Origin of the sequence: Spirosoma fluviale (assembly GCF_900230225.1) — a bacterium.
Lineage (GTDB): Bacteria > Bacteroidota > Bacteroidia > Cytophagales > Spirosomataceae > Spirosoma > Spirosoma fluviale.
In genome coordinates this window covers 57,672-173,014 of the sequence record NZ_OCNH01000006.1, presented here as the reverse complement: position 1 = coordinate 173,014, position 115,343 = coordinate 57,672, and the positions used below count along the sequence as shown (strand labels likewise).

89 protein-coding genes and 2 tRNA genes (2 of these 91 cut by a window edge) are annotated in these 115,343 nt (G+C 51.8%); 52 read left to right on the top strand and 39 right to left on the bottom strand.

Going from position 1 to position 115,343, the window contains the following annotated elements; genetic code table 11:
* The 4 genes from CRO74_RS25645 to CRO74_RS25630 all read left to right on the top strand — a co-directional run.
* Positions 1 to 3,655, top strand: partial view of an Ig-like domain-containing protein gene (locus CRO74_RS25645; protein WP_097130213.1) — the 3' portion only. The gene continues 29 nt to the left of window position 1, outside the view; 3,655 of the gene's 3,684 nt are visible here — the last part of the coding sequence; its start codon lies off the left edge, out of view; the stop codon is at positions 3,653 to 3,655.
* A gap of 106 nt (positions 3,656 to 3,761) precedes the next feature.
* On the top strand, positions 3,762 to 4,196 hold the full coding sequence (locus CRO74_RS25640; RefSeq protein ID WP_097130211.1) for a nucleoside deaminase: 435 nt from the start codon (positions 3,762 to 3,764) through the stop codon (positions 4,194 to 4,196).
* Between the two features lie 56 nt (positions 4,197 to 4,252).
* Positions 4,253 to 4,867, top strand: a complete 615-nt coding sequence (locus tag CRO74_RS25635) for a superoxide dismutase (protein ID WP_097130209.1) — start codon at positions 4,253 to 4,255, stop codon at positions 4,865 to 4,867.
* 115 nt (positions 4,868 to 4,982) lie between these two features.
* A tRNA-His gene (locus CRO74_RS25630) sits at positions 4,983 to 5,058 on the top strand.
* 206 nt (positions 5,059 to 5,264) lie between these two features.
* On the opposite strand, the gene CRO74_RS25625 is transcribed toward CRO74_RS25630, so the two are convergent.
* The 9 genes from CRO74_RS25625 to cobA all read right to left on the bottom strand — a co-directional run bounded on the left by CRO74_RS25625 (position 5,265) and on the right by cobA (position 19,248).
* Positions 5,265 to 5,558: a HepT-like ribonuclease domain-containing protein gene (locus tag CRO74_RS25625; protein ID WP_218840237.1), complete on the bottom strand. Its 294-nt coding sequence runs from the start codon at positions 5,556 to 5,558 to the stop codon at positions 5,265 to 5,267.
* 44 nt (positions 5,559 to 5,602) lie between these two features.
* Positions 5,603 to 5,935, bottom strand: coding sequence for a nucleotidyltransferase family protein (locus CRO74_RS25620; RefSeq protein ID WP_144035979.1), 333 nt, complete (start codon positions 5,933 to 5,935; stop codon positions 5,603 to 5,605).
* 15 nt (positions 5,936 to 5,950) lie between these two features.
* Positions 5,951 to 8,815: a M16 family metallopeptidase gene (locus CRO74_RS25615; RefSeq protein WP_097130206.1), complete on the bottom strand. Its 2,865-nt coding sequence runs from the start codon at positions 8,813 to 8,815 to the stop codon at positions 5,951 to 5,953.
* Positions 8,816 to 8,887: 72 nt separating this feature from the next.
* Positions 8,888 to 9,286 (bottom strand): hypothetical protein, encoded by a 399-nt coding sequence (locus CRO74_RS25610; RefSeq protein ID WP_097130205.1) that lies wholly within the window; start codon positions 9,284 to 9,286, stop codon positions 8,888 to 8,890.
* Between the two features lie 385 nt (positions 9,287 to 9,671).
* Positions 9,672 to 11,144 carry a rubredoxin domain-containing protein gene (locus CRO74_RS25605; protein WP_097130203.1) on the bottom strand — a complete coding sequence of 491 codons (1,473 nt, stop codon included), beginning with the start codon at positions 11,142 to 11,144 and terminating at the stop codon, positions 9,672 to 9,674.
* A 77-nt stretch (positions 11,145 to 11,221) separates the two neighbouring features.
* On the bottom strand, positions 11,222 to 14,890 hold the full coding sequence (locus CRO74_RS25600) for a nitrate reductase (RefSeq protein WP_097130202.1): 3,669 nt from the start codon (positions 14,888 to 14,890) through the stop codon (positions 11,222 to 11,224).
* A 117-nt stretch (positions 14,891 to 15,007) separates the two neighbouring features.
* On the bottom strand, positions 15,008 to 16,303 hold the full coding sequence (locus CRO74_RS25595) for an MFS transporter (RefSeq protein ID WP_097130200.1): 1,296 nt from the start codon (positions 16,301 to 16,303) through the stop codon (positions 15,008 to 15,010).
* Between the two features lie 211 nt (positions 16,304 to 16,514).
* Positions 16,515 to 18,038: an alginate export family protein gene (locus tag CRO74_RS25590; RefSeq protein WP_394341922.1), complete on the bottom strand. Its 1,524-nt coding sequence runs from the start codon at positions 18,036 to 18,038 to the stop codon at positions 16,515 to 16,517.
* 451 nt (positions 18,039 to 18,489) lie between these two features.
* Positions 18,490 to 19,248 (bottom strand): uroporphyrinogen-III C-methyltransferase, encoded by a 759-nt coding sequence (cobA, locus tag CRO74_RS25585; RefSeq protein ID WP_097130199.1) that lies wholly within the window; start codon positions 19,246 to 19,248, stop codon positions 18,490 to 18,492.
* Positions 19,249 to 19,527: 279 nt separating this feature from the next.
* On the opposite strand from cobA, the gene nirB reads away from it, so the two are divergent.
* From nirB to CRO74_RS25565, 4 genes are all read left to right on the top strand, one after another.
* Positions 19,528 to 22,041, top strand: a complete 2,514-nt coding sequence (gene nirB / locus CRO74_RS25580) for a nitrite reductase large subunit NirB (RefSeq protein WP_097130197.1) — start codon at positions 19,528 to 19,530, stop codon at positions 22,039 to 22,041.
* 145 nt (positions 22,042 to 22,186) lie between these two features.
* Positions 22,187 to 22,540, top strand: a complete 354-nt coding sequence (gene nirD, locus CRO74_RS25575; protein WP_097130552.1) for a nitrite reductase small subunit NirD — start codon at positions 22,187 to 22,189, stop codon at positions 22,538 to 22,540.
* Positions 22,541 to 22,558: 18 nt separating this feature from the next.
* A complete protein-coding gene (locus tag CRO74_RS25570; RefSeq protein WP_097130196.1) occupies positions 22,559 to 24,043 on the top strand; it encodes an ATP-binding protein in 1,485 nt (494 codons plus the stop codon).
* Between the two features lie 2 nt (positions 24,044 to 24,045).
* Positions 24,046 to 24,717, top strand: coding sequence for a response regulator transcription factor (locus CRO74_RS25565; RefSeq protein WP_097130194.1), 672 nt, complete (start codon positions 24,046 to 24,048; stop codon positions 24,715 to 24,717).
* A gap of 87 nt (positions 24,718 to 24,804) precedes the next feature.
* Here CRO74_RS25565 and CRO74_RS25560 read toward each other — a convergent pair whose 3' ends face one another.
* The 5 genes from CRO74_RS25560 to CRO74_RS25540 all read right to left on the bottom strand — a co-directional run bounded on the left by CRO74_RS25560 (position 24,805) and on the right by CRO74_RS25540 (position 29,408).
* A complete protein-coding gene (locus tag CRO74_RS25560) occupies positions 24,805 to 25,959 on the bottom strand; it encodes an acyltransferase family protein (protein WP_097130192.1) in 1,155 nt (384 codons plus the stop codon).
* Between the two features lie 14 nt (positions 25,960 to 25,973).
* Positions 25,974 to 26,630, bottom strand: coding sequence for a transposase (locus tag CRO74_RS25555; RefSeq protein ID WP_097130190.1), 657 nt, complete (start codon positions 26,628 to 26,630; stop codon positions 25,974 to 25,976).
* A 199-nt stretch (positions 26,631 to 26,829) separates the two neighbouring features.
* Entirely contained in the window at positions 26,830 to 27,603 is a 774-nt protein-coding gene (locus CRO74_RS25550) for a hypothetical protein (RefSeq protein WP_097130188.1), read from the bottom strand.
* Positions 27,604 to 27,712: 109 nt separating this feature from the next.
* Positions 27,713 to 28,450 carry an SDR family oxidoreductase gene (locus CRO74_RS25545; protein ID WP_097130186.1) on the bottom strand — a complete coding sequence of 246 codons (738 nt, stop codon included), beginning with the start codon at positions 28,448 to 28,450 and terminating at the stop codon, positions 27,713 to 27,715.
* Between the two features lie 67 nt (positions 28,451 to 28,517).
* Positions 28,518 to 29,408, bottom strand: coding sequence for a helix-turn-helix domain-containing protein (locus CRO74_RS25540; RefSeq protein ID WP_097130184.1), 891 nt, complete (start codon positions 29,406 to 29,408; stop codon positions 28,518 to 28,520).
* Between the two features lie 255 nt (positions 29,409 to 29,663).
* Here CRO74_RS25540 and CRO74_RS25535 point away from each other — a divergent pair, with 255 nt between their 5' ends.
* A complete protein-coding gene (locus tag CRO74_RS25535) occupies positions 29,664 to 31,571 on the top strand; it encodes a BamB-related PQQ repeat family beta-propellar protein (protein ID WP_097130182.1) in 1,908 nt (635 codons plus the stop codon).
* A 110-nt stretch (positions 31,572 to 31,681) separates the two neighbouring features.
* Here CRO74_RS25535 and nagB read toward each other — a convergent pair whose 3' ends face one another.
* Positions 31,682 to 33,655, bottom strand: a complete 1,974-nt coding sequence (gene nagB / locus CRO74_RS25530; RefSeq protein ID WP_097130181.1) for a glucosamine-6-phosphate deaminase — start codon at positions 33,653 to 33,655, stop codon at positions 31,682 to 31,684.
* Positions 33,656 to 33,789: 134 nt separating this feature from the next.
* Entirely contained in the window at positions 33,790 to 34,932 is a 1,143-nt protein-coding gene (locus tag CRO74_RS25525; RefSeq protein ID WP_097130179.1) for a Gfo/Idh/MocA family protein, read from the bottom strand.
* A 327-nt stretch (positions 34,933 to 35,259) separates the two neighbouring features.
* Here CRO74_RS25525 and CRO74_RS25520 point away from each other — a divergent pair, with 327 nt between their 5' ends.
* The 4 genes from CRO74_RS25520 to CRO74_RS25505 all read left to right on the top strand — a co-directional run bounded on the left by CRO74_RS25520 (position 35,260) and on the right by CRO74_RS25505 (position 42,212).
* The gene (locus CRO74_RS25520) at positions 35,260 to 35,832 is read left to right on the top strand and encodes an RNA polymerase sigma factor (protein ID WP_097130177.1); all 573 of its coding nucleotides are present in this window, start codon (positions 35,260 to 35,262) and stop codon (positions 35,830 to 35,832) included.
* Positions 35,833 to 35,886: 54 nt separating this feature from the next.
* Complete coding sequence (locus CRO74_RS25515) at positions 35,887 to 36,996, top strand: FecR family protein (RefSeq protein WP_097130175.1); 1,110 nt, start codon at positions 35,887 to 35,889, stop codon at positions 36,994 to 36,996.
* A 191-nt stretch (positions 36,997 to 37,187) separates the two neighbouring features.
* A complete protein-coding gene (locus CRO74_RS25510) occupies positions 37,188 to 40,469 on the top strand; it encodes a SusC/RagA family TonB-linked outer membrane protein (RefSeq protein ID WP_097130173.1) in 3,282 nt (1,093 codons plus the stop codon).
* Between the two features lie 15 nt (positions 40,470 to 40,484).
* A complete protein-coding gene (locus tag CRO74_RS25505; RefSeq protein ID WP_097130171.1) occupies positions 40,485 to 42,212 on the top strand; it encodes a RagB/SusD family nutrient uptake outer membrane protein in 1,728 nt (575 codons plus the stop codon).
* Positions 42,213 to 42,298: 86 nt separating this feature from the next.
* Here the strand turns inward: CRO74_RS25505 and CRO74_RS25500 are convergent, their stop codons facing one another.
* From CRO74_RS25500 to CRO74_RS25490, 3 genes are all read right to left on the bottom strand, one after another.
* Entirely contained in the window at positions 42,299 to 42,910 is a 612-nt protein-coding gene (locus tag CRO74_RS25500; RefSeq protein ID WP_394341918.1) for a GNAT family N-acetyltransferase, read from the bottom strand.
* 13 nt (positions 42,911 to 42,923) lie between these two features.
* Entirely contained in the window at positions 42,924 to 43,331 is a 408-nt protein-coding gene (locus tag CRO74_RS25495; protein WP_097130170.1) for a ketosteroid isomerase-related protein, read from the bottom strand.
* 84 nt (positions 43,332 to 43,415) lie between these two features.
* Positions 43,416 to 44,180: an NUDIX hydrolase gene (locus CRO74_RS25490; protein ID WP_097130168.1), complete on the bottom strand. Its 765-nt coding sequence runs from the start codon at positions 44,178 to 44,180 to the stop codon at positions 43,416 to 43,418.
* Positions 44,181 to 44,519: 339 nt separating this feature from the next.
* Between CRO74_RS25490 and CRO74_RS25485 the strand changes: the two genes are divergently transcribed.
* The 7 genes from CRO74_RS25485 to CRO74_RS25455 all read left to right on the top strand — a co-directional run bounded on the left by CRO74_RS25485 (position 44,520) and on the right by CRO74_RS25455 (position 51,251).
* Positions 44,520 to 45,026 carry a (2Fe-2S)-binding protein gene (locus tag CRO74_RS25485; protein ID WP_097130166.1) on the top strand — a complete coding sequence of 169 codons (507 nt, stop codon included), beginning with the start codon at positions 44,520 to 44,522 and terminating at the stop codon, positions 45,024 to 45,026.
* Positions 45,023 to 47,233 carry a xanthine dehydrogenase family protein molybdopterin-binding subunit gene (locus tag CRO74_RS25480; RefSeq protein WP_097130163.1) on the top strand — a complete coding sequence of 737 codons (2,211 nt, stop codon included), beginning with the start codon at positions 45,023 to 45,025 and terminating at the stop codon, positions 47,231 to 47,233. The genes CRO74_RS25485 and CRO74_RS25480 overlap by 4 nt, the downstream gene beginning before the upstream one ends.
* A gap of 57 nt (positions 47,234 to 47,290) precedes the next feature.
* Positions 47,291 to 48,469: an XdhC family protein gene (locus tag CRO74_RS25475; protein WP_097130161.1), complete on the top strand. Its 1,179-nt coding sequence runs from the start codon at positions 47,291 to 47,293 to the stop codon at positions 48,467 to 48,469.
* Between the two features lie 2 nt (positions 48,470 to 48,471).
* Positions 48,472 to 49,083: a nucleotidyltransferase family protein gene (locus CRO74_RS25470; protein ID WP_097130160.1), complete on the top strand. Its 612-nt coding sequence runs from the start codon at positions 48,472 to 48,474 to the stop codon at positions 49,081 to 49,083.
* Positions 49,084 to 49,246: 163 nt separating this feature from the next.
* Positions 49,247 to 49,675: a Holliday junction resolvase RuvX gene (ruvX, locus tag CRO74_RS25465; RefSeq protein WP_097130158.1), complete on the top strand. Its 429-nt coding sequence runs from the start codon at positions 49,247 to 49,249 to the stop codon at positions 49,673 to 49,675.
* A gap of 99 nt (positions 49,676 to 49,774) precedes the next feature.
* On the top strand, positions 49,775 to 50,347 hold the full coding sequence (gene def / locus CRO74_RS25460; protein WP_097130157.1) for a peptide deformylase: 573 nt from the start codon (positions 49,775 to 49,777) through the stop codon (positions 50,345 to 50,347).
* Positions 50,348 to 50,444: 97 nt separating this feature from the next.
* Complete coding sequence (locus tag CRO74_RS25455; RefSeq protein ID WP_097130156.1) at positions 50,445 to 51,251, top strand: amidohydrolase; 807 nt, start codon at positions 50,445 to 50,447, stop codon at positions 51,249 to 51,251.
* Here CRO74_RS25455 and CRO74_RS25450 read toward each other — a convergent pair.
* Positions 51,235 to 51,936 (bottom strand): HAD family hydrolase, encoded by a 702-nt coding sequence (locus tag CRO74_RS25450; RefSeq protein ID WP_097130155.1) that lies wholly within the window; start codon positions 51,934 to 51,936, stop codon positions 51,235 to 51,237. The genes CRO74_RS25455 and CRO74_RS25450 overlap by 17 nt on opposite strands.
* A gap of 151 nt (positions 51,937 to 52,087) precedes the next feature.
* Between CRO74_RS25450 and CRO74_RS25445 the strand changes: the two genes are divergently transcribed.
* Complete coding sequence (locus tag CRO74_RS25445) at positions 52,088 to 53,623, top strand: DUF4301 family protein (protein ID WP_097130153.1); 1,536 nt, start codon at positions 52,088 to 52,090, stop codon at positions 53,621 to 53,623.
* 103 nt (positions 53,624 to 53,726) lie between these two features.
* Here CRO74_RS25445 and CRO74_RS25440 read toward each other — a convergent pair whose 3' ends face one another.
* From CRO74_RS25440 to CRO74_RS25425, 4 genes are all read right to left on the bottom strand, one after another.
* Entirely contained in the window at positions 53,727 to 54,212 is a 486-nt protein-coding gene (locus CRO74_RS25440) for an RrF2 family transcriptional regulator (RefSeq protein ID WP_097130547.1), read from the bottom strand.
* 418 nt (positions 54,213 to 54,630) lie between these two features.
* Complete coding sequence (locus CRO74_RS25435) at positions 54,631 to 56,331, bottom strand: IPT/TIG domain-containing protein (protein WP_097130151.1); 1,701 nt, start codon at positions 56,329 to 56,331, stop codon at positions 54,631 to 54,633.
* 52 nt (positions 56,332 to 56,383) lie between these two features.
* A complete protein-coding gene (locus CRO74_RS25430) occupies positions 56,384 to 59,263 on the bottom strand; it encodes a TonB-dependent receptor (protein WP_097130149.1) in 2,880 nt (959 codons plus the stop codon).
* 604 nt (positions 59,264 to 59,867) lie between these two features.
* Positions 59,868 to 60,557 (bottom strand): CAP domain-containing protein, encoded by a 690-nt coding sequence (locus CRO74_RS25425; protein WP_097130147.1) that lies wholly within the window; start codon positions 60,555 to 60,557, stop codon positions 59,868 to 59,870.
* 327 nt (positions 60,558 to 60,884) lie between these two features.
* Between CRO74_RS25425 and CRO74_RS25420 the strand changes: the two genes are divergently transcribed.
* Entirely contained in the window at positions 60,885 to 61,601 is a 717-nt protein-coding gene (locus CRO74_RS25420) for a hypothetical protein (RefSeq protein WP_097130146.1), read from the top strand.
* A gap of 68 nt (positions 61,602 to 61,669) precedes the next feature.
* Positions 61,670 to 61,984: a hypothetical protein gene (locus CRO74_RS25415; protein ID WP_097130143.1), complete on the top strand. Its 315-nt coding sequence runs from the start codon at positions 61,670 to 61,672 to the stop codon at positions 61,982 to 61,984.
* A 620-nt stretch (positions 61,985 to 62,604) separates the two neighbouring features.
* Here the strand turns inward: CRO74_RS25415 and CRO74_RS25410 are convergent.
* The 3 genes from CRO74_RS25410 to crcB form a co-directional block, all read right to left on the bottom strand.
* On the bottom strand, positions 62,605 to 63,828 hold the full coding sequence (locus tag CRO74_RS25410; RefSeq protein WP_097130141.1) for a GAF domain-containing sensor histidine kinase: 1,224 nt from the start codon (positions 63,826 to 63,828) through the stop codon (positions 62,605 to 62,607).
* A 344-nt stretch (positions 63,829 to 64,172) separates the two neighbouring features.
* Positions 64,173 to 65,591 carry a M14 family zinc carboxypeptidase gene (locus CRO74_RS25405; RefSeq protein ID WP_179830300.1) on the bottom strand — a complete coding sequence of 473 codons (1,419 nt, stop codon included), beginning with the start codon at positions 65,589 to 65,591 and terminating at the stop codon, positions 64,173 to 64,175.
* 29 nt (positions 65,592 to 65,620) lie between these two features.
* Positions 65,621 to 66,013 (bottom strand): fluoride efflux transporter CrcB, encoded by a 393-nt coding sequence (gene crcB / locus CRO74_RS25400; RefSeq protein WP_097130137.1) that lies wholly within the window; start codon positions 66,011 to 66,013, stop codon positions 65,621 to 65,623.
* 238 nt (positions 66,014 to 66,251) lie between these two features.
* Between crcB and CRO74_RS25395 the strand changes: the two genes are divergently transcribed.
* On the top strand, positions 66,252 to 67,556 hold the full coding sequence (locus tag CRO74_RS25395; RefSeq protein WP_097130136.1) for an APC family permease: 1,305 nt from the start codon (positions 66,252 to 66,254) through the stop codon (positions 67,554 to 67,556).
* Positions 67,557 to 67,622: 66 nt separating this feature from the next.
* Positions 67,623 to 68,021, top strand: coding sequence for a PEGA domain-containing protein (locus CRO74_RS25390; protein WP_097130135.1), 399 nt, complete (start codon positions 67,623 to 67,625; stop codon positions 68,019 to 68,021).
* Between the two features lie 129 nt (positions 68,022 to 68,150).
* Here CRO74_RS25390 and CRO74_RS25385 read toward each other — a convergent pair whose 3' ends face one another.
* The 3 genes from CRO74_RS25385 to CRO74_RS25375 form a co-directional block, all read right to left on the bottom strand.
* Positions 68,151 to 69,416: a D-alanyl-D-alanine carboxypeptidase gene (locus tag CRO74_RS25385; RefSeq protein ID WP_097130133.1), complete on the bottom strand. Its 1,266-nt coding sequence runs from the start codon at positions 69,414 to 69,416 to the stop codon at positions 68,151 to 68,153.
* An 85-nt stretch (positions 69,417 to 69,501) separates the two neighbouring features.
* A complete protein-coding gene (locus CRO74_RS25380) occupies positions 69,502 to 73,071 on the bottom strand; it encodes a CRTAC1 family protein (RefSeq protein WP_097130131.1) in 3,570 nt (1,189 codons plus the stop codon).
* 278 nt (positions 73,072 to 73,349) lie between these two features.
* The gene (locus CRO74_RS25375) at positions 73,350 to 74,885 is read right to left on the bottom strand and encodes an oligosaccharide flippase family protein (RefSeq protein WP_097130129.1); all 1,536 of its coding nucleotides are present in this window, start codon (positions 74,883 to 74,885) and stop codon (positions 73,350 to 73,352) included.
* A gap of 161 nt (positions 74,886 to 75,046) precedes the next feature.
* On the opposite strand from CRO74_RS25375, the gene purH reads away from it, so the two are divergent.
* From purH to gatC, 3 genes are all read left to right on the top strand, one after another.
* On the top strand, positions 75,047 to 76,594 hold the full coding sequence (gene purH / locus CRO74_RS25370) for a bifunctional phosphoribosylaminoimidazolecarboxamide formyltransferase/IMP cyclohydrolase (protein ID WP_097130127.1): 1,548 nt from the start codon (positions 75,047 to 75,049) through the stop codon (positions 76,592 to 76,594).
* Between the two features lie 127 nt (positions 76,595 to 76,721).
* The gene (locus CRO74_RS25365; protein ID WP_097130125.1) at positions 76,722 to 77,456 is read left to right on the top strand and encodes a lysophospholipid acyltransferase family protein; all 735 of its coding nucleotides are present in this window, start codon (positions 76,722 to 76,724) and stop codon (positions 77,454 to 77,456) included.
* Positions 77,453 to 77,740, top strand: coding sequence for an Asp-tRNA(Asn)/Glu-tRNA(Gln) amidotransferase subunit GatC (gatC, locus tag CRO74_RS25360; RefSeq protein ID WP_097130123.1), 288 nt, complete (start codon positions 77,453 to 77,455; stop codon positions 77,738 to 77,740). The genes CRO74_RS25365 and gatC overlap by 4 nt, the downstream gene beginning before the upstream one ends.
* A 111-nt stretch (positions 77,741 to 77,851) precedes the next feature.
* Here the strand turns inward: gatC and CRO74_RS25355 are convergent, their stop codons facing one another.
* The 5 genes from CRO74_RS25355 to CRO74_RS25335 all read right to left on the bottom strand — a co-directional run bounded on the left by CRO74_RS25355 (position 77,852) and on the right by CRO74_RS25335 (position 88,444).
* The gene (locus CRO74_RS25355) at positions 77,852 to 78,241 is read right to left on the bottom strand and encodes a DMT family transporter (protein ID WP_097130121.1); all 390 of its coding nucleotides are present in this window, start codon (positions 78,239 to 78,241) and stop codon (positions 77,852 to 77,854) included.
* A 127-nt stretch (positions 78,242 to 78,368) separates the two neighbouring features.
* Positions 78,369 to 79,871: a DUF1501 domain-containing protein gene (locus CRO74_RS25350; protein WP_097130119.1), complete on the bottom strand. Its 1,503-nt coding sequence runs from the start codon at positions 79,869 to 79,871 to the stop codon at positions 78,369 to 78,371.
* An 18-nt stretch (positions 79,872 to 79,889) separates the two neighbouring features.
* Complete coding sequence (locus CRO74_RS25345) at positions 79,890 to 82,664, bottom strand: DUF1553 domain-containing protein (RefSeq protein ID WP_097130117.1); 2,775 nt, start codon at positions 82,662 to 82,664, stop codon at positions 79,890 to 79,892.
* 139 nt (positions 82,665 to 82,803) lie between these two features.
* On the bottom strand, positions 82,804 to 85,182 hold the full coding sequence (locus tag CRO74_RS25340; RefSeq protein ID WP_097130115.1) for a sialate O-acetylesterase: 2,379 nt from the start codon (positions 85,180 to 85,182) through the stop codon (positions 82,804 to 82,806).
* A gap of 256 nt (positions 85,183 to 85,438) precedes the next feature.
* Positions 85,439 to 88,444 (bottom strand): excinuclease ABC subunit UvrA, encoded by a 3,006-nt coding sequence (locus tag CRO74_RS25335; RefSeq protein ID WP_097130113.1) that lies wholly within the window; start codon positions 88,442 to 88,444, stop codon positions 85,439 to 85,441.
* A gap of 150 nt (positions 88,445 to 88,594) precedes the next feature.
* Between CRO74_RS25335 and CRO74_RS25330 the strand changes: the two genes are divergently transcribed.
* Together CRO74_RS25330 and CRO74_RS25325 are read left to right on the top strand one after the other, a co-directional pair.
* Entirely contained in the window at positions 88,595 to 89,224 is a 630-nt protein-coding gene (locus tag CRO74_RS25330; RefSeq protein ID WP_097130111.1) for an MgtC/SapB family protein, read from the top strand.
* Between the two features lie 41 nt (positions 89,225 to 89,265).
* Positions 89,266 to 89,904, top strand: coding sequence for a hypothetical protein (locus tag CRO74_RS25325; protein WP_097130109.1), 639 nt, complete (start codon positions 89,266 to 89,268; stop codon positions 89,902 to 89,904).
* Between the two features lie 114 nt (positions 89,905 to 90,018).
* Here the strand turns inward: CRO74_RS25325 and CRO74_RS25320 are convergent, their stop codons facing one another.
* Positions 90,019 to 91,041, bottom strand: coding sequence for a hypothetical protein (locus tag CRO74_RS25320; protein WP_097130107.1), 1,023 nt, complete (start codon positions 91,039 to 91,041; stop codon positions 90,019 to 90,021).
* Between the two features lie 291 nt (positions 91,042 to 91,332).
* Between CRO74_RS25320 and CRO74_RS25315 the strand changes: the two genes are divergently transcribed.
* Positions 91,333 to 92,772: an MBOAT family O-acyltransferase gene (locus CRO74_RS25315; protein WP_097130104.1), complete on the top strand. Its 1,440-nt coding sequence runs from the start codon at positions 91,333 to 91,335 to the stop codon at positions 92,770 to 92,772.
* A gap of 28 nt (positions 92,773 to 92,800) precedes the next feature.
* Complete coding sequence (locus tag CRO74_RS25310) at positions 92,801 to 93,901, top strand: alginate O-acetyltransferase AlgX-related protein (RefSeq protein ID WP_097130103.1); 1,101 nt, start codon at positions 92,801 to 92,803, stop codon at positions 93,899 to 93,901.
* Positions 93,902 to 93,946: 45 nt separating this feature from the next.
* Here CRO74_RS25310 and CRO74_RS25305 read toward each other — a convergent pair whose 3' ends face one another.
* Positions 93,947 to 96,646, bottom strand: a complete 2,700-nt coding sequence (locus CRO74_RS25305; protein WP_245877981.1) for a T9SS type A sorting domain-containing protein — start codon at positions 96,644 to 96,646, stop codon at positions 93,947 to 93,949.
* A gap of 101 nt (positions 96,647 to 96,747) precedes the next feature.
* Complete coding sequence (gene msrB / locus CRO74_RS25300) at positions 96,748 to 97,155, bottom strand: peptide-methionine (R)-S-oxide reductase MsrB (protein ID WP_097130101.1); 408 nt, start codon at positions 97,153 to 97,155, stop codon at positions 96,748 to 96,750.
* A 161-nt stretch (positions 97,156 to 97,316) separates the two neighbouring features.
* On the opposite strand from msrB, the gene CRO74_RS25295 reads away from it, so the two are divergent.
* The 20 genes from CRO74_RS25295 (at position 97,317) to CRO74_RS25200 (ending at position 114,590) form a co-directional block, all read left to right on the top strand.
* Positions 97,317 to 99,230 carry a RecQ family ATP-dependent DNA helicase gene (locus CRO74_RS25295; RefSeq protein ID WP_097130099.1) on the top strand — a complete coding sequence of 638 codons (1,914 nt, stop codon included), beginning with the start codon at positions 97,317 to 97,319 and terminating at the stop codon, positions 99,228 to 99,230.
* A gap of 161 nt (positions 99,231 to 99,391) precedes the next feature.
* On the top strand, positions 99,392 to 99,856 hold the full coding sequence (locus tag CRO74_RS25290; protein ID WP_097130097.1) for a DUF2141 domain-containing protein: 465 nt from the start codon (positions 99,392 to 99,394) through the stop codon (positions 99,854 to 99,856).
* 147 nt (positions 99,857 to 100,003) lie between these two features.
* Positions 100,004 to 100,870 carry a glucose 1-dehydrogenase gene (locus CRO74_RS25285; protein ID WP_097130543.1) on the top strand — a complete coding sequence of 289 codons (867 nt, stop codon included), beginning with the start codon at positions 100,004 to 100,006 and terminating at the stop codon, positions 100,868 to 100,870.
* Positions 100,871 to 101,003: 133 nt separating this feature from the next.
* Positions 101,004 to 101,597 (top strand): gluconate 2-dehydrogenase subunit 3 family protein, encoded by a 594-nt coding sequence (locus tag CRO74_RS25280; RefSeq protein WP_097130095.1) that lies wholly within the window; start codon positions 101,004 to 101,006, stop codon positions 101,595 to 101,597.
* Positions 101,597 to 103,177, top strand: a complete 1,581-nt coding sequence (locus CRO74_RS25275; RefSeq protein ID WP_097130541.1) for a GMC family oxidoreductase — start codon at positions 101,597 to 101,599, stop codon at positions 103,175 to 103,177. The genes CRO74_RS25280 and CRO74_RS25275 overlap by 1 nt, the downstream gene beginning before the upstream one ends.
* A gap of 33 nt (positions 103,178 to 103,210) precedes the next feature.
* Entirely contained in the window at positions 103,211 to 104,551 is a 1,341-nt protein-coding gene (locus tag CRO74_RS25270; RefSeq protein WP_097130092.1) for a family 1 glycosylhydrolase, read from the top strand.
* A complete protein-coding gene (locus tag CRO74_RS25265; protein ID WP_097130090.1) occupies positions 104,551 to 105,321 on the top strand; it encodes an alpha/beta fold hydrolase in 771 nt (256 codons plus the stop codon). The genes CRO74_RS25270 and CRO74_RS25265 overlap by 1 nt, the downstream gene beginning before the upstream one ends.
* Positions 105,322 to 105,366: 45 nt before the next feature.
* Positions 105,367 to 105,440, top strand: a tRNA-Pro gene (locus CRO74_RS25260).
* Positions 105,441 to 105,611: 171 nt separating this feature from the next.
* Positions 105,612 to 107,048 carry an anthranilate synthase component I family protein gene (locus CRO74_RS25255; protein ID WP_097130088.1) on the top strand — a complete coding sequence of 479 codons (1,437 nt, stop codon included), beginning with the start codon at positions 105,612 to 105,614 and terminating at the stop codon, positions 107,046 to 107,048.
* A 114-nt stretch (positions 107,049 to 107,162) separates the two neighbouring features.
* The gene (locus CRO74_RS25250; RefSeq protein WP_097130086.1) at positions 107,163 to 107,729 is read left to right on the top strand and encodes an anthranilate synthase component II; all 567 of its coding nucleotides are present in this window, start codon (positions 107,163 to 107,165) and stop codon (positions 107,727 to 107,729) included.
* A 101-nt stretch (positions 107,730 to 107,830) separates the two neighbouring features.
* On the top strand, positions 107,831 to 108,817 hold the full coding sequence (gene trpD / locus CRO74_RS25245) for an anthranilate phosphoribosyltransferase (RefSeq protein ID WP_097130084.1): 987 nt from the start codon (positions 107,831 to 107,833) through the stop codon (positions 108,815 to 108,817).
* Positions 108,814 to 109,623 (top strand): indole-3-glycerol phosphate synthase TrpC, encoded by an 810-nt coding sequence (trpC, locus tag CRO74_RS25240; RefSeq protein WP_097130082.1) that lies wholly within the window; start codon positions 108,814 to 108,816, stop codon positions 109,621 to 109,623. Before trpD ends, trpC begins: the two co-directional genes overlap by 4 nt.
* A gap of 11 nt (positions 109,624 to 109,634) precedes the next feature.
* Positions 109,635 to 110,276: a phosphoribosylanthranilate isomerase gene (locus tag CRO74_RS25235; protein ID WP_097130079.1), complete on the top strand. Its 642-nt coding sequence runs from the start codon at positions 109,635 to 109,637 to the stop codon at positions 110,274 to 110,276.
* Between the two features lie 52 nt (positions 110,277 to 110,328).
* Positions 110,329 to 110,547, top strand: coding sequence for a hypothetical protein (locus CRO74_RS25230; protein ID WP_097130077.1), 219 nt, complete (start codon positions 110,329 to 110,331; stop codon positions 110,545 to 110,547).
* A complete protein-coding gene (locus CRO74_RS25225; RefSeq protein ID WP_097130075.1) occupies positions 110,544 to 110,936 on the top strand; it encodes a PIN domain-containing protein in 393 nt (130 codons plus the stop codon). Before CRO74_RS25230 ends, CRO74_RS25225 begins: the two co-directional genes overlap by 4 nt.
* Before the next feature lie 5 nt (positions 110,937 to 110,941).
* Complete coding sequence (gene trpB, locus CRO74_RS25220) at positions 110,942 to 112,141, top strand: tryptophan synthase subunit beta (protein WP_097130073.1); 1,200 nt, start codon at positions 110,942 to 110,944, stop codon at positions 112,139 to 112,141.
* Positions 112,142 to 112,212: 71 nt separating this feature from the next.
* Positions 112,213 to 113,019: a tryptophan synthase subunit alpha gene (gene trpA / locus CRO74_RS25215; protein WP_097130072.1), complete on the top strand. Its 807-nt coding sequence runs from the start codon at positions 112,213 to 112,215 to the stop codon at positions 113,017 to 113,019.
* Positions 113,020 to 113,035: 16 nt separating this feature from the next.
* Complete coding sequence (gene hisIE, locus CRO74_RS25210; protein WP_097130068.1) at positions 113,036 to 113,644, top strand: bifunctional phosphoribosyl-AMP cyclohydrolase/phosphoribosyl-ATP diphosphatase HisIE; 609 nt, start codon at positions 113,036 to 113,038, stop codon at positions 113,642 to 113,644.
* A 97-nt stretch (positions 113,645 to 113,741) separates the two neighbouring features.
* A complete protein-coding gene (locus CRO74_RS25205; protein ID WP_097130066.1) occupies positions 113,742 to 114,077 on the top strand; it encodes a phage holin family protein in 336 nt (111 codons plus the stop codon).
* A gap of 135 nt (positions 114,078 to 114,212) precedes the next feature.
* Positions 114,213 to 114,590 (top strand): RidA family protein, encoded by a 378-nt coding sequence (locus CRO74_RS25200; protein ID WP_097130064.1) that lies wholly within the window; start codon positions 114,213 to 114,215, stop codon positions 114,588 to 114,590.
* A gap of 22 nt (positions 114,591 to 114,612) precedes the next feature.
* Here the strand turns inward: CRO74_RS25200 and CRO74_RS25195 are convergent, their stop codons facing one another.
* Positions 114,613 to 115,343: the 3' portion of an alpha-2-macroglobulin family protein gene (locus CRO74_RS25195; RefSeq protein WP_097130063.1), read on the bottom strand. 5,779 nt of this gene lie beyond the right edge of the window; the window shows 731 of its 6,510 coding nt (coding positions 5,780–6,510); the start codon falls outside the window, past its right edge — the gene reads right to left on this strand; its stop codon occupies positions 114,613 to 114,615.

Genomic DNA, 115,343 nt, shown 5'->3' with positions numbered 1-115,343 from the left:
ACTTGCCTGGTTGTGTATTGCCGGGTTAACTAACAAAAGTCTGGCACAGACGATAACCGGTGTCACCTTTTCTCCATCAACTGTTTGTCCAGGTAGTGCGGTTACAGTTACGTACGTAGTAAGTGGCTCGTTTACTGCTGGCAACACATTTGCGATCTCTTTATCCGACCCTTCGGGTACTACGTTCCCTACTAACTTCGGATCTTTTGCAGGCAGAGGGACAGGGGCTACTCAGGTTACGTTGCCTGTAACACTGGCCAAAGGAACAAACTATGTTTTTCGCGTTACTCCCTCAAGTTCGCAGACCAGCGTGTCGACTAGTGCGACGAAGCTAACGGTTAGTAAGCCGGATGTTCCGGTGGCTACCTCCCCACAAATGTTGTGTAGCGGTGATCCGGTGAAACCCTTAACCGCTACCCTTAGTGATGGTGGCACTCAACTAAACTGGTATAATTCTTCTTCAGGGGGTAGTAGGCTGGCAAGCACACCCCAGCCTTCGACCAGCGGGACTTACTATGTTAGTCAAACCAACGCGTTTGGCTGTGAAAGTGATCGTACATTGGTTGAGTTTAAAGTGATACCACTTCCAGCGGCCCCATCCGTACCAACACCTGGTCCATCCTACTGTCAGGGTGTTACAACAGATCTACTGACGGCTACTCCCACGGGTAGTAATACCCTCCTGTGGTGGGGTACTGCTTCGGCCGACGGCACCTCATCAGCAACGGCACCCCGCCCTGATAATCAGAACAGTAACACCTACTATGTTAGTCAGAGAACTCCGGAAGGCTGCGTCGGTACAAGTCGGGCGTCTATTTCCGTCACCATTGTTAAAACACCACCGGAGCCTATTGTAAAAGGACCAAGTCCCGTTTGCTCAGGTTCACCAATTGGGTCGTTAACGGCAACGGTAACCAATGCCAGCGATTATGAATTACGCTGGTGGGGTACCTCTTCGTCAGGCGGCACATCATCTCCAACGGCTCCGAGCGTAAGCAATACACAGAGTGCAACTTACTATGTAACGCAGGCATCAAAAGTTGGGAACTGCCAAAGCTCTCCCAGAACGCCTATTTCTGTCATCATAAACCCGGTACCGGCTGCACCCACTTTCCAGGACCCCGGTACCTTCTGCCAGAATAGAGCCACTCGTAGTCTGGTAGCCAATGCCGCTAGCGGTGCAACGTTGAACTGGTTCAATGCTAATGGTAGTGCACTGACAGGCGCTCCCTCGCCACCAACCAATGCAGCCGGGCAAGTTACCTATTATGTTAATCAACAATACAGTACCGGCTGTACAAGTACTACGGCAGCCATAACCGTAACGGTGAATAAAGTCCCCGATCGGCCTACGTTTCCAACTCCTAAGGTATATTGCGAAGGTCAGGCGTCCGATCCATTAATAGCGAACGCTGCTGGTACCTTGAATTGGTTTGGCCTGGATTCGACAAGCACGCCCAGCGGGACTGCATCCAGACCGGAAACGGGAGCCTCATTCATTGGCATTAGAAATTATTACGTTGCCCAGACCCAAAATGGCTGCATAAGTAATGTGCAGACAATTCCTGTGCAAGTAAAAGATACGCCGGAACGGCCTGCCACAAAGGATATTAGCTTTTGCCAAAACTACGATGCACTGCCGCTCAGTGCAACGGCTGCCAGTGGGGCTACATTAAACTGGTATGGGGAAAGTTCTTCGGGAGGTACGAGGACAGATAATCCACCGACGGTTCCCAATACAGTTGATAAGACTTATACCTTTTACGTAAGCCAGACGTTGAATGGCTGTGAATCGGGCTTAGGGACTTCTTCAGGCCGGGCTCCCATTACCGTTCGGGTCAAAACGACGCCGGGTGCGCCCGGTGTTAGTCCACTTGGCCTTTGCAATAATGCTCCAACACAACAGCTGACCGCCAGCGGAACAAATATAAAATGGTTTGATGCGTCTGATAGTCCGCTTTCCAAAGCACCGGAGCCACCTACCGGCACCGTTGGCGACCAGGTGTACAAAACTACCCAGACGCTCGATGGCTGTGAAAGCAGAACCAAAGCGATCCTTACGGTAACGATCAAACCCTTACCGGCTGCACCCGGTGTTAAGCCACTCATTTACTGCCAGAAGCAGTTCGACCAACTTGAACAAGATATACCCCCGTTAACGGCGAGTGGCTCGGAACTGAAATGGTCGCTCAGTGATGGGAATCCATTTTCCAACGCGCCCGTCCCTTCTGTTGAGAAAGCCGGTATTCAGGTGTTCTTGGTTACGCAGACAGTAAATGGTTGTACAAGCACAGCAGCGCGGCTGGAGGTATCGGTGTTAACCCCGGCACTTCCTACAGTATTAAAGCCAGTTGTTACATATTGTGTCAATGACCGGGCCGTTCCGCTGGAAGCTAGCACCAACGAAACCGGTGCTCAGTTACGATGGGTTGACCCGGCGGGTAATGTGAGCATTAATGCACCCGTTCCCTCCACATTGAACAAGAATGTACAGGCGGGTGGCGACCCATTTTATGTGTATCAGATAGCCAACTACGGATGCGCCAGTGCCCGGGCAACCATTCGGGTTATTGTCAACACCCCCCCAACACTAGCCCTGTCAGCACCAGTTACGAATGTCAACCTCGGCCAGCGAGCACCTTTACAACTTAAGTTTACGGGTGCCGGTCCCTACAGCTATAGCCTAACCGAAGGCTACTCGGGCCAGACGAAGGGCGATACAACTATTTCCGTGTTACCACGCGGCAATACAACCTATCAGATTGTCAGCGTTAGTAATGGCTGTGGAGTAGGGTTACCGGGTACAACGGCCACGATCACGGTTCGGGTACCAACGGTATCGACCAGCTCGTTTGCCACGACGACTTTGTGTGCAGGTACGTCACTATCGGTTCCTTTTACGACAACCGGCGAGTTTAATCCGGGTAACGCCTTTCGGATTGAAGTGGCCAGCGTAGCCGACACATCAAAAAAGTTTACCTTCCAGAGCACAGCAACCAGTTCACCAGTCACCGGGCCAATCCCGATTACCCTGGCAAGCGGCCAATATTATGTACGGGTAAAAGCCGACAATCCGGAAATTGGTATTATAGGTGCCAATAGCCCTACGCTGCTGACGGTACGTTCTTTGGCAAGCGCTACGCTGACCGGCTCTCAGAATATTTACGAAGGCTCCCCGGCCAATCTGACGATCACCTTCGGGGGCGATGGCCCCTGGGACGCCGTCTATGCCGATAGCCTGCGTACTTACCCAATAACGGCAAGCACCAATCCGTTCGTTGTGGAGGCCCGACCGGCCCGAACAACGGCTTATCGCCTGACAAGCGTAAGCAACAGTTGTGGCAGCGGCCCTGTTTCGGGTACGGCAACGATCTCCGTACTGCCGTTGCTGGGTGTTGATGATAACTCACTCGACCCGCTGGTCAAGGCGTATCCGGTACCAACGGCCACCACCCTGCTCATTGAATTGAACCTTCCATTGACCCGTGAGCCAGCCCGCATAACCCTCACGGATCAACGCGGCCAGCCGGTTCTACAACACACAACGCGTGCTCAACTTAATGAGCTGAACCTGACAGATCAGCCGAGTGGGCAGTACTTCCTTCGTATTCAGGTGGGCGAACGCCAAACCATACGAAAGGTACTGAAGCAGTAAAATTGCTTATTAGTTATTGAGTTAATACGTCATTGTTATGTACCAGACACGAAGGTTTCTAGTGTGTATTAACTCAATAACTAATTTCTACTAACCGATAACCAGCATGCCCGACGACTACTTTATGGAAATGGCCCTGGCACTGGCCGAGGAAGCCGCCGATAACGGCGAAATCCCCGTTGGCGCCATTGTTGTTTGTCGGAACCGAATTATTGCCAAAGCACGCAACCAAACGGAGCAGTTAAAGGATGTAACGGCCCATGCCGAGATCATGGCGATTACATCGGCTACGCAATATTTAGGCAGTAAATATCTGCCAGACTGTACCATGTACGTAACGCTGGAACCCTGTGTCATGTGTGCTGGTGCGTTATTCTGGGCGCAACTCGGTCGGCTCGTTATTGGAGCCGCTGATGCCAGGCGGGGATACAGCCGCATAGAAACCAACCTGTTACACCCAAAAACCCGGGTTGAAACCGGCGTACTTGCCGAAGAAAGTCAGGCTTTGCTCGCTAAGTTTTTTACACGCTTAAGAACATAATTCGAAATAGGGTTGTTACTTCAACCGATTGTTCTTCCATCTAACTGATTAGTAAAATGGCATTTGTATTAGACCCACTTCCTTACCCAAGCGATTCGCTCGAACCGAATATCGACAAGCAAACCATGGAAATTCACCACGGGAAGCACCACAATGCTTACGTGACGAATCTCAATAACGCCATTGCAGGCACCGAAATGGAAAACAAATCCATTGAAGACCTCCTGGCTTCTGTAAGTTCAGCGCCCGTTGCGGTTCGTAATAATGGAGGTGGTCACTACAACCACACCCTGTTCTGGAATACAATCTCCGGTAGCGGTGGCGGTCAGCCAACGGGTACCCTCGCCGAAGCTATCGATCAGAAATTTGGTTCTTTCGATGCCTTCAAAGAAGAGTTTACCAAGGCAGCAACAACGCGCTTTGGTTCGGGCTGGGCGTGGCTGATCGTTACACCTCAAGGTGAACTGGCGATCACATCGTCGCCAAACCAGGATAACCCGCTGATGGACATTGCCGAAGTGAAAGGTTTCCCTATTATCGGTCTTGATGTTTGGGAACATGCCTACTACCTGAAATACCAGAACCGCCGACCCGATTACATTGCCGCTTACTTTAATGTAGTTGACTGGAATGCCGCCGAAAAACGGTACCAGCAGGGCAAACAGGCGTAAAAGATGAATTTGTGTGAGTTATAAATGATGGTTTTTCCGAGTCTTGACTGCAAAAAAACTTGTCATTTATAACTCATAATTCACAAATCATCGCTACTTTTGCACTCTCAAAAATGGTGATTGTAGCTCAGTCGGTTAGAGCGCCGGATTGTGGTTCCGGAGGTCGCGGGTTCGAGCCCCGTCTTTCACCCTACTTAAAAGGCCTTGATTTCGTCAAGGCCTTTTTTGTTTTTCGCTTTCCTGAATACCTACGCGTTCACATGGCGGCATACGATCTTAAACTGTAAGTTTAGAAAAAGTCGTGCGTCGTTTATAGCTGTATAAACGACGCACGACAAATCATTCCACTCTCATTGCTTCTTCTCCGGCATCAATACCAGCCGAATCAAATTCGAACTCAGTCTATACCTCGTTTCTGTAAATCAGCAATAATCCGTTTAATCTGAAAGGCTAGTTCGGGAATCTCATTCTGAACCGTCTCCCATACAATATCATAGTTGATCCCAAAATACTGGTGAATCAGAATATCCCGCATACCAGCAAAAGCGCGCCAGCTAACTTCCGGGTAAGCATATTGGGTTTCTTCATCTACTTTTTTAGCGGCTTCACCTATTATCTCAAGACTTCTGACAATAGCTCGCTTCCGTAGCTCATCGGCTAATAATCGTTCGAGGGAGAGATCAGTGGACACACTAATCAAGAAAATCAGTTTCTTCGGCGGTATGCTCCAGGTATTCAATCAGTGAGCGCGACATATTCCACTTCCTTTGCGATGTACTGTTTCAGTCGTTCACTCAATGACGATGGCGTAACCAACTCTATTTTTCGGTGAAACGAATCTTCAAAGAAGAAAGCTAAGTCCATTAGATTTCTGAACGATGCCTTCCCTACTTCATAATCAACCAGCAAATCAATATCACTATCCACCCGCTGCTCATTCCGGACAAATGAGCCAAATAGGCCAATCCGAGCCACACCAAAGGACTTGATGTGTTCGCGATTACGCTGTATGAATTGTAGGACAGTTTGTTTGTTCAGCTCCATAAGCTCTTGACTACTAGTTGGCAAAGGTCGTTAAATTTCTTATTGCTTCTTCTCCGGCATCAATACCAGCCGAATCAAATTCGAACTCAGGTACTGGTTGGCAGTGGCTTTGGTGCTCTCGACGGTCACTTTGTTCAATTGCTCAGCTTCGTGCAGTACCTCGTCGGGGGCGTCGCCGTTGTAGTACTGGTTTTGCAGATAACCCAGCCAGAACTGGTTGTCCTTCAGCTGAACTTCCGTTTCGCGACGGGTTTCGGCTTTGAACTTGGCAATGTCGGCGGGGAGGGCTCCTTTCTCTTTCAGGCTGTTGATCAACTCCTGCGTTTTGGCAATGAGCTTCTCCACGTTTTCGGGCGCACAGCCGAAGTTGATGCGGAAGGTGTAGCGCGGCACCGGATATTTGGCGTAGGCCGCACTGGCCCCAACGCCATACACGCCACTTTCCTCTTCGCGCAACTTCTCGGTCAGCTTGATTTCCAGCACTTCGGCCAGCGCGTCCAGTTGGGTCGATGTTTCCGGCGACCAGTTTATGTCACCCGTGTATACCAGTTGCACGGCGGCTTTGGGGTCGACGCCCCGGTATACGGTTTTGCTGATCTGGCCTTTGGGTGCCCGGATGCCGAGGTCGTTGAATTTCTCGGATTTACCCGTAGCAGGCAAGCCGCCGAGGTATTTCTCGACCAACGGCTTTAGCTGATCTTCCTTGAAGTTACCGACGAAGTAGAACGTGAAATCACCGGCATTGGCAAAACGCTCCTGATAGATTTTCAGCGCCCGGTCGAGGTCGATGTTGTCCAGATCTTCGGGCTTGAGCGGCTGCCGACGGGGGTTGTTGTTGCCCAGCGTGACGGTGACGGTATCCTGAAAAACGCCCTGCGGAGTCGGGGTATTGATGCGGTTCTGCAACGCACTCCGCTGGTTCGACAGGAAGCCTTTCACCACGTCGGGGTCTTTGCGGGGCTGGGTAAAGTAGCTATATAGCAGTTGCAAGGCCGTTTCCAGGTCTTTCGGGGCCGCGCTGCCGTTGATACCTTCGTTCAGTTCACCCACATACGGGAACACGCTAACCTGCTTGCCCGACAGAAATTTGCCTAACTGAATCTGGTTATATGCACCCGTGCCGCCCATAGCCGCCAGCGTTGACGAGAACCGCGCCGACTGAAAATCCTTCAAATCATAAAGCGACGTGCCACCGGGGCTACTGGCCGAAAACAGAATCTGGTCGTTCTTGAAATTAGTGGGTTTCAGCACCACCCGAACGCCGTTCTTCAACGTCCATTCCGTTACGCCAATGTCCTTGATCTGCTTCTCGTTCACCACGGGCGATGCTGTGGGTTGAGTGGTCAGCAAGGGGCTGTCGAGGGTTTTGTCTTCATAGGCCGTCAGGCCCTTTCCGGCATCGTCGACGTAGCTGATGATCTGTTCGACGGTTGGCAATTTGGCTTTGTCTTTTTCGGGTGCCATGACAATGACCGCCCGGTTGTCGTTGTGGATAAACTGGTCGACCAGCGCGTTGACTTCGGCGAGTTTGATACCATCCTGCTCTTTTTTGAGGAAGTTGTAATAGAAATCAATGCTTGTGTAGGGAGCCTTATCCGTGAAGTTCTGCACGTATTCGTTTACGTAATTGACCGACCGGGTTTTATCGCGCTCGCTATAGGCCTGCTCCACGTTGGTCATGAATTCCTGCTTGGCGCGGGCCAATTCGGTGGGGGTAAAGCCAAATTGTTTGACACGGGCATTCTCGTCGAGCACGGCCCGGATAGCTTTTTCGACGTTGCCTTCTTTCGCCACAGCAATGGACGTAAAGGCATCAAGGTTACCCAGAAAATCGCTGTAGTTGCTGTATCCGCCCAAAAATGGGGGGTTCGCCTGCTGGGTCAACTCCTGAATCCGGTTGCCGAGCATGGTATTGAACAGGCCGCGCTTGATGCTTTCGCGAAGGTCATTCAGCGTTTTTTCCTTGATTTCGGGCCGCTTATAAATCACCTGCACCACCGTGTTCGGCTGTTCAGGATCGGTTACGATGACCACTTTGGTGTCTTTGTGCGCCGGAATGTCGTACTCTGTGCGGGGTTTGGGATTTTTCACCGCCGGAATTCGACCGAACTTCTGTCGGATAATGCCTTCCACCTGCTTCAGATCGAAATCACCAACGGCAATAACAGCCATCAGGTCGGGTCGGTACCAGTCTTTATAGAACTGCCGCAGCACTTCGGGCTTGAAGGTGGTCAGCACCTGTTCGGTACCGATGGGCAGACGTTTGGCGTACTGCGAATTGTTCAGCAGCATCGGAAAATACTGGTCCCGCATCCGCTGACCCGCCCCGCGACCAAGCCGACGTTCTTCCAGAATGACACCACGTTCTTTGTCGACTTCGGTAGGGTCGATGGTGGCGTTGTGTGCCCAGTCTTCCAGAATTTGGAAAGCGTTGGTGAACACGTTGGCCGAATCCGTCGGAACGGGCAGCTGATACACCGTTTCGTCAAAACCCGTATACGCGTTCAGGTCGGCCCCGAACCGGACACCCGCCGATTGCAGGAAGTTGACCAGCTCGTTTTTCGGAAAATTCTTGGTGCCGTTGAACTCCATGTGTTCCATAAAGTGAGCCAGCCCCTGCTGGTTGTCGTTCTCCAGCACCGACCCCGCCCGGATCACCAACCGCAACTCCGCCCGGTTTTTGGGCTCGGCATTCTTGCGAATGTAATAGGTCAGGCCGTTCGGCAACTTACCGACTTTCACGTCGGGGTCGAGAGGAATGGGGCTGTTCAGATTTGGCGTCGTCGTCTGGGTCTTGGCAGACGTTTGAGCCGGTTTTGTTGATGATTTAGCTTTGGGCGTGGATTGTGCCAGCACCAGCGTTGCGCTGAGGAACAGACTCAGGCATAAAGGATAACGTACCATTCGGTCGCTTAAATTGGGTTGTGGTTCTCGGGGCAATAATATGGACAATAACGTTACGAAACGTGGAATCGTTTAGCGTTTCCATACTAACAAAATCCCAACCACAACAGAGGTTATAACCGACAGCCAGCAGAGGACAATCACCCAACGTACGGGAATTTCCCACATGGGAGCATGAAGCAGTTGTGTCTCTTCATCGACCTCCATAACCCCGTAGGCATTGCGGGAGCAGAAGTCGTCCCAGTCGGTATAATCAACGAAACTAGCGAGGGTATCCAGCGACGGTTTGGGCGGCACCGCCGATGACTCCCAAAATGCCTGTAACTCCCGAGCATCGACCTGTCGTTGGGTATGACGGGAAACGAGTTCGCTCAGATACACGTAATCGTGTACCCGCCAGTGGGACGATTGCTCCCATCGGAGTATGTGCTCTATCTGCTGCTTAAGGTCGTTGGCATGATGCGTACTCATACCCTAATACTACTAATTTCCCCCAGAAAAGCCTAACCCATTAACCCCGACGGGGTTGACTGTCGATAACCGGGGGCACAGCCCTCGGATGGTGTGCACACCTCTCATGCCCCTTCAGACAGAAGACACCCACCACGCTAACTAACCCCGAAGGGGTTGACTATGGATAACCGGGGGCGCAGCCCTCGGCAGACAGCACCGCCATACGACACACCGCAATACCTACTCTAGTCCACCGCCTGCCCCCGGAGCACACCTGCCATCTGCCCCGGACGCAGTCCGGGGTCATCCATAGTCAACCCCGTCGGGGTTGGAGCAGCGATTACCTACTGGCTTTGCCCCGGACGCAGTCCGGGGTTATCTACAGTCAACCCCGTCGGGGTTGTTACGGCACCGCTATTAGTTGCACGGGTGTCATCTCCTGCTTCGGGGCGTCGCAGGTGGAGCAAGTGTAGTTAGTGGGTAGCTGGCTGAATGGCGTACCCGCCGGGATGTTGCGCCGGGCATCGCCATGCCGGGCATCACCATACTGCTCATCATAGACAGTGAAGCAATGTGGACACTGGTGTACGGTAGCCTCGACACCTGGCGAAGGCTCCGGCTTTTCGGTTTCAACCCATGCCGTTTCGGCCCGATCCTGCGACCGGCTAGCGTTGAATTTTCGGCACAACCGATTGAGTTGATTCGGAACATGCATGCGAAACAGCCCTTTCTCAAAAACATGGTACGTCCGGCTATTAGGGTTGAAGTTTTCCGTATAATACAAATCATATACGCTGAACAACGACAGTTGCCCAAGTTGGAGCAGTGGCCGCTTCCGGATCAGCACGGAGCCAAACACTTCCGATTTAGCGCGGGTCTGCACCCCGAAACAAAGCCCAAACGTGCGCGTGTCGTTCTTCTCAAAATTCCGAATGACGTAATGCTTCAGCTCGGTGCCTTCGTCGGTATGATCTTCCGTTTGCCAGGCCAGTTCATTGGCGGCATGGCGCACGTTTATGTTATGCTTGCCCAACACCTGCGACCAGGCCGCCCGGTCTTTCGCTTCGATCCCTTTAATAATGAGCGATTTCCAGGGTGTAGCGCAGATTTCGCCGACGCGGGTCTTCAAACACAAGGCGCACACATCGAGTAAAAAAGCAATGGTAAACTGCTCATCCCGGCGGTAGAGCCCCAGCCACGACCGCTCGCCGTAGCGGTTAAAACCTTCGTAATACGGCAACGAAAACTCGGGCAGTTCTACTTCGTGGGTGGCCGGTTGCGTAATAAAGTGCTGATTGGCCGTAACGGCTTTATACAACGCGTCTTCCCCCTGAAAATCCTGCGCCAGCAAAGTCTCTTCAACAGCTTTGGCTACCCGGCCAATGTCGTTGGTGTAGATTAACTCGGGCCAGCGGAACAGGTTGTTGCTCTGTTTCGGGCGGACGTACAAGTACCAGAAATGCGGTTCGGGGGAGGCAATAAAATTGAGATTTCCCGTAAAGAACGGCGTAAAACTCTGGTTGGAATCCGACAGGTTGATTTTCAGCCGGGGCTGGTAATCGAACTGGTCCAGCACCGTATGGTACTCGCTTTCCCGCAGCCACGCCCCCGTCCGAAACACATCTTCGCCACAATACGAGCTGATGATATTCGGGTACTGCTCCGTGTTCAGCTCGTACGAAATCTGATGTTGTTTCAAGTCTTTTTCCAGAAACCGCATGTCTTCGTAATGCACCGTCATGAGCAACTGCTGACGGGCACCAAAACGGACCTTCCGAACCTTCGCTTCGTAGGCCAGCCGCAACACCGTTTGCAGCGCTCCCGGCGAAACAATCCCGGCGGGCATGTTGACTTTTAAGGTATAGTAATCGCGCATTTTTTGAATGAAAACTGAATAATGTTTAATGAATAATGAAAGCTCAGCCTTGCGTTTTCTACGTTATACATTTTCCATTATTCATTAACCAGAATGGCTTCCTTCATCTTCTCCAGAATACTCCGTACCTCCGGTCTGCACGAGCCGCAGCCCGTTCCGGCGCCTGTCTTCTGGCACAGTTGCTGAAAATCGGTGCAACCGGCCTGGATGGCTCGCTCCAGATTCCCCTGCCCGACGGTGTTGCAGGAACATACCAGCTTGCCTTCCACCGGGTCAACCTGTTTGCTGGCCCGCAGGAGCTGGAGTCGCTTTTCGGAGAGTTCGGTGCCGTTGGCGATCAGTTCGCGAAACTCGGCAAACTCGTTCTTGTCGCCAACGAGAATCGCCCCGACCAGCTTGTCGCCCTGAACGATGCACTTCTTATAGTACCGCTTCGATTTGTCGATGAAGACGATCTCTTCGAACTCCGGCCCGGCGTTGGGCGGCACTTCCGTCAGGCCCATACTGCACAAGTGAAGCCCTTCCATTTTCAGAATGCTGATGGACAGACTGCCTTTGTAGGGCTGCGACACATCGCCCGCGATGAAGCGGGCGGCTGCTTCGGCCTGTTGCTCGGCGGCCAGGGTGATGCCCCACATCTGACCGTTCCACTGCGCCACTTCACCGGCCGCAAAAATGTCGGGGTCGGAGGTTTGCAGGTAATCGTTTACAACCACGCCCCGGTTGCAGGTCAGTCCGGCTTCGCGAGCGAGTTCGATATTAGGTACGGTGCCAATAGCCATAACGACCACCTGACAGGTAAGTTTCTTTCCCGATTTCAATTGAATGCCTTCCACTTTATCGGTGCCGATGAACGTCTGCACTTCTTCGTTGAAGTAGACATCGATGCCCCGGTCGAGAAGTTCGAGGTAAAGCAATTCGCTGGCCAGCGGGTCGAGCTGGCGTTCCATGAACCGACCCACTCGCTGAATGACCGTCACCCGAACGTTGATCTGCCGTAACGATGCCGCCAGTTCCAGACCGAGTAAGCCACCACCCACAATGACCGTGTGAGGCTCCGAGCCATCGGCTGGACGGTTGAGGAACGGCATCAGCGAATCGGCGTCGAGCCGCGACCGCATGTTGAAAATCCCCGGCAAACGGGGAATCCCTTTCGGCATAAACGCATTGCTGCCCGTGCCGAGCAGGAGTTTATCATACGTATGTTCAACGCCATTGGTATCGACCACCACTTTCGCTTTCCGGTCGATATGGGCAATGCCAACGCCTTTGTGGACAATAATGCGGGCTTCGGCAAACTGGTCTTCCCGAAGCTTGACCAACTGCTCCCACGACTGCGCCCCACTGATGTAGTCGGGCAGCAGCACGCGATTGTAGAACGGGTAAATCTCTTTCGAGAAAATATGCAGTTCATCGTTGACGGGTGTTTCCGGGCTTTCGACCCGCCCCGATTTCAGGGCACGGTAGGCGTTGATAAACCCTAGCCCAGCCGAACCGGCACCGATAATGACAATTTTCTCGACCGGCTTGCTGAACGGCACCACCTCCACCGCTGTGAACTTGAAGTCCGGCTCTTTGGAGCGCGGGTCGACAAGTGCGTTGGTCAGGTTGTTGGCGCGGTTCAGGTTGCTCTCGCCCGGCTTACCGGCCAGCACCTTTCCCCAGTGCATCGGCAAAAAGCACAGTCCCGGCCGCACATCATCGGTCAGTTGGGCCTTCACCCGTACCTCGCCCCGGCGTCCACGAACTTCAACCAGTTGGCCGTCTTCAATGCCGCGCGCGTTGGCATCGTCGGGGTGAATCTGCAAAAAGGGTTGCGGACTATGCTGATTCAACTTGGCAACACGGCCCGTTTTTGTCATGGTGTGCCACTGGTCGCGGATACGACCCGTGGTTAAGATAAGCGGAAAGTCAGCATCAGTGAGTTCGGAGGTATTTTCGTCGGGCACGGCGTGTATCTGCGCCCGGCCGTTCGGCGTATAAAATTTGTGGTCAGTGAATAAGCGTTTGGTACCGGTGGAGTTTGACCCCACCCCCGGCCCCTCCCGGAATGCCGGACCACCTTGAACAAAGGGGAGGGGTGACTCGCCCCTTTTACTCCTCTCTTCCCTTTCCTCCTTCCTCCTTTCTCCCTTCCTATACGGCCACTGGACGGTGCGTTTTTCTTTGAGCAGGTCATAGTTGACACCCGTAATGTCGACGTTGGTGCCAGCGGTGAGTTGGGCGTATTCGTCGTAAACGGCGGAGGTGTTTGGGTAAGCGAAGGCGTCGACGAAACCCATTTTTTGGGCAAAACGCCAGATGATCTCGGAATCGGGCAGGGCTTCGCCGGGGGCGTCGATGACTTTGGGCAAGTAGGCGATCCGGCGTTCGGCGTTGGTCATGGTGCCCTCTTTTTCGAGCCAAGCGGCTGCGGGCAGCACCACATCGGCAAACTGCACCGTATCGGCCCGGTTCGACACGTCCTGAACGACCACGAAACGAGCATTTTTTAACGCTTTCTCGGCAGCATTCACATCGGGCATACTCACCAGCGGATTGGTGTTGATGATCCAGATGGCTTTCAAGCGGTCGTCTGCCAAGGCTTCGAACATTTCCGTAGCGGTCAGGCCGGGTTTCGACGCAATCTTGACTGGGCTGTTCCAGAACGCTTCGACTTCGGCGCGGTGGGTGGCGTTGGTTACGTCGCGGTGGGCGGGCAGCACATTGGCAAGGCCACCCGTTTCGCGGCCACCCATGGCGTTAGGCTGGCCCGTGAGTGAGAAAGGCCCATTGCCGGGTGTGCCAATCCGCCCCGTAATCAGGTGCAGGTTGATCAGCGCCAGATTCTTGTTGACACCAATGACCGACTGGTTCAAACCCATCGTCCAGAGCGACAGAAATCCTTTCGAGCGACCAATCCAGTCAGCCGCTTTCTGAATATCCGTAGCCGGAACCCCGCAGATGTCAGAGGCTTCGTCGATGGTGCGCTGCATGACCTGCTCGCTATAGGCGGCAAAGCCGTCGGCGTGGTTGGTGATGAAATCTACGTCAATGTCGCCATTCTCGATCAGCAACCGGCCGATGGCGTTGTTCAGCACAATGTCGGTGCCGGGCCGGATGGGCAGGTGCAGATCCGACGAGCGGGCGGTATCCGTTTTACGCGGGTCAACGCAGATGATTTTGACATTCGGATTGGCCGCTTTGTGCGCTTCAACCCGACGCCAGAGGACGGGATGGCACCAGGCGGGGTTAGCGCCCTGCACCAGAAACACATCGGCTTCTTCGATATCGTCGTAACAAACCGGCACCGAATCTTCGCCCAGCGACAGTTTGTAGCCCACCACCGCCGAACTCATGCACAGGCGCGAGTTGGTATCGATGTTATTCGAGCCAATAAACCCTTTGATGAGTTTATTGACCAGGTAATATTCTTCGGTAAGGCACTGCCCCGACACATAAAACGCGACGGAATCAGGACCATATTTCTTGATAAACGTTTTGAACACAGCGGCTGTCCGCTCCAGCGCGGCATCCCAGCTCACCCGTTGCATGGGCATATTCCGATTGAGCCGCATTTGCGGATACAGCAGCCGGTCCGACTGGTCCATGACGGTATAATGCAGATTCATGCCCTTCGAGCACAGCATGCCCTTGTTCGATGGGTGCTGCTTATCGCCCTCGACGGTCAATCGTCCGGTCGGTTCCTGTTTGACGACAATTCCACAGCCAACACCACAATAGCAACAGGTCGTTTGATGAGTCATGATTTATCTTCGATAAATGGTGGGAACGCGGATGAAACGGATTGAACGGATAAAAACGGATAAAAAATAGGTGTTAATCCGTCCTGATCCGTTCAATCCGTTTCATCCGCGTTCCTATCAAGCTGTTTGCAATTCCGCTTCGACGGGTTCGACAACGGTCTCTTTGCTGAAATTTACCAGGAATAATAGTAAGCCAATGGCCCCTACGATGCATCCGATGTACAGAAACGCCTGTCCGTAACTGATGGATTGGGATTTGAACAGAAACGCCATCAGCATACCGCCGAGGTTGCCGCCCGCTCCCACCACACCGGAAATAACGCCCACCGCTTTCGGGTTTACGAAAGGAACAATGGCATAGGTACTCCCGTTGGACATTTTCAAGAACAAGGCGAACGTAATCATCGAAATGATAGCCAGCGGCAAGCTACCCGCCTGGGCGAAAAGCATTATACCGGCCCCTTCCAATACCAGCAACCCAGCCAGTAAAATGCCCTTACCCCGCATACCGTATTTGTTCCCGACTTTATCCGCGACGATACCGCCGAGGGCACGGGCAAAAATGTTCATCCCGCCAAAGAGCATGGCCCAGAAACCGGCTTCGGTTTCGGCCAGCTTGAAATTATCGAAGAAATAAAGCGCGGCCACGCCATCGAAGGTGATTTCCATACCGAAGCAGCAGGCATAAGCCAGTGCCAGCGCCCACACACGGACATCGGCGCAGGCCGTCCAAAAACTTACCTTCTCGCCTGTGGCAATTGACCTTTCTATATCACTATAGTTACCTGCCGGTGTGTCTTTTGTAAAACGGTAGTAAATGAATGCCATAATGAGCATCATGACGCCCGGTACAATCATGGCCAGCCGCCACGCTTCGGGCTTGGTGTAGCCGAAACCGACGATGGTTGCCATAATGACGGGCATCGCCAACTGGGTAATACCCCCGCCAAGGTTTCCCCAGCCACCGGCTACGGCATTGGCCGTGCCCTTGATTTTGGGCGCAAACATCATCGACGTATGAAACTGCGTGATCACGAACGATGCACCAATAACGCCAATCGCCAGCCGGAATAACAAAAAGGTGGTATAATCATGCGCCAACCCAACGAACATAACCGGCCAGGCACCTAATACGAGCAGAGCCGTATAGGTTTTACGTGGCCCCCAGGTATCGCACAGGCGACCGATCACCAGACGGGCCAGAATAGTTGCCGATACGGCCGCAATGATGGTATTGCCAACTTCCGGTTTGGTCAGCCCAAGATCAGCCCGGATGGCGGGCATCAGCGGAGCCAGCCCAAACCAGCCGAAGAAACAGACAAAGAAAGTGAGCCACGTAATGTGGAAAGTCTGCATCTGCACCCCTTTGAAACGGAATACATTGAGCGATTCGAGCGGTTTGTTCGTTTGCATGAGTTTATAGATAAGGAGTATGTATTCAAAAAGAGTTTAACCACAGAGACGCAAAGCGCACAGAGAAAAGTAGTATCGGGGTATTGGTCCCACCGTTGTAGTGTCTGTTGTGGTGTCGGGTTCTCAAACCCGACACGCTCGCGTCAGCAATTTGTGTCCGGTCTGACCGGGCTGGCGCTCCAGGATCCGACACCACAGCACACCTGCACTACTATTTCGTGGCTGGCTTTGCCGCCAGAAAGTCGGGGCGGATGTTGATCATCAGGTACGACCAGGTGCCGATGTGATTCTTCTCGTTCATGGTGCCCTGCTTCGAATATTCGAGGCTGTTGGTGCCATTCATGACTGAATAGCCGAATTCCAGGTTGGTGAACTTGTTGAGCGCGTAGTTTGCCACGAAGTCATATTCCATACCCAGTTTAGATGATAACAGGGCACCGGTAGGGGCGTCGGCCATCTTGTTGTACGTCGATGCCGCCAGGGCGAAGTAGTGAATATCGAAGGTGGTGGTCAGGCGGGTGCTGGCGTATTTGAACTTCAGGAAAGCGTCCTGTAAACCACCCGCTGGCGAGCCGGTGCCTACGTAGAAGTAGTCCATATAGCCCCAGTGCCGGTGTGGCGTGCCATACAGCGGATCGAAGCGGCTCGTTTGCCCCGCCTGAATTGTAGTGGCGTTGTTGCCCGACAGCACTTCATAACCAGGTCCAACACTCAGCAGACCTTTCTGAAACATGACATTACCGCCGTAGTGGTAAGCGCCTTTAATGCTCAGGCCATCGCGGTCTTTACCACTCTGTCCGTAAGCAAACGCTTGCCATTGTACTTTACTGGATTTTGGGGAGCCGGCACCCAACTGACCGACCAGCATAGCGCCGTAGGTTAAGCGTGAATTTGTCCCGGCCACGTCATAACGTCTCCCATATACGTAACCTGCCGTAGCGTTGCCAAGCGAGTCGGCGCGGTACTTCTGGAAATCGTCTTTAAAGAACAGGGCCGAGAATTTTGTCTGGTTGAACTTCCGCGTCAGGTACGCCATCTGAAACGACTTGAACTGCTGATTCTGGCCGTTGGTACTCAGTGGCGTGGCGAGTACCGGTGCGCCACCTCTTCCGGCAGTTGGAATAAACCCGGCTGGAATGGTCAGCGACACGTTTTTGTTCGACAGGGTCGAAGTTGCTACGTTGCCCGGTGTGTAATTGTCGCCCACGGTACCGAAGGCATCCGTGTTCTGGTTAAAGCCAACGCCGAGGTCGAGCGCCCACCCTTTGTGTTGTCCTTTCAACAGAGCAGCATCAAAACGGCGTCCCTGCTGGAGCCAGTCGAGGTTGCCTAATAGACGAACATCGTCGTATACAAGCTCCTGACGGCCAATTTTAAGCGACAGGTTCTGAATGGGTCTGAATTTAATAGTGGTGTCGGCGCTGTTGGCCAGGGTTACTTCGGCCCAGGCTTCGTGTACCATCAGGCGGTTACCGTCAATGTTATTGATGGTGGCCGCATCCTGCCCCCACACGCGAACATCCTGAATGGATGTCTGAAACTGTACGCGATCCCATTTGTAGCCGAACGTCAGGCGGGTGCGCTGCGAAGTAAAAAAAGCAGCCGATGCATTTTTGGGAGCGAGGTTCCCCAGACCATTCCGAAGCTCGGTGCGGGTGCGCAGTTGCCCCACGAGCGAGAACTGTGCGAATGATTCGGGTTGTAATGCCAGCAGAATAAAACAGGCCAGAAACATTACCTTATGTATATTTTTCATCGAAATAGAGAGCCAGTTTACGTAGAAGATGAATGGTAGAGACAACAGTGAGTGGACTTGACCCAGATTGGGCAAGGATGTGTAGAACAGACTGTAGTGGTAGACCTAAAGGCGTAGTTATTTGTAATTGGTTGACTGGCTGATCAGTACTCTGCAATAGAGATATAGTAGACCTATTAACTAATTAACCAATCACTATTAACCAATGACCAGGGATATGGCCTGTAGCGGAAGACGCTGATTTGCTTTACCTGTTTTTTTTCATTTTCTTTGAAGCGTTTGTGTTTTTCGCATAGACAAATCCCGTTTTAGCCGATCCAAAGGTGCCCCCACACCGGATCGGCTTTTTTTGTAGTCTGTTTTTGGCCTTATAGGTTACGGTGACTGCGGAATCAGATAGCTCACCAAAAACAGAATACACTGTGCATCGTTACCAGGCCATGGAGAAGTTTCGCATGGATTCCGCCAGATACGACGGATGCAGCGCAACGACTTCGCCGATGACCAGCACAGCGGGCGCCCCCACGCCCTGCTCTGCTGCCAGTTGCGGCATATTCCAGACCTGACCAATTACGCACTGTTCATCAGCGCGTGTGCCGTTCTGCACGATTGCCATAGGCAGGTGACCGCGTCCGGCTTCACTAAACAGCGTGCATATCTCCGTTAACTTACTCATACCCATCAGCACCACAATGGTTGCTTTCGACTGGGCGGCAAGTTGCAGATCGTCGGATAGTTCGCCCCGGCGCGTGGTGCCCGTAATGACCCAAAAACTTTCACTTACGCCCCGGCTCGTTACCGGAATACCCTGCGAAGCCGGAACCGCTATACAACTCGACACACCCGGTACTACCTCGCACTCAATCCCATATTGCCGGGCATACGCACACTCTTCAAATCCACGTCCGAACACGTACGGGTCGCCCCCCTTAAGCCGAACCACATGCCCGTGTTCCTGAGCAAACCGGACGATCAACTCATTGATTTCTTCCTGGGTGAAAGATGTCTGACCGGCCCGTTTCCCCACATAAATTTTCAGAGCCTGCTCGGGTGCAAACTCCAGTAAAGTGTGGTTGGCAAGATCGTCGTATAAAACAACGTCTGCTTGCCGAAGCGCCCTGATCCCTTTTAAGGTGATCAATTCGCCGTCGCCGGGACCCGCCCCCACGAGTGTAAGCTTTGGCTTCATCTGACTTTACCGTTTATGGGTTAAATAGTGATAATGTACTATTAGTGGTACTTTTCCCCTATTGTTAATTATGGTTCAAAAGTAGAGATGATATTCGTAAAAACAAGACTTTTTCGAAAAAATATGTTTAATAATAACCATATAACAGAATAATACATTAGGATTTACGAAAAACACCTCTTACTTTTGACTAGTCCTTCTGGGGAGGAGAAGGGCTATTTTCTTGAATAAGTACAATAATAAAACGGGGTTTTCACAATGTTATAGTTAACAATAACTATGAACACAAACAAAAACAGGCGTGTCGTCGTCATTGGCAACGGCATGGTGGGCTACAAATTCTGCGAGAAATTAGTAGCCAAAGAAAAAAATGACCAGCGATTTACACTGACGGTTTTTGGGGAAGAGCCGCGTGTAGCTTACGATCGGGTTCATTTAAGCGCCTATTTCGATGGCAAAACCGCCAACGATCTGACGCTTGCCCCCCAGAGCTGGTACGCCGATAACGGTATCACGCTCTACCTCACCGATCCGGTCATCGATATCGACCGGGAGCGAAAAGAAGTCCGATCACACCATGGCGTTGTAGTGCCTTATGACTACCTTATACTAGCTACCGGCTCCGGTGCGTTTGTGCCACCCGTGGCAGGTGTCGAAAAAGATGGGGTCTTTGTTTACCGGACCATCGAAGACCTCGACCTCATTCAGTCCTATGCCCGTAAAGCCCGGAAAGGGGCCGTTTTGGGTGGTGGTTTATTAGGTCTCGAAGCGGCCAAAGCTCTGCTCGACCTGGGGCTGGATGAAGCCCACGTAGTGGAGTTTGCCCCCCGCCTGATGCCCCGGCAGATCGACGACGCGGGTTCGGGTGTTTTACAGCGTCAACTCGAATCGCTCGGTCTAAAAATACATCTGTCGAAAAGCACGCAGGAGATCACCGGCGACGATGCCATTACCGGCATGTTGTTTGCCGATGGGTCGCGTATAGATGTCGATATGCTGGTTATTTCGGCTGGTATTCGTCCGCGCGATGAACTGGCCAAAGCCTCGGGGATCGAAACGCACCCGCGTGGTGGCATCCTGGTCGATAACTTTCTGCAAACCTCCGATCCCTCAATTTTTGCCATTGGCGAATGTGCCGTGGCGCATCACATGATTTACGGGCTGGTGGCCCCCGGCTACGAAATGGCCGAGGTGGTAGCGTCGCGCCTGATCGGCGAGGAAAAGGAATTCAAGCCCTACGATATGTCCACAAAGCTTAAGCTGATTGGTACGGACGTAGGCTCGTTCGGCGACCCGTTTGCGTCGGACTGTAAAACCATCGTCTACGAGAACAAGGCGAAAGGGGTTTACAAACGGATCAATATATCGGCCGATGGCAAGGAGTTGCTGGGCGGTATTCTGGTAGGCGATGCCGAACAGTACAACATGCTCCTGCAAACCTGTAAGAATAAGACCATTCTCCCGCCCGATCCTGAAGACCTGATTCTGGGCTCACGAGGGGGTGAAGAAGCAGGCGCAGGCGTCATGAGCCTGCCCGATGATGCGCTGATTTGCTCCTGCGAAGCGGTAACGAAAGCCATGCTCTGCCACGAGATTGGCGAGAACGGCCACACGACCGTCGATGCGCTCAAGAAGGCAACCAAAGCCTGTACCGGCTGCGGAGGCTGTACGCCCATGGTGAAAGATATTATCCAGGGTGTGCTGAAGCAAAAAGGCGTTTACGTTCGCAACATCCTTTGCGAACACTTCGACTTCACCCGCCAGGAATTGCTGGATCTGGTGAAAATCAACAGCCTGAAAACCTTCGACGCTGTAGTGGATAAAGTTGGCAAAGGCGACGGCTGCGAGGTGTGTAAACCGGCAGTGGCCTCCATTCTGGCGAGTCTCTGGAATGAGAATATTCTGGAAAAAGGCCGGGCGACCATACAGGACTCCAACGACCGGTTTCTGGCGAATATCCAGAAAGGCGGCACGTATTCGGTTGTGCCCCGAATTCCGGGTGGCGAAATCACGCCCGATAAGCTGATCGTGATTGGGCAGGTCGCTAAGAAATACGGTCTGTATACCAAAATTACGGGTGGTCAACGGATTGATCTGTTCGGTGCTCACGTTGGCGACTTACCCGTAATCTGGGAAGAGCTGATAGCCGCCGGTTTTGAAAGTGGTCATGCCTACGGCAAATCTCTGCGAACAGTGAAAAGCTGCGTGGGCAGCACCTGGTGCCGGTTTGGCGTGCAGGATTCCGTTTCGTTTGCCATTGAAGTTGAGGAACGCTACAAAGGCATTCGGTCGCCACATAAGCTAAAGTCGGGCGTGTCGGGTTGCATTCGCGAATGCGCCGAAGCGCAGAGCAAAGACTTCGGCATCATCGCCACCGAGAAAGGCTGGAATCTGTACATCGGCGGCAACGGCGGCTCCAAGCCCCAGCACGCCCAGCTACTGGCATCGGACGTAGACAAGGAAACCTGCATCCGATACATCGACCGGTTTCTGATGTTCTACATCAAAACCGCCGATCCCCTCACCCGCACCGCTACCTGGCTCAACAAGATGGACGGCGGCATGAATTACCTCCGAGCGGTGGTCGTGGACGATGTACTTCAACTTGCCGATGAGCTGGAACGGGAAATGCAGCTACTGGTCGACACCTTCAAGTGCGAGTGGAAAGAAGCCGTCGAAAATCCGGCCCTCCGCGCTCGTTTTGCCCACTTCGTCAACGCCCCCGAGCAGAAAGACCCAACCATTCAGTTCGACGCCCTGCGCGATCAGAAGCGGGCGAAGGAGTGGGTTTAACTGACGAGGCTGGCGCGGGTTTGAACCCGTGCCTTTATTTCGTCAGCATTCGCTGACGTTAATTGCCTAGCTCTGCATGCGTCAGCGAATGCTGACGAAATAAATGGCACGAGCCTATGCTCGCGCCAGCTCCAAATCAATCGACATGGAAACACTCACAATTCATAAAGACGAAATTACCTGGCAACTGGCTTGCCCAACGAGCCATATTCCCGAAAATGGTGGCGCGTGTGTGCTACTGGGAGGCCGTCAGATCGCTATATTCAACTTTACCCGGCGGGGAGAATGGTACGCAACGGAGAATGAATGCCCCCACCGACAGCAAATGGCTTTGTCAAGGGGCATGATCGGTAGCCAGGGCGACGAGCCGAAAGTTGCCTGCCCGTTTCACAAAAAGACGTTCTCGCTTCAATCCGGCGAATGTCTCAATGACGATGGTTATAAGATTGCCACATTCCCTATCAAAGTAGTAGACGATATGGTGTATATTGGCGTATAATCCTCCCTCCAACGTTTCATGACTCAACTCGACGAACAGGTAGCCCGCCGATTGACCCGGTTTTACATAATAGCCCTCACGGTTATTGCCGTATTGTCGGTAAGCGGGCTACTGTTTATCAAGCGTACGATTAGCAATCATGACGACGACAGCCGGGTGGTGAATGTAACCGGTCGGCAACGAATGCTGAGCCAGCGACTGACCAAGCTGGCGTTGTTACGAACCGAAGGCCTTGCTACTGCCGATTCGGTTTCGTTTGACTCCCTGCTAAACTCATGGAGCCAAAGCCATAATCAACTGCGAAACGGCAGATTGACTATGGAAAAGGTGTATACGGTTCGGAAGAGCAGGCAGCTCGATAGTATGTTCACCCACATTGAGCCCGTTTTTCAATCTATTTACAAAGGGTTCTCGCAGATAAACAATCTACAGACAACACCGGCAGAAAAGAAAAACGCCCTTCAGACTATTCTCCGGGATGAGTTTTCTTACCTGCAACAGATGAACGCCATTGTCTTTCAGGTAGATACGGAAAGTTTCGAACGGGTCCGCTCCCTCGAGCGCATCGAATGGCTGCTAACCTTAGCCACCTTATTAACGCTTCTGATTGAAGGCTTATTTATTTTCAGACCCGTTGTCAATCATACCAAAAATGTGATTCGGCGGCTGGCTCGGTCTGAGAAAGCGTTACAGATGGCCAACAGCCACATGGAAATCGCCAACCACGAGCTGGAAGCTACCAACCAGAACCTGGCACATACAAATCAAAAACTGGTCGAAACCCAGAAAGAACTCCTCCGGACTACCGAAGAAAAATACCAGCTTCAACTGGCCGAAGAAAACGTCCGGTCGGCGGCACTGCTGGAAGGGCAGGAAGAAGAACGACGGCGCTTTGCTCGCGAACTTCACGACGGCATCGGACAGATGCTCACCGGGCTGAAACTCCACGCCGAAAAGCTAAAATCCACTTCATTTGCCGACGAAAAGCAACGACAGCGGTTCGCCGAACTGTGCGATTTAATTGCCGACACCATTCAAACCACCCGGCAGGTATCTTATAACCTGATGCCCTCGACCCTCAGCGACTTTGGTCTGGGGTCGACCCTTCAGCTGCTGGCCGAACAAACGACCCGATCAACGGGCATTTCGGTTATCTTCAGCGGCCAAACCGATACAAAACGATTAAGTCCGGCTATGGAGATCGGTATGTATCGTATTGCCCAGGAAGCGTTGCACAATGCTGTGAAATATGCGGAAGCACAAACTATTAAAATTATCTTGCAACGGAATACGCAAAAGCTTGTGCTGGCAATTGAAGACGACGGCAAAGGCTTTGCAATGCAACCCTCGCCAAAAGACGACAACGCCTTACCGGTGATCAATGGCCTTCAGAATATGCGTACCCGAACCCGTTTACTCAATGGGGAATTCAGTATTACATCAAAGCTCAAGAAAGGAACGAAAGTGCGCGTAAGTGTTAACTTATCTGATAACCCGAACTAGTTATGCCGATACGAATTCTTATTGCCGATGACCATTCTGTAGTGAGAAAAGGAATCCGAATGCTGCTGGAGGACGAAAACGATATTCAGATTGTAGGCGAAGCCTCGGACGGCGACGAAGCCATCGATCTGCTGGCCAGCATCAGCACCGATGTTCTGCTGTTAGACATAACTATGCCCCGCATGTCGGGCATTGAAGCACTGAAAGTAATTTCAAAAAGGTACCCGGCCGTTCGGACGTTGATGTTCAGTATGCACAACAACCCGGATTACATTGTCAAAGCAGTACAGCATGGAGCGGCTGGCTATCTATTGAAAGACACCGGTCTGGAAGAAATTCTGCGGGCCGTCCGGACGGTTGTCGATGGCGATTTATATTATCCTCCCAATGCCTCTTCGGTCATTATCCGAAGCCTTGTTCTACCAAATGCCCGTCTCATTAAGGAACCCGCCAGGTCCAGCGCGAGCGTATCCAACTCTGTCTGGAATCGAATTACGTCCCGCGAAGGACAGGTGTTAACCTGCCTGATCGATGGCATGAGCAGCCCCGAAATTGCGGAAAAGTTTGGCATCAGTCCCAACACAGTAGCTAACCAGCGTGCCAGCATTATCCGCAAAGCGGGCGTCAAAAACACAGCCGATCTGATTCGGCTGGCACTGGAAGAAAAAAGGTAGAACCAGGATTTTTATGATTATTTTGATTTGTATGATTGCCCAAAAAATCATGTAAATCAAAATAATCATAAAAATCCTGGTTCCAGATCACACCTTAATAATCACATCCTTTTTATACATCCACCACAAGATCCCAAACCAGATCAGCACGAACGTCAACGCACCGGCCAGCGAGGCATTTTTAGGATCGGCGAACGGTGGCGCAATGAAACTTCGGTAGAGGTATTCCTTCGACCCGAGTTCAGTACCGTCGGGCTGGTTGACATGAATCAGGTTCATGACTCGGGGAATTAATCCCGAAAGGAAGAACACGGTAATGGCATTGACGCCAAAGGCCACAAACGGCAATACCCCCCGCCGGTAGTTCTGTACATCAATCAACCAGTAGCACAAGGCAAGCCCGAGCATAGCCAGCCCACCGGCAAGCAGCACGTAGGAACTGGTCCAAAGCGCTTTATTAATCGGGAAGACTCCATCCCAGATTAACCCGCCCAGCGTGGCCAAACAGCCGCTGGCGAACAGCCAGGCAACTTTATCAGCTGCGGGTCGGCTACTACGCAGCCACGTTCCGACCAACATACCGATAACTCCCGTACCCACAGCAGGCAATGTGCTTAAGAGCCCCTCTGGGTCCCAGGTTTTGGCGGGTTTGTAAACGTGCGCTGGCGTCAGGATAGAGTAATCGAACCAGGCGGCCAAATTGGTGGCGGGTTCGAGGTTAGCATAGCCCACACCCGGTACTGGCACCACCGTCAGGAGCAACCAATAGCCAATCAGTACGCTGACGAGAATGTACAGCTGCTGCCGGGACGTTGTTTTCAGGAAAATGAGCGAGCAAACGAGGTAAACGATGGCAATCCGCTGCAAAACGCCCGGAATCCGCACGAGGGTAATGTCGAATTTCGGGAAGAAATTCAGAAACAGGCCCAGCAAAAACAGCGTCATACTTCGCTTCACAATCTTCCCGACAACACCCTTTTTATCCTTGCCTCCCTCCAGCGCAAACGTAATCGAGACGCCAACGATGAACAGGAAGAACGGGAAAATCAGATCGGTAGGTGTCCAGCCATGCCAGGGCGCGTGTTCGAGGGGCGCGTAGATATGCCCCCAGTCGCCGGGATTATTGACCAGGATCATAGCGGCCACCGTCAGCCCCCGAAAAAAGTCGAGGGAGAGCAGGCGGGATGTACCCACGAGCTTTAGCCCGTGTTTATTCTCTACTATATATTCTTTCGCTTCCATACAAAACCATCCAATCAAACTCGTTCGCTAAGATACGTAAACGGCCAATCCTGCCAATCCATCACCAAACCAGCTTTGACAGGATTTTGCACAGTGTAGTTCAAAATGCGTTTCAGTTCACCAGAATCGCGGACGTAATGGTCATAACTTTCCGACTGCCAGAACGCGCCCTTTCGATCCAGCAAGCGGTTAGCCTCAAATGCCGAACCACCCTTAATTACTTTCAAGGTTTGGTATACCTGACGATAATTAGCTGATGTGACCTCCTCGTCAGGTTGTAACGTATCCAGTTGATTGGCCGTATTCACGACCAGATGTACATGATTTGACATAATGCAATAGGCCAGCAGCTCATAACCAGCGCCATTAGCCTCCCGAATTCGCCTGGCGACTAGTTCGGCGACCGATGGCTGCTTAAGCCAGTCAGGGCCGTATTGGCAAGCATCCAGCGTCCGTTCGATACGGGCAAAATACCGTTTGTGCTCTTTATAAACTTCCTCGCTAAATCCCTCTGCATTTTTCTCCTTTAGTAACTTGATGGCTCGATCTCGTTCTGCGATTAACTCCTGTACTACAGCCGCCGGCAGCGACCCTTTTAAGCAAAAGGTGATAAAAAAAGTAGCCCCAACGTATTGAAGATGGGGCAGGTTACGTGCATATTCTATCTTCATCAGGCAAAAATTTGTTCCTGACTCTGACGGAATAGGAAAGATAAGTAACAGCAAACGTACCCACGGGTTTCAACCCGTGATAATTACTAGTTCCATTATCACGGGTTGAAACCCAACATCGACCGCGACATTATGTTCTCGGTGCCCACGTGATAATTACTAGTTCTATTATCACGGGTTGAAACCCGTGGGTACGTTGTTAACTAAATACTTTCGCCAGCTTTTTCTCCAGATCGGCTTCCAGTTTTTGTAATCCTTCGGCATTCGACAGGTACGTTAGGGCGCGGTGATGGCGTAAGTCGAAGGGAATATCGCCTACCGACTGGGTAATGGGAATGACCAGTTTGCCCAGCGTATGCGCTACCCCCGTTTCATAGAATACGTTTGGGTTTCGATCCGTGAAATCGGTGATGACGGCGCGGGAGGTAAAGATCAGGTCGAACACATCCTGAATCAAAATGCTGTTGTCCCAGATATCGTCGGCCCGTTTGCAGTCGATACCCAGCCGGTCGCACACATTCCGAATGGCGGTGTAGGTGCCGGAAAATCTTCCTTCAAACGGCATCATGACCGACAACACATTCGACTCGACGGGTTTGGCCGGAATCCGAAAAACGTCGGGAGCAAAGGTGATTACTCGTTCGGGCGCATGGCTTTGAACCGTCGAAATAAAGTCGGTCACTTCGCGCAGCGGCCGATGCATGGTCGCTTTTTTAGCCTCGATAAAGTGTTCGATCTCGTATAAATTACTACTGCTCTCGCTAATCAGTTTCGACAGAACCTGCAAGCTATTGCCCTCATAATCATCATCTTTGAAGTCAAGGCTCCGCAACAACCTCGGGTGATCTTCAATTAAGTCAAGGCTATCGGTCAGGTACGCTACTTTGATCCAGTCAGACTTGGTGAAGTGGTCCTGAATGAATTCATGAAGCGCAAACAGCCGAAGCGTTCGCTGCTTGTTCTGTCTGGTCATAGAGTTGGAAAAACGTCAAGTTATAATACAACTATTATATATTGATGCAAGTATATCCAAAATCTATATCATAACAAACAAGTAGTTAACACAAGCTATTGGCTACAGATTACCATGGACTGATTCCTGTTTCGGGTACGTTATCGTCACTGAAGAATTGACCTGTTGGGCCGTCCGGACCAAAAGTGGCCGCTTTCACCACTCGGGCAGCAGCATCGGGCACAGTTCCGGGTCCACTATGGTTGTTAAAGTCGGTGGCGGTGTAGCCAGGGTCAACCGAATTTACCTTGAACGCCGTGTCGCGCAGGTCGTAAGCCAACACAATGGTGTACGCATTGAGAGCCGCTTTGGACGCTACATAAGCCGTAGGCTTCACCATATAGTATTTCCAGTTGGGATCGCTATGCAGCGTGAGTGAACCCAAGCCCGAAGTCACGTTAACGATTCGTGGCTCCGGCGACTGCCTTAGCAGGTCGATGAACGCCTGTGTTACACTAATGACGCCAAAAACGTTGGTGTCGAATACCTGCTTGAAGACGCTTATATCCGCTTCCAGTGATGTTTGCGGCATAGCGCCATGAATTCCCGCATTGTTGATGAGCACATCCAGCACGGTCGTTTTCTGATCAAGTGTTTCGCGGGCGGCCTTTATCGAGGCAAGGTCATCTACATTGATCTCGATGGGCTCTACCTGAGTCAAGCCCTCGGCCTGTAGCTGGCGAACCGCCTGCTGACCTTTCTGTATATCCCGGCTGCCCAGGTACACATAATAGCCTTGTTGTAATAATTGCCGGGCTGTTTCAAAGCCAATGCTTTTGTTTGCGCCTGTTATCAGTACTGTTTTCATGTTTCAGTTGTTTATGGGCACAAAGCTACCGCGTCCCACCCTGGCAACTGAAACACATCTTTCGGTATTACTGGTACATTTCGCGGATACTGGCCCGATACTCGGCGGGTGTCAGGTTCGTTTCGCGTTTGAAGAAGCGGTTAAAGTAGGAAGCATCCGAAAAACCAAGATCGAACGCGATTTCCTTGAGCGACTGTTGCGTATGAAACAGTAACCGCCGGGCTTCGAGTACCAGGCGCTCATGGATGTGCATAATGGCCGGTTTGCCGCTTTGGGCTTTTACCACTTCGCTCAAATACCCGGCCGATACATTGAGCAACGAAGCATATTCACTCACCTGATGCAGCTCGCGGAAGTGCTCGTCTATTTTGGTCTGATATTTTTTTAATAACAGGTTGTCTGTCGAAACCGGCTTACGGGCATACTGCTCTGTATACAGGCGGCTCAAATAGGTAAGCAGCACCGTCAGGTAGGCAGTCAGCATGCGTTGCTGCCACTCACCGGGGCGTTGGTACTCGGCATTGATCTTGGCCAGCGCATCCTCAACAAAATTTACATCAGCCTCTGTAAGCAGTAGTTCATGGCCGCTTTGGAGATTTTGAATGAGCGGCAGTTTGCTTAATGACTCATTCTCCTGAAAGGCCAGAAACTCCTTCGTAAAGGCAATGCCTGTGCTCCACAACTGAATAAATTCCTCTTTTACAATGATTTGATCGGGTCCCGTGAAGTAGATCGTATTGTCTTTCAGGCGATAGGGCGTCATGTCTATCCATTGACGGCTACCCGCCCGCCTTATAAACACAAACAGATAATGGTTCTTTCGGTGCGGAATAAGAAGCTCTGACTGGTTAGGGAGAGTCCCCTCAAAATTATACACCCTAAACTGGGTATTGCCGGTCTCTTCGTCGGGCTCTAACCCGTAAACCGGTACCTGTTGGTTGTCGTTGAGTAGCTGCATTGGATAAAACTACAAACTTTTAAGACAGGCCAGCCACTTCCAGGGTGATTGCCCCGCAGAACCGCAACTTGTTATTTTTTTACTATCCAGGACAGAGCCACATAAGTTCAATTCAACCCTACTAGTATACTATTTAAGTATTATTAAATATAAATTTTATTACACAAAACAATATTAATAATACTATACCTTTGATAAATACATAAAAAATTGCCGTTAGGCACAAATTAATTTTTTCACGAATCACACACACGCATGACTCTTAAAAATACGCTCATTAACCTGATCTTTGCCATTACTCTATTGGCTGGAAAGAATTTATCGGCTCAGGATACAAAAACACCTAACTGGTCATTAGATCTGGATGGAAATATCAAATGGCTTAAACAAACCTCTACGGGTATGTTGGTAGCCTACAGTTCGAAAGGGCTGTTTGGTATTGATCCGGAGACGCATAAAATAAGCTGGCAGATAAAGTGGGATGTTCCAATTACTAACCTTGAAAAAGGTTTATCGGCCAATGCATTACAGGAAATCCAGTCCACCCCTTTTGCACTGATTCAGGAAGAATCAAGTATGCTAAGTAAATCCCAGACCTCAATCATTAATTATCTGACAGGTCAGCAGATTTTCACAAGCAAAGGTAGTACGATGTCCATTACCGGCACCTCTCCCCTATTTGCCATAGGTGCTATGCTATTGCAAATTAAGCAGGACAAAAAAGAGTACCTTGTTCTGTTAGACCTGGCAACGGGGCAGGAGCGCTGGCGTACCGAAATACCCGGGGTAAAACGGGGAATGATGGGGTCAATGATGAGTCTGGCCATGAAAGCTTCAGGTATGAGCCCCGCCTTAGAGACCACTCTTGATAAGGATAGCAATATTCTGTTTGCTTCAGGGCAAACCTTGACCCGATACAATGGAAAAAGCGGCACAATACTCTGGCAAGTTAAATTTGACGAACCCGTTGGTCATGTAGAGATGTCGGAGAACGGTACTGTAGTCTATACCGGAGCGGGCCGCAATATCATGGGTTACTCGCTGGATAAAGGTACCGCGATCTGGAAAGACCCGTATAAAATATCGGGCGAGTTCATGTATTTCGTACCAATGTCGCAAAATACACTACTGTCCGTGTCCAAAAATGGCCTGACGCGTATTGATGAAACCACAGGGAAATCCGTTTGGAAAAAGGCTAACACGGTTGACTTGCCCCTACAGTCTGTTGAATTCCTTCAGGATGGACTATTGGTACTTTCCAGTTCGGAAAAGGAATCGCAATTCGACTATATGGATTATACCGGAAAGGATCTGTGGCGTAAATCGTACAAAACAGACAAGCCTGTAACAACGTATCAAATTACCTCAAAAGGGTTATTATTCGCTAATGCAGAAGAGGCTAATGTGATTGACTTTAAAGATGGCCGCGATGATATCTGGAAACGTCGAATTAAACTGCGGGGCAGACCTGTGATTTCGATTGATCGTGACCGCAATACGATGCTCATTTACAGCAATGACAAACTCTATACAGTTGATCTCGGCGATCTGTCGAATAAATTACTTGCCGAAGACATCAAATTTAAAGGTAAGGATGAAGATGTTGAACTGATAGAAACCCGGAAAACTGGTTATCTGCTCAGTTCAAGCCAGAATATGTGGCTGATTAGTTACGATGGGAAAGCACTGTATAATAAATTTTATCGGGAGCCCGGTGCGGGAAAACGTGCGCTGGCTTTAGTAGGTCAGGCTGCGTCAGCCTATGGTATGGTAGCGGGCACTGTGAATTTCACCAAAAATGTAGCATCAGCAGCCGGTAATACAGTTATGGGTAATGAGACCCAAGCCAATTCAAACCTACGTAGTGCCAACAACTCTTACTCAATTGCGGAGACAAGTGCGGGGGCGAATAGTGCTTTTACAGATATGTACGCAAAGCGCTACAAGGCCACGTTTGCCACAAAGGATGCACAATATATACTGACAGGTATTGAGGAGGATGGGCTAAAACGTACCGGTCTGCTGAAAATCAATAAAGATACAGGCAGCGAAAACGGTAAAATTATCCTCAAAGATTTGACTCCTGTTTACGTTGTCGATGAAACCCTTAATGCATTATTTGTGATTGTCGACTCCAATAAGTTTTATTCATACAATTTGTAAATGAATAGAAAATGCTTGCTAGATCATCCCGTTGATCTGGATTTTTTGTTCAAGTTTTAATAAAAAAGGACCTTTTAGAGAAGGTCCTTTTTTATTAAAATAGTAGTACTCTAAAACCGCCAGCGAACAAACGCTTCCATGGCTTCGTATTCGGCCAGACCCAGTTTGTTGTACAGGCCGGCCGTGGCACCGTTACGCTCTTCGGCCCGCTGCCAGAACTCGCGGGAGTCGGTACCCTGGTACACTACACCGTCTTTCTGCGACTGGTGTTTAAAGATCCCTAACCGCTTTTTCATGACCTGATCGGGCGACATGGGTACGGCCATTTCGATTTCGTGAATATCCCACTCAGCCCAGGCACCACGGTAGAGCCAAACCCAGCAGTCTTTCATAAAATTCTTGTGTTTTAACCGCCGTACCGATTCCAGAATGGCATCCAGGCAAACCTTGTGCGTTCCGTGCGGATCGGCGAGGTCACCGGCAGCATAGATTTGATGTGGTTTGATCTCTTCGATCAACGCCATCGTAATCTTGATATCTTCTTCACTAAGTGGCTTCTTCGCTACTGTTCCGGTTTCGTAAAATGGCATGTTCAGGAAGTGTGCGTTCTCAACCGGAATACCAACGAATCGGCAGGTCGATTTAGCTTCGCCCATCCGAATAAGGCCTTTCACATAACGGACTTCGGCGGTGTCCATTTCGGAATCTTTCTTATCCCGCAGGGACTGAGCCGCATCCTGGAAAATACGGGTAGCTTCGGGGCTGTTAATGCCAAATTTCGAGTTAAAGTCGACCACGTAATCGGCAAAACGCAGCGCTTCGTCATCGGCCACGGCAATGTTGCCGGATGTTTGATAGCCTACATGTACTTCATGGCCCTGATCGCGCAGACGCTGGAACGTACCGCCCATCGAGATGATGTCATCATCCGGGTGGGGGCTGAAAATCAGGCAGCGCTTTTTGGCAGGCAGCGCCCGTTCCGGCCGATTGGTATCGTCGGCATTGGGTTTGCCGCCCGGCCAGCCCGTAATGGTATGCTGAAGCTGGTTAAAAACGTCGATGTTAATATCGTACGACTGGCCGTATTGAGCCAGCAGGTCGCTCATCCCATTGTCGTTATAGTCGCGGTCGGTTAGTTTAAGAATAGGCTTACCGAGCGCCAGGGACAAATAGGTGACGGCTTTCTTCTTCATTTTGTTATCCCACTCAACCGAATCCACCAGCCAGGGTGTTTTCATGCGGGTCAACTCAGAGGCTGCGGCTGCATCAATAACGAAGAGCGCGTTCGGGTGTGTTTGCAGGTACGATGCCGGGTTCAGCTCCGTTACCAACCCCTCAACAGCACCCCGGATAACGGGGGCTTTTCGCTCACCCCAGGCAAGTAGCACCACCCGGCGGGCACCCAGAATACTCGCAACCCCCATCGTGATCGCCTTGCGGGGCGTCTTGGGAAGGCCACCGAAATCGACCGATGCGGCAGCCCGCGTCGAGTTGTCGAGCATCATCAGGCGGGTATGTGAGTTAATGAGCGAACCCGGCTCGTTGAACCCAATGTGTCCGTTACCGCCAATACCCAGCAACTGAAAATCCAGTCCGCCAGCAGCCTCAATAGCCGCTTCGTATTGCTTCGAAAACTCGCCTACCTTATCGGCCTGAAGCGTGCCATCGGGAACATGGTAATTTCCGTCCTCAATATCCACATGGTCGAACAACTGCTCCCGCATAAATCGCCAGTAACTCTGCAACGAGTTCGGTTCCATTGGGAAATATTCGTCCAGATTAAAGGAAACAACGTTTTTGAAGCTTAACCCCTCTTCCCGGTGCATCCGAATGAGTTCCGCATAAACCGTTTTAGGCGATGAGCCCGTCGCCAGACCCAACACGCAGGGCTTGTTCTCGCGTTGTTTCTGACGAATCAGTTCTGCAATTTCCTGAGCCACTGCCCGCGATGCATCTTTGGCATCGGCGTAAATGTGTGTAGGAATTTTCTCGTAGGTAATGGCCGACTGAATGGGACCACCATTGGCTGCTGCACCCGGAATTTGCCCGTCTGGGTTATCGAGTAATAAAGACTCCGTAATCATGTTGCGCTGTGCGGAGAAAAAGATGAGATGACACAAAGGTCGAAAAAAATCAGGTAGTTTTTACCTGATTTCCTACCGCAAGCTAATATTTTTAAATTTTTTTATTAACTCACTCCTCTCGTTCTCAGGCTCATTCATTGACGCGCCAGCTGATCGGCCAGGGTAGCGGTTTGCAGAGAGTGCAGGCCGTTGTCTTCTGTAATGAGCCGGTGCGTACCCGGATAATGAATTCCATTGACCTGATCCCGAAACATGAGCCGCAGCAATTCGCTATACAAATGCTGTTTTTCCTCACCGAAACCAAAGCGAAGTTCGATCTGCTGGTAGGCATTAAATTCCTTATGCCGACCGCGCAGGGGTAAATCCTTACCACTCACATTGGCTGTTACATTGAGTTGAGCCCCCGGAAAGAGGTCCATCAACGCCCGACTGGTTTCTTCGTCGGCTACACAGCGCAGGATCATTCGGGTTGGTACCCACTCGAACAGCGTAATGTCGCCCCGTTCAAACACAAGCCGCATTTCCTGACGGTCCATGCGCCCTGTTTGTGTAAAACCGTGGTAAAAATTAACCAGTTTCCGGCCGGTTTCGTCATCGCCGTATTCAACGACGGCCTGCACCTGATCTTCAACGTCATTACTGTTCGGACGCTTAATTACCTGGGCGGCTTTTACGGTGCCATGCCCGAACCAGCCTTCAAACATATCGAAGAAGTGAACGCCGTGTTCAATAAAGATGCCGCCACTCTTACTGCGGTCCCAGAACCAGTGTTCGGGCGAGAGACCTTCATCGCCCGCGTAATTTTCAAAATACCCGTGCAGAAAATCGCCCAAAAGGTTTTTGTCGATCAGGTGTTTGATCCGGGCAAACATGGGGTTGTATCGCTGCATCAGGTTCGTAACCATCAGCAACCCTTTTTCTTTCGCCAGCGCCAGCATTTCGGCTCCCTCTTCGGGATTCATGGCCAGTGGCTTCTCACAAATGACGTGTTTTCCGGCATTGAGGGCGAGCATTGCCTGTTCATAATGCAGAAAGGGGGGCGTGGCAATGTACACAATATCGACGTCCGGATGATTGACCAGCTCGTCCAGACTCCCGAGCTGCTCGGCTCCGAATCGTTTGGCCGTGCGGATGGCTTCCTCCCGTTTCGAGCCGGCAATGGCAACTAATTTTGTATGCGGTGTTTGTAAGAATTGCTGAACGGCAAACAGCCCAAAGCCGCCCATGCCGATAACTCCAATTCCGATTTCGCGTTCGTTTGGCGCGTTTGCTTCCATGCTATTTTAGGTTATGTCTGTGAAAACAACAGCCAGTAAGGCACTTATGTTGGAAGAATCCTGCGCTTTGGATTACGTGACAACCCCAGGCGGGCATCGAAACCAGTGCTTTACCAAAATAGAAGTTAGACTAAAAGTTGGCGGCTTTGTCTGGGCCAAAAGTTTAAGAATTAAATTGGAAGAGCATTAGTCTGTGGAGGCACGTGGTTAAGACAACGTAGTTCTCAGGTAGTATATGAAACGAATAGTAAATTTCGTTCATATAACCTTTAATCATGTAAGCCGATAATACAACTGAGGGTAAACTTTTTTGCTTAAAAACGTCAGGTGAACGAACAGCAGCTTTGGGCCGCTTTCCAATCGGGAGATGAAGAGGCTTACACACAATTATACCAGCTTCATATTCGGGCTATGTATCGCTATGGCATGAGTCTGGTGGCCGCTTCAGAAGCCTTTGTGCTGGACTGTGTACATGACGTCTTTACGGAATTATGGGCAAAACGCAACCGGTTGACCATTCCCGACAACATCCGTCACTATCTGCTGAGAGCGCTTAAAAATCGAATCATGCATTTGCTCGAACGGAAAGAGCGGTACAATAAATCATTGGACGAAGCAGATTATGATGCCCTCTGGACGGAGCCCAATGAGCTGGAAATACGTGAAGAACTGGAAGCGGCCAGTACCCGTCAGCAGCGACTTGAGCGGCTTATTGCACAACTGCCACCCCGGCAGCAGGAAGCCCTGAAACTGCGCTTTGTCGAAAATATGAATTATAATCAGATCGGCGAAGTACTGGATGTCAATCAGCAGTCAGCCAAAAACCTGGTTTTTCGGGCCGTTGAGCGGCTTCGTGGCTGGACCGTACTTTCCATTTTAACTTTTTCCACCTTTTTTTAGGATTTAGTGAGTACGTTTTTCACAATCCGTCATCTACTGGCAAATCAGTAGTTAGTGGAACACGTTTACGAGAACTTTTCGGCGGCCGATTTCTTAACAGACGATGCTTTCGTCCACCATCAGCTTGACCCTACACCCGAGTCGACTGAGTTTTGGCACAGGTGGCTCACTCAACACCCGCACCGTCAGAAAGAGCACCAGCAGGCGGTCGATATAGTCGATGCCATCCGGCTTGGCCTGACCGCGTATGCACAAACGCAAATACCAGAAGAGACTATCCGGCAACTGCTGATTCGGATTCAGCACACGAATGCGCAGCCCCCACTAGCTCAAACCGCCATCCGTTCGTTGGGCTGGATGCGGTGGGCGGCTGCGGCTACCATTTTTCTGGCGCTGGGTATCGGTTTCTGGTGGCAAACCAAACAGCGTCCTTCTGTCTACGAGCAACAACTGGCCAAGCTGCCGGATACGTTTACCGAAAAAATAAATACCAGCCAGCAAGTTCAAACCATTCAGTTGCCCGATCAGTCGGTTGTATCGCTGGCTCCCGACAGCCGGATTGGGTATCCAACTAATTTCGGTCAGCAAAACCGGATTGTTTATTTATCCGGCGAAGCAACCTTCAGCGTAACCCGAAACAGCGGAAAACCCTTTCTGGTACATGCCAATGAAGTGGTTACGAAGGTGGTAGGAACGAGGTTTACCGTGCGGGCCTTTGCTCAGGAAAACCGGGTTCAGGTTCAGGTTCAATCCGGTCAGGTGTCGGTCTATCGCAATGAGCCAGCATCTGCCTCTTCAGTCCGGCAAAAAGGGGTAATGCTGCTACCCAATCAGCAGGTTGTCTTTAATCGGGAAACGGCCCAGTTTGATAAAATGCTGGTCGATGCGCCTACCCTCGTCCCCGCACCGACTCGCCAAAAGAAAACTCCTTCATTCGTATACAACGATACGCCCATTCCTCAGGTATTGCAGGAGTTGCAGGAAGCCTATGGTATTGAGATTCGCTACAACAAAGAAGCACTGGCCGATTGCCAGTTGAACTCGTCAATGACCAACGAATCGTTTGAGCAAAAACTGACCATCGTTTGCGCTACGGTTGGTGCCACGTATGAGATCATCGACGGTCAGGTCATTATCAACGGCGGAAACTGTCAGCCCCAATAGCCACCTCCGCTGACGACTGTCTATTAATTCTTTCACCCATCTAATTTCTCAACGTATGCATTGATCCAGATTTCTATCACTCCGATCGGAGAGGTCTATCTATCCGACTTTATTCCTTTTGTTCTATGGATTTTCATGACAGAAGGTAGGTTCTTACCCAGTTTTTTTACTCCATCCAATTAATCAACAGAATGAAAAACGTAAATTCTACCTTACTAAGGTTGATGCAGCTTACGGCTCTGCAACTCCTGCTGGCCGTGCTTTTCATGGGCGTTTCGTGGGCTACTGATGTCTCAGCCCAGGAACTGCTTGACCGGCGAATAAGCCTCATTGTCCGGGATCAGAATATCAAGACGGTACTACAAAGCATTGAGAAAGCGGCTAACGTCAAATTTTCGTACAGTCCGCAAATTGTTCGCTCCAAACAGCTTGTCTCGATGCGCGTGCAGAACAGCACACTAAAGGAAGTGCTGGAAAAGTTGCTTGTTCCATTAAAGGTAAATTTCAGCATTTCCGGCGAACAGATTATTCTGGCGCGTACGACTGAGCAGGCCATCAGCATTCAGGCGGGTGAAGCCGTTGAGGACGCAGGTGCGCCAGCAGAACGGACAATAACCGGGGTCGTTTCCGACGAAAAAGGCGAAGGGCTGCCAGGGGTCAGTGTGGTCGTGAAAGGCTCACCCCGTGGTGCGGTAACCGACGCATCGGGGACGTATCGGTTAACCATTCCTGACGGAGCCCAGACGCTGGTCTTTAGTTTTGTTGGGTACACCAGTCAGGAGGTCGCCGTTACCGGTCAGTCAACGCTGTCGGTACAACTCAAGCCCGATGTAAAGTCCATCAATGAAGTTGTTGTTATTGGTTACGGTTCGCTGAACCGCAAGGAAGTGACCAGCGCGGTCACGCACTTATCGTCGTCAGACTTGCTTCGGGTGGGCAGCAACAGCCCGTTAATGGCCATTCAGGGCAAAGTGGCGGGCCTGTCCGTGACCAATACAGCCTCCGGTGACCCTAACTCGACGCCCAGCATTCAGCTTCGCGGGGTATCGTCGAGAAGCGCCGGACTGGGGCCGTTGTTCGTTATCAACGGCATACCCGGCGGTAACCTGGACAACATCAACCAGAACGAGATCGAGTCGATCGATGTACTGAAAGGCGGGGCGGCTTCGGCCATCTACGGCACGCGGGGTAGTAACGGGGTTATTGTGATCACGACCAAGAAAGGATCGTCCGAATCCCGCATCTTCTACGACGGCTACACGTCCTTTGATTACATTACCAACAAGTTGAAGTTGTTGAACCGAGATGAATTTCTGGCCAATAAACGGGGCGTCGACCTGGGTGGTAATACCGACTGGACGAAAGCGGTAAGCCGTAGTCCGGCTTTTGCACAGAAACACACCCTGCAGTTTTCGGGTGGAAACGGGCAAACCAACTATTTCACTTCGGTCGACTACCGTAAGGCTGAGGGTATCGACCTGCGGTCCAGCAAGCAGGAATACGGTGGCCGGGTAAACATCAACCATACCTCCGCCAATAACCTGTATGCCCTTACCTTCACGGCCGCTCCCCGGTATACAAAAACGAACCTGGCCGACTACAGTGGTTTCAATTACGCGTCGACCCTCAATCCGACCCAGCCCGTTTATGATACTGACGGAAAGTATGCGTACGTGAACACTGGTTTTTTTGCGAATAATCCCGTTGAACGGGCTAGAAATGTAGTATCAGGGCAGGAAGTAAAATACCTGGACATCAATGGTTCGTTTAAACTGAACATCCTGCAAAACCTGTCGACACTGATCACGCTGGGAGAAGTAACGTCCTCGTTCCGGAATGAGAATTTTTCGCCATCGACCTTAACCACGGTCATCAATGGCACGAAGCGCAACACGGCCTCGCAATCCTTAGACGAAAATGATCAGAAAAGCTTTGAGTGGACGGGCAATTATGCGCTGGAAGTTCAGAAACACGCTATCAAGTTACTGGGCGGCTATTCATACCAGTATTTTACGTCATCCGGCTTTAACGCATCCAATGAAAATTTCCCCTCCGATGTACTGACATATAACAGCCTGGGCACTGGATTATGGAACTTACAGCAAGGCGTCAATAACGTAGGCTCTTACCGGAATAACTCCAAACTGGCGGCTTTTTTCGGGCGCGTGAATTACGACTACGATCAGAAGTATTATATGTCGGCCAGTTTACGGCGGGAAGGTTCGTCTAAATTTGGCTACGACAACAAATGGGGAAACTTCCCGGCGGCATCGGTAGGCTGGCGCATCACCCAGGAAAAGTTTGCACAGGGCACCTCCTGGTTAAACGAACTGAAACTACGGGCCGATTACGGCGTAACGGGCAACCAGGATTTCGGCAATTACCTCTCACTGGATACGTATGGCGGTTACGGGTATTATCTCTACAATAACACATCGTATCAGGTTTGGGGACCCAGCCAGAACACGAACTATAATTTACGCTGGGAAAAAGCCATCAACTTTAACGTTGGCGTCGACTTCGATCTGTTTAAGAACAGCCGCCTAACGGGTAGCCTGAACTACTACGTGCGTACCAACAAAGATTTGCTGGGTTCCTATGCTGTGCCTAACCCGCCAAACGTACAGGGGTCGACCTTTGCCAATGTGGGTACCATGAAGAATTCCGGTCTGGAAATCCAGCTGAATGTGGCCGTGGTCAACAACAAGGATTTCAGTTATAACATAAACTTCGCCGGAGCCACCAACAGCAATAAGTTTGTCGCTTTCTCCAGTGAAGCGTATAAAGGCCAAACCTTTATTGACGTAGTAGGCATGCCCGCACCGGGTAGCCCCGGTAACGCCCAACGCCTGCAGGAAGGCACCCGGATTGGCAGCTTTTACATGCTGAAGTCAGCGGGGGTCGATGAGACGGGTGCTTTGCTGGTTTACAATAAGAATGGCGATGTTATTCAGGCTAACAAAGCCAACAACGACGACAGACAGTTTGTGGGGAATGGCCTGCCCACCTTTACAGGTGGTTTGACGAATAACCTCAGATACAAAAAATGGGATCTGACGGTATTTCTGCGGGGTACGTTCGGCTACCGGATTTTTAACACCTATGCGTTTTACTTAGGAACGCCAGCCACCCAGCAGAATATCAATACACTTACCTCGGCCTACGACGGCAGCAAGTACTCAAAACTGACGAGTCCTGCTACCTACTCGTCCCTGTCAGACTACTTTATGGAGCCGGGTAGCTTCGTCAAGATCGATAACGTAACCCTGAGTTATACGCAGCCTGTTACGAGCAAATTCCTGCGCTCGGCGCGGATCTATGTGACAACCCGCAATTTGAAAACCTTCACCAAATACACGGGGGGCGATCCGGATCTGGTTCAAATTAACGGTCTGTATCCAGGCGTTAACAACACCTTGAATTACTTCCCATCAACAACCCAACTTTTGCTGGGCCTTCAGGTCACCTTTTAATTAGTTACCCAACTTATGAAACGATCTCGTTTTTTCAATACCATACGCATTGCATCCGTCGCTTTAGTACTCGTTCTGACCGGTGGATGTACCAATTTAGATGAAGTACTTTCTGACCGGATCACGTCCGACAACTTCCTCCAGACTAAAGAAGATGTCATCCGCGACTTCCTGCGCCCCTTCGAGCACAGCTACTGGACTATTCAGGGTGGGGCGACGTTTATGCTTCAGGAGAACAGCTCGGATGAGCTGATGACCCCCAACCGGCAGGGCGACTGGTTCGACGGTGGGCAGTTCCAGCGGGTTCATTACCACACCTGGACGCCAAATGACGGGTACACCAGTGATGCCTGGAACGCGCTCTACGGCGGGGTTACGCTGGCCACCAACACGCTGGAAGATTTGCAGGGCATTACGGACCCGGCCAGGTTCAACATGACGCAGGCTGAACTGGACGATATGATTGCCGAAGTCCGGACCCTGCGTGCCTGGCTCAACCTGCGGCTGCTGGACTTTTATCGCAACATTGTGCTGGTCAAAAAAGTAAAAGGTGAATCGCAGGGAGGTTTGCAGGTACCTCCGCAGGAAGCATTCAGTTATATCGAGCAGGAGCTGAAAGAGTCGATCCCTAACTTGCCAACCCGGCAAAGTCTGGGCGCCAACGCCATTGGCCGCTGGACCCAGGGCGGAGCTGCGGCCCTATTGGTTCGCTTGTATCTGAACGCGAAAGTATATACCGGCACCGACCATTTTGCCGATTGCGCTACCGTATGCACGGATATTCTGGCCGGTAAATACGGGCAGTACGCGCTGGAAAGCCGTTGGGATGCGCCTTTCGACTACACCAATCCAACATCGGGCGAAACGGTCTTTGGCTTTCCGGGCAGTTTTGCCCAGACCCACTGGCAGTATGATGGGGGCATGTATTTCTGGATGCTGCCGGTCAATGCTACCTTTTACTTCGGGTTCACGGATTTTGGTACAGCCAACCCGAAATATGCGCTTCAGCCGGGCCGGGATGTCGATAGTACGGAGTATAGCTTTGCGCTGGGTAAACCTTTTATAAAATTCCAGAAATACCCGGACGATGTTCGGCTGAAAACTTACAAAAACCTGGGTAACAGCAAACGGGAAGGCATGTTTTTACAAGGCTATCTGCCTTACATCAACTCAAACGGGAGAGTCGACACGGTACGCTCGACCAAAGGACCTTATCCCTTGTTTTTCCGCGATCAGGTTGGTCTGTTCCTGGGAGCTAAGCCCGGCACCAAAATTGCCGACAAGACCTCAAACATGAACAATGCCGACCAGAATTCAGGGATTACCCCGGTGAAGTATCCCTATTACCCGAGCAGCGACCTGAATAAAATCTCATCGGCTTACGCTGAAATCCGGTTGGCCGAAATCTATTACTCACTGGCCGAGTGCAAATACCGGGCGGGGGATAAAGCAGGGGCTGCGGTTCTTCTGAATACGGTTCGGGCCAGAAATTACCCAGCCGGTTCACCGAGTCTGTATAAACCAGATGGTAGCCAGTTGACCGATCAGGAGATGCTGGACGAATGGGGCCGCGAATTTTTAGTAGAAGGCCGTCGGCGTACCGACATGATTCGCTGGGGTGTATTCAATACGGGCTCCTGGTGGGACAAACAGCCGGATGCAGATAACCACACGGCGATTTTCCCCATTGGTCAAAATGTGCTTAACGTCTCTACGCAGTTAAAGCAAAATCCCGGTTATTAATCTTCGCCGTATTACCTTCCATTGAGAAGCCGTTCCGGTCAACCGCCTGTATACCAAAGCGATTGGCCGGAACGGCTTTTTTAATTTCATAACAGATTTTTTGTCCAGTAAATCATCGGCTTAGCTGTTTCCACGGCTTCATCGCGGTCGGGCCAGATCATTTCACTTTGCAGACTACTATCTCGCCGGTAACCGCGCTTTTGCCAGAATTCATCAAGGGGACGATAATCGGCGGGGCGAAGCGGGTGGTTTTCGGGGCGCTGTACGGCGCAGAAACAGGTCATTGTATACTGTTCAAATTTGCGGGCGTGGGCTTCCCGTTCATCGAAGAATTTATTGCCGATGCCCAGCCTCCGATAAGCAGGCAGCAGCACACTTTCGCCAAAGTAGAAGACGGTGTCGAGATCGTATCCCGCCTTCTGAAAAGGCATCTGCACCTCAGGAGTTTCGTCAGCGAGGGGAATTGCCGTTGTAGCCCCTACCATCCGGTTGCCATCGTAGACCGCAAATAGAAACGAACGTTCCGAGCGGGCATAGGTTTCCAGATACGTTTTCTCGTAGGCCATCGAGCCCTCGTACAAGTACGGGAAGTCATAAAATACAGCGATACGCAGGGCCGCCAAATCATCGAAAACAGATCGAAACGCGGCCCCCTCAAGCCGGACATACGTAATTGACGAAGGATTTAATTCTGGCAAAATAATGAGCGGTTTATTGATTACCCAACACCAACGACTCCCAGTGCGGCAGATTATAGTAGGTTGTAATCCGGGTGATTTTTCCGTCTGTGAGCTCAAGAAACGAACCGGCAGGCAACACATAGGTTTGGCCGGTAGCCGGTGGCAGATCGCCGTCGGTTTTCTTATAGATCCCGTTCACGACGAACTCGCAGCCGACGCGTGTACCCGTTGGCTCCGTCAGGATGACCAGATCGGTTAGGGTTTCGTTGTAACAGTCGTCCATATGCTGGAGAAACTGGCTGAATTTCTCTTTCCCGATTCGCGTATCCCCCTGGTTGCTATCGTGGCGAACATCCGGGTGAATCAGGTCAAGCATGGTGTCCCAATCTTTACGATTAAAAGCCTCGTAGTACTTGGAAACAGTATCAAAAGCAGTCATGAAATGAGAAAGTTAGTGGACAAATATATAAGGTTTGACGCCTATATTCACCCTATGTTACCACTAACCTTCTTATCGGCCTGCTTATACAAAGATCAAATTTCCGTTAATAAGTGCTTTTTGGTAATTTAACTGGTCGAACTGGTAGAGATAGGGCGATTTATGCGCTTTACCCGTCCGGCGTTCATCCAGTCGGGTCAGGATACTCAGGCCCGTAATTTTCTTGTGGAAATTTCGGGAATCGAGCGGTCGCCCGAGCACCGCTTCATACAGGCGCTGTAGTTCCGGAATCGTAAACTTTTCGGGCATCAGGTTCAGGCCAATGGGCTGCCAGTTCAGTTGCAGACGAAGGGTCTGAAGGGCCACGTTAATAATTCGGCAGTGGTCATACAGCAAAGAGGGCAACTCCCCTACGTCAAACCAGTCGCAGGCGTCCGACAGGAAATCGGCAGTAGGGGTCACTTTTGTATAATCGACCAGGGCGTAGTAGCCCATCGAAATGGTGCGGTCGGGCCAGGCACCGGAAAAGGGCATGGGCATTTTCTGGCGTTGCCAGGTATCGTCCCGGTCGTAGCGGTTCGCGTCGCCAAACAAGTGGAATTGCTGTAGAAATAACTGGTTCAGGCCCGTCCGTTCGTACAGCACCCGACTGGCGGCATCATCCACCGACTCTGTTTTATAGATGAATCCACCCGGCAAACACCACTCGTCCGTTTCTTTCCAGCGTAATAGAAACACTTTCAGCCGGGTATCATGAAAACCGAAGATGACACAATCGAGCGATACGCCTAATACGCAGTCGTTGGCTATGATTTTATAATACGAAATGAGCTTGTCGGAGTAAGTCATACGCAAGGGCAACTTTCTTTATGTTAATCGTACACAATGAAAATGAATTCGTGTATAATTACTGGTATTTTCTGATTTAGCCAATCTTTGTCGATAGCCTGTCAGGAATTCCCACCTGCGGAAGCAAATCCTCGTTCATTGCTACGGGTCATCAGAACACGAGTAGCTTCTGGATGGCAAAGGTAAATAAGTAGCTTACTACGCGCTTATTCCTGCGTCTTTGCGGTTGGAATCCTGGTAGATGATTTATCAGCAAAAACCGTTAATTTTAGTTCGGATTTTTTTCATTCATATATACTTATACAGAATCTCCCCATTTACCCCTTATCCCTCCAGGTTATGGCCTTAGTAAAGTTAACGATTAACAATCAACCACATACGATAGACGTAGACCCCGAGATGCCGCTCCTCTGGGCTATCCGTGATGTAGTTGGCCTGACCGGCACCAAATTCGGTTGTGGCATTGCCCAGTGCGGAGCCTGTACGGTTCACCTCGACGGGGCACCGATCCGTTCCTGCAGCTACCCGGCATCAGCCGCTGCGGGGCATAAAATTACCACCATCGAAGGGCTGTCGAAAAACGCCGACCACCCGGTTCAGAAAGCCTGGATCGAACACCAGGTACCCCAATGTGGCTATTGCCAGTCCGGACAAATTATGTCGGCGGTAGCCTTGCTGAAGCAAAACCCCAAACCATCCGAGGAGGATATTGATACGGCCATGCAGGGCAACATTTGCCGCTGCGGCACGTACGAGCGCATTCGGAAAGCCATTCACTCGGCTTCGACAGAGATGGCCAGCGCCCCTAAAATGCCTAAATCCACTCCTAAAATCGGCAAGCGATGAGCACGACTCCTACCTCTACAGCAACTGAAACCGGTACGAGCCGCCGGAATTTCCTGAAAGCTGCGGGCCTTACCGGAGCGGCTTTTGCCCTCGGCTTTTCATCGGCCGATTCCTTCGCCAGCCCCGTCCTGAACCTCAGTGGTCAGCCGGGTATGGGTCTGCCGGAATCCGTTGAACTGAATCCGTATATACTTATCGACAAATCGGGGCGTATTACCCTGATGAACCCACGACCCGAAATTGGTCAGGGAACTTACCAATCCATTCCGGCGCTCATTGCCGAAGAACTGGAAGTGTCGCTCGACAAGGTTACCATCCGGCAAACCGGTGGCGAAACCAAGTACGGCGGCATGTGGTCGCAGGCGGTGGGTGGCAGCGGCTCCGTTCGGGGTGGCTATATGCAGATGCGTAAAGTGGGAGCCTCCGCCCGCGAGATGCTTCGGCAGGCCGCCAGCCAGCAGTGGGCGGTGCCCATCGAGGAATGCATGGCCGAAAACGCGACCATCGTTCATAAGCCCAGCGGCAAAAAACTTACCTATGGACAGCTAGCCGAGGTAGCCGCCAAACTGCCCGTTCCCAAAGAGCCCGCGCTGAAAGACCCGAAACAGTTTTCGATGCTGGGCAAGCCCATGCCCCGGCCCGATGTCCCGCTTAAAGTAACCGGACAGGCCACCTTTGGTATCGACGCAAAAGTACCCGGCATGGTCTACGCATCCATTGAACGCTGCCCGGTATTGGGCAGCAAACTGGTTAGTTTCGATGCGTCTAAATCGCTAAAGGTCAAAGGCGTTCAGAAAGCCGTAAAAATAGAGCGCGTGGTGGGCAAGAACCGCTACGAAGGTGTAGCCATCATCGCCGACAATTACTGGGCTGCGTTACAGGGCCGGAAAGCCCTCAGCGTAACCTGGGATCACAATCAGTTCGATACCTTCAACTCGGCCAGTTTCGAGAATAAGCTTCGCGACCTGGCTAAAACAGACGGTGTGCAGGGCCATAACACCGGCGATTTTGAGAAGTCTTTTGCCGATGCGCCGAACAAAGTCGAAGCGTTTTACGAAACGCCCATGGTGAGCCACTCGACTATGGAACCCATGAATGCCCTGGCCCATTATAAGCCGGACGGCAAAGTGGAACTGTGGGTGTCCTCGCAGGGGGGTGACCTCGTTCGGGGTGACGTTGCCAAAGTGCTCAATGTAAAGCCGGACGACATCACCGTTCATATCCTGTTCAACGGCGGTGGCTTTGGTCGGCGCATTACGCAGGATTTTGCCACCGAAGCGGCTACCCTGTCCAAAACGATCGGCAAACCGGTAAAAGTCATCTGGACGCGGGAAGACGACACCCAGCTTGGTCCATTCCGACCCATGACGTTCTCGGCCATGCGCGGGGCATTATCTGCCGATGGTAAAGCCGTTGCGCTCCAGCATAAGGTCATCTCGCCGTCGATCGACGCGACGATGAACGAAACATACGATAAGACGAAAGCCGACGATACCATGCTCGAAGGAACGGGTGATCAGAAATACGAAATCCCGAATCTTAACACGCGTTACGTCCACGCCGACATTCACGTGCCCCTCACGTACTGGCGCTCGGTAACGAGTTCGACACTGGCGTTCTCGCACGAGTGTTTTATCGACGAGATGGCCCAGAAAGCCGGTCAGGACCCGCTGGCGTTCCGGATGAGCATGCTCACCAAAGACAGCGACTCCAAACGAGTACTTACGAAACTGAAAGAAGTATCGGGATGGGACAACCCACTGCCCGCCGGGAAAGGACGCGGTATTGCCCAGTGGGAATTCTTCGCCGGACTATCCGCACAGGTTGTAGAGGTTTCCAAGAACAAGACTGGTGGTATTACGGTTGATAAAGTTTACTGCGTAATTGACCTAGGTACGGTTGTGAATCCAGATACGGTAAAGGCCCAGATTGAAGGATCTATTGCCATGGCCTTGACTGCTGCTACGAAAGATGGCATTACGTTTGAAAATGGTCAGGCCGTGCAGAAGAATTTCGATGCCAACCGAATGCTCCGCATCAACGAGATGCCTACGGTAGAAGTCCATATTCTGGCCGAAGGCGGCCCCACCATCAAAGGCGTTGGCGAACCGGGCTTGCCCCCCTTCGCCCCCGCGTTGGCGAACGCTGTTTTTGCCGCTACCGGCAAACGCATCCGTAAGCTGCCTTTTGATCTGGAGAAAGTATAATTTCTGGCGGGTTGGGTTCTGGGCAAACCCGAAAACCCAACCCGCAAACCAAAAACTATGAAAGAGATCAGTCGTATTGTTGAGGTTTTTGAACAAATCGATTTTTCGCAGCGAAAAGCCGCTTTGGCAACCGTAGTCTGGGTCGAAGGGTCGTCGTACCGGCGTCCGGGAGCACGTATGCTCATCACGGATGATGGTCGCTGGGAAGGGGCCATCAGCGGGGGTTGCCTGGAAGGCGATGCCTTGCGCAAAGCCCGGCAGGTGATGCTCGACGGGCAACCGATTGTTGTTACGTACGATACGATGGACGATGGGGCCAATAGCTTTGGCGTTGGCCTGGGCTGCAATGGCATCATTGATGTACTGATTGAGCCCATCACGCCCGATAGCGATCAAAATCCCGTTGCGCTGCTGAAAGAATTTACCCAGAAACGCGATGTACGGGCACTGGCTACCGTGCTCAAGAGCAACGACTTTACGGGCCTTGCACCCGGCAACCGCTTTACGCTTACCGAAGAAAACGCAGAGTCGATACCCGGCTGGCTGCACGACGACATGCGTACGGTCTTTGAGACCGGCAAGCCGCTAACCCGCACCTATCCGGTAGTATCGGGGAGTGCGGAGGTGTTCATCGAGCGAATCGATCCCGGTATTGAGCTGATCATTTTCGGGGCGGGCTACGACGTTATTCCGGTGGCCAAACTGGCCCGCGAACTGGGTTGGCAGGTTACCGTTACCGACGATTGCATTGCGCACCTGTCGCCCAAACGGTTTCCGGTGGCTACCTGCGTGCTGTATGCAGACCGCCAGGTGGTGATCGACCAGCTTTCGATCACGAACCGAACGGCCGCCGTGCTGATGTCGCACAACTTCAACTACGACCGCGCTGTGCTTCAGAAACTGCTCACGACCGATGTACCCTATATTGGTATGCTGGGGCCGCGCAAACGGTTCGACAAGATGCAGGACGAGTTCAAAAAAGACGGCCTTGCTTTCAGCGAAACATCCCTTAACCGGGTTCACGCCCCTATTGGCCTGGACCTGGGCGCGGAAACTCCCGATGAGATTGCCCTGTCCATTATGGCCGAAATTAAAGCGTTTTTTACCCGAGGAGCCGCAGGTTTCCTGAAAAACAAGACCGGCCCCATTCACGAACGACTCTCGGGCAATACCAACGACCATCACCGGCATACCAACGGAATAGGTCTGGACGCGATTGACCTGGATACGGTCTAAACATGCGTATTGCAACAATTATTCTGGCAGCCGGTTCGTCTTCCCGTCTGGGGGGCGAGCCTAAACAGCTGCTTACTGCTAACGGAACGACACTGGTCCGACGCATAGCCGAAGCCGTTCTATCGCTTCAGACAGGCCCGGTGGTTGTTGTGCTGGGCGCTAATTCGGAACGTATTCAAGCCGAAATTAATGATCTGCCACTCTATTGGCCGGTCAACCCAAATTGGACCGAAGGGATGGCTTCTTCGCTGCGTGTGGGACTTGCCGCCTTATCGGACGAGCCCCTCGACGCTTTTCTGGTGGTTTTGACCGATCAGCCGCACGTTACAGCCGACTTGCTCCGCCAGCTTATTACCACCCAACAGGAAACAGGACGTGGCATTGTTGCCTGCCGATACGGCGAGATGGGACACCTGGGCGTTCCGGCCTTGTTCGACATCCGCTACCAGTCTGAGTTTATGCGCCTAACCGGCGATATGGGTGCCCGCAAACTTATTAAGATGTATGCCAACGACTGCGCCGAAATTTCCTTTCCCCTGGCAGCTATCGACCTCGATACATGGCAGGACGTAGATGCATGGCAACGGGCAGCGGGTTCGGGGCAGGGAGTATAGGGCAATGGGCAGGGGGCATAGGGAATGTCGCCTATGATTGGATTAGCATGCTGCCGCTCCTAATGCCCTATACCCCTGCCCCGGACCCTATGCCCTTTGCCCCAAGCCCTATGCCATCTTCCCCTTGCCCCTTGCCCATGTCCTTCGTACCTTTGCCGCCAGAATGGCACGACTCCTCGCAATTGATTACGGAATGAAACGGACCGGCATAGCCGTTACGGACCCTTTACAGATCATTGCGTCGGCGCTGGAAACGGTACCCTCTCACGAGGTGCTGAAATTTCTGAAGGCCTACCTTGTCCGGGAGCCAGTCGACGCATTTATTGTCGGCCTGCCCAAAGGGCTGGATGGCGAGGATACCGATAACACCCCGAGAGTCAGGAAGTTCGTAACGCATTTGCAGAACGCATTCCCCGATATTCCGGTTTATTGGCATGACGAACGGTTTACCTCTGTCATGGCACTAAAAGCGATGATTGCGGGCGGCAGCACAAAAAAAGACAGACGCGAGAAGGGCAACATTGACAAAGTCAGTGCCGCCATTATTCTTCAGTCATACATGGAAAGCAACCGTCTGAACCGGGATTTATAAGATTTTATTGATTTACATGATTCAGTCACTTTTTGATTCATGAGAAAATCAGGCCAATCGGTTTAATCCCACAAATCCAGGTTCAGACAATATACTATTATGATTCTCCCAATTATTGCCTACGGCGACCCGGTATTGCGGAAGCGGGCCAAAGATATTGAACCCGACAGCCTCGACGTGAAAACGCTGAGCCAGAACATGTTCGAGACGATGTATGCAGCATCCGGCATTGGCTTGGCGGCTCCGCAAGTCGGGCAGAGCGTACGGATGTTCGTGGTCGATGGCGAACCCCTGAACGAAGATGAAGCCGAAGAAGATATCGACCAGAGTCTGATTGGCTTTAAGAAAGTGTTCATCAACCCCGAGATCATTGAGGAAGCCGGCGACGATTGGGGATTTGAAGAAGGCTGTCTGAGTATTCCCGGTATTCGGGGCGAAGTGTTCCGACCCGAAATTATCGTGATCCGATACTTCGATGTCGACTGGAACGAGCACGAAGAAGAATACGACGGCATGGCCGCCCGGATCATCCAACACGAATACGATCACCTCGACGGGAAGCTTTTCACCGATTACCTCCCTTCCCTTCGCCGGACACTCATCAAGAAAAAGCTATCCGATATTTCGAAAGGAAAAACGGACGCGGAATACAAGATGAAATTCCCGAAATAACGTAGAGACGCTATACCTTGCGTCTTTTGCGTCTCCTGTATGTATGTCAAAACCATCCGGTTACTGAGACGCAAGGTATTGCGTCTCTACAGAAATCATGAACATTACTCTCCTTCAGACCAACTTGTATTGGCAAGACCCGGTGGCGAACCGCGCCATGCTGGAGGAGCGTATCTTCAATCTACCTGAACCAACGGATTTGATCGTGTTGCCCGAAATGTTTACCACGGGTTTCACGATGGACGCCCGGGCGGTGGCTGAGCCGATGAATCTTACTACGTTTCGGTGGATGAAGCAGATGGCTGCCCAAACGGGGGCGGTGGTGACAGGCAGTTATGTGGTCAAGGAGAACGGCCGCTTCTTTAACCGACTCGTCTGGATGCAACCCGACGGCCAGTTCGATACCTACGACAAACGGCACCTGTTCCGGATGGCGGGCGAAGAAGGCGTTTACACCGCCGGAACGCGTCGGATCGTGAAAGAATGGAAAGGCTGGCGTATCTGTCCGCTTATCTGCTACGACCTCCGTTTTCCCGTCTGGAGCCGAAACATCCCCCCCCCCGTACCGACGGGTTTTAACCCGTCCACAGACTTCGACTACGACCTTCTGCTATACGTAGCCAACTGGCCAGCCGCCCGCCGAAACCCCTGGAACACACTGCTGCAAGCCCGCGCCATCGAAAACCTGAGTTATGTAATCGGCGTCAATCGGGTTGGGCAGGATGGAAACGGGCACCCATACAGCGGTGACTCGGCCGTAATTGACTTCAAAGGTGAGCCGCTTTTCCGGGAAACAGACACCGAGACGGTCCACCAGCAAACCCTCTCGCTTGACGAGTTACGCGCTTTCCGAGCCAAGTTTCCGGCCAATCTGGACGCCGATACGTTTACGTTGCTCCCTTGATCGTTTCAAGTAGTTCCAGCAACTCCCGCGCACTGTTCAGCGTTGTAAACGACTTTCCTACTAATTGTTCGTCGACCACTTGTTCATGCGCCCACACGGTTGCGTAGGGGATGTGAATGGCCCGCGCTCCAATGTGTACCACCGGCAGTATGTCCGATTTCAGGGAGTTGCCGATCATCAGGAAATCGGCAGGCTGGACGTTGTATTTCTGTAAAATCCGCAGGTAGGCCTGTTCATCCTTTTCGCTTACGATTTCGACGTGCTTAAAGTAATGCCCCAACCCCGACCGGGCAATCTTACTCTCCTGATCGAACAGATCACCTTTGGTCAGCACCATCAGATCAAAATGTTTAGAGAGCGTTTCCAGCACCTCGGCCACTCCGTCGAGCAATTCGATCGGGAAGTCCAGCAGTTTCCGGCCAACATTAATGATTTGCTGAATCTCCGTCCCCGTAATTGTCCCATTCGTGAGTTCAATTGCTGTTTCAATCATGGAGAGCATAAAGCTCTTGGCTCCGTAGCCAAAGGTGTTGAGGCTACGAATCTGCGCGTCGTAGAAGCGTACGGCCAGCGTCTCTTCATCAACGTGATGGGAGAGCATTTCGCAAAGCTTTTGTTTCACATCCACGTAATTAGGTTCATTGACCCACAGCGTATCGTCGGCATCAAAAGCGATTAGTTTCATAGACGTCTTGGTTAATGGGTAAAAGCAACAAAGATAGCTGGTCGCCAGAATCTTATTTAGTTACCAGCCATTGCATTAATTTGATTTGCGTACCATTCGGTAATTCCGCAATTTGCCCCCCGTTCTTAACGCAATTATTACCGTCATCTCTATGCAGTTCACAGAGCAGGATCAGGACCAGATTTTGGTTCAGGGCGTTTCACTCGACCAGATCGATCAGCAGATAAATTATTTCATTCACGGCTTCCCTTATCTAAATGTTATTAAAGCAGCGACCATAGGCGATGGCATCGTTCGTATCGATGAAGACCAGCTGTCCGCTTACATCCATCGTTTTGACGAAGCGGCTCACGATCGCACCCTGGTGAAGTTTGTACCCGCATCGGGAGCCGCAACCCGGATGTTTAAATCGCTGTTTGCGGGACTCGATGGCAAGTTCGATAAATCGGTCGATGAAGTGTTTGCGCGCCTGACTGATTTCGCATTCTACGAAGATTTGAAAGCCGCTATGGCTGCTAAAGGGCAGGATCTGGATAAAGCCGTTGCCGAAAACGATCGGATAACCGTTCTAAAATTTATCTTAACCGAAGAGGGGCTGGACTACGGCAGTCTGCCAAAAGGGCTATTGAAGTTTCATAACTATGCCGACGGTGCCCGAACACCCGTTGAAGAGCATCTGGTTGAAGGCGCAGCCTATGCCAATTCCGATGGACTGGTGAAAATCCACTTTACCGTTTCGCCCGAACACCGTAGCCGCTTCGAGCAGTTGATCGACGAACAAAAAGCGGACTATGAAGCCTGGCTTGGCGTGACGTTCGATATTAGTTTTTCGGAACAAAAGAAATCGACGGATACTATCTCGGTCAACATGGATAATTCACCGTTTCGGAATTCAGACCGCAACGGCGGACCGGGCTCACTCTTATTCCGTCCGGCAGGACATGGCGCACTCATTGAAAACCTGAATGACATCGACGCCGATATTGTCTTCATCAAGAATATTGACAACGTGGTTCCCGACGAAATAAAGGAGCCGACCATTACCTACAAAAAAGTACTGGCGGCTGTGTTGCTCGACGCCCAGCAGCAGATTGCCCGTTTACAGGGATTATTGAACTCGGAGGAAGTAAGTGACGGCTATCTGGCCGAAGCGGACGAACTTCTCCAACGGACGCTGTATACGTTACCACCGGCAGGCTTTGCTGAGCTATCGAAAGCCGAGAAACTGGATTACCTCCGTCGGAAACTGGACCGCCCGGTTCGCGCTTGTGGCATGGTTAAAAACGTTGGTGAGCCAGGTGGCGGTCCCTTCTGGGCCAAAAATCAGGATGGCTCGGTATCGCTGCAAGTAGTTGAATCAGCGCAGATTGATTTAACCGATGCCGGTCAGAAAGCCATTTTTGATGAAGCAACGCACTTTAACCCCGTCGATCTGGTGTGTGGCCTGAAAGACCATACCGGCAAGAAATACGATTTGCCCGCCTACCGCGACCCACTCACGGGATTCATTACCGCCAAATCGAAAGATGGAAAAGACCTCAAAGCGCAGGAATTGCCCGGCTTGTGGAACGGCGCTATGGCCGACTGGAACACGATTTTCGTTGAAGTTCCGCTCATTACGTTCAACCCGGTAAAAACAGTGAACGATTTGCTGCGGAAAGAACACCAACCTTCGGAGTTGGAATAGGTCTTGACAGCAATTAGTTATAAACTAATAAGTGGTAAGTAATAAGGGTCTGTTTTATCAGAGACTTACTACTTACCACTTATTAGTTTACGCCTTATCAAGCTTATGCTGACATCCGATTGACGGATGCATCAGCTAGTTCAGCACCGATAGCCACTTCTTTTGTTTCAATTGAGCCCAGGTTTTGAAACGACAACAGGGTTGTATTTTCATACACGCCTAAGTTCGCATCCCGAACACGTTCCATGATAGGCCGAAGTGCACAAGTCACTTCATCATTGCAATCATCGCATTTGACGTAGAAATTAAACGAAACGCAGGGGGTTGGCGCAATGGGGCCATCAATAACCCGCAGTACCTGTGCTAGATTTACCCGGCCCGGATCTACACGAAGCAAATAACCACCACCTTTTCCCTTTTGGCTTTGCAGGATTCCGTGGTTTCGCAGTTCAAGAAGAATAGCCTCTAAAAACTTTTTAGGGATGTTCTCCTTTGCAGAAATGTAAGAGATTAGTACGGGGCCTTTGCCGTACTCTTCAGTCAAAACCTTGAGGGCTTTGATGGCATACTTTGCTTTCTTAGAAATCATTGTTACGGTGATTGATTGGGTTTTGGAAATGAACATGTTCACTTCCCGAACTGGCTTTTGGCCAGAACAAGTATGCAAATTAATAAGTCCTTAATTATCAGTCAAAAAGTCAACGATATTATGCAAAAGAAAAAAAGCAGCGTTTTTACGCAGTCACCTACCCTTCCGTAACGTTTAATTAAATCTATAGCCAAACATTGCATTTTGGCCTAAAAGTTCATGGATTTAGTTGGGTATTAGACTTATAAGGATACCAGAAGTAACATTTATTTTCATTAATTACTGATTATAGGCTCTTTAATCCATATAATTCATTTCTATATTTATATCCTACGGTACATACCAAAATAAAAAAAGCCGGTGCAAAGCCCCGGCCTTTTCTTGCGACACCAATATAAAAATTGTTTACTCTTTCTTACTATTTATCGTAATTGGCATTCTGAGGATCGAAGTTTGTCCAGCCAGCTAACCAGTTTTCTGTATTGAAAGCACCGCGGTAAGGAGCCGCTGTGAAGAATGAATCGGCCAGTTTGCCACCTGTTGCTGCGTTAGCGGCCACCAATAAAGGAGACGTTGCCTGTGGCAGGAAGTTCGGCGCTGTCAGGTTGAAGTTTTGTGCATTCAGCAGTAACGACGTGATGTCCGTTCCGATGATCTGATTCTTGCGGGACGCCAGATTAAAGTACGCCTGAGCAGCCCCTGTCGTTACATCACCGATACCACGAACAACTGTAGTCGAGTTCGGAACTTCAGAGTTACCCAGAACAATTCCCTGTAATTCCAAGCTACCGTCGTTTATATTAGCCAGTGTGCCGGCAGTTGTTCCTTCCAGACGTAAGCCTTCCGGAAATCCGGTCATCACTGAGTTATAAATACTGATTCTTGTATTACGGCGTAAGTGCATGGCCGCCCGGTAGGCACCTGAACCGCCCGGCGTGTTGGCGCTGCTTGGAACACCTGGGTTGAAGGCAAACGCACTCATGTTGGCGAAGATAGGTGACGTTATGGGCAGACCAGCCGTAACGGGTACCCCCGGATCGAAATTGTCTGATTCAAAGGCTTCGGAACCCGACTGATCGGCCACGTTTGGATCGCGCAGGGCTACACCAAACTGTACCTTGCCGCTATAGCCAAAATCAGTATCGAAATCATCGTCGAAGGTGCGGAGGGCAACCAGGTATTTAGCATTAGCCGTACCACCAAACCACTCAAATGCATCGTCACCACTGTAGGAAACCTGAATGTGATCGAGGGTTGTACCCGAACCAACCTGATATAGCGTTAATCCGTTGATTTCACTGTTTGGCGTAGCTGACAACGCAACCCCCGGAAACTCAATCCGGACATACTGCATCGTGCCTGAATTGTCATTCGACACATTCAGGGTTGCGTCGAACGTACCCCGGATACCGCCTTCAAATGCCCGCGACGTACCTTGGTTGGACGGTGCGCGACCAATCAGCACCACGCCACCCCAGTCGCCATATTTACGTGAACCGGCAGGCTGTGACGATGTAAATATGATTGGCTGCGTAGCCGTCCCTTTAGCTTCTATCCGTGAACCCCGGTCGATAATTAACGTTCCGGGACGGTTCTGTCCTTCAGGGTCCTGGCTTCCTGTATAGCCCCGGATGATGGTGCCCGGCTCAATTGTAAGTACAGCATTATTGGTTACGTACACATACCCCTTCAACGCGTAAATGGTATTGGCAGAAAGGGTTCTGCTGGCCGTGATCGAATTGGGCAGCGTTTCGACAGGACGGTTGGCTATTGTAAAGCTAGCTGTCGATGGGCTCTGAACCGTTACACCACCTGAGGTAATTGAAATAGGTCCATTTTGTGCCGTTGCGGGTACAACTACCGTCAACGATGTTGTTGTAGCCGCCGTAACCTGCGCTGGTGCATTGCCACTGAATACAACCGTGTTACTGGCAGGCGTAGCATTGAAGCTAGTTCCGGTAATAACGATTGACGCACCTATCGGAGCCTGTGTTGGGTTGATGCTTGTGATAGAAAGGGGGTCGATGGTTGGCTCATCGTCGTTCTTACAGGCTGAAATAGTTACGGTCAGGCCAATTGCAAGAAGCAGCAGCGACTGATAACGTTTAATAAATTGCATAAAATGGATTTGGTTAGATTATTATGATAGTTGTTGAGTATCAATGTGTTTATCAGGGAACTACAATGCGTCGACCCAGGGTATAAACACCGGTTAGTGTTATATACTGGCCACGGCGGTATTTTATATAATCCTGATCGGCGTTAGCGGTGCGCGAGGTAACATCCTTTCCAATCTTGCGATCCCCGTTAAAGTCCTGAGAGAACCGGAAAGGCGCATTGAAGATGTCCTGTATACCCAGACGCAGTTCAAGCTGCTTGTTGAATGTTTTGCTGATATTGACGTCCACCACATGGCGGGGCATTTCGTAGGTAGTTGGGTCTTCGATATTACCCACCAGAAATATGCGCGGACCGGCTACGTTATATAGCACATTGTACTGCCAGTCGGTGGTGGGGTTGGCGTAATACAGTCCCAGATTGATCAGGTAGGGCGACTGATTGGCCAGGGCGCGGTTCCGGTCGGTACTGTTCCCGAATCGCTCGATGATGCCGCTTGGTCCCGGTGCTTCAATAACATCTCCGGTTGTTACCCGACTGTTTATGTACGAAGCGTTGCCCACAACCTGGAGGTTTTGTAAGAAGGCGCTGCTGGAGTTGCTGAAGCCTTTCCGAAACTCCAGTTCCAGACCATAGTTACGAGCCGAAATCGCATTCGTAAACGTAAAGGTGAAGGCCCCCGGAATAGGAATCAGGAATGATTCTATGGGGTTGGTAAAGCCTTTGTAAAACGCGGTAATCGAAATCAATTCGTTAGGCGTTGGGTAGAACTCATACTTTAAGTCGAAGTTCTGAATGGTGGCCGTCTTAAGTCCAGTATTTCCCTGCACTTCAATCTGCCGGGCAAAATCATAATACCGAAACGGTGCCAATTCACGTAACTCAGGTCGGTTGACCGTTGTTGAATAGGCTGCGCGAAGGTTCTGCCGGTCAGTAAGTTTATAGGTAAAGTTGACCGAAGGCAGCGGACTGAAAATATTGTTATCGACCAGTGGTTTTCCGGTGGGCGCATTGGCTAACCGGAGAGTTTGGTTGTAAAACTCGCCCCGGAAACCAAGCGTAAGGTTGGCCCGCGACCCAAAGTTAACGTCGCCCGACACATACCCTGCGGCATAGGTGGTCTTACCATTATATGAGTCGTTATCAACCGTACCATCCAGAAGGCTGAAGCTTCCTTCCCGACCGGTTACGTTTTCAGGGGCAAATGCCTGACCAACGCCCAGACCACTAATGTTATTGATCAACCCTACGCGCTCATAGCCATAGAAACGGGCGGCAAAGTCGCGGTTGCGACGCTCCCCATACACCCCAGCCCGGATACGATTCGGTTCCCGGTCGGTTGGATTGCCGAACGTATGTTCGTAATTACCAATCAATGATACGACCTGCTCATTCAACTTGGAGTAGAAACGGCCAACGTTGAGTGGGTTAGGCTGAACCGGCACATTGAGCCGGAACGGTTCAGGCTGCCCATCGGCACCCAAGGCACCCTGCGGGCGTGTATACTGAGCGCGTTTCCAGTCGGGCTCCCAACGTCCGGAATACCCGTAGCTGGCAATCCAGTTCACTTTAGTCAACTGGCTCAGCGAATGCTCGCCCGATACCTGCGAGCTTAGGATACTCCGGTTCTCAAAACGCTCCGAGTAGCTTTGCACATCAACACCATCGATCACGAAGCTCCCGTTCCGGACAACCGTTTCGGTCGATCCTAACTGATTAAAGAGCGTTTTCCATTCCAGCGTAAAATTAGGCGAGAAGCGAAACGTCCAGTTATGTAAAACGCCTAGCCGGGTAGACCGGGCGTAGGTGGCATCATTGTATTCCTGCTGAACGTCATTTGCTGTCGTATTTTCATACAGCTTCAGGTTCACGTCAGTAAATTGATTCGTCAGGGCGTAGTTGATACTCGTCAGGTTGCTTACCCGTACATTTCCCAGTTCAAACCGCCGACCAGTATTGAACGCAATCCGCACATCAGGTGCCACGTTCACATTGGTTAGCCCCCAGTTATTGGGCAACAGACGAGCGTAAGTAGCCCGCCGAATGGTGCTCAGACTATTAAATTCGCCCGCCTTTTGTGGAAAACTCGTTGGAATCTGCTGTTTTGAATCCCACATCCCTAATGCATTGAGGCCACCCCGATTATGTGACTGTACATTCTGAAAGGTTGTATTGGCCCGGTAGCCTACGGTGACGCCCACATCGGTAAAGTTTTGTTCGGGACGGCGCTTCGTATAGATCTTGATAACACCGCCGGCAAAATCTCCAGGCAATTCCGCTGAACCGGATTTGTAGACGATCATCCGGTCGAGGATGTTACTGGGCACGATATCGAATGAAAAGGAGCGGGATTCTACTTCGGTTGATGGGGCGATAACGTCATTGATAAGAACGTTATTATATCGAGTACCCAGACCCCGAATCAGCACAAACCGGTTATCGACAAGACTCACACCCGGCACCCGGCGAATGGCCGCTGCGGCATCGCGGTCCTGCGATTTCTGGATTTGCTGGGCCGAAATACCAACAGCAATTGGTTTCAACTGCTTGATTTCGGTAATAACAGCGATCTCCGTATTCGTTGCCTTGTTGGCCCGGACAACTACCTCCTGGAGTGATGTGCCTTCTTCATCCAGTTCCGTCTCGATGGCCGTGGTGTTGCCCGACTCAACCCGAACGTTTGGAATTTCCCGGGTTTTATAAGAGATGTACGAAATAACGATTTTGTGTGTACCGGCTGGCACGTTGGCCAGATTGAAGTTGCCTTCGATGTCGGTGGTGCTACCGAGTTGGGTACCGTCTACGCGTACAGTACAGCCAATAAGCGATTCTTTTGTTTTTCCGTCTTTAACGGTTCCCCGAATAGTGCCAGTCTGCGCAAATACTGCCGTTGACAGCAGGGAGAAGAGGATAAGTAATACGTTGCGGTTCATTTTTAGTTTTGGTATCGCTTTTAAGCGCTGCAAAACTACCTGTTCAGTATTACCTCAATATTACACGAATATTAACGTTTAAGCCGATTTTAGTAATATAAACTACTCCCCATTATTCCCTATAAATGCCCCATTTTTATGCCTACTCGTTTGGTCAACGCCTAATCAGACAAAATAATATATGGCATAAAGACTTTTACAGTCTAATTTCTTTGGAACGAAATGTGGATTCAGACAACTTATCTAGAGAAATCTACTCAACAAATAGACAATGTGAAGCAATAAATCAAAACTCTAAATTAACTATTAATCCACTGATAATCAAATAATTATCCTACAAATGCAAACCATTTTTCCTTTAGTTAACAGTTAGTCTCAAGTGGTCATTTCGTAATATTGAGGTAACAGCCATCAGCGGATAAACGTGAGTTTGCGGTGATAGTCACCAACTTATCGTCAGATGAGATGGCTATTCAAGAGTTCGATTGACCCGCCGTGTTCACATTGGCAAATGCAGGTTGGTACCCACTACACGTTTTAATAGGTGCTCTTTTTGTTCCAGTAACGTCAGGTAGGGAATTACTGTTGGTCTGGCATTCGTGGCTTATCGGCTTAGCTGAGTTGACCACCGTGGAGTCCCAAAATTTTGAACCAGCCGTCCATAAGGTGGCCTGCGTTCCCGAAAGGGGTTAGCCGACAGCCGGGCCGCACAGCCGACATGCGTAAATAGCGGGTTGAGTAAGTTAGCCCGGTGGTGGGGCGAGTTCAGCCATTGTACTACGGCGTAGCGGGCATAACTGGCATAGGTGTGGGGACGGTATAGTTGCTTACTCTGCACGTTCAGATACTCATATTGACGCGTGCTTCTGTTAAACCGAACGCCAAACGAGTCGGGTGTATCAATGGTTTGATACTGCCCGATGTTCTCGGCCATCCGATTGAAGCGATCCGTCTGTTTCTGAACCCGGTTAAGCAAGGTAACTTCCGACAAGTTGTAGAGATTGTCGTGACTGACATAATCATACTGAATCATGGAGCTGGCATGACCCTGAGCAGCCTGATATAAAGCCGGATCGTAGGTAAGAATCGGTAACCCGGCCGCCCGGCGGGCCTCATTAGTGGCCTGAAACAGAGCGAGGTCCAGCAAGAGTGTATCTGGGCTCTCTAAAGGCAACAGTTGCTGGGTGCGCGACTGCGCAAAAAATACGTCGTCAACCAGTTGATAGTCCGGTGGTGGCGGGCCGGGCATCTGCGTAAGCCATTGGCTGAGCTGAAAGATAAACCACCAGTTCATCGGCAGATTTGGTTATACAGGATTCTCCTATCAATCCTATTACCTAAAGAGAGTACGCATAAAATTTTACCAGCCAGCTATGCATTGCGCGTTCATCTTATGCGACTACCCTGCCAACCGTATCTCGAACGACAGGCAGTTATGCCATATTCCTTTGACTACTATAAAATGCTTATATAGGTCTGTATTGTGCTATTTTTCTGAATGGTTTTGTGCGGATTATGTGAATGGAATATCTCTAGGTTGACAGCATGACCGTTGGTTAAGTCAAAGAGTAAAAGCAACGGTTATTATCTTTTAAAAGCAGTAAATCCAAACTCAACAACCATGAAAACTTTGCTTTACTGTAGCCTACTGCTATTAACCTTGTCTTGTAAAAAGGCTCCATCTGATATCGTCGATCCTGAACCAGACACCGTGCTAGCCGAATACCCAGACTGGTACACGCTCACAGCTCCCGTGGACAAAGAAATTAAAGGGGTGTGGGGCGACCGGGACAAGACAGTACTAGTCACCACGGGTTTCGCCGTGTTCCGATCGACCGACCAAGGTCAGCACTGGCAAGAGGTGCTCCCCCAACAGTCCATTGGCATATTTGGCATCGTTCAGAATCAAGATACCTTGTTTACGATGACCGGCCTAAACAATCAATCCAACGGAAATACCTATCAGCAAGTGCTGGTTCACGCTAATAATTATAGTCTGGACGATGGGATAACCTGGCAGCCATACACAAAGCGGAATCCTTTGCTTGATGAACCTCGATCAGGTCAAACAATCGATAAGCGACTATTGATTAATCCTGTGACTGCATCTACGGGAACTACATACAGGATTAACCAAGTCTTTTTAGATGGTCCTTCAGCTACCAGTGGTCCATTTGAAACGCCTGGCGTGATTACTTCGGATGGGCGTAGGATTGATCTGCCTCAACTTCATCAACTCAACAGTCTATTCTTAGATAGTCAGCAACGACTTTACGTAGCGGGTACTGACGCCGTTTGCGGACGAGGTGGCAAAACGGGTGTGACTAGTCGCTTATAGGTTTGTTACTACCTGGATTATTCATGTATTTGCCAACAACTAAACAGATAATCTTAACAAATAAAGCTATGAATTATAGACAACTAACCGGACTGACTTTAGTAATAGGTTCTAGCTTTTTAGGGAGTGCGTGTAGTAAAACCAACCTGGTTATACCCGCGGCACCCACTGCTGCCTTAGTCAACAAACAAGGTGAGGATTCGCGTCCCCTCTTTTTTGTCAACAACGTAGAGGTGAAGGATTTTAAGCAAGCTAAAATTGGGCCGAATGATATTGAAAGTATCAACGTCTTGAAGCCATCGGCCACCAACGACCTGGTCAGCACATATGGCCCAAAAGCTAAGAACGGAGTGATTTTTGTGACCACGAAGAGGGCCAAATAGAACGTTTATTACGTAAACGTACAACTCCTGATTACTAGTTGAAGTAGTTAGGAGTTGTACGTTTAAAAGGGCAGTTTTATAACTAGGGTGGCTGTTGCAAAAGTCGATAGGCCACTTTCTAAGCTCCGTTGATCCGGACTTTTCGGCCATCTTATGGCAGGTATTTGACGGGTAAGCTTGGCTCTCCGGCATCCTTCCAGACTTTCGCAACAGCCACAAGGGCGCAAGAAGAAAGATCTGTATTATCTAAATTAGGAAGTAAAGTTGACATGAAGATCAGTTGCCAATCCGATTTTTTTGTAATGTTGGGAGTATCTTAATCCCCCTCAAGTATGAATCCCGTTTTTATTCAAGTGATCAGTGCCGATGACCAGATGCCCTGTCTAGTCAATGTAAATAGTATCGATACAGTAACTCGTACGGCGAGTACGTACTGCAGGCTATTTATCACTGGCCACACCAAACCGCTAGAGTCGCTGACGGAATATGAAGACGTGTTATCGTTGATTGAGGAGGCTACCAGCCGCCCGATAGCAAAGATGTAAGATGCTACTTCGTAAGACCATTTTCTATTTTCATTCCTATGGCGGTTACGGCATACAGTAGACTACAATACTATATCAATTCGTTTTCTGTTGTATTAAGCTTACCTCAAAACAGGTGCCAACGCCGGGGGTAGATGTCACCGAAATCTGGCCATTCAGCGTATCGACCAGATGTTTGACCAAAGGAAGTCCAAAACCATAGCCCGACTCTCCGGCCGTTCCGTTACTCGAATGATTTTGCCCGTTTAGTAAAGTCGCAATCTTTTCGCTCGTCATACCGGTACCAGAATCCTGAACGGTAAGGTTGAGAATGTTGTGTGATCCCTCCATTGTCAACTTGGTATTAACCAGTACCAAACCTTCCTCCTGCGTAAACTTAATGGCATTGGAGATCAGATTCCCTACAATCTGAGCGATCTTATTACGGGAAAACGGAATCAGTTCCGTGGTTGCATCCGTCGAAACCGAAAAACGAATTCCCTTGGCGAGTGCCTGAGGAGCATACAGCTTTTCCAGGTTCTCCTTTAACTTGACCTGGTGGAAAATCTCTTTTTGATAGGTGCTCTCGTTTTCGTGCTTCCATTTGTCGTCGTTTACCAGGATCTCATCGGCCAGTTCGAGCAGTGATTTACTACTCATCTGAATGAGCTGAATAAAATCCAATATCTCTTTGAGCTTAAAACTGTCCCCACCGGCAGTAACCAGCTGGGCCATGCTGATGATACCTCCCAAAGGCCCCCGGATGTCGTGCGCTGCCCGTTTTCGGGATTCGTTGAGTTCCGATGCCTGCCGTTTTAAATACTGTATTTCCCGAACGGTATTCAATCGGCTAACTACTTCAGCGGCTATAATTCGCAGGAGTTCAATTTTTTCGGGATCAAGCTCCTTGGTACTTGTGTCGAGTACGCAAAGTGCGCCAAGGTGGCGGCCATTGCTCGACTTTAAGGGAATACCAAAATAATACCGCAAACGAGGGTCGTCGGCTACATAGGATTGGCTCGAAAAACGGCTGTCGAGTTGTAAATCTTTGACTTCAAAACTGTCAGGCTCCAGAATAGTATACTGACAGACAGAGTTCTCACGGGGCATAGAATCCAGGTCTAGCCCATGATTGGTAATAGTCCACTGGGTATAGGAGTCAATAAGGTTGATCAGCGAGATTTCCGTTCCGGTAACTTTGGCCGCCAGCCGGGTAAGGTCTTTAAATTTGTCCTGAAGCCCGGAATAATCCAGGTCCAGGTCTGCTAGATCAACAAGCCGCTGAAACTCGTTTTCAGGAATTAAATAGTTAGTTTTCATTTGAATTGGAGAAGTACGTGTACGGTTATTAAGTATGCTGATTGTATATACTTTCAGTTGCCAGTAAATATATTATTAAGAACAATAATTATATTCTAAAGGGCCAATAATTAATCTATTATTCATATGGAACTTAATCTCAATACTTATTTGACGCTTGCCTGTACTATTGACCACCAAAGAAAAAAGCCAGCGCAATGCGCTGGCCTTTCTGGCGACACCAATATAAGAATTTTACTTGCCGCCTTCCGGCGACGATCTATGCAGTAAAGGTAAACGCCCTGTGTTACATCAATATTACGACACGATTATGCTAAGGTTATATATGATGTCAGCCATCAGCCTTACTCAATTACGCCATTTTGCGGACTGTTGATACCCTCTCCCTTCTCCTGCCAGAATCCGTTGACGAAGGTGTATTTGATCTCCTTCCCCTTCATCAGTAGAAAAGTTGGAATTTGCTCCAGTTGAAGCGGTTGCGCCGGAGCGTCACCCTCATATAAAAGATGCACCAATTGCTTCGGCTGACTTTCTTTGTCGGCCTGCTTTATTCTGAACAAAACAATTCCATCGCGCCGGAGGGCGGGCAAATCGAGTTTGTCCAGATCGGCAACGGAGTTGAGCACATCAACATAGGTTTTCGCGGGAACGAGGGTCAGGCCGGTGGCGTCGATTTCGTCCAGCCCATAAAAGGTCGACAGATCGCCTATGTCGTCGATGCTGCTTTTATACTGAAACGTTCTAGCTTCCTTATCGTTGACCTCACTGTAGTTGATGCCTACATCGACCATCACCGGTCGGCCTTCGCGCACAACCGTGGCGTTGCGAATGAGTACATCGAACAGGGCACGACCGTTTTCGGGAATGGCCTGATACTCGGCAACACCCTCCTGCCGGTACGACCCATCGGCAATGGACTTTAGCGCGGATAGGATCGCTACGAAGTTGAGCCGACGAATAGTCATCTTTTCGGAGTCGCCTTTGAAGCCCCCCGACTCGATCAGAATCAGCGTTGTTCCCCATTTCTGGATGTTATCACCGAAGGCTCTGGGCTCAAATTCATCGTCGTAACGCGCCACCTGCCCCGGTATAAACTGCTGCAACACGCGGTTCATACCCGTAATAAGCTGCATGGATCGCTGACGTACGTCGTTAATGTTGCGGTCTTCGTCGTAGGCCGTAGCCAGAAACGACACCACCGCCTGTTTGCCGGTTTTACCCACACTGTAGCGAGGATTCTGGTCGTGCAGGTTAAAGCCGACAAGTGGCCTGAGGGTCTGTTGCATCTGTTTCAACAAGGCTCCTTCCGGCGTTTGCAGCCGCAGCGCATCCCGGTTCATGTCAATGTCCGTGGCTGTTCGGCGCTGGAAACGCTCGGCCCCATCGGGATTGAGCATCGGAATAAAATAGAGGCTCGTTTTGTCCAGAATAGTCTGCCGGAAAGTGTCGAAGCCATCGTTTTTTGCCTGGAGGAAATTGAAAATGTCGAACAGCGCCATCGTGGCCGTGGCCTCGTCGCCGTGCATCTGGCTCCAGAGCAGCACCTTCGTTGCGCCCGTTCCAGCTTTCACCTGATAGATCGCCCGTTTCTCCAGCGACTCCCCCACCTGACTCACCGACAGTGGTTGCCCGACTGCCTGCAAAACGGTCACCATCTCGGCATGTTTGAATCGCCGGTGACTGAAGGCTTTTTCTTTGTATATTTCGTGGGTGTCGTGTAACCGACGGGCTTCTTCCTGAGCGAGCAAGTGAGTTGAGGTCATTAGAAATAAAGAGAGAAAGACAGGTAGCTTCATGCTGTTTTTTGTCCAAGCCATAGCCCGCCAACCGAAGCCAGTAAACACAGGGTTACATTAAGACCAATATTAACAAGTGCAGCTCCCGGCCGATTACTTTGCAGGAGTGCGACGGTATCATTACTAAAGCTGGAAAAAGTGCTGAGCCCTCCACAAAAGCCAACGCCAATTAGCAAACGCATCTCCTCGCCCGTAGTCCGACTCAGAACCCAACCCATCACCGAACCCAGCACAAAACTGGCGATTACGTTAACGACCAGCGTAGCTGTTGGGAAAGATATACCCAGGAATGTGGTCGGCATGAGCTTGCCTGTAGCGTACCGAAGCAGGCTACCAGCCCCACCGCCCACAAAAACCAGTACATACGGATGTGTTAGTAGAGATCTCATGTAGTGCCGACCGTCCCGGTCGGGTGAAGTGCAGTTTAGCATTGAGCAGAGGCATCGTTCGATTTACGCCCGACCGGGACGGTTCGACGTATCGACGGTCGGTACTGCCAGCTACGGCAAACATACAAAAAACGGCAACGCCGAACGGCAGAACGGCCATTAGAATCGCCGATGGGCCATTTTTTTCGCTATCATTGTAAAATACCCGAGTCCAAAACGTTGCCCCCACCGCCCGACTATGGCCCAGAATCAACTCAAAAAATTATTAGGCGTCGGTTTCGGCGTGGCCGTTACCATTGGCGGCACCATTGGCACCGGCATTTTGCGGAAGCCCGGCCCGATTGCGCAGGACATCGGCAATCCGGTTCTGATCATCGCCGTTTGGCTGATTGTGGGCGTCTATGCGCTGGCGGGATCGCTCTCGGTCATGGAACTGGGCACCATGCTGCCCAAAGCCGGGGGCTGGTATGTGTATGCCCGGCGGGCGTTCGGCAATTACGCGGGCTTTATCATCGGCATTAGCAGCTGGCTCGGCAGCGTGTCGGCCATGGCCTTTGGAGCGGCCGTTATGAGCGAATACATCAGCCTCATGGCCCCTTCGATGGTTGATTATCAGAAGATTATCGCCATTGGCATTCTGGCCGCTTTTGTGGCGTTTCACTCGATTGGCGTACGGCTGGCGAGCCGGGCGCAGGAAGTCATGAGCGTGCTGAAGGGCGTTGGTCTGCTGGTATTCGTTGTCGTTTGCTTCGTGGTCAAACCCGACCAGCCAGTTGCCGCCACCGCCGAAACCATCCGGCCCCTGGCCGAAGGGGGCGTTTGGCTGGGTGTGTTAGCAGCTTTACAGGCCGTTTTTTATACCTACGATGGATGGCATACAGCGGCCTATTTTACGGAAGAAGACGTTGACCCAAGCCGAAACCTCCCCCGGTCCATGATCAGCGGGGTGCTGCTGATCATCGGTATTTACGTACTGGTAAATCTGGCACTGTTGTACGTGTTACCCGTTTCGGCGCTGGCGGGAACGAAACTCCCGGCGGCCGATGCCGTGCAGGTGCTGTTCGGGCCGGGCAGTGCACAGGTCGTTACCTTCCTGCTGATGATTTCCATTATGGGCATCATCAACGCCCAGATCATGTTTAACCCCCGCGTTATTTTCGCGATGGGCCGCGACGGACTCTTTTTCCGCTTCGTGACGCAGGTCAATTCGGGTGGTACCCCGCTGAATGCTACGCTGCTGACAGCCGGTGCTTCTATCCTGATGATTTTGACCAACACCTACAGCAAACTCTCGGACATTGCCACTTTCTTTTTCGTGCTCTGTTACGCATCGGCTTTTGCCGCTCTTATTCGACTTCGCCAGACCGAGCCGGAACTTGACCGGCCTGTGCATGCGTGGGGCTATCCCTTTTCAACCTGGACACTGCTCATTGCCTCGCTGGCGTTTCTGTTTGGCGTGGTTATCGGCGATTTTTCGAGCAGCATGTATGCACTTGGTTTTATAGCGGTAAGCTACCCGGTGTATTTGCTCATAAAAAAATAACTATAACATGTTTGTATGTAAATATTTGATTGGTTTATTTGTGAAAACTAATCTTGTTTTTACGTTATGAACAAAACGGCTACGCCAAAACACCTTTTCGTCGTTACAGCGGCAATCAGTTTACTTAGTCTCCAAAGCTGTGCTACTCTCTTTACTGGAACAAAAGACACTATTCACTTCGAAAGTCAGCCGTCGGGGGCTAAAGTCCAGATTCAGGGCCTTGACGTTGGTCGTACGCCCGTCGACGTGCCCGTAACCCGCAGCATTGCGGCCCGAACCGTGACGATGAACCTTGATGGATACCATCCGCGCACCTTCGACCTAACCAAAGAGTTTAACGCCGTCAGCGTATTGAACCTGTTTGGTATTCTGGGTTGGGGTGTCGATGTAGCTACCGGTGCGGTGATGAAGTACGACCAGAAAGCATACTCGATTGAGTTGGAGAAGAAGAAAGAGACGAATTAGGATTTATTCTCCGCAAATTGTGCGGAGAATAACCCTACTAATCACCGCCCTTAGCTGACTAATGTAAATAGGGAATGTGCAGAAACTAAAACCGAATCAGTTCAATCCGTTATCCCGTTAAGTACCAGTTTAATACCGCTCGTGAATCTCCTTGAGTAACTCGGCGGTGCGACGGCGCATTTCGCTCACGGCTTGGGTGAAGTTGTTGTGCATGATACTGAAGTACAGCAACTTGCTTCGTTTGGTGAGCACGTAGCCGCTCAGGTTGTAAACGCCGGTCATGGAGCCGGATTTGGCAAATACATACGGCTTCCCCTGCATATTCAGGCTTCTCAACGTGCCCGATTGTCCGGCGGCTGGCAATAGAGAAAATAACCGCTGCTGGGGTACTTTAGCATAAATCCGACCAAGTAAACCAATCAGCACGTTAGGTGTGAACAGGTTGTACCGCGAAAGCCCCGAGCCGTCGACCCAGCGGATTGAACCTGCCATTACTGGTGACAGATGCAGGCTGTCGGCGGTTTGACGTAACTCAACCAACGGACTAAGCGGCCCCGTACTGTGTTCGGCGGAGGCCATGAACAGGACCTGCTCGGCGAATTGATTATCGCTCACGTAGAGCATCCGTTTGTAGAGCGAATCGGTCGACGAGCCGCGCAGGAGCCGGGCGTTCGCAACTACGGGCATGTTCACAACGCCAACCGCCCGGTGGAGCGTATCGGCCAGCAATTGAGCCGCTAACTCCCCCGACCACCGAAAGGGTACATCCTGCCGTTTACTTTTATCATTAGTCGGTCGCACAAACTGGTTCGCAAACTCAGCCCGACGTATGCCATTTGACGCATCCAGACGAGTAAACGTGCTATCTGTGAACCGGGCAGGACTTATTTTTCCGGCAGAAAAGCGCACGACATTACCGTAAATCGGAAGCGGGGCCAGTTCGGCCGAGTAATCGTCATTGTAATCATCCCACGCCCAACCCGGCCCAAAACGCGGCCCAGTATAGTTTTCGGGTGAAAAAAACAGCCGCTCCGGCCTACTCCGCAGAAACGCCAGGGCGGTTGTATCGGGTAAATCCGGGTGCAGGAGCAATGGGTTACCCGTTCCCCAGAAAATCAGCGAATCGTTTCGGACAATGTAGCGAAGAGTGGGCAACGAATCCCGAAGAGAAAGCAGACCCGCATAAAAACTAAATAATTTGGTATTCGACGCGGGCGTAAACAGCTTATCGGCGTTGTGCTGAATCAACGCCCGCTTCTGAACAGGGTCATACAGCGCTACCCCTGTAAAATGGTCGGTATAAGTCGGGCTGGTTCGCAGTTCATGGCTAATTCGCCGGGCGGGCGAGCAGCCAATAAAGACTAATAAAAAAAGGAGGGGAAAGAGTAATCTCATACCTGTCTGGGCCAAGCTCCAGCTTGGCCTTATATACCAGAATGCAGAACCTGGGCCAAGCTGGAGCTTGGCCCAGACAAGCAGTTTACTTCTTAACAATCTGCTCACCGGGCATCAGCCACACGCCCCGCGCTGACTGCCCGTAGAAAGACGTGCCGAACGGAATTTCCTGCCGACGGGTACGTCCGTTTTTCAACCGTACCGTAACGACGGGTTTGGCGGCATCGACCGGGGTGAATAGTTGCGGTTGCTGCACGGCAAACAGGCGAAGTGGCCCCCGGTTTTCAGTAACAGCCAGGAGCAGATGGCCCTTCGCATCCGGCAGGCTAACAAGGGCTTTGGCGTTACCAGGCGCGTAGAAACCGGATTGCGCAATGGGTAGCGGCCTGAAATCACCCTTTCCGTCTCCTTTGAGCACGAGGCCGTTGAAGGCATCCATACGTCCGGCTACCAGATCGCTACCGTGTTCATTACCAACCAGCACGGCATCCAGATTTCCATCGCCGTCGACATCCTGTGCCAGCATACCAAAGAGTGGAGCCGTTTGCGCCATGACCGGGAGTGGCCGAACGGCAAACTTCCCATTTCCCTGGTTTTCGATATAACTGCTTTGCATGTAGTTGGCCGTTAGTTTCAACGCCTGGGCGCGTTCTTCTTCGGTCAGGATCTGGCTTATGGTAGCTTCGCCGAACGGCGCATAATTCACGTACCGTTTCTTAATGCCAATCATCTGCTTCACCATATCGTCCCATCCGAAATAAGGGTACTCTTCGTACTGACCTTTGGCGTTTTTGAAGTAGACCGACGGAAAAGCATCATAGAAGCCGTTGTTATCAAAGTCTCCGGCATAAATACGTACCGGGCGTTCGGTGCTGGCGCGGAGTAACGTGTTCAGGCCCATATTCCCCGCCAGATAATCAATATCGCCGTCGTTGTCGAAATCGCCGGGGGTTAGTGAGTTCCAGAAGCCAAGTTTGTCATTGAGGCCGCTGTTTTCAAGAGGCTGCAACTTACCTTTCACGTTATGAAGCATGGTGATGGGTGCCCACTCACTGGCCAGCATCAGGTCAAGGTAGCCGTCGTTGTCGTAGTCGGTCCAGAGCGCATCGCAGGTCAAACCCGCTTTGGTGAGCGTTGGTGCCACCTGCGCCGTAGCATCCGTGAATTTCGGACTTCCTTTCTGACCCGCAACGGCGGACCGATCATTCCGAAGCAGATAGCTCTGAACGCCCATCGGGTATTTGTTGGGTTCAACCCGCCCGCCAACGAACAGGTCAAGATCACCGTCGTTGTCAAAATCTCCGGCTTTCACGCAGGAGCCGTTTACCCGAAAGTCGGGCAGAGCATCGGGAGCTAAGGTAAAATTGCCGTTGCCATCGTTCACGTAGAGCCGGTGGCGCATGGCCTCCTTCATCTGCTCGGGCGAAAACTCGGGGCTACCGCTGGCAATGTATAGATCGAGGTCGCCGTCGGCATCGGCGTCGAATAGTAGCAATCCGGCATCTTCCGATAGTTTGGTTGGCATCGGCCTCAGCACGAAGCGGCCCGATGGCTGTTGCAGCAACAGTTCTGTCGAGTATTTGGAGCTTCCGCCCACAACCATATCGGCCAGACCATCGCCATTTACGTCACCCACGGCCAGCGCCGGGCCATATTCAGTGAGTTTGTGCAACAGGGTTTTCTGGCCATTGAAATCAATAATGTCGTTTTCCTCGTGTCTATAGGTTAATCCCAGATCAGCGGTGACATCCTTCATCAAACTGGCAGGAACAGCAATCGTCTCGTTCGTTTCGCCGGGTCGCGCGTCGGTCGCTTTGAGAACGATCGTCTGGTCGGCGTTGACGCTCGGCAGAATCTGCACCCGACCACCGGGCCAGATTATTTTCAGATTCTTGATGGTCGTATTCTTGCCGAGCCCGAAGTGCGCAATGGGATCGACACTCGACAGGAACCCCCGGTACGGCGTATGCTCGTAAAACTCTTTCCGGCCATCGGGCAAGTCGTATTCGACCGTAGCCCCAAGGCCCATTGGGTTAGCACCATCACCCTTGAATTGAATCCGGAGATAATGCGCCAGTTCCGTCTTTTTGTCGGCCAGCGTATTGCGGTAGACGAAAGCCTCGTCGTCAATGTTGCTCACGACATAATCCAAGTCGCCATCACCGTCGAAATCAGCATAGGCGGCTCCGTTGGCGAAGTTGGGCTCACTCATGCCCCAGCGATCGGTTACATTCTCAAACGTGGCATCGCCCCGGTTGCGGTAAGCGTAGTCACTTACTTTCACCCTCGGCATTTTCTCGGTCAGTTCTTTCCGAAGCGCATCGGTCAGGTAAGTATTCACCGAACTGTAATAATTCGTGAAGTCGCGGTCGGTAATATCGCGGGGAAAGCCGTTGGTTACCAGTAGGTCACGGTAGCCATCCTGATCGAAATCGGCCAGCAACGGCGACCAGCTCCACTCTGTTTCGGCCACCCCCGACAGCATACTCACCTCACTGAAAGTAGGCATGCCTACCTTCGACGTATCTCCGGATGGCCGTACCCCCTGGTTCAGTTGCAGGGTGTTGCGGGCGTACTGGTGTTCGTACCCCAGCCGGTCCCATTCCTGGTAGGCATAATAGCTGCTGGGTCCCATCAGGCTCTTCTTGCGAAGGTTGTCTTCGGGCAGCATGTCCATCACGATAATATCGGCCAGACCGTCGCCGTTTATATCCGCCACGTCATTCCCCATCGCCGATGAACTGGTATGTTTGAACGACTCGTGCGCCCGGTTCGTGAAGGTTCCATCATGGTTGTTCACGTAGAGGACATCACTGCTGGCAAAGTCGTTGGTAACGTAAATATCCTTCCATCCATCACGGTTAATGTCGCAGATGTTCACTCCCAAACCGAAGCCTTCGGCTAATAGACCTGCTTTTATCGTCACATCAGTGAAGTAGGCATGGCCACGGGTCGAGTCGAAATCATTCCGGTAAAGCCGGTCGACGTTGGGCGATGTGCCATCATTGACACGTGCCCGCAGATTAGTTGGATTTTTGGGGTCGTCAATCTGGTCAACCAACACGAACAGGTCTAAGTCGCCGTCATTGTCGTAGTCGAAAAAGGCGGAGTGGGTCGAAAATGTAGTATCGGCAACGCCATATTCAGCGGCCATTTCCCGGAATTTGGGAGCGCCATTGCCATCATTTCCCTGATTGACATACAGCAGGTTGGTCCGGTTCGCAGCTTTTTTGTGAAGCGTTGTGGAGATATACACGTCCAGTTTTCCATCCGCATTGACATCCACCACGGATACGCCCGAACACCAGCGGCCACTACCGCCAACGCCAGCCGTTTGTGTAACATCCTTAAAATGAAGACCCTCACCCGTTTCGGTTTCGTTGATGTACAACCGATTTGGCACCTGATTTCCGGCAAAAAAAACGTCCGGCTTCTGGTCGCCGTTAAAATCTCCGACGCCCACGCCCCCACCGTTGTAGATGTACTGGTAGTTGAGAATATTAAGCGTATCGCTATCGGTGATGGTATTGGCGAAAGTGATTCCGGTATCGGAGGAATCGAGCCGTTCGAAAAGGGGTTTCTCGCGGCATCCGGTCAAGAGAAACAGAAACGCGACGGGCACTATCCAGCCGCTGTTTCGGAAAGATGGTTTCATGAATACTAATGTGCCGTTTTACGGTGGCAGACTAATCAGTTTATCCCCAAATTTACCTATAAAAAATCCCCAAAATTACAAAAGGGCCGTTTTTAATGCGAGGGTTTAGATTAGGTGATGTCAGGTTTTTCAACTTGACACTACGTGAACAGTAGCGTATTTTCGATTGCGTTTTTTGTCATGCTGACGAAGGATGCATCTTCGGTAGGGTACTTATAGGATGCTTCCTTCGTCAGCATGACAAAAAACGTTCACCAGGCAACTTATGGTTAACATCCCTACTTGCGTTTTCGGAACCGCGCCACCATCGGCTGAAGGGTGTTTCGTTCGATGAATAGCATAATGCCGATAAATAGCCCGAATAGCGCCATGTGTACCGGTACGGCAACCCAGAGATTAGCGATGGGATACTGCCAGCACGCCCAGATGAGCAAGCCAGCCCCCACAACATACCCCACCGCTGAGCCGACATTGTAGGGTACAGGATAGTATTTTTCGCCCAGTAGGTAACAAAGCGCCGTCATAACAAACGTCGACGTAACGAAGGCGACGGCGCAACCCATGTAGCCAATTATTGGAATAAGTACCAGGTTCAGTACAATTGTTACCGTTACGCCAATAACCGTGATAAGTGTGCCGTAATACGTCTTATCACTCAGTTTAAACCAGAACGAAATGTTATAATATACGCCCAGCAACAAGTTTCCCAGCAGCAGCAGCGGCACAATGTCGAGCCCTACCCGGTACGCTTTGGACCGCAGAAATAACTGGCCCAGCAAATCGAGGTTCAGACTAACGCCCACCCAGATCACCACGCAGACAATGATGAACCACTTCGTAACCGTTGCCAGTAAAGCGGGGGCCTTTTTGTCTTCGGCCTGGGAGAAAAAGAAGGGATCGGCGGCAAATTTGAACGACTGAATCGCCAGCGCCATAAAGACCGATAGTTTCAGACAACTGCCATAAATACCCAGCACAGCTTCCGACGATAGGCCCGGATAAAAATCGGGCGGTAACGAATGTCGCAGAAACAGACGGTCGGTCAGCGTGTTCAGCACACTCGCCAGGTTGGTGAGCATGATGGGAAACGCGTAGACAAGCAACGCCCGAACTTGTGTGCCATTCAGCTGAAAATGGAACCCGGCAAAGGCTTTTCGGATGATGACAAAGTACAGTCCGTTGCCAAGTAGATTAGCCAGAAAAATATAGCCTGGACCAATCGAAGGTCTATAGATAAAATCGGCGATTGGCTTCAGCGCAGCCATGTATTTGCCTTCGTGAATGTCTTTCGCCAGCACGAGAAAAAAGACATTCAGCGCAACGACAATAACGATGTTTGTGATTTTAGCCCATACGAACTCACGAGCCCGGTTCTCCACCCGCAGCCGGGCAAACGGAATTGCTACAATGGCGTCGATGGCCACCAGCAGGGCCGACCAGTATACGAACCGCTCCTGACCGGGGTAATTTAGCCACTGTGTAATTTCCGTTGCTAAGCTGCACAGCAAAATGGTCGTTAGTACGCTTATCGTGATGACAATGCTGAGCGATTGACTGAAAATACGGTTCTGTTCTTCGGCAGACTTGTCTTTGGAGCGGGCCATGAATCGGAAGAACGCCGTTTCCAGACCCAGGGTGTACACGACCAGTAAAACGCCAATCCAGCTATAAAACTCGACGTTGGAGGCCATAGCGGCCGGTTTCTCAAAGGCGTATGTCTGAATGGGAAGCAGGGCGTAGTTGAGTAACCGACCCAGAATTGTGCTGACACCATACAGTGCGGTATCACTCGCTAATTTTTTAAACGTACTCATGTAGAAATACCCACCCTCTGGTTTCGGCTTTCAGGCCACCGGGCTGACAAAGTTAAGACCTTTGGCTATCTTTGCATCTTAGGTCGAAACAGTCCGAAGCCTGTTTCGCGAAAATTGCTACTTATCTACTGAAACAGCCGGAGCGCGTTCCGGCCATGTCCATGTCTCTCAAAATCTCCTCCGCGCTGATTTCCGTTTTTTATAAAGACGGTCTCGAGCCCCTGGTCCGACTTTTACACGAGCAGAACGTCAAACTATATTCGACGGGCGGCACTCAGGCATTCATAGAACAACTTGGTATTCCGGTTACGGCTGTGGAAGACCTAACGGGCTATCCGTCCATTTTTGGCGGACGGGTTAAAACATTGCACCCCGCCGTGATGGGCGGCATTCTGTACCGTCGGGAAATGCCGGAAGATCTGGCACAAGCCGAACGGCATCAGATTCCACCTATCGATCTGGTAATTGTTGATCTGTATCCGTTTGAAGAAACGGTGGCGTCGGGCGCATCGGATGAAGACATTATCGAGAAAATCGACATTGGCGGTATTTCTCTCATCCGGGCGGCTGCCAAAAATTACAATGACGTGCTGATCGTTTCGTCGCGGAGCCAGTACGGCGACGTGGTGACTCTACTGACTGAGAAGAACGGAACGACCGATCTGACTGATCGCCGTGCGTATGCCGGAAAAGCGTTTACCGTCACCTCTCACTATGATACGGCCATTCAGGCATACTTTGCCGGAGAGCAAGCCTCAAAGGCTGATGCGACCGGTACGGTCTATGACTTCAGGACGATGCCCGCCAGTCACCTTCGGTATGGCGAAAACCCACACCAGCAGGCAACGTTCTACGGTGATCTGGAAGCCATGTTCGACAAGCTGCACGGCAAAGAACTATCGTACAACAACCTGGTCGATGTAGACGCCTGTGTGAGCCTGATCGATGAATTTGTCGCTACGGAAGAAAAAGCGTTTGCCATCATCAAGCACACGAATGCCTGTGGTATTGCCACCGCTCCGACCGCCAAAGAAGCGTACCTGAACGCCCTCGCCTGCGACCCGGTCTCTGCATTTGGGGGCGTGATTATCACAACGGCCACGGTCGATCTGGAAACCGCCGAAGAGCTGAACAAGCTGTTCATGGAAATCCTGATTGCACCCGATTATACGCCGGAAGCCCTCACGCTCTTAAAGTCGAAGAAAAACCGGATTCTGCTGAAGCGCAATGCCGTTGAATTACCGTCGGTTATGTTCAAGACGATCCTAAATGGCGTTTTGGAACAAGATAAAGACAACCAGACCGAAACTGCCAGTCAGTTCACCACCGTTACCGACAAAGCCCCAACCGACAGTGAAGTCCGGGCGCTGGAATTTGCCCTGAAGGTTTGTAAGCACACGAAGTCAAACACCATCGTTCTGGCCAAAGAAGGTCAGTTGCTGGCCAGTGGCGTCGGGCAAACGTCGCGCGTGGATGCGCTTCGGCAGGCCATTGAGAAAGCACATTCGTTCGGTTTTGATCTAACCGGCTCAGTAATGGCATCCGACGCGTTTTTTCCCTTCCCCGACTGCGTTGAAATCGCGGGAAATGCGGGCATCACGGCGGTCGTTCAGCCCGGCGGCTCCATCCGCGACCAGGATTCGATCGACTACTGCAACCAGCATAGTCTGGCCATGGTGACTACGGGGGTGAGGCATTTTAAACACTAACCTTAACCGGGATTTATGTGATTTTTATGACTGACTGTGATTCAAATTGACCAGCTCCGCTTTCATAGAAAACGTAAAAAAAATCATAGTCAGTCAGAAAAATCATATAAATCCCGGTTCAGACATTATGCTCTACACGATCTGGTGCGTCACGTATCTTGTTGTTCTGTACCTGCTGCTGTTTCCCGTCCAGTTTGTGTTTCTGCAACGTGACAGCTGGAAACCGCTGGCTCACAAGACTAATGCTGTTTGGGGCAAACTGTTTTTTTGGGGCATCGGAATACCGGTCCGTATAGAGCATCGCTTTCATCCTGATCCGAAACGGACGTATGTGTTTTGCGCCAATCACTTCTCGTATCTGGACATAGCCGTCATGGGCGTCATTGTGAAAAACTATTACGCCTTTGTGGGGAAGAGCGACGTAAAAAACATTCCACTGCTGGGCTATATGTTCGCGAAGTTACATGTGCAGGTTGACCGGGACAGGCCCAACAGCCGGGCGTATTCACTGGCGAAGTCCATCCGGACGCTAGCCTCGGGCCGAAGCATTATGATTTTCCCCGAGGGCGGTATCCGGGCACCGGAACCACCTCAGATGGTGCCGTTTAAGGATGGCGCGTTTACGATGGCGATTCAGCAGCAGGTGCCTATCGTACCGATTACGTTGGTGAACAACCACCTGATTTTGCCGGATCGAAGCCCCGTTCGCTTTAACTGGCATCCCCTGCGGGCCATCGTTCACTCGCCCATCGAAACAACTGGCATGACCCAGGCCGATGTAGGCCGATTGAAGCAGGAGACATACCAGATTATTGATTCTGAATTGAAAAAAAGTGGCTTCCCAGCCGTCGTACACCAATGAAAGTAGATCACGAAACCTTACATAAAATTGCCCATCTGGCTCGTCTGGAGGTAAAACCCGACGAAGAAGCGGCTTTGCTGAACAGTCTGAACGGCGTGCTGACGTGGATGGAGCAACTCAATGAAGTTGACACCACGGGCGTTGAGCCGCTAACCCACATGTCGGACGAGGTCAACGTGCTTCGGGAAGATGTAGCCGGTAACCATTTGTCACGAGAGAAGGCCCTGTCTAACGCGCCACAGCACGACGATCATTTCTTTGAAGTACCTAAGGTGCTGGAGTAGTGGACTGGTGTAGTAAGTGGAGTGGGTGTAGTAAGTAAAGTAGTCTCCTACTAACTTCCACCACTCCACTTGCTACACCAGTCCACTCACTTCACAACTACACTTACTCCACTAATCCACTGGCCCAACGACTTTCAGGCCGATAACGCCGACGGCAATCAAGAGTACAAAAAACAACTCGCCCCACGACCAGCCTGTCTTTAACCAGAGAACATCGGTAGTTTTCAGAAACACGAGAGAAAGTGCCATCCAAACCGCAAAAGCAGTTGTTGTTGGTATGGTACGCATGGCAATGGCCAGCAGAACTGTATTTACAATACCAAAAACAACGTAAGCTATCCAGGGAAGCAAGGCGGGCAGCCCTACATCAGGTTTGTAGAACGTATCCCAGCGAAGCGCTTTCAGCTCATCCAGCCGCATATACTTCAGCGCGTACATCCACGCCATCTGGCAGGCGGCTGCACCGATCAGATAGACCCACGACAGTGTATTTTCCTTCATGATGGCCCGGCAGTATACAGCCGTAAAGGAAGCGTTTATTCGCCAGCCAATACAACCTGAACCTGTAACAAGATGATTAAGAAATTGTTACGAGTTGCCTCACCTCAGCCATTGCAACGGCCAACTACTAAGCCAGAATCGGCTTCACGATCTTCCCGGCCACATCGGTCAGCCGGAACGGGCGACCCTGAAACTGATAGGTTAGCTTCGTATGATCGAAGCCAAGCAGGTGCAGAATTGTGGCCTGCAGGTCGTGAATATGTACTTTATCTTTGACACCGTAGTAGCCAATATCGTCGGTTTCGCCGAATGAGAAGCCTTTTTTTACTCCGCCCCCCGCCATCCAGACGGTGAACGCTTCGAGGTGATGGTCGCGCCCCATGAACGGCAGGGTTTGTCCATCGCGGTTTTCCTGCATGGGCGTCCGGCCAAATTCACCACCCCAGACCACCAGCGTATCCTCCAGCAACCCACGCTGTTTCAAATCATTGAGCAGGGCAGCTACGGCCTGATCTGACTCCTGGCATTTAGCTTTCAGGCCAATGTCAATAGACCCGTCGGCGCTGGTTCCGTGGGTGTCCCAGCCCCAGTCGAAGAGTTGTACGAACCGGACACCGCGCTCCACCAGTCGCCGGGCCAGCAGGCAGTTTCGGGCAAAAGAACCCTTATTTGGATCGACGCCGTAGCTATCCAGCATATACTGCGGCTCGCTCTTGATGTCCATCGCATCGGGCACCGACATCTGCATCCGAAAGGCCAGTTCATATTGGGCAATACGGGTTAGAATTTCGGGGTCTTTAACCTCGTCGTACTGCTGCTGATTGATCTGGCTAATGGCGTCAATAGTCTGCTTCCGAATGTCGCGGCTTATTCCCGAGGGGTCCGAGGCAAACAGCACGGGGTCGCCGTCGGTGCGGCACTGAACGCCCTGGTAAACCGTTGGCAGGAACCCGCTTCCCCAAACGGATTTCCCCGCGTCGGGTTGCTTCCCGCCGGAAGCCAGCACGATGTAACCCGGCAGGTTGTCGTTTTCAGTTCCCAGCCCGTAGGTCACCCACGAACCCATACTGGGTCGTCCCAGTCGCGCGCTGCCGGTATGCATGAGCAACTGCGCCGGGGCGTGGTTGAACTGGTCGGTGTGCATGGCTTTGAGGAACGAAATATCATCGACCACACCCTGCAAATGGGGCATATAATCCGATACCCAAGCCCCTGACTGACCCCGCTGGGCAAATTTCCCCTGTGGCCCCAGCATTTTGGGCGTCCCCCGAATAAACGCAAACTTCTTCCCTTCGAGCAACGCCTGCGGACAGTCTTTGCCGTTGTACTTTGCCAATTCGGGCTTATAATCGAACAGCTCCAGCTGACTCGGCGAACCGGCCATGTGGATGTAAATGATTCGTTTAGCTTTGGGAATATACTGCGATGGATGCGGGGCCGTTGGTTCGCCAGAAGGCAATGCAGAGCCAACGGCATTTGACTGCGGGTTTTCTTTTCCGAAAAAGCCGCAACTTCCCAAGACAGAACTGAGGGCCATAGCACCCAGACCCGTTGAGCAGGTATGAAGAAAATGACGCCGGGTTTCGCGCTCAGCGGCAGCCTGCTGGAGTTCCTGAATGAGTTTGTTCATGTTGTTAGAGAAGGGGTACTATTCTTTCGTGATCACCTCATCCAGATTTAGCATCGTGTTGGCCGTAACCGTCAGCGCGGCCAGCTGGGGCGAAACGGCGGAGCAGTCAGCACCAGGGCGATCCAGCAGTTTATCCACTTCGCCGGGTTTCTGCCGGTAATATTGTTCGGTTGCTCGGTAAAGACGGACCAGCACAGCCAGCTTCTTAGGAGGTAAGTCGCGCAGCATGACTTGCCGAAAACCGGCCTGAATCTGTTGCTCCGGCGTTTGTCCCTGCGAGCGCATGTAGCTAGCCAGATGTTCGGCGGCTTCTACATACACCGGATCGTTCAGCGTTACCAGCGCCTGTAAGGGCGTGTTGGTGCGTAATCGCCGGAGTTGGCAAAACTCCCGGCTCGGACTATCGAAGGTAACCATCGATGGATAAGGGGCGGTGCGTTTCCAGTAAGTGTACAGCGCGCGCCGATGCAGGTCTTCGCCGGTGCTTTGCTTCCAGGATTCGCCGTCGTAAGGCGACTGCCAAATGCCGTCGGGCTGGATGGGCATCACGCTGGGACCGTACATTTTCTGGCTCAGTAGCTTACTCACCGCCAGCGCCTGATCGTGGACAGCCTCGGCCGATAGCCGAACGCGTGGTCCACGCGCCAGCAGTTTGTTGAACGGGTCTTTCGCCAGCATCTCGGGCGTTGCACTGGACTGCTGCCGATAAGTGGCAGACAGCACCATCCGCTTCAGGAGTTTCTTGACGCTCCACTGATCGGTTTCCATGAACTCAGCCGCCAGATAATCCAGCAATTCCCGGTGCGTTGGCTGAATACCCTGCGTACCCATGTCCTCCACGGTTTCAACAATGCCCGTCCCGAATAGCTGCTCCCAGAAACGGTTCACCGCCACCCGCGCCGTTAGCGGATGCTCCCGGCTCACTATCCAACGGGCTAGTCCCAGCCGATTTTTGGGTAATTTAGGTTCCATAGCCGGAAACGACTTCGGCACATCGGGCGAAACGCGTTTGCCTTTCACCATCCAGTTGCCCCGTTCGAAAATATGCGTTTCGCGGACCAGATCGCCCGAACCGTCGAGCATGATGGGCGTTTGTTCAGCATCTGCATTGAGCAGCTCCAGCAACAGTTTGTCCTTTTCGCCGATGGCATTCTGCGGCTGTCCGGGTAAAACGGGCGTAAACGCCACCCATTTTATCTGCACCCAATCTTTTGGCTTTTCCGGGCTGTTCAGCGATAAGTACAGATTATGCCGACCCTGAACGGCGGGCAAGGCAATCATTTGCACGGTATCTTTGCCCGGCTTGGGCGTTGGAATTTGAGCCAGAATCGGGCCGTCCGGCTTATCCTGACGAAGCGTAACCGTGGCGTTCGTCGCTTTGGTGCCCCACTTGATCAGCAACCGAGGGCGACCGGTGAGGGTCACGTTCTTGATCCGGCAGGAACCCTTGTCCTGAAAACCGAAATACTTGGCATCCAGCAATGACGCGTTGACGTACTGATCGAAGTCGTGCGAATTGATTTTGGGTTCAACGGTTCGCAATAGATGCGTAACCTGCGCAATGGTGGCCTGGGCCTGTTTGGGCGTGGGTACGGCCGATGCAATGTATTGCTGTAAGTCAAGTACCTTGAGCGAGTCGGCAGGTTTGTAGAACCGGAGCGTGGGCGTATCGCTCGTTACATCTTCGTCGCGGGTGTTGTTGAAGAAGGCGAGGTACTTGTAGTATTCATCGTGCGTGAAGGGGTCATACGGGTGGCTGTGGCACTGGATACAGGCGAAAGTTGTTCCCTGAAACACATCCCAGGTGGTGTTGACCCGGTCGATCACGGCCGCCGTCCTGAACTCTTCGTCTTGCGTGCCGCCCTCATCATTGGTCATGGTGTTGCGGTGGAAACCCGTCGCTACGAGTTGATCGTCGGTAGGATTTGGCAGCAGGTCGCCCGCTAATTGCTCAATGGTGAACTGGTCGAAGGGTTTATCTTCGTTGAATGCCTTGATAAGCCAGTCGCGGTAGCGCCAGATCTTGCGGCCGGGGTCGCGTTCATAACCTTTGGTATCGGCATAGCGGGCCAGATCCAGCCACATACCCGTCCAGCGTTCGCCATAAGCGGGCGATCTTAGCAAGCGGTCAACGACTTTTTCGTAGGCGTTTGCTGATTTATCCGCCAGGAAGTCGGCGGCTTCTTTTTCTGTAGGGGGTAAGCCGGTCAGATCGAGCGAGACGCGTCGGATGAGCGTGGCCCGGTCGGCTTCGGGCGAGGGTTTGAGACCATCCTGCTTGAGTTTATCCAGAATGAAATGGTCTATTTCATTTGTAGCCCAGTTCGTTTCGTCATTTTCGGCAATACCCAGGCGACTCCATAGCGTACCGATTTTGGGTACTTCGGGCTTTTGAACGGGTTGATACGCCCAATGGTCACCCCACTCGGCACCCTGATCGATCCATTTCCGAAGCAGGTCAATCTCGTCGGGTTTTAGGGCGGGGTGGTCCAGCGGCATCCGCTCATCGGGGTCCGATAGGGTCAGGCGACGAATCATCTCGCTTGCATCGGCATCGCCGGGAATGATGGCGGGTTTGCCAGACTTGGCCGGAGCAAGGGCTTCGTGTTTGAAGAGCAGGGAAAAGTCAGACGCTTTTTTTACCCCGCCATGACAAACAATGCAGTTCTTGTTGAGGAGCGGTTTGACCTGGGTATTATAATCCACCCGTTTCTCAAAAAAACCGAGAAACGACGACAGCATCACCGTGGTACCGATGCCTAATGCGCCAAAGAGAACCCAGCTAGTTTTCATACGATTCAGACATATAGCGAGTTGCGACCATTAAAAGCAGGAAGACGGGCATTTGTAACTATCCAAATGCCGATTAACTGCAATTTAAACGATTCTCAGCCATAAAGTATTCTGTATGAATCACTAACGGCAGGAAAAATCACCTCACGCGTACATCAACCTGCGCCGTATCATCTTCGCCATTGGTTATACCATTACCCGGCATAGAATCTGGGTCGGGTACGCTGGCGATTACTACCTGAGCGGAACAGACGCCCCTGCCAACAGCGGTAACGCTGGCCCGAAAACGAAGCGCGCGACTACTACCCATTGCTAAACTGCTCACTCCAACGACCGGACTGCCGCCAGACAGTATAAAATCATCGCCCGGAACGAATGTTTGTCCCGCTGGCAAATAAGCAGACATACTTAAGCCGGTTGCCGTTAATCCGCCCTGATTCGTTACCGTTAGCGTATACAAAATGGTATCGCCAATAGTCGGTGTCCGATTATTGACAGACAGAGCAATACTCACATCGGCTTTTGCCGGATCGGGAGTGGGCTGATTACTGCTGACGGTGGGCAAAGGCACCTGGTTGGGGTTGGGCGATATAAATACGGCTGAACTGGTTTGACGAGTCCGAAAATCCAGTTCAGCGGCATCATCCTGCCCATCGCCTGTGCCGGAGTTGGGCTGGCTATCCGTGTCGACACTGGCAGAACTCGATATTTCGGCTGCATTCTGAAAGGTACCGGCCAGTGTAGGTTTTGCCGTAAAACTCAGCATTCGGGTTGCACCCGGTATGATGTCGATGGCGGCACTGGTGAGGACCGCTCCGGTTAGCGTAAAATCACTCGATGAAACGAACGTCAGGTTGGCAGGAAGGCGGTTGCGTACAACAACGCTTCTGGCCAGACCCGGCCCCTCGTTCCGAACGGCCAGACTTACGCTTACGGGTTTGTTGACCTCCGGCGTTCGCTGATCAATGCCCATCGTCAGATTTACATCGGCCTTGTTTGTCAGCAGAAAAAGGTTGGAGGGCACGCCGGGCATGGCTGGCGATGAGGCCACCACCCGCATTTGATACCGGCCGCTTTGGAGAGAACTGGACAATGTCACACTGATTGGGCTGCTGGTACCGGTCCCAAGCACACTCATGTATTGGCCTAGGGAATCCAGCAACTGTACCTCCCATTTATTATCGGCCTTGAATGTACCCAGCGTAGAAAACGAAACGGGAATCGTTGCGCCGGGCGGTACATAAGCCGCTACATTACCGGTTACGGCAAACTGGGCCGGGGTAATGGGCTGGGCATTCTGAAAAAATGAATTGTTGAGACTGTTGCTCCAGTTTCGGGCAAACCGCGACAGACCCATGTTGGCTGGAATGGGCTTGTTCAGGTAGTACTGCGGATGGGGCGACAAACGCGACACATTACGAAAGTGCCCATCAACCGTCCCCGCAGCCCGGTTCTGAATAGTATCGTTGAGTGGCCCCTGAAAAACATTGAATCCGGGCGTATCGATTACGGCCTGCTGCTGAGTCACGACATCCGGATAGGTAATGCGACCGTTAAACGATACACGGGCCACCATCCACGGCATACTCCACCCGTTAAAATCGGATCGCGATTTAGCGATAACGGCCCGAAGCTGATTGGCATAATTAGGAATGCTCGACGCCGAAATATCCCCTTCGGCCTCGCCCTGATGCCACAAAACAGCCCGAACACCAGCTACTGACCCATAATAGCGAAGCACATTTTTCAGGTTGGTGTAAGGCTGTAAGTTGGGCCAGTCGCCACCAACGCAGTAATAGGCATTACAGGCGGCTACGCCATTGGCCGTCTGGTACCAGTTATCTATGGTCGACGCATCCCAGCCAGCCACATAAAACGCAACGGGCACATTGTACCGATTCACAATGTAATCGCCTAGTTCGCCCCACCCCCAGGAGCTTTCGGCCATTGGAAAAATTCGCCGGGTGGCCGTAAGGGCTTTATACCGGGGCACCGGCATCGGGTCGCCGGACGAAATCAGGGCCGGTAACGAAGGCGGCTGGGGATAATAGTGGTTGATGGAATCGATGGCATTGACGCGGTCGGTATTGGTACCGAGGTCATTATCGCCGATACCCAGCCCACGCGAGTTCGATTGCCCCGCCGTAATAAACACTTCGCCAATGCCAACCGGCTGTACGCTGGCCTGTTCGACGACGGTGCTGCCCACGAGCGTACGTACAGTGAGCACATACCAGCCCCCGGTAGCCGTAATATAGCCCAGAAAAAGGTTATTGGTAGGTGCCGTTTGCACCGTTTGCCAGGCCGTAGCTACTCCCTGACCAGCCACAGCGGGCGTTAGTTGGGCCTCAACCCGGTCTACCGTTCCGGTAAACCGTCCGGACAAATACAATCGACCGTTACCATCGGTCCCACGCTGCACTACAAGCCGAGCCATCGGGTGAGAAATCTGAAGCTGAGCCGTAGCCATCAATGGCCAGCCAATGAGCAAAACAGCCCATCTAAAAAACGTAAGCATTCGCGGTGGGTAGATAAAATTACCGTGAAAATACGGGAAAGATCGGCTAGAAGGCTAAGTAAAAACCTACCGATTCACTTTCTGCCGATTAACTACTACAACTAATTGATTTAATGTGCTCAGTGTTAGAGGCTTCATAAAAACCTTCTGAAATCTATTTTACCAAGTGGTCATGTAGGCAAAAAAAGAGTTTCCTGTAAGGCTGAATAAGTGAGTTATTTATTCAGCCTTACAGGAAACTTCATTAACTGAATAACTACACTTTTCCTTTAAGGTAACGGGCAGTGTGGTTGCTGTCGTCCAGCTTTACCATCTCTTCGGGTGTGCCGGTGAAGGTGATATAGCCCCCCGTTTCGCCACCTTCGGGACCGATGTCGATAATATGGTCGGCGTTTTTGATGACTTCCATGTTATGCTCGATGATGATGACCGAGTCGCCCTGATCGACCAGCGCGTTGATGGCCGATAGTAATTTACGAATATCGTGGAAGTGCAGCCCCGTTGTGGGTTCGTCGAAGATGAACAACGTGCTCCCTTTGTTCGGGTTTCCTTTGCCCAGGAACGATGCCAATTTTACGCGCTGGGCTTCTCCACCCGACAGCGTATTAGCCGACTGTCCCAGACCGATGTACCCTAGTCCTACATCCTGCAGCGGCTGGAGCTTATCCGCCATTTTGTTGTCGACTTTGCGGAAGAACTCAATGGCCTCGTCGACGGTCATGTCCAGGATGCCCGAAATGTTCTTGTCATGCAGCGTTACCTCCAGCACTTCCTGCTTGAAGCGTTTGCCGCCACAGCCTTCGCACTTGAGGTAAATATCGGCCATGAACTGCATTTCGATCTTTACTTCGCCCTCGCCCTGGCATACTTCACAGCGCCCGCCATCGACGTTGAATGAGAAATGGCTGGGCTTGTACCCGCGCGATTTCGATACGGGCTGGTCGGCCATTACCTGCCGGAGGTAATCGTAGGCTTTGATGTACGTAACCGGATTCGACCGGCTCGATTTACCGATTGGGTTCTGGTCGATCATTTCAACCGACGAAATCCGGTCGAGCGAACCGCCGAGACTGTCAAATTTACCGGCCTCTTCGGTGCCTTCGCCCCGTTGCCGCATCAGGGCCGGGAACAACACTTTTCGGATCAGCGTACTCTTACCCGAACCCGACACGCCCGTTACAACCGTTAGCGTGTTGAGCGGAAACCGCACGTCCACACTCTTGAGGTTATTCTCCCGAGCGCCCTTCAGTTCGATAAAGCTAGTCGCCTTCCGCCGGAAAGTCGGCACCGGAACGGTTTCCCGCCCCGTAAGGAAGTCGATGGTATGTGAATTTTTGAAGGAGTTAGGAGCGAGGAGCGAGGAGTGAGGAGTTGCTGACGCATCCGTTTTTGCTGACCGCACCGGCGGACCGGCGTCAGCAACTCCTCGCTCCTCGCTCCTCGCTCCTAACTCCTTAATATCCTGCCATGTCCCCTGAAACATGAGGTGCCCACCCAGCGAACCGGCGTCGGGGCCAATGTCGATGAGTTGGTCGGCGGCACGCATGACCTCTTCCTCGTGCTCCACCACAATCACGGTGTTGCCCATGTCGCGGAGGGTTTCCAGAACACTCACCAGCCGCTGGGTATCGCGGGGGTGTAACCCAATACTAGGTTCGTCCAGAATGTACATGGAACCCACCAGCGCCGAGCCAAGGGACGTAGCCAGCTTGATGCGCTGGTATTCGCCCCCCGACAGCGTATTGGTCAGACGGTTAAGTGTCAGGTAGCCCAGCCCAACGCGCTCCATGTAATCCAGCCGGTTACGGATCTCGATCAGTATTCGGTTGGCTACCTGCTGCTGGTGTGCGGGCAGTTCCAGATCTTTAAAAAACGCCGTAACGTGCGTCAGCGGCAGCAGCACAAGGTCGGTAATGGACTTCCCGCCTACTTTTACGTAGCCCGCATCCTTCCGCAGCCGCGAGCCCCGGCATTCCGGGCAGGTCGTTTTGCCCCGATAGCGCGACAGCATCACCCGATACTGCACCTTAAACGTCTGGCTTTCGACGAAGGCAAAGAATGAGTTGATTCCGTCGAAATACTTATTTCCGGTCCAGAGCAGCTCCTGCTCGGCGGGCGTAAGGTCTTTGTACGGGCGATGAATCGGGAAATCGAACCGGATTCCGTTTTTGAGCAGTGGTTTCAAAAACTCTTCGCTCATTTTCTCGCTCCGCCAGGGCGCAATGGCCCCTTCAAAGACCGACAGATTTTTATCGGGAACGACCAGGTCCGGGTCGATACCCAGTACCTTGCCGAAGCCATCGCACCGGCGGCAGGCCCCGTAGGGATTGTTGAACGTAAACAGGTTTACGCTTGGCTCTTCGAAGATAATCCCGTCGAGCTCAAACTTATCGGAGAAAACCCGCGACTCTTTGCCCACAACATCCACCCGGCAAGTGCCTTCTCCTTCGCTGAACGCCGTTTGTACGGAGTCTGAGAAACGGTACTGGTTGTCTTCATCCGGATTACCATTGTCATCATACAGCACCGTTCCGCGATCAACGAGGATTTCGAGTGAAGCCAGTGAAGCGTGATCTGTTAAGAGTGAAGCATACTCACTGTTGTATTCTTCATTCTTAACTCGCAACTCTTCATTCTCCAAAATATCTTCGATCTGCACTACCCGGCCATCCGCCACAATACGGGTGTAGCCTTTCTGGAGCAGGATATTGAGTTCGTAGGGCAGTGTTCGGTCTTCGCGGATGCGCAAGGGTGCCATGATCATCACCCGCTGACCAGCCTCATACGCATACATAAAGTTGACAACGTCCGTAACCGTATCCCTTCGAACTTCGTGACCCGAAACAGGCGAGTAGGTTGTTCCCGATCGGGCGAAGAGCAGCTTCAGGTAATCGTAAATTTCAGTGGAGGTGCCTACTGTTGAGCGGGGGTTGCGGGTCGATACTTTCTGCTCGATGGCAATAGCGGGCGACACCCCCTTGATGTACTCGACCTCGGGCTTTTCCATCCGCCCCAGAAACTGCCGGGCGTAGCTGCTCAGGCTTTCGACGTACATCCGCTGGCCTTCGGCAAAGAGCGTATCGAACGCCAGCGATGACTTGCCGGAACCAGACAGCCCGGTCAGGACAACTAATTTGTTGCGTGGAATAGCAACATCAATTCCTTTAAGATTATGTACTTTCGCCCCTTTAATAATAATGAACTGTTTGGGGTCGAGCTGGTCAACGGAACTAAAGCGTTCGGTTTCCGTAGTCTGAGTCATTCTGAAGTAATGAGGGTAAACTCTATCTAGATTTTAACGGTTTATTTCAGAATATGGTTTCTCCTGACTGGTTAAAACGGGCCGGGGAGCCTAATAATAATCTGCTTTGCAACAGGAGTCGGTTTAATGCCGTATTGAGTAACGAAAGAAATGGAGTTTACGCAGGAAGACCTTATTAGCCTGATCGTTGCGCTGGTTATTGGCGGAACCATAGGTGCCGAGCGCGAGTATACCGGCAAGTCGGCCGGGTTACGCACGATGATCATGATTTGCGTAGGCTCCGCCCTGTTTACGATGATTTCGGGTCGTATTGGCGGCACCGGCGACCGCATTGCAGCTAATATTGTAAACGGGATTGGTTTTCTGGGGGCGGGCATTATTTTTCGGGAAGACAACCGGATCAAGGGACTTACCACAGCCGCTACCGTTTGGGCGGTGTCGGCACTGGGCATGTGCGTGGGTTCGGGCCATTACGACCTTGCCGTGATCGGGTTCGTCTTTATCCTTGGGTCGTTGCTCGTGTTACAGGGGTTATCGAGCCGCATCCAGAAAATGAACCAAACGCGTGATTATAAGATTGTAACAGCATTTCACAACAAGACGCTGAAGCAGTACGAAGACCTTTTTAGTGAGTTCAAGCTCAAATCGACTCGCAACCAGCAACAGCGCATCGGGGCCGAAATTATTGGCAACTGGCGGGTTAGCGGTTCCGAGCAGAACCATGAAAAGTGCATTAAACGTTTGTTGAGAGACCCCGAGGTAAAAGAATTTACCTTCTGATTTCGTTATGTACACAGAGTTATTATATCGCCTAAAACACCATGAATCATATCCAAAAGTTACTCTTTATTACGGCTTTATTAACCAGCAGTATGGCTTTTGGCCAACTTACCGAAGATCCCGACGACCGCCGGGATCAGGGCAAAGACCCGCTTCGGACCCAAACGCCGGAAGGCCGACCCTTACCGTTTGGCCAGCGGTTGCGGTTTGGTGGCGGCATCAATGGCTTTCGTTTCGGTAATCCATTCAGCCTGGGCGTTTCGCCGGTTGTTGCCTATCAGGCTACCGAACGGCTGATTGTCGGGCTTGGTGGCAGTTACACATACACGCGTTACAAAGCATATACGAGCACAAACACTACAGTTCCGTATCGAACACTTAACCAATATGGCGGACGGGGCTTTTTGATGTACGAGTTCATTCCATCCATTCTGCCGAACCTGTATTTACACGGTGAGGTTGAGAGTACGACTATAAAAGACAAATTTGAGCAGCCCGGCTTACCAGCACCCGCTACGTATAGCATGACAGCACCCCTGGTAGGTGTAACGTACTCACAGCCTATTTCCCGACGATTTGGCGTCAACTTAACGGCCCTGTATAATTTGAATTACTCAAATACGGGCGCATCTAATTTGATTTACGGTAGTCCCTTTGTACTGCGGCTATCGTTCTTTTAAGTCGATACCCGCACATTTGTGAACCCATAGGATTGTTAACCACAGAGCGCACAGAGGTTTCCATGCGGATTTCTCTGTGTACTCTGCGGTTAACAATCTGTAATTAATAAACCATCACTGAATCTTCTCCCAGATCAGATCGGCAATGCGCTGCATACCGGCATCGTTAGGGTGAGCCGCTACGCCGGGGTCCTTATACTGGCTGGCGAAGTAGCCCCCCTGCCCTACCAGTGGGCTTAAATCGACAAGGGCATGTCCTTTTTCCAGAGTAACAGCCCGGACTATAGCGTCGGACTTAGGTTTATTCCAAACACTGGTTGTACAGACAAGTCTTACCGGCTGGCCATAGTTAGCTAATAAATCGAGAAGCTCCCGAAACTGCTTTTCAAAATTACGCGGTGCAACCAGCTCCTGATCAATATTTTCGCCAATCCGCAACACGATCAGATCGGGCTTGACCCGTTGCAGGATGGGTGTAAATTCATCGATGCTGTACGCTGCCGTTCCAAAATCCCGTTCAAAACCTCCCCCCGATTCCAGGTCCACGGTGATGGTGGGGTAAAGCGCCCGCAACCGACCCGTTAACAGGTGAACGAAATCCTTTTCGGGTGCCGAAGCGGCCATACCGTTAAAATTGAACCAGCCTAAATCAGGCACCGGGCCGTGGCTCATAATGCTGTTGCCCAGAATCAACATCCGTTTAAAATAGAGCGCAAACGAAGCCCCCCGGCTGATAGACAGCTTACTACCCGCCCGAATCCGGGCAAGTACCGTTCCCCCCGTAGCTACGGTGAACTGATCGCCGGTGAGCCAGTTACTGCCGTTATCCAGCGAATACTCGATTACAGCTCCGGCAGGCAGGGTGTCGGCGATTAAGCGTACGGGGGTATTCAGGTAAAACGTACCGCCATCGGGCGAAAAACGAGGGGGTGACACTTTGAGTGTATCAAAGGGAGCTGGTGGAACAGCGGTCGATGAACCGGGCGAACTAGTACTGCTGCTCCCCGGTGTAGTTGATGCTGGCGGAGTAACAGCCACAACGCGCGGTCCATCCAGCGATGGGTAGTCTCGGGTACAGCCGATTACAGCGATCAACAGAACCAGCACGCATAGTTTGGGAATGAAAAAATCAGGCATAAGCAACCACAGATATTAGCTTCTCTTACGTTATTAACCCATTTGGCAATCATGCTGTTTAGGCTAGTGCCTACCATAAAGCAGTACAAACAATAAACATCTACTATTAGCAGTTTTTTACCGGTAAAGCGGTCTATAGTAGTCAGAAGGCCTATAATTGTGTATTTATAGTATATTTGCTCATGGACGTTCTCGGGTTCAACTAGCTATAGTTCTACAGCGCTCCACCAGCAGTAGCCCTCGTATACTGCAAAACATGTAAATTTACGCCCATCCCTATCCGTAACGATTATGCTGTTTAGTTCAGCAATATTTTTATTTCTGTACCTGCCCTCCTTCTTAGTTATTTATTATCTATTGCCGAAGCGCTGGCATAACACCTTTCTGTTTTTTGCAAGCTTACTCTTTTATGCCTGGGGCGAAGGACCAGTTGTTCTGGTGCTTTTACTTTCAGCATTAGTGAATTACGTAGCAGGTCGCCTGATTGAACAGGGCCGTCGCCAGACGGGCTTATGGGTATCGCTCATCGGCAGTCTATCCCTGCTATTTTATTACAAATACGCTAATTTCTTCGTCGACTCCATCCGGGGCACGGCCGAAATCTTTGCCTTGCCAATTGGCCAAAGCCTGACACTGGGGCACATTGCCTTGCCAATTGGTATTAGCTTTTACACGTTTCAGGGCATTTCCTACACACTCGATATTTACTGGGGACGCATAAAAGCCAACCGGAGCTTTCTGGATTACGGCACCTACGTAGCCATGTTTCCGCACCAGATCGCCGGACCAATTGTCCGTTACGCGGATATTGCCCCCGAACTGGCGGATCGATCTACCACGATAGAGAAGTTTGGTATCGGGGCAGAGCGGTTCATTCTGGGGCTGGCCAAGAAAGTACTGCTGGCTAATACCTTCGCCAGTCTGGCCGATACCGTCTTCAATGCTCCCGCTACCAGCTACGGTACCGCAACCGCCTGGCTGGGCATTGTAGCGTACTCGCTCCAGATTTATTTCGACTTCTCGGGCTACTCCGATATGGCCATTGGTCTGGGCAAAATGGTCGGGTTCGACTTTAAAGAGAACTTCAACTATCCCTACGTGGCCCGGTCCATTCAGGACTTTTGGCGTCGGTGGCATATTTCGCTGTCGAGCTGGTTTCGCGATTATGTGTACATCCCATTGGGTGGCAGCCGGGCCAGCAAACTGCGAACCTATCGCAACCTGCTTATTGTGTTCTTTGTAACTGGATTATGGCACGGAGCGAGCTGGAATTTTATCATCTGGGGCTTGTTTCACGGCTTGTTTCTGCTGATCGAGCGGGCGGGACTGGGCAAGCGGCTGGAGCGTGCATGGCCCCCCATCGCGCATGGCTACACGATTTTGGTCGTGCTGGTTGGCTGGGTGTTTTTCCGGGTCGAGACCTTACCCGAGGCTATCCACTTCTTACAGAAGATGCTGGGGCTAGGCATTCAGTCCACGACGGTCATGGCTTATCCGCTCACTTATTTTTTACAGCCTGAATTAATCGTTTCACTATTGATTGGCCTTGTCCTGACAACGCCCGTTTATCCTCATTTTCAGCGGGGCATGGAGCGCCTGACCGCCCGGCTGGCCCCAATCGGGTCGCTCATCAACTCGCTGTATGTAGCAGGTTTGTTTAGCCTGTTTGTATTAGCCGTTATGTATCTGGCTGCCGATACCTATAATCCGTTCATCTATTTCCGCTTTTAAGGGTCAGTTATAGCTACCGAAAGACACTATGAATAGCAGCCGCACCCGTATAATCGCTGTCGTTTTTTCACTTTTTCTTATCCTTCCGACGCTCGATCAACTGCTCGGTCTGTCGTCCCGATTCAGCAGTACCGAAAACCGGGAACTGAACAAGATGCCCGCGCTGAATTTTCCGCATCTGCGTAGCTTTGTCAAACAATTCGACCGCTACTACAAGGAGAATTTCGGCTGGCGGAATGCGCTGTTTTACGTGTATAGCCGCTGGAAATTCAATGTGCTGGGCGAATCGCCCCTGCCCGAAAAGGTAGTCGTTGGCAAAAATGGCTGGCTGTATCTGGGCAACAGCTACAACAAGGTTATCGACCAGCACCGGGGCCTCCAACCACTTTCGCTGGATTCGGCCCGGCGCATTGCCAGCCATCTGATGCAGCGACAGCAGGAACTGGCCCGGCAGGGTGCCCAACTCTATATTCTGGTGGCTCCCGACTCGCACACGATCTACCCCGAATACCTGCCCGACCACTTACAGCAAAGTACAGATCCTTCGCGTCTGGATGTGCTCAAGCAGGTAATTGCGCAGACCAATCTTCGCTTTGTCGACATTCGGGATACGCTTTGGGTCGCCAAACGGGAGCATGTAGTCTACTACCAAACCGATACCCATTGGAACGAATACGGAACCCTGATTGGCAGCGCAACCCTGCTGAACCGGATTCGGCAGGAGCATCCGGCTATACCTCCCGTTCTGCTGTCGGATTATCATATAGAAAAGCAATTGGGCGGGGCCGGTGACCTGACCACGATGCTTACCCTTCAGGACGAGCAGAAAGACCCTATCTATTATTATATAAAGCCCCTCCCAGGCCGGGCCGGGCGGCAAACGGCGCTTATTCCGAATGAAGAACTAGGCTACCCGTCCACCCGATTTTCTGGACCGGGTACGGGGCGTCTGTTGGTCATCGGCGACTCCTTTAGTCACGGGCTTATGAATTATTTGCCCGGCTACTTCCGCGAATCCTACTTTATCAGGGGCCGCTACCTGGACCCTGCGGTTATAAAAGCGGAGAAGCCAACCATTGTGGTGATTGAAGTAGTAGAGCGCAATATCAATCAACTAGCTACTTTTTAGTGAGTGGTTATTGTACAACGGATTACCAATCCGTTGTACAATCAACTAATTCACCAGCACAACTTTCTGCGTCAGGACGGCATTGCCAACGGACAGTTGGCAGATGTATAAACCTGAGGCCATGTAACTCAGATCAAGTTGCTCTCGCACTTTCCTGCCACTAACACGTAACGTCTGCTGACGTAATACCTGCCCGGTGGGGCTGATAATCCGCAAGTGAACGTTCGCAATACTGGTAGTTAGATCAGCACTCAATTGTACCACCCCGCTGGTAACCGGATTAGGGTAAACCTGAAAGAATCCTGCCGAAGCGGGTTCCTCCGCTAGTACAAGCGGGGCGGGGGGTGCCTGAATCCGAAGGTTGTCAATTGCCCAGCCCCAGCCGTATGCCAGTTGATCGGATACCAACCGGAAGCGAATCAGCAGTTGGTCACCCGCCCGGAAAGGGCTACCCGCTTTCAGGATAGGAATATCCCGATGCCGATAAAGGGCTGGAACGCCCATCGTTTCGGAGCTCTGCTCGCCATTTAGGCCAGAAACTAGCCTGGCCTTATAGGCGTTAAGCCAGTCCATCTTATCGACCGAACTGTAGGCGTCAACCAGTGCCGTCCAGGTTCGGCCGTTATCGGTGGAGCCTTCAACCAACACATAATCGTAAAAGGTAGCATCGCCGGGCTTGCTTCCGGGATTACCAGGCTCTACCAAAACCACTTCATCGAATCGAATGACGGCGCTGTCCGGGTTGGCTTTTATCCGGATAGGCGACAGCAACACATACTCAATACTACTTTGCCCCTGAAAATCGGCACCATTTCGATAGGGATGCTCAGAGTGAATGGCCCCGGTTCCAAACCCTACCGGCGTAGCCATACTGAAGCCTGCTCCGGCGAAATCGCTGGCGGTAGCCACATTATCGAAGGTATTGATGTATTGGTCGCGCACCGGCTGTTGGGCAGTAACCCTTAACTCATAAAATCCGGTGGCCGGATTGACCCGCTGGTTCTTAGCCCTCGATGAATCTCTGGCGACAATCCGATACGCAATCCGATCCCCAGCCTTTAGCGAATTAGCGGGAAAGTCAATCCGGGCCGAGTAGACACTATCGTAGATAATGTTGTTAACCGTCCGACGACCATACCGCATCACTCGGTTGGGCTGGGCCACACCGTTAAGCTGGTATTCGACATAAGCGGCCCCAATACCACTCCGATCGTCGGCAATTCGGGCGTAGATGGGCAAACTATCCGCCACCGTTGTCGACAAAATACTGTATCTGGATGGGCTGTACTGAATACCAGGCGGTACATTGTCCGGACCAACCCGCATATGGTGCCAGGTTTGCGACCCGGTCGTAAACTTACCCGGATTGGTAAACGTACGACCCGATGCATCCTGCGCCTGAAAATAATACCAGGTGTCGCCCGATGCCTGGGAGGCCGGTAAGGTATACCGGTACTCATCGGTACTGCCCACCCGAACGGGCGAGACGGCCGTAGCGACAGAATCGGTAGCAGTGGGCGCACTTTTTCGGTAGAATAACCGAACAGAAGCGGGTGTCAGGGTGGTGTCGCTGATAACCCGTACACTGAACACGAAATCCCGCGTCTCTTCAACATTCAGCACGGGCTGGTGCAGGACCGAAGTCGTTTTCCATTCCATGTCAGCGAAGAATGCCAGCACCAGCGGGCCGGGCGTGTGCATCGACTGGCCCTGCGCCAGCCGGGCACTCATCAACGAGTTTATGGTACCGGCGGGGTAAGCATCCTCATTTAAATGGTAAATATTGGCCGCCCGATCAAACTGAGCCTGCGCGTTCAGTTTCAGTTTGAGGCCGCTTGTCTGGCGCAATACCGTTCCGTTCAGGTACAAATCGCCCCCGGTCAGCTGCCGGTTCAGCGCAATCGAGTTGTTCGGGTAATCGGCCTGCGACGTGATCAACCGCTTTCGCAGCCCATTTTCGATGAAACAATCGTAAACAGACGGCAGGTCGGCCAGATACTGACCATTCCCCTGATCGCCCTTGCCGCTTTCGACGCTGAAGAACCCAATGAAACCAAGTCCGTGGGCCAGTTCGTGCAGCACCGCCGTTACAAGGTCGGTTTGTCCTTTGGGCGTTTTGCCATCCGTTCCGTAATACCAGTTGTTATTCCGGTTAAAATCCGCGACGATGTCGGCGTCCGTTGGGCTATTCAATTCACGACGGGCAATTTTTTCGGCCAGGGCCACCGGGTAAAACGCACGTACTTTTTGACTGCCATCAAAACTATACCGATACGACGCCGGACCCGCCGAACCCAGTAAATTAGGTTCCTGAGAGACCCAGTTCGCCTGAATCCGAATGGGCACCGGCGAGACAATCAATGTCGACCATATGTCTACGGCATATTGAAACGCACGTCGGGCTTCGGCGGTGAAGTTTGTGTAATTGACAACAAATTGGGCCGTAGGTGCCAACGGGCGGCCCGCGACGGCGTACCGTTTGGTGCTGGTTTGCCGAAGGAACGACGCCGGTGCCGGAACATGCCCCGACCCATCCTGACCCGTTGAATAATAACTAATTTTATTGCCCTGAATCGACAGACTTATCGGCTTCGTGACCGATTCGGGCAGCCAGGATGAACCGGTCGTTTGCGCCAGTCCCAGATGCGCCCCCAGGAATCCGATTGCGCAAGTCAGTCGGAACACATTCCAGTAATTCATATCGTTGTAAATCTTTCGGCCACGAAAGTTCGTATTGATCGACATGCGAATTTCGACATCAATCGACCAATGGCAACAAAAAGATGTATATACGACCCAATGGCCCTCAAGACCTAAATTCTCGCTATTCCCGCCTAGCTATGCATTCAGGCAACGTCGGCGGCTCGCTTGAGTACCAGCGATACGGAGTTCAGGCAATAGCGCAGGCCACCCGGTGGCGGGCCATCGTTGAACACGTGACCTAGGTGGGCATCGCAAACATTACAAAGCACCTCAACGCGGGTCATGCCATAGCTGTAATCTTTTTCGAGTCGGACACGCTCTTCTTCGATAGGCTCCGTAAAACTTGGCCAGCCCGTTCCCGACTCAAACTTGTTTGTCGACTCGAACAGCTCCGTGCCGCAGCACACGCAGGCATAAAGGCCGGGGTCGTGTGCTTCGCAGTATTCGCCCGAAAATGCCCGCTCGGTCCCTTTGCCGCGAGCTACCCGATATTGTTCCGGTGTTAGTAGCTGCCGCCACTCCTCGTCCGTCTTGATAACTTTTTGAATCATGGTTCTTCTCGTTAGTGTTCACGTCTTTGTTTGCAAAGCTAAACCCCATAGTCAACCGATTTGTCTTTTCCCCGCCGTAAATTTGCAGCCAGTTATTCGATTCACGGCGGTGCGTGGCGTTGGCCGTTCGTGTAAACTGAATACAGTAAACCAGCAAGACATTGACCATCCGGCAGATTTTACAGCAGTTTTGGGGATACTCCGACTTCCGGCCTATGCAGGAAGACGTGGTCAACACGGTGCTGGCCCGGCAGGATTCGCTGGTGCTGATGCCCACCGGTGGGGGTAAGTCCATTTGCTTTCAGGTGCCCACGCTGGCCATGAAAGGCGTTTGCATTGTGGTAACGCCCCTCATCGCGCTGATGAAAGACCAGGTGGAGCAACTGCGCCGACGGGGCATTCCGGCAGCAGCCATCTATTCCGGTATGCACTACCGCGAGATTGACACCGCCCTCGACAACTGCATTTACGGCAACACTAAATTCCTCTACGTGTCGCCCGAACGGCTACGCACCGAGCTGGTCATCGAGCGGGTGAAGCAGATGACCGTTTGCCTGCTGGCCGTCGACGAAGCGCACTGCATTTCGGCCTGGGGGTACGACTTCCGGCCGCCCTATCTGCAAATTGCCGAGTTCCGGGAGTTAATTCCTGATACACCGGTCATTGCGTTGACCGCGTCGGCCACGCCCGATGTGCAGACAGATATTGTTGACAAATTGGCTTTAAAAACCCCACAGGTATTCAGGCAATCGTTTGCGCGGGCCAATCTGTCGTATTCGGCGGTGCTGGAAGAGAACAAAGAAGCCCGGCTGTTGCGGGTTCTGCAAAACGTACCGGGTTGCGCCATCGTCTACGTCCGCAGCCGGAAACAAACCCAAAACATAGCCCAATGGCTCGTGCGGCAGGGAATTTCCGCCGATTTTTATCATGCCGGGCTCACTACTCAGCAACGGGCCGAAAAACAGGATGCCTGGATTCAGGACCGGACGCGGGTGGTAGTTGCCACCAACGCCTTTGGGATGGGCATCGACAAACCCGACGTTCGGGTGGTGGTTCACCTCGACGTACCCGATTCGCTTGAAGCCTATTATCAGGAAGCGGGGCGGGCCGGGCGCGATGGCCAAAAAGCCTATGCCGTTATGCTGTACACGGCGGGCGATCTCGAAAACCTGACCTTTCGAACCGAGCAGCTTTACCAACCCGTCGAGATGCTGCGCCGGGTGTACCAGGCCATTGCCAATTATACCGCCGTGCCCGTTGGCGGAGGTGAGTTCAGCAGTTACGATTTCGACCTGAGTGCGTTTGCCAATACGTTCAAACTGCCCCCGCAGGAAACGCATTATGCGCTCAAACAGCTTCAGCTCGAAGGATTTATTCAGCTGAACGAAAACTATTATCATCCCTCCCGGCTGACGATTGTACTGGATAATCGGCAGTTATACGAGTTTCAGGTGCTGCACCCACGCTTCGACTCCTTCCTGAAATTATTACTTCGGATGTACGGCGGGGAGTTATTCACCGATTTCATCACCATCTCGGAGTCGGCGCTGGCGCGGGCATTTATGATTAACCAGCCCGAGATCGAAACCCTGCTCCTGCAACTGCACGAGCGCAATGTGGTTATTTACGAAAAGCAGAAAGACAAGCCTCAACTCACTTTTCTGACGCCCCGCTACGATGCGGGTTCGCTGCCCATCAACTTTCAGGAGTTAGCCCGCCGGAAAGAGCTGGCAATGCGCAAAGTACAGGCCGCTATCCTGTACACCGAACACCCAACCCAGTGCCGTACCCGCCTGCTGCAAGCGTACTTCGGGGAGAAAACCGACGAGCGTTGCGGCATTTGCGACAACTGCATCAAGAAGAAGAAAAAGGCCGAAGCATCTTTGTCGGCCGTGCGTGAGCAGGTGCGTGATTACGTGGCGCTGGCGAATGGTCCCGGTGTATCGCCCAAACAACTGTCGCATTATTTTGCCCAGATGGACGCTGATACCCTCGCCAAAACAGTGAAACAAATGCTGGCCGAAGAAGAAATTCAGTACAACAAAAACGGCAATCTGACGCTGAATCAGGGGTAGTACAGGCTCCCAGACGCCCCTCCGGTTACCATTCGGCCCTCCATTTTGTTATTTATCCCAAAGGTTTGCTGTTCATCCCTTTCGTTTTTTGCGGGTTCTTGCGGCCGTTATGTTTGTGCTGTCAAACAAACGGCAATAGCCACAAACTTTTACTACAAATTATGAAAACGATCATCACCACCCTCCTGACCATCGCTTTATTCATCGGAAATAGCACGAAACCCTGTCTGGCGCAACAAACGACCTCAACGACATCGGCAACAGCCACTACCTACAAATTAACAGCGGTGATATCGGGCATCGAAAAACGCGCAGGAAAACTATATGTCGGTCTGGCAAATAACGCCGAGACGTTCAACGGCGAATCAGCCGCAACAGCAACGGTCGACGTATCTGCTTCGGGCGACGTTACGGTAAATTTCGACGGCCTGAAACCGGGACGGTATGCCGTTCGGGTTTATCAGGACCTGAACGACAATAAGAAAATGGATTTCTCGGGTCAGATGCCTGCCGAGCCGTTCGGTTTCTCGAACGTGACCATGCTCATGGGGCCACCTACCTTCGACCAGTGCGCCTTTACCCTGGGCGAGAACAAAACGATTCAGGTCGGCATGATGAGTTTGTAGCACGTTCGTTACCGAAAAAATAGCAAGAGCTTTCCTAACAGAAGGCTCTTTTTTTGTGCCCGATAACAAAACCGTTGAACGTCCGTTTATCTCAACATGCTCAAACCAGCCACCAACCTGGCGGAAAGCACTCGACTCGACGATCTTATGGAAACAACTGAATTTCGGCCGGACTCGAAAGAGATTCCCGGCCAGCAACTGCCCTACCCGGCCCGCCAGTCGGACATGAACCCCGCCCCCGACAGCGATCTTTCCAATTACAAACCAGCGGGTAAACTCACCGACAAAGTAGCCATCATTACCGGGGCTGATTCAGGAATTGGGCGGGCGGTAGCCATTGCGTTTGCGATGGAAGGAGCCGATGTCGCCATTGTCTACAACGAAAATACCGATGATGCCAAATACACGAAGCGCCTGGTCGAAAGCAAAGGCCGTTCGTGTCTGGTCATTCAGGCCGATGTTCGGAGTTCGGCCGCCTGCAAAGACGCCGTTCAGCAAACAGTGGATAAATACGGCAAGCTGAATATTCTGGTCAACAACGCGGCTTTTCAGATGGCGCAGGAGAAACTGGAAGACATTTCAGAAGAGCAGCTCCGTCGCACCTTCGACACCAACATACTGGCGTATTTCTTCATGGCGCAGGCCGCTCTGCCGCACCTGCACGAAGGCGACGCCATCGTGAACACCGGCAGCATTGTCGGCATTGTGGGCAATCCGATTCTGGTCGATTATACCGCTACGAAAGGGGCCATTCATGCCTTCACCAAATCATTGGCGATCCAGCTCGGTAAGCGCAACATCCGGGTCAACTGCGTAGCGCCCGGCCCCGTCTGGACACCCAACATTCCCGCCACCATGCCCGAAGATGAAGTCAAGAACTTTGGTCATGAGGTAGCCCTCGCCCGCCCCGGCCAACCCGAAGAACTAGCCCCCGCCTATGTGCTCCTGGCCTCCAGTGAAGGCAGTTTCATGACCGGCAGCATTGTGGAAGTAACCGGCGGCAAGCTGGGGTAAAATATGTATGATATAGGATGTACGTACCCACGGGCTTCAGCCCGTGTTCTTTTAATCTATGAACTAAACACGGGCTGAAGCCCGTGGGTACGTACATCCTATATTATACATTATACATATTACATCTTATATCATGCCCTACCCACCCAACACCGTTCGTGACCTGCTTAAAACTGACCAGGTCACGGAGGCTACACGCCAGGAACTGACGGAGCGATTAAACACGTCTTCGCACCCGCCGACATTTTTCACGGCGCAGGAATGCGACCTCTTGCAAGCTATATGCAGGCGGCTCATCCCGCAGGACGACCACGAGCAATTGATCGACATTGCAGGAAATATTGATAAACGACTAACTGAAAATAAGGGCGATGGCTGGCGGTACGACGTTATGCCTGCCGACGGTGACGCCTACAAACTGGGTCTGAAAGGCATTGACGAAAGTGCTCTGTTGCGATTTGGCCAGTCCTTTCAAAGTCTATCAACGGAACAGCAGGACGTTCTTCTCGGAGCCGTTCAAAAGAATGAGGCACCGGGCCAAATCTGGCAGCAACTGCCCGCAGACCGCTTTTTTGAAGAACTACTAACCGAAGCAGCCGAAAACTATTACAGCCATCCCCTCGCGCAGGAAGAAATCGGCTACGTTGGTATGGCCGATGTCCCGACCTGGCAACGCATTGGCCTGAATCAACTGGAAGACCGCGAGCCGAGGGCGGAGGGCATATGATGAAAACTTACTCAACTACAGAAACCGTTGACGCGGTCATTATTGGCACCGGTGCGGGGGGTGCTCCCCTGCTGGCCCGGCTGGCAAAAGCAGGCCTGAGCGTTGTGGCGCTCGAAGCCGGTACACACTGGAACCCGGCGCGTGACTTTGCCACCGACGAAAAATCGCAGGAAAAGCTGTTCTGGAACGACGAACGGCTTAGTGCAGGCAATGATCCTCTGCCCTTCGGCAGCAACAATTCCGGTACGGGCGTTGGCGGCTCAACCCTGCATTACACGGCCTACACCCCCCGCGCCCAACCCGATGATTTTCAACTCCATACTGATTTCGGGGTTGGTGTCGACTGGCCGATGGGTTTTGATCAGATTGAACCGTATTACGAAGAGGTCGAGCAATTTTTGGGCGTTTCCGGCCCGGCGGTTTACCCCTGGGGGCCAGCCCGAAAACGATCGTACACCCTAGGGCCATTGCCCATCAACGGGGCTGGTCAGCTAATGGAACGAGGCTGTAAAGAGTTGGGGATAAAAACATCAGCAGCGGCTAACGCGGCTCTGTCGGCGGGTTATTATCAGGAAGGCGTTGGTCACCGGCCCGCCTGTGCGAATCGGGGCTTTTGCCAGGCGGGGTGTAACATCGGGGCTAAGGCCAGTATGGACGTTACGTACATTCCGCTGGCGGTTCATTATGGGGCCGAAATCCGTCCGGAATGCTTCGTAACGCAGTTGGTCAAATCGGCGTCCGGCAAAATCAGCGAGGTTGTCTACATCCATAACGGGCAGGAAATACGGCAACGCTGCCGAAATGTTTTTCTCTGCGCAGGCACGATTGAAACGGCCCGTCTCCTGTTGCTCAACGGACTAGCCAACAGCAGCGGACAGGTGGGTCGAAACGTGATGGCGCACCCCGGCCTGCAAATCTGGGGCGAATTTGACGAAGATGTTCGCCCGTATAAAGGCATTCCCGGTGCCCTGATTTCGGAAGACACCCACCGCCCGAAAGATCATAACGGCGGACTGGTCGACTTTGCGGGTGGATACCTGCTTCAGTCCATCGGTGTTATGCCGGTTACTTACATGACCCAGATGGCACGAGGACGGGGTTTGTGGGGGCAGGCGTTAAAACGGGCGGCACTGGCCTACAACCACGTGGCGGGGATCAACATCCTCGGCGACTGCCTGCCCTACGACCACAACTACCTCGAATTATCGGACGAGAAAGACATCCGTGGCTTACCCAAACCACGTATCTATTTCACCAACGGCGAAAACGAAAAACGAATGACCGCCCATGCCGACAAGCTCATGCGGGACATCTGGACCGCTGCCGGAGCCAAAAACATCTGGGCTTTCTCCCGAAACGCCCACGTGATTGGCACCTGCCGCATGGGCAACAACCCCGAAACAGCCGTTGTTAACGCCAACGGCCAGTCGTTCGATATTCCGAATCTATACATCAGTGACAATTCGACATTCCCCAGCGCTTTGAGCGTAAACCCCGCTCTGACCATCATGGCGGTGGCGTTGAGAACGGCGGATAGGTTTCTACGTAATGCGGGTGGGAACCCGCTCTCAGCATTATAAAGCGGGCTCTAATCATCAACACCCGCCCAACAAATGGCAAACAAAGGATTTCTCGACATCATAAAGAAAAAATACGGCGATGGCAATTATGACGGCGACCAGTTTGGCGGGGCCGGTGGCCACGACGGCAGCGGTCCACCACAAGATAACCCGGCCAATTTCATGTTCGCCACGGGCATCGAATGCTCTTATCCCACTATTCAGAAAGGAAAGGTGCGCCGTGATCAGTTGCGCGAGTGCGGCCATTACGACCGCTGGAAGGAAGACTTGGGGCTTGTGAAAGAAATGGGGCTGAACGTGCTGCGCTATGGTCTCCCCTATTATAGCATCCACCAGGCACCGGGAAAGTTCGACTGGAGCTTTGCCGATGAAGTGATGCGCGAGATCAAACGGCTCAAGATTACGCCCATTCTGGACCTCATGCATTTTGGTGTACCCGACTGGATCGAGAACTTCCAGAATCCCGAACTGCCCATTCACTTCGCCGACTATGCCGCAGCCGTAGCCGACCGCTACCCATGGGTGCGTTTTTACACGCCCGTCAACGAAATCTACGTCACGGCCCGAATCAGCGCGAAAGATGGTGTCTGGAATGAGCAGCTTAAAACCGATAAAGGCTTTGTTACAGCACTCAAGCACTGTGCCGCAGCCAGCATCATGGCCAATCAGCAGATTGCCAAACGCCGGAACGACTGCGTGATTGTACAGAGCGAAAGTGCCGAATTCACGCATGAACTGTATGCCAAGCCTTCGCCCCAGGTAGCACTGGAAAATGAACTGCGCTTTTTGTCGCTAGATCTGCTGTATGCCAATCCACCCTCGGCCACGGTAGGTATGTACCTGCTGGACAATGGCATGAGCCGCGAAGAATACAACTGGTTCATGGCCGGAAAACCGCCGGGCTACCAGATCATGGGAAACGATTACTACGGACGAAACGAGCGCATACGCTTGGCCGATGGGTCTATTCAAACCTCGATGGACGTGCTGGGCTGGTACGAAATCACCAAAGATTACTACGAACGCTACCGTATGCCGGTGATGCATACGGAAACCAACGTGTTCGAAGCCGACCAGGCGCCTATCTGGCTCTACAAACAATGGGTTGGGGTTATGAAAATGCGTCGGGATGGGGTGCCGGTGCTGGGCTTTACGTGGTACAGCCTCATTGACCAGATCGACTGGGATTCGCAGTTGGGCGAGTTGAACAACCACGTCAACGAGTGTGGCTTATTTGACCTCGACCGTAAACCACGCCCGGTAGCAGAAGCGTACAAAAGTCTGCTCAATGAGTTTGGTCAGATCACCGTCGTGCCTTATGGCGAAGTCCTCGAACTCACCGACCGGCCCGCCCGGCTTAAAGTTCAGGTCTGATGAAATACGCAACTAACGGTGTCAATCTCAACGTGCTGGAGCAAGGTCTTGGCGCATCTTTACCACTGGTTTTTCTGCACTATTTTGGCGGGTCAGCTGTAGAATGGGAAATTGTGATGAACCTCCTGGAAAGAGACTATCGCTGTGTAGCCATTGACCTACGCGGTCACGGCAATTCAGAAGCTCCGAAAACGGGCTACGCCGTCGATGACATGGCCGATGATGTTTTGGGATTGATTGATCTGTTTGGTTTACAGGACTATGTACTGGTTGCGCATTCGATGAGCGGCAAAGTGGCGCTGGCAGTAGCCGCTCGGCAACCCGCCGGCCTTCAGGCGCTGGTGCTGGTTTCGCCCTCGCCCCCCGTACCGGAACCCATCCCCGACGATGAGCGGGAGAAGCTGCTGACGGGGCACGGCAAACGGTCATCTGCCGAAAAAACCTTAAAGAACATCACCGAAGCCCCTGTTTCGGAAGCCGTTCGCGAGCAGATCATCGCCGACGATTTACGAACGGCCAAGCCAGCCTGGGATGCCTGGCTACTGGCGGGTAGCAAAGAAGATATTTCCGAGCGAATGGCGGACATTAACGTTCCGGTTCACATCATCGTCGGCACCGAAGACCGCGCTTTACCGCCTGACGTACAGACCCGCCTGGTGTTGCCTTACCTTAAAAATGCGTCATTCGATACGGTAGAGAATGCCGGGCACTTATTGCCATGGGAAATCCCGGATCAACTGGCGACTTTTATTCAGAAAAAAATAGGCTAGTCTTGTTCGGGACAAAACAAAGGTTTTATATTTGTGGCCGCAAGGCGGGGTGTAGCGCAGCCTGGTAGCGCGCTACGTTCGGGACGTAGAGGTCGTGGGTTCGAATCCCGCCACCCCGACACAAGGAAGAAAAAGTATAAAGACATGATTCATTCGGTTAACAACATGATTTGGTGGTGGCACTCTTCTCAACAGGGATGAGGTTGCCGCTATTGTTGTTTACCAACACATATACAAAGGCTCACCGTCATCCCGGTGAGCCTTATTTTTTGCCTATAACCACAGAAAGCATGACCACAGCTACAACCCCAACTACCTACCGCGTTGTCAGCCGCCACAAACGGATGCTGGCCGACATCATCACACCGGTGAGCATTTACCTGCGCATCCGCGACCGTTTCCTGAACAGCATTCTGCTCGAAAGCTCGGACTACCACGGCAACGACAACAGCTTTTCGTACATCGCCTTCAACCCCGTTGCCAGTTTTTCCTATGATCTGGGTCAGTTGACAACCCGAATGCCGGGCGAAGAGGAACATACGAGTCCGGTAGCTGAGCCCGACATGCTCGACGCCCTTCAGCAGTTTAAAGACAGCTTCCAGCACGAGAAGGCACCTTTTCCGTTCATCACCAATGGGCTGTTCGGCTACTTCGGCTACCCGGCAGTCCAGAGTTTTGAGGATATTTCGCTGCACGCACCCGTCCCGACGGAGAACCAGATCCCAGCCGCCGTTTTCACGGTTTACCGGTACGTACTGGCCATTAACCACTTTAAGGACGAGCTGTTTTTGTTTGAACACAGCTACTTGCGCGAGGGTGAAACCGAAGCCGAAAGCACGCTGGAGTACATCAGCGATTTGATTACGGGCCGTAACTACCCGACTTACTCATTCAATTCGGCCGGGGCTGAACAGTCGAATTTTACGGACGATGAGTTCCGGGCGGTTATTCAGAAAGGGAAAGATCACTGCCAGCGGGGCGACGTGTTCCAGATTGTTCTATCTCGCCGATTCTCCACGCCTTTCCTCGGCGATGAGTTTAATGTTTACCGGGCCCTTCGCTCGCTGAACCCCTCTCCTTACCTGTTCTACTTCGACTACGGCAACTACAAACTCTTCGGCTCCTCACCCGAATCGCAGATTGTCGTTAAAAACCGCAAGGCCACTATCTACCCCATCGCCGGAACCTTCCGGCGAACCGGCGACGATATTCACGATGCCGAACTAGCCCAGAAGCTGTACGACGACCCCAAAGAATCGGCCGAGCACGTGATGCTGGTCGACCTGGCCCGCAACGACCTGAGCCGCAACTGCGACGTAGTGAAAGTCGAGACCTTTAAGGAAGTGCAGTATTATTCGCACGTAATTCACCTCGTTTCGAAAGTTGTTGGCGACCTGACCGAAACCGCCGACCCGCTCCAGATCGTGGCCGAAACTTTCCCCGCCGGAACGCTTTCGGGAGCACCCAAGCACAACGCCATGCAGTTGATCGACCGATACGAGAATATCAGCCGGAGTTTCTACGCGGGGAGCATCGGCTATATGGGTTTCGACGGGGAGTTTAACCACTGCATCATGATCCGGACATTTATGAGCAAAGACAATACGCTCTACTACCAGGCCGGTGCCGGTGTGGTCGCTAAATCGGTCGTCGAAAGTGAATTACAGGAAGTACACAACAAACTGGCCGCCCTAAGAACGGCCATTGAGCAGGCAAAAACGATTTAGTATTAGGAGCGAGGAGTGAGGAGTTGCTGACGCATGTTTTTTGCTAACGCCGGTCCGCCGGTGCGGTCAGCCCTCCTCACTCCTCGCTCCCAACTCCTCACTTCTTAAAAAAACATGAAACTCCTGGTATTAGATAACTACGACTCATTCACTTACAACCTCGTGTATATTCTACGCGAGTTGGGGCATCGGCCCGATGTGATCCGGAATGACAAGATTGCCCTCGACGCCGTTGGGCAGTACGACAAAATTATGCTGTCGCCGGGGCCGGGCATTCCCTCCGAAGCGGGCATCATGCAGGATCTGGTCGCCGAATACGGCCCGACAAAAAGCATCCTGGGCATCTGCCTTGGCCACCAAGGTATCGGCGAAGTGTACGGAGCCTCCCTCGAAAACCTGGGCGATGTGCTGCATGGCGTCGGGCATAAAGCGACCGTAACCGACCGTTCTGAACGGCTCTTCGCGGGCATCCCCGAGGAACTAACCGTGGGCCGGTATCACTCCTGGACAGTCGTCCCTGATTCGATGCCTGACGAGCTACGCATCACCGCCGTCGATGAGCAGGGCCGCGTAATGGGCTTGTCGCACGTACGTTTCGATGTAAAAGGCCTGCAATTCCACCCCGAATCGGTACTGACCGAGAACGGCGTGAAGATGCTGGAGAATTGGTTGGGTATGTAGAGACGCAATACATTGCGTCTCCTGTGCGTCAGCAATTTTCTGCATCAAAAACCATCCGGTCATGAGACGCGAGGTATCGCGTCTCTACACAAACACACACAATGAAAGCCATTCTAAATCACCTTTTTGAATATAAACACCTAGCAAAAGACCAGGCGCGTGAGGTGTTGCTGGGCATTGGCCGGGGCGAGTACAACCCCGCGCAGATTGCCTCCTTCCTGACCGTGTACATGATGCGGAGCCTGCGGCTGGAAGAGCTGGAAGGCTTCCGCGACGCCATGCTCGAACTCTGTCTGCCCGTCGACCTTGATGCTTACGACCCGATGGACCTGTGCGGCACTGGGGGCGACGGCAAAGACACCTTCAACATCTCGACACTGTCGTCGTTTGTGGTGGCTGGTGCCGGACAGCGCGTGGCCAAGCACGGGAATCACGGCGTGTCGTCGCTGGTGGGTTCGTCGACGGTGATGGAGAAGCTGGGGTATCAGTTTACCAACGATGTGGGCGAGTTGCAGCGCAAGATGGAAACGGCGGGCATCTGCTTTTTACACGCGCCCTTGTTTCACCCGGCCATGAAGAACGTAGCACCCATCCGTCGGGATTTGGGTGTCAAAACATTTTTTAATGTGTTGGGACCAATGATCAACCCATCAAAGCCTGCCAAACAGCTTGTTGGCGTGTTTAATCTTGAATTGGCACGATTATATGCGTACCTTTATCAACAAACTGATAAGCAGTTTATGATTCTGCACGCCCTCGACGGGTACGATGAAATTTCGCTAACGGGTGCTTTCAAAGTTATTAGCAATAAGACGGAGCAAGTGCTTGAACCAGAGGACTTAGGCTTGGACATTCAAACGGCCGAATCACTGGCTGGCGGGCATACATTGGACGAGTCGGCACAGATATTTTTGAACGTACTGAACAACGAATCCACGTCGGCGCAAAAGCAGGCCGTATTAGCCAACTCCGCGATGGCACTATTGGCTGCCGGCAAGGCCGAAACTCGTACTGACGCCGTTGCCATGGCTCGCGAGTCGCTGGAAAGTAAACGGGCGTTGGCGTGTTTTAAGAAGTTAATAGCATGACCATTCTTGACCAGATAATTGCCCAGAAGCGCATCGAAGTAGAGGAGCGCAAAGCCGCCACCACCATTCAGGCGCTGGAACAAATGCCCGACTTCAGACGGGAAACCCTGTCGGCACGGGATGCCATTCAGGATTTACACTCGACAGGCATCATTGCCGAGTTCAAACGCAAATCTCCTTCCAAAGGAATCATCAATGACCACGCCGATGTGGCTACGACCACGCAGGGATACGTCAAATCCGGTGCCGCCGTTTTGTCGGTGTTGACGGATGAGTCCTTTTTTGGGGGTACCCTCGCCGATTTACAGGCGGCCCGGATTGCCAATCCCGGCACACCGATTCTGCGGAAGGATTTCATCGTTGATCGATACCAATTAATCGAGGCCAAAGCCTGGGGTGCCGATGTCGTGTTGCTCATTGCCGCCTGCCTGACACCGGAGGAAATTACCGAACTCAGTATGCAGGCCCACGACCTAAGTCTGCAGGTTTTACTTGAAGTACACGACGAGGAAGAACTCGACCGCTCGCTGAACTACAACATTGACCTGGTGGGCGTCAATAACCGCGACCTCAAAACGTTTACAACTTCCATCGAAACGTCGTTGCGATTGATTGATAAAATTCCGGACACCTTCGCCAAGATCACCGAAAGCGGTCTGCACGATGCGGATACCATGCTGACGCTGTTTCGGGCGGGATTCGACGGATTTTTGATTGGCGAAGCGTTCATGAAAACGGACGATCCAGCCCAGGCGTTAGCCAACTTAGTGACTCAATACTCCATCAATAACACATTAACTCTTTAGCTTGTACAACCATGAAAATCAAAGTGTGCGGTCTGCGTGATGCCGACAACCTGAAAGAGATTGCCGCCCTTGGTCCTGACTTCGTTGGGTTCATCTTCTACGACCAGTCTCCGCGCTTTGTTGGTGAAGAGTTAGATGCTGATGTGGTTAAATCGCTGCCCCGTTCCATTCGGAAAGTGGGCGTGTTCGTGAACGCCAGCCCGGATTTGATTCTGCGGTCGGTGAAGAAATACGATTTTCAGTACGTGCAGTTACACGGTAACGAAGCCCCGGAATATTGCCGGAGCCTTCGCAACCGGGGTATCAACATCATCAAAGCGTTTCGGGTTGATGAGTCGTTCAACTTTTCCATGCTGAACAACTACAAAGCCCAGTGTGACTTTTTCCTGTTCGATGCCAAAGGCGATCAGCCCGGCGGTAATGGACATACTTTCGACTGGAGTATTCTGAGCCGTTACGACAACGAGAAGCCGTTTTTCATCAGTGGCGGCATCGGCCTCGACAACCTCGACCAGTTGGTCGCGCTGAAAGGCATGAAGCTTTACGGCGTCGATGTAAACAGCCAGGTCGAAACATCGCCGGGGGTGAAAGACGTTACGAAAGTAAAAGAGCTCATCAACCGGTTGCGGCCTATTGAGGAGGAAGTGGAGTGAGTCGGTAACGGCCAGAAGTAAAATCTTGTTACATTCTTAAACAACAAGGCTGATGGAAACGACCAAAAAGATTGAAGACGAAATTCCCCCAATGAGAAGGGGGCAATTAAACTCTTATAAACCAGAGGACATTCGGCGTTGGGGTGTCGAACGATTCTTAGAAGCGACTGCTGTGAGAGAACCGTTTAACCGTGTTTTTCCTGAATTTACGGAGGAAGAAAACCGTCGAATGGACGAATTATTAGCAGAAGGAGATAGAGGTGCTGTATGATCTACGACACAAATATGCTTATAGCTCATGTGCGGAGGAAAGAGTTGCCACCAATCAAGACAATATTATCAATTATTACAATTGGTGAGCTAGAAGCTTTCGCCCTGAAATCTGACTGGGGTATACAAAAGCTAGATTTTATGCTTGATATGATATCTCGTTATCCAAGTATCGATGTGACGCGTGGATTAGTAAGGTATTATGCAGAAGTTGATGCATTCAGCCAGGGCAAGCTTAAAACAGCACCCCTTAACTCCTCAGCCCGTAACATGGGCAAAAATGATATTTGGATTGCAGCTACCGCTCTGTATTTAGATATGGAGTTACATACAACTGACAACGATTTCGATCACCTGCCGACCATCGGCTTACGCTTAGTAAAGCATTGAGTACCATGCAAACCACTCTTGAACCACAAACCTCATTTGAGGTATCTGATAAAGGCTTTTACGGCCACTTTGGTGGCGCCTTCATCCCCGAAATGCTCTACCCTAATGTTGAAGAGCTCCGGCAGAACTACCTCAACATCATCGCCGATCCGGCGTTTCAGGCGGAGTTCTGGCAGTTGCTCGAAGAATATGTTGGTCGGCCAACGCCCTTGTTTCTGGCGAAACGTCTGTCCGCGCATATCGGAGCTACGATTTACCTCAAACGCGAAGACCTGTGTCATACGGGAGCGCACAAGATCAACAACACCATTGGTCAGATTCTGGTCGCGCAACGGCTCGGCAAGCAACGGATCGTGGCTGAAACGGGCGCTGGTCAGCATGGCGTGGCAACGGCAACGGTTTGTGCCCTGATGGGCCTGGAGTGCATTGTATACATGGGCAGCATCGACATGGAGCGGCAGAAACCCAACGTCGACCGGATGCGGATGCTGGGGGCAAAAGTTGTACCGGCCACGTCGGGCAGCCAGACGCTCAAAGACGCTACCAACGAAGCCATGCGCCACTGGATAAACAACCCCGTCGATACGCACTACATCATCGGTTCGGTGGTGGGACCTCACCCCTACCCGGATATGGTGGCGCGGTTCCAGTCGGTTATTTCCGAAGAAGTGAAGAAGCAGTTGTTCGCCAAAACGGGTAGCGAAAACCCCGATTATATGGTGGCCTGCGTAGGTGGTGGCAGCAATGCCGCCGGTGCTTTCTATCATTACCTGAACGAGCCAACAGTACGGCTTGTAGCCGCCGAAGCCGCTGGCCAGGGTATCAGCACGGGACATTCGGCCGCGACAACGGCACTGGGCAAGCCAGGCGTGTTGCACGGAAGCCGTACCATTCTGATGCAGACCGAAGACGGTCAGGTAACAGAGCCGTATTCGATCTCGGCGGGTCTGGACTATCCCGGCATTGGTCCGCTTCACGCGCACCTGTTCGAATCGGGCCGGGGCGACTTCTACGCCATTACGGACGATGAAGCTCTACAGGCCGGTTTCCAGCTCAGCAAACTCGAAGGCATCATTCCGGCGCTGGAAACAGCCCACGCGCTGGCTGCTCTGGAGAAAATGAACCTCAACGCCGACGATGTCGTGGTGGTTTGCCTCTCCGGCCGTGGCGATAAAGACTTAAGCACATACTCGAAGTTTTTGTAGTGCACGCAGTAGTGCGGGTGGGAACCCGCAACATGATTGACAATAATTGCGGGTTCCCACCCGCACTACCAATGACCCAGGAACTTACTCAAAACCGCATCACCAGCCTCTTCTCGCACAAAAGCGAGCGGCTTTTGAACGTATATTTTACGGCCGGATACCCGAATCTCAACGATACCACAACCATTCTGCGGGGCCTTCAGACCGCTGGCGTGGACATTGTTGAAATCGGCATGCCCTACTCCGACCCCGTTGCCGATGGCGAAACCATTCAGCAAAGCAACGGCGTGGCGCTGGACAATGGCATGTCGATCAAAACGCTTTTCGCCCAACTGGCCGATTGCCGGAATGACACGCATGGTGAACCCATTACGGTGCCCATTCTGCTGATGGGGTACATTAATCCGGTACTCCAGTTTGGCGTGGAGAATTTCTGTCAGAAATGTCAGGAAGTGGGTGTCGATGGCGTGATTCTGCCCGACCTTCCGCTGGATTTGTTTCTGGAAGAATACGCGCCGACGTTCCGCAAGTATGGCATTTTGAACGTCCATCTAATTACGCCCCAAACCACCGAGGCCCGTATTCGATTTATTGATACCGAGTCAGACGGATTCATTTACATGGTTTCTTCGGCCAGCATCACGGGCTCCGTAAAAGGCGTTAGCGCCACCATGAAGACATACTTCGAGCGGATCAAGGCCATGAACCTGCGCAATCCACGTCTGATTGGTTTCGGTATCAATGATCACGAGACCTTTGATACAGCCAGTCAGTTTGCCAACGGTGCCATTGTGGGCAGTGCGTTTATCCGGCACTTGTCCGAAAAAGGCACATCGCCCGAGAGCATTCGCGCCTTTGTAGAAACGATTCGGTCGTAACGACTACCTTTGCGGCATGAATTCCGAGATTAACTTTGATAAGTCCCCCGACGGCCTCATTCCGGCGGTGATACAGGATGCCGAAACGGGTAAAGTCCTGATGCTGGGGTATATGAACCGCGAGGCTTACGACAAAACCGTTGCCGAAAACGTCGTGACGTTTTTCAGCCGAAGCAAACAACGGCTCTGGACCAAGGGCGAAACGTCCAATAATTTCCTGCACGTTCGGGAAATCCTGATCGACTGCGATGGTGACACGCTACTGATCAAATCGGCTCCCGCTGGACCAACCTGCCATACCGGTGCCGATACGTGTTTCGATGAGGTCAATCAGGGCAAAGGGCAGTTTCTGAACTACCTGCAAAGCATTATCCACGACCGGAAGGTGAATCCATCCGACAAATCATATACGGCCAGCCTGTTCGAACGGGGTGTCAACAAGATCGCGCAGAAAGTGGGCGAAGAAGCCGTTGAACTGGTGATCGAAGCCAAAGACGACAACGACGACCTCTTCAAAGGGGAAGCCGCCGACTTGTTATTTCATTTTCTGGTCTTGCTGGAGCAGAAAAATATGAATTTAGACGATATTGTTGCCGTGTTGCAGTCGCGCCACGTCAAACAATAGAAACCGGTTTCATGTTCAAGATTCCGAGTTCCCTGTCTGGCGGGCCCGTACCGCACCTTGGAACCGTACTTATTGATCATTTAACCCCCTATCATTCATGGGCCTGATTATCCGTATTCTTATCAGCGCAGTTGCCGTTTGGGTAGCCGCGTATTTTATTCCCGGCGTTTCTGTAACAGGTGGTGCCGGTACGTACCTGATTGTGGCGATTGTGCTGGGCTTTCTAAACGCCTTCATCAAACCAATCCTGACGGTATTGACCATTCCAATCACGATTGTCACGCTTGGTCTATTTTTGCTGGTGCTCAACGTGCTGATGGTCTATCTGACGGCTTACCTGATTCCTAATTTTCACGTTACCGGATTTATCGCGGCACTACTTTTCAGTATTGTCGTTTCCATAGTGACTTCGCTGATCGACGCGATTGTTTAATTAATTACGTTTCCCGGTAACGGGTGATTGGATAAAATAAACGCCATATCTTCAAGATATGGCGTTTATTTTATCCAATCACCCGTTACAACTACCACCCCTCATTGCTCAAACTACACTTAGTCGTCAACTTTTATGACCTTCATTGAAACCCCAAATGCCCCCGTACCGGGTGGACATTACTCGCAGGCCGCTGTCCATAACGGGCAGGTCTATTTATCCGGCATTCTGCCCATTACGCCCGCCGGTGAGAAACTAACCAACGCCACGATTGCCGAACAGACCGAACAGATTCTGGCCAACCTCGACGCTATTCTAAAGGCAGCGGGCAGCCAGCGAAACAAGGTCCTGAAAGTAACCGTCTTTATTGCTGATATTAATGCCTGGGGCGCGGTCAATCAGGTGTATGCCCAATTCTTCGGCGACCATCGCCCGGCCCGTTCGGTGGTGCCGTGCAATCCGCTTCATTATGGCTTTGGCATTGAACTGGAAGCCATTGCCATTCTTGAGTAGCGCAGATGGAAACCCGCCCGCCCTACTTTACCTTCACCCGCTCCCCAGCCGAATGGGCTGAGAACTCGGGCGCGTAGAAACACTGAACCGTAGCGACACCCGCCGAGAAATCGCCGGACTGGGCCACGCGCAGGTCATATTCGAACACGTGCGTCCCTACGGGCAGGTAACTCATGAAGAAATCGGTGCTGGCGTCGCGGGGGGATTCGTAATAGCCGAGTCCGTTTTGGTATTTGTAGCCCGATAGTGCCGCTACGGGTTCGAAACCCGACGCCCGACCGTCTTTCAAATGGACATATTCCATCGCCCGGTCGGTTTTGAGGATGAGCCGGACTTTGACCAGATCACCGGGTTTGAGGGCCGATTGCGATGCTACCGTTGAGATTACTGGACCGCTCGGCGAGTCGCGTTGCACGTAGAGCGTTTTCTGGACCGATAAGCCCGCGCTACCCGGCATCACCTGATCGAGCGGTTCGAAATGCTGCCAGTATAAAGCACCCCAGGCCGGACCATCGCTGGTTTTCGTGATCTGAATTGCGCCCATTTCCGGCTTGATCTCCGTAGCCGCATAGGTCACTTTTTCATAACCTGTAATGACATCGGCTTTCGACACGCGGCTTTGGATCGACTTCCCGCCGAGACTCACCTGGGTGTTTACGCCCGTTCCGAGCCAGTCGCTGCCCCGTAGCAAAAGCGCATAAATGGCTTCGGTCGTGGCTTTGGTGGATGACCACGACTGGGTTTGTTTCTGCC

Bases quoted from the DNA above. Each gene is read 5' to 3' on its own strand.
- CRO74_RS25640 (WP_097130211.1), top strand. From the start codon at position 3,762: ATGCCCGACGACTACTTTATGGAAATGGCCCTGGCACTGGCCGAGGAA.
- CRO74_RS25635 (WP_097130209.1), top strand. From the start codon at position 4,253: ATGGCATTTGTATTAGACCCACTTCCTTACCCAAGCGATTCGCTCGAA.
- CRO74_RS25615 (WP_097130206.1), bottom strand. From the start codon at position 8,815: ATGGTACGTTATCCTTTATGCCTGAGTCTGTTCCTCAGCGCAACGCTG.
- CRO74_RS25610 (WP_097130205.1), bottom strand. From the start codon at position 9,286: ATGAGTACGCATCATGCCAACGACCTTAAGCAGCAGATAGAGCACATA.
- CRO74_RS25605 (WP_097130203.1), bottom strand. From the start codon at position 11,144: ATGCGCGATTACTATACCTTAAAAGTCAACATGCCCGCCGGGATTGTT.
- CRO74_RS25600 (WP_097130202.1), bottom strand. From the start codon at position 14,890: ATGACTCATCAAACGACCTGTTGCTATTGTGGTGTTGGCTGTGGAATT.
- CRO74_RS25595 (WP_097130200.1), bottom strand. From the start codon at position 16,303: ATGCAAACGAACAAACCGCTCGAATCGCTCAATGTATTCCGTTTCAAA.
- CRO74_RS25590 (WP_394341922.1), bottom strand. From the start codon at position 18,038: ATGTTTCTGGCCTGTTTTATTCTGCTGGCATTACAACCCGAATCATTC.
- cobA (WP_097130199.1), bottom strand. From the start codon at position 19,248: ATGAAGCCAAAGCTTACACTCGTGGGGGCGGGTCCCGGCGACGGCGAA.
- nirB (WP_097130197.1), top strand. From the start codon at position 19,528: ATGAACACAAACAAAAACAGGCGTGTCGTCGTCATTGGCAACGGCATG.
- nirD (WP_097130552.1), top strand. From the start codon at position 22,187: ATGGAAACACTCACAATTCATAAAGACGAAATTACCTGGCAACTGGCT.
- CRO74_RS25570 (WP_097130196.1), top strand. From the start codon at position 22,559: ATGACTCAACTCGACGAACAGGTAGCCCGCCGATTGACCCGGTTTTAC.
- CRO74_RS25565 (WP_097130194.1), top strand. From the start codon at position 24,046: ATGCCGATACGAATTCTTATTGCCGATGACCATTCTGTAGTGAGAAAA.
- CRO74_RS25560 (WP_097130192.1), bottom strand. From the start codon at position 25,959: ATGGAAGCGAAAGAATATATAGTAGAGAATAAACACGGGCTAAAGCTC.
- CRO74_RS25555 (WP_097130190.1), bottom strand. From the start codon at position 26,630: ATGAAGATAGAATATGCACGTAACCTGCCCCATCTTCAATACGTTGGG.
- CRO74_RS25550 (WP_097130188.1), bottom strand. From the start codon at position 27,603: ATGACCAGACAGAACAAGCAGCGAACGCTTCGGCTGTTTGCGCTTCAT.
- CRO74_RS25545 (WP_097130186.1), bottom strand. From the start codon at position 28,450: ATGAAAACAGTACTGATAACAGGCGCAAACAAAAGCATTGGCTTTGAA.
- CRO74_RS25540 (WP_097130184.1), bottom strand. From the start codon at position 29,408: ATGCAGCTACTCAACGACAACCAACAGGTACCGGTTTACGGGTTAGAG.
- CRO74_RS25535 (WP_097130182.1), top strand. From the start codon at position 29,664: ATGACTCTTAAAAATACGCTCATTAACCTGATCTTTGCCATTACTCTA.
- nagB (WP_097130181.1), bottom strand. From the start codon at position 33,655: ATGATTACGGAGTCTTTATTACTCGATAACCCAGACGGGCAAATTCCG.
- CRO74_RS25525 (WP_097130179.1), bottom strand. From the start codon at position 34,932: ATGGAAGCAAACGCGCCAAACGAACGCGAAATCGGAATTGGAGTTATC.
- CRO74_RS25510 (WP_097130173.1), top strand. From the start codon at position 37,188: ATGAAAAACGTAAATTCTACCTTACTAAGGTTGATGCAGCTTACGGCT.
- CRO74_RS25505 (WP_097130171.1), top strand. From the start codon at position 40,485: ATGAAACGATCTCGTTTTTTCAATACCATACGCATTGCATCCGTCGCT.
- CRO74_RS25495 (WP_097130170.1), bottom strand. From the start codon at position 43,331: ATGACTGCTTTTGATACTGTTTCCAAGTACTACGAGGCTTTTAATCGT.
- CRO74_RS25490 (WP_097130168.1), bottom strand. From the start codon at position 44,180: ATGACTTACTCCGACAAGCTCATTTCGTATTATAAAATCATAGCCAAC.
- CRO74_RS25485 (WP_097130166.1), top strand. From the start codon at position 44,520: ATGGCCTTAGTAAAGTTAACGATTAACAATCAACCACATACGATAGAC.
- CRO74_RS25480 (WP_097130163.1), top strand. From the start codon at position 45,023: ATGAGCACGACTCCTACCTCTACAGCAACTGAAACCGGTACGAGCCGC.
- CRO74_RS25475 (WP_097130161.1), top strand. From the start codon at position 47,291: ATGAAAGAGATCAGTCGTATTGTTGAGGTTTTTGAACAAATCGATTTT.
- CRO74_RS25470 (WP_097130160.1), top strand. From the start codon at position 48,472: ATGCGTATTGCAACAATTATTCTGGCAGCCGGTTCGTCTTCCCGTCTG.
- ruvX (WP_097130158.1), top strand. From the start codon at position 49,247: ATGGCACGACTCCTCGCAATTGATTACGGAATGAAACGGACCGGCATA.
- def (WP_097130157.1), top strand. From the start codon at position 49,775: ATGATTCTCCCAATTATTGCCTACGGCGACCCGGTATTGCGGAAGCGG.
- CRO74_RS25455 (WP_097130156.1), top strand. From the start codon at position 50,445: ATGAACATTACTCTCCTTCAGACCAACTTGTATTGGCAAGACCCGGTG.
- CRO74_RS25450 (WP_097130155.1), bottom strand. From the start codon at position 51,936: ATGAAACTAATCGCTTTTGATGCCGACGATACGCTGTGGGTCAATGAA.
- CRO74_RS25445 (WP_097130153.1), top strand. From the start codon at position 52,088: ATGCAGTTCACAGAGCAGGATCAGGACCAGATTTTGGTTCAGGGCGTT.
- CRO74_RS25440 (WP_097130547.1), bottom strand. From the start codon at position 54,212: ATGATTTCTAAGAAAGCAAAGTATGCCATCAAAGCCCTCAAGGTTTTG.
- CRO74_RS25435 (WP_097130151.1), bottom strand. From the start codon at position 56,331: ATGCAATTTATTAAACGTTATCAGTCGCTGCTGCTTCTTGCAATTGGC.
- CRO74_RS25430 (WP_097130149.1), bottom strand. From the start codon at position 59,263: ATGAACCGCAACGTATTACTTATCCTCTTCTCCCTGCTGTCAACGGCA.
- CRO74_RS25425 (WP_097130147.1), bottom strand. From the start codon at position 60,557: ATGAACTGGTGGTTTATCTTTCAGCTCAGCCAATGGCTTACGCAGATG.
- CRO74_RS25420 (WP_097130146.1), top strand. From the start codon at position 60,885: ATGAAAACTTTGCTTTACTGTAGCCTACTGCTATTAACCTTGTCTTGT.
- CRO74_RS25415 (WP_097130143.1), top strand. From the start codon at position 61,670: ATGAATTATAGACAACTAACCGGACTGACTTTAGTAATAGGTTCTAGC.
- CRO74_RS25410 (WP_097130141.1), bottom strand. From the start codon at position 63,828: ATGAAAACTAACTATTTAATTCCTGAAAACGAGTTTCAGCGGCTTGTT.
- CRO74_RS25405 (WP_179830300.1), bottom strand. From the start codon at position 65,591: ATGACCTCAACTCACTTGCTCGCTCAGGAAGAAGCCCGTCGGTTACAC.
- crcB (WP_097130137.1), bottom strand. From the start codon at position 66,013: ATGAGATCTCTACTAACACATCCGTATGTACTGGTTTTTGTGGGCGGT.
- CRO74_RS25395 (WP_097130136.1), top strand. From the start codon at position 66,252: ATGGCCCAGAATCAACTCAAAAAATTATTAGGCGTCGGTTTCGGCGTG.
- CRO74_RS25390 (WP_097130135.1), top strand. From the start codon at position 67,623: ATGAACAAAACGGCTACGCCAAAACACCTTTTCGTCGTTACAGCGGCA.
- CRO74_RS25385 (WP_097130133.1), bottom strand. From the start codon at position 69,416: ATGAGATTACTCTTTCCCCTCCTTTTTTTATTAGTCTTTATTGGCTGC.
- CRO74_RS25380 (WP_097130131.1), bottom strand. From the start codon at position 73,071: ATGAAACCATCTTTCCGAAACAGCGGCTGGATAGTGCCCGTCGCGTTT.
- CRO74_RS25375 (WP_097130129.1), bottom strand. From the start codon at position 74,885: ATGAGTACGTTTAAAAAATTAGCGAGTGATACCGCACTGTATGGTGTC.
- purH (WP_097130127.1), top strand. From the start codon at position 75,047: ATGTCTCTCAAAATCTCCTCCGCGCTGATTTCCGTTTTTTATAAAGAC.
- CRO74_RS25365 (WP_097130125.1), top strand. From the start codon at position 76,722: ATGCTCTACACGATCTGGTGCGTCACGTATCTTGTTGTTCTGTACCTG.
- gatC (WP_097130123.1), top strand. From the start codon at position 77,453: ATGAAAGTAGATCACGAAACCTTACATAAAATTGCCCATCTGGCTCGT.
- CRO74_RS25355 (WP_097130121.1), bottom strand. From the start codon at position 78,241: ATGAAGGAAAATACACTGTCGTGGGTCTATCTGATCGGTGCAGCCGCC.
- CRO74_RS25350 (WP_097130119.1), bottom strand. From the start codon at position 79,871: ATGAACAAACTCATTCAGGAACTCCAGCAGGCTGCCGCTGAGCGCGAA.
- CRO74_RS25345 (WP_097130117.1), bottom strand. From the start codon at position 82,664: ATGAAAACTAGCTGGGTTCTCTTTGGCGCATTAGGCATCGGTACCACG.
- CRO74_RS25340 (WP_097130115.1), bottom strand. From the start codon at position 85,182: ATGCTTACGTTTTTTAGATGGGCTGTTTTGCTCATTGGCTGGCCATTG.
- CRO74_RS25335 (WP_097130113.1), bottom strand. From the start codon at position 88,444: ATGACTCAGACTACGGAAACCGAACGCTTTAGTTCCGTTGACCAGCTC.
- CRO74_RS25330 (WP_097130111.1), top strand. From the start codon at position 88,595: ATGGAGTTTACGCAGGAAGACCTTATTAGCCTGATCGTTGCGCTGGTT.
- CRO74_RS25325 (WP_097130109.1), top strand. From the start codon at position 89,266: ATGAATCATATCCAAAAGTTACTCTTTATTACGGCTTTATTAACCAGC.
- CRO74_RS25320 (WP_097130107.1), bottom strand. From the start codon at position 91,041: ATGCCTGATTTTTTCATTCCCAAACTATGCGTGCTGGTTCTGTTGATC.
- CRO74_RS25315 (WP_097130104.1), top strand. From the start codon at position 91,333: ATGCTGTTTAGTTCAGCAATATTTTTATTTCTGTACCTGCCCTCCTTC.
- CRO74_RS25310 (WP_097130103.1), top strand. From the start codon at position 92,801: ATGAATAGCAGCCGCACCCGTATAATCGCTGTCGTTTTTTCACTTTTT.
- CRO74_RS25305 (WP_245877981.1), bottom strand. From the start codon at position 96,646: ATGTCGATCAATACGAACTTTCGTGGCCGAAAGATTTACAACGATATG.
- msrB (WP_097130101.1), bottom strand. From the start codon at position 97,155: ATGATTCAAAAAGTTATCAAGACGGACGAGGAGTGGCGGCAGCTACTA.
- CRO74_RS25290 (WP_097130097.1), top strand. From the start codon at position 99,392: ATGAAAACGATCATCACCACCCTCCTGACCATCGCTTTATTCATCGGA.
- CRO74_RS25285 (WP_097130543.1), top strand. From the start codon at position 100,004: ATGGAAACAACTGAATTTCGGCCGGACTCGAAAGAGATTCCCGGCCAG.
- CRO74_RS25280 (WP_097130095.1), top strand. From the start codon at position 101,004: ATGCCCTACCCACCCAACACCGTTCGTGACCTGCTTAAAACTGACCAG.
- CRO74_RS25275 (WP_097130541.1), top strand. From the start codon at position 101,597: ATGAAAACTTACTCAACTACAGAAACCGTTGACGCGGTCATTATTGGC.
- CRO74_RS25270 (WP_097130092.1), top strand. From the start codon at position 103,211: ATGGCAAACAAAGGATTTCTCGACATCATAAAGAAAAAATACGGCGAT.
- CRO74_RS25265 (WP_097130090.1), top strand. From the start codon at position 104,551: ATGAAATACGCAACTAACGGTGTCAATCTCAACGTGCTGGAGCAAGGT.
- CRO74_RS25255 (WP_097130088.1), top strand. From the start codon at position 105,612: ATGACCACAGCTACAACCCCAACTACCTACCGCGTTGTCAGCCGCCAC.
- CRO74_RS25250 (WP_097130086.1), top strand. From the start codon at position 107,163: ATGAAACTCCTGGTATTAGATAACTACGACTCATTCACTTACAACCTC.
- trpD (WP_097130084.1), top strand. From the start codon at position 107,831: ATGAAAGCCATTCTAAATCACCTTTTTGAATATAAACACCTAGCAAAA.
- trpC (WP_097130082.1), top strand. From the start codon at position 108,814: ATGACCATTCTTGACCAGATAATTGCCCAGAAGCGCATCGAAGTAGAG.
- CRO74_RS25235 (WP_097130079.1), top strand. From the start codon at position 109,635: ATGAAAATCAAAGTGTGCGGTCTGCGTGATGCCGACAACCTGAAAGAG.
- CRO74_RS25230 (WP_097130077.1), top strand. From the start codon at position 110,329: ATGGAAACGACCAAAAAGATTGAAGACGAAATTCCCCCAATGAGAAGG.
- CRO74_RS25225 (WP_097130075.1), top strand. From the start codon at position 110,544: ATGATCTACGACACAAATATGCTTATAGCTCATGTGCGGAGGAAAGAG.
- trpB (WP_097130073.1), top strand. From the start codon at position 110,942: ATGCAAACCACTCTTGAACCACAAACCTCATTTGAGGTATCTGATAAA.
- trpA (WP_097130072.1), top strand. From the start codon at position 112,213: ATGACCCAGGAACTTACTCAAAACCGCATCACCAGCCTCTTCTCGCAC.
- hisIE (WP_097130068.1), top strand. From the start codon at position 113,036: ATGAATTCCGAGATTAACTTTGATAAGTCCCCCGACGGCCTCATTCCG.
- CRO74_RS25205 (WP_097130066.1), top strand. From the start codon at position 113,742: ATGGGCCTGATTATCCGTATTCTTATCAGCGCAGTTGCCGTTTGGGTA.
- CRO74_RS25200 (WP_097130064.1), top strand. From the start codon at position 114,213: ATGACCTTCATTGAAACCCCAAATGCCCCCGTACCGGGTGGACATTAC.